We start from the raw sequence: 114,159 nt of genomic DNA on the forward strand, positions 1-114,159 counted from the left end.
TGGAACACTGAAGCTTCGCAACCTCAGCTTCCTCGGTTCAGACCGGATGGACAACCTCCTGGAAGACCACAGCTAACAAGCCGGACACCGAGGAGAGCGCGCCATAAGCGTTAACACCATCGCGCAGGGAAGGCCGGGTTGTCCCGGCTGAGCCTGTGGTTCTGCCGCCTGCATTTTTTTAAGCAGGCGGGCCGCAGGTGCCAGTCGGCACCTGGCCTTCCCTGCGCCCTCGATTTTCGGAGGGTGGAGAATTTGGCAAAGCTCGGACGCGCAGGGCGTCGCGAGAGCGATAAGGGCTGTCTTAAGGTGCGACGCCCGTTGTTTCGATCGTGCAATTCGCAATAGTTGATGCACGCGCGGTGTGCGTGAACGCGCCCGCTCCCCTTGTGGGAGAGGGCTACGCAAAAGGCAACTACAAGCTCGCTCGGGTGAGGGGGGGTGCCACACATTCAGGTCTGAGCTCGTGGCTACCTCTCACCCGGTTTCGATGCTTCGCATCGAAGCCACCCTCTCCCACAAGGGGAGAGGGTGCACCGAGCGCGTGGCGAGATGGTACGCCGACCAGGAGGGGCGAGCTGTCGAGACCCAGCGCCTACCTGATCGGCGGCGCATACTGGACGCCGCCGGCGTTCCAGAGCTGGTTCATGCCGCGCGGAATCTTCAGCTTCGACTCGCTGCCGACGTTGCGCTCATAGACCTCGCCGTAATTGCCGACGTGACGGATCACGCGCGCGGCCCAGTCCTTGGTCAGGCCGAGGTCCTGGCCATAGCTGCCCTCGTTGCCGACCAGACGCATCACGTCCGGCTTCTTCGACTTCAGCGCCTCGTCGATGTTCTTGGAGGTGATGCCGAGCTCCTCGGCATTGATCATCGCGTACAGCGTCCACTTTACGATCATCATCCAGTCGTCGTCGCGCTGGCGCACCACGGGCGCGAGCGGCTCCTTGGAGATCAGGTCGGGCAGGATGTCGTGGTCGCCGGGCTTCGACAGCGTCAGGCGCAGCGCGTAGAGCTGCGAGACGTCGGCGGTGAAGGTGTCGCACTTGCCGCTGTCATACGCCTTGATGACGTCGTCGAGCTTGGGAAACTTCACCTCCTCGTACTTCATGTTGTTGGTGCGGAAATAGTCCCCGAGGTTGAGCGCGTTGGTGGTGGATTCCTGCACGCAGACCTTGCTGCCGTTGAGGTCGAGCGCCGTCTCCAGCTTGCGCGCGCGCGGCACCATGAAGCCCTGGCCGTCGTAATAGGCGACCGCCGGGAAATACAAATCGTAATTCTGCTCGCGTGCCATCGACCAGGTAGTGTTGCGCGAGAGGATGTCGACCTTGCGGCTCTGCAGCTCCTTGAAGCGCTCACTGGCGTCGAGCGGCACGAACTTCGCCTTCGTCGGATCGTCGAAGATCGCGGCCGCCACGGCGCGGCAGAAGTCGACATCGAAGCCGCTCCAATTGCCCTTGTCGTCGGGAATCGAGAAGCCGGGCAGCCCGGCGTTGACGCCGCACAGCACCTCGCCGCGGCGGATGGTCCGCTTCAAGGTGCGGGTGTCGTACATCTCATAGGTGACGGCGAGCGCCGCGACGAGGACGGCGACGGCGAGCCCGATCAGCAGGCCGCCTCGGAAAGTGCGCATGGTCAATCTCTTTCGGAAAATGTCAGGACAAAGCGATGGCTGGAAAATCGGCGGCCTTGGCCGCCGTCACAGTTCCGGCTTCTGCCGCACCACGATCTTGGTGCCGACGGGCACGCGGTCATAGAGATCGGCGACATCAGCATTCACCAGGCGGAAGCAGCCGGACGAAATCTTGGTGCCGATGGTCCAGGGCTGGTTGGTGCCGTGGATGCGGTACACGGTGGTGCCCAGATACATCGCACGCGCGCCCAAGGGATTGCCGGGGCCGCCGGCCATGAAGCGCGGCAGATAGGGCTGGCGCTGGATCATCTCCGGCGGCGGCGTCCAATCCGGCCACTCCGCCTTCTTGGTGATCGACAGCAGCCCCTGCCACTGGAAGCCGTCACGGCCGACGCCGATGCCGTAGCGGATGGCGCGGCCACCCGGCTGCACCAGATAGAGGTGGCGTTCGGCGGTGGACACGATGATGGTGCCTGGCGGCTCGGTGGTGCGGAAATAAACCACTTGCTTGCGCCATTCGGGATCGAGCTCGTAGCCGTCATCGGCGACGAGGCCGGGCTGATCACCGGGATCCTCGGATTGGGCGAAACTGTGCGACGTAGACAGCGCCAGCGCGATGATGGCGCTGGTGGTACACAGCAGGCGACGGAAACTCGGCATTCAAAGCTCTCCTCAACGGACCCCTGCGAAGCTCGCCCGATTAAAATCACCCGCCAAATTTCAGGGGCATATTCGCAGCAAAGTCAAGGTGAGCGCGGGGCGCCCGCCGTCATCCAAGCTTCATCCAGAGCCGCAGCAGGAAGGCGACGGTGCCGACGGCCGCCACGCCGGCGAGCCACAGCACGACGAACCAGGCGAGGCGCTTCGCGAGCGGGGCAGGCTGCTCGGACGGCATCAATGATAGCCGCTGTCGTGCCCGACCTTGCCGCGAAACACCCAATAGGCCCAGCCGGTGTAGCCGAGAATCAGCGGCACCAGCACGAGCACGCCCGGCAGCATGATCAGTTGGCTGCGCTCCGGCGCCGCCGCCTGCCAGATCGTGATGCTCTGCGGCACGATGTAGGGGTACATGCTGATGCCGAGGCCGGCATAGGACAGCAGGAACAGCGCCAGCGCGAGGAAGAACGGCCAGCTATCGTGCTTCTGGGCGAGGTTCTTCATCATCAGCACGGTGACGCCGACGACGGCGAGCGGCACCGGCGCGGTGAGAATGATCGCCGGCCACCTGAACCAGCGGTCCGAATATTGAATGGTGAGCAGCGGCGTCCACAGGCTGACGGCGGCAATGGCGAGCAGCATCGCGAACAGCAGGACCCAGCTGATGCGATACGCCTTGTCGCGCAGGTCGCCCTCTGTCTTCAGGATCAGCCAGGTCGCGCCGAGCAGTGCGTAGCCGACCACGAGCGAGACGCCGGTGAGGATGCTGAACGGCGTCAGCCAGTCCCACCAGCCGCCGGCATAGTGCCGGCCCTCGACATGCACGCCCTGCAGAATGGCGCCGAGCGCGATGCCCTGCGCCAGCGCCGCGACCCAGGAGCCGCCGGCAAAGGCGAGGTCCCACAGATTGCGTTGCGCGCGGGTGCGCCAGCGGAATTCGAAGGCGACGCCGCGGAAGATCAGCCCAATCAGCATCGCGATCAGCGGCGCATACAGCGCGGGCATCAGGATTGCATAAGCGAGCGGGAAGGCGGCCATCAGGCCGCCGCCGCCGAGCACCAGCCAGGTCTCGTTGCCGTCCCACACCGGCGCCACCGTGTTGGTGATGATGTCGCGGTCCTGCTTGCCCGGGAACAGCGGAAACAGGATGCCGAGCCCGAGATCGAAGCCGTCCATCACGACGTAGATGAAGACGGCGAGCGCGATGATGAAGGCCCAGAGGGTCGCGAGATCGACGGCAACGCTCATGATCCGACGGCTCCCTGCACGACGCCCGCGGCCGGCGTGATGCCGGCCGTGCGGACCGGCTGCTCGCTGCTCGGGCCCGGCTCACCGGGATGCGGCGGCTCGGCCATCAGGCGCAGGATGTACAGCACGCCGGCAGCGAAGATGATGAAATACACTATGATGAAGGCGAGCAGCGTGGCACCCACGGCCGGGGCCGCGAGCGGGGAAACGGAATCGGTGGTGCGCAGCAGCCCGTATACGGTGAACGGCTGCCGGCCGGTCTCGGTGGTGATCCAGCCGGCCATGACGGCAATGAATCCCGCTGGTCCCATCGCAATCGCGAAGCGGTGCAGGCCGCGATTGATGTACAGCCGCGCGCGCCAGCGCTCCCACAGGCTGAACAGGCCGAGCGCCATCATCAGGAGCCCCAGGCCGACCATGATGCGGAACGACCAGAAGGTGATCGGCACCGGCGGCCAGTCCTGCCGCGGCACGGTGTCGAGGCCGGCCATCGGCGCGTCGATCTGGTGCTTGAGGATCAGCGAGCCGAACTTAGGGATCCCGAGCGCCCATGTCAGCTCGCCCTTGGCCTGGTCCGGCCAGCCGAACAGATACAGCGGCGCGCCGTCCTTGTGGCTCTCGAAATGGCCCTCCATGGCCATGATCTTCACCGGCTGGTGCTCCAGCGTGTTGAGCCCGTGCTGATCGCCGACCAGGATCTGCAGCGGCGCCACCAGCGCGGCCATCCACATCGCCATCGAGAACATCACGCGCGGGCCCGGCAGGTGCGGATTGCGCAGCAGATGCCAGGCGCCGACGGCGCCGACCACGAGCGAGGTCGTCAGATAAGCCGCCAGCACCATGTGCACGAGGCGATAGGGGAAGGACGGATTGAAGATCACCTTGAGCCAGTCGACCGAGACGAACTGGCCGTCGGCGTTGACGGCGTAGCCGGCGGGCGTCTGCATCCAGGAATTGGCGGAGAGGATCCAGAACGCCGAAATAAGGGTGCCGACCGCGACCATCAGAGTGGCCAGGAAATGCAGCTTCGGGCCGACCCGCCTGAGGCCGAACAGCATCACGCCGAGAAAGCCGGCCTCGAGAAAGAACGCGGTCAGCACCTCATAGGCCATCAGCGGGCCGATCACCGGTCCGACCTTGTCGGAATACACCGACCAGTTGGTGCCGAACTGGTAGGACATCACGATGCCGGAGACGACGCCCATGGCGAAAGTAATGGCGAAAATCTTGAGCCAGTAGTTGAAGACGTTGAGATAGACGTCGCGCCCGGTCCACAGCCACAGCGCCTCGAGCACGGCGAGGTAGGACGCGAGCCCGATCGAGAAGGCGGGGAAGATGATGTGGAAGGTGACCGTGAAGGCGAACTGCGCGCGCGCCAGCTCAACCGCATCCAAACCGAACATCAGCACCGTCCGTCATTGCCACGGGGTTTGTAGCATCGCCCCATGACGGAAGATTGCACCGGCGCCGCGCGATATCAAATGGTCAAATCGCCCAAGGCGGCGCTGCAGGTCTATAAACGACGAAGACCCGGCGGGGGCATCCGCCGGGTCTTCGGAGCAACCTTGGGAGGTGGAGGTTATCCTTGAATTTGCTCGCTCGAAACCGAGATCAGCTGGGGGACTGAGGCTCGGTCGATGGATAACGTTCTAGCGGCCGAAATTTTCCAGGTGATTTCGCCGATTGTTTCAATTGTTTCGTTCGGCGATTTTCGTGCGTCGTCTTTGGAACCCGTCGGGACATCAGCCCCGACAAGAATGAACCTTCGTCAGGCGGCGAGGCTGTGGACGCCGGCACAGCGCAGGAGCTCGGCGAGGTGCTTGCGGGCATAGAACATGCGCGTCTTCACCGTGCTCTGCGGAATGCCGATGATCTGCCCGACCTCCTCCACCGACTTCTCGTGGTAGTAGATCAGGGTGATGATCTCGCGATGGGCCGGCGACAGCTTGGCGACGCAGGCGCGCAGGATGGCGCTGGTGGTGGAGCGCTCGAGCGAGGTCTCCGGCGTGTCGGAGTCGTCGGCGATCTCGCGCACCTCGTCCTGGTCGATGTCCTCGAAGCGGCGCTGGCGCAGCGCGGTCAACGCCTTGAAGCGGGCGATCGACAGCAGCCAGGTCGAGACCTGTGAGCGGCCCTCGAACTGCTTGGCGGTGCGCCAGACGTCCAGGAACACCTGGCTGACGAGGTCCTCGGCGATCGTAGTGTCGCGGACGATGCGCAGGATGAAGCGATAGACCCGCACATTGTGGCGCGCATAAAGCGTGTGCATCGCGGTGCGATCGCCATCGGCAATGCTCTCCAGGAGCATGTCGTCCGTGGTCGCCTGGGCTGCGATGATGCCCTGGCTGGCTGCGGAATTGATGGCAACGACGTTCTGCATGGCACTCTCCCGTTCCGCCGCCCCCTTGCGGCGTTTCGACGGGAGGGATTGTTAAGGAGCGCCCGTTTCGGGACGTCTGCACGAAAACAGGAAAATGGTTTCGTGCGCCTGCGGAAATGTTTCGTCGCGGCGCACATCGCGAAACACTCGTGGCGGAATTGTGCCCTATTCCAAGATACGGAACTGGATGTGGATGCAGAGGCCGCTTCCGCCGCCGCCGACCGGCCGTCCTCAGGCCTTCTCGCCCGCCGGCGAGAACAGGTAGCCGCCGCCGCGGATGGTACGGATCACCGCCGGCTTGGTCGGATCCGGCTCGATCTTGCGGCGGATTCGCATGATTCTCAGGTCCACGGCGCGGTCGAATGCCTCGGCATCGCGGGCATTCGCCAGCTCGAGCAGCCGTTCGCGCGACAGCACCCGCTTCGGGTTGGCAGCGAACACTTTGAGCAGGCCGAATTCGGACGCCGTCAGCGGGTGCTCGTTGCCCTCGTCATCCCGCAGCGCCTGGGCATCGAGATCGAGCCATTTGGTGCCGAACCGCACCAATTGCGGGTCCTTCGCCTGAGCGGGAGCGGAGTCCGTAGCGGCCGCCGCAGTCTTGGCCGGCCCACTGCGGCGCAGCACGGAGCGGATCCGGGCCATCAATTCGCGCAATTCGCACGGTTTCGCGACGTAATCGTCGGCCCCGAGCTCGAGCCCCACCACCCGGTCGATCGGGCTGGCGGTGGCGGTCAGCATGATCACCGGGATATTGGTGCGGCCCTTGAGATCGCGGATGATCGACAGGCCGTCCTCTTCAGGCATGTTGAGATCGAGCACGACGAGATCTGCCGGGCCGGTCTCGATGGCGCTGCGCAGGCTCTTGCCGCCGTCGCACAGCGTCACCGCGAAGCCGTGCATCTTGAGGTAATCACCCACCATTTCGCGGGCAGGGGCCTCGTCGTCGACGATGATGATGTGCTGGCTCTGACTCATGACAATTCGGCCGCCGGCAGTGTGATCGTGAAGGTCGATCCGGATCCCGGCCCATCGCTCCTGGCCGTCACCTCGCCACCATGCATGTCGACGATGCGTTTGACAATCGACAGGCCGAGCCCGGTCGAGCTCTCGCCGGCGGTCGGCTTGGCCGACAGCCGCTGGAACCGGCCGAACAGGCGGCCGAGATCCTCCGGCGACAGCCCGGCGCCCTGGTCGGTGACGCCGATGATGGTGTTGTCGCCATCGTCGGCGGCATTCACGGTGATCCTGCCGCCGATCGGGCTGTACTTGATCGCGTTGCTCAGGAGGTTGTCGATCGCCTCGCGGATCCGGTCGATGTCGCACATGGTCGACAGATGCGGCGGCGCCGACACGGCAATGACCTGCTGCTTGTTGAGCGCGAGCGGCTGGTTGGCCTCGACCACCTCGTGGACCAAGGCAGCGATGTCGACCGGCTCACGGCGGATGGTGATGTCGAAGGCGTCGGCCATCGCATCCGAGATCAGGTGGTCGACCATCGACGTCAGCCGCCTGGCAGCATCTCGGATATGTCCGACCTGGCTGGTGATGCCGTCGGCGGAGGCGCCGGTCGCGATCAGCTCGGTCAGCATCTCCGTGCGGCCGAGGATGACGCCGAGCGGATTCTTCAGGTCGTGGGCGACGGTGCCCAAAATCTCGTTCTTGAAGCCGTTGGCGCGCTGCAGCCGCAGCCATTGCGCCGACAGCCGCCGGTTGGCCTGCATCAGCGCGCGGGTGCGCTGGGCGACGCGGTCCTCGAGCTGGGTGTTGGCCTCATGCAGCTGCTGATAGAGGATCACGTTGTCGAAGGCGATCGACAGCCGGCTGGAGAAGATCTCGACCAGCGAGCGATCGGTCTCGGACAGCGGCCGCTCCGCCTGCAGCAGCACCACGACCTCGCGCCCCGAGCCGGTGCGGACATAGAGCACGGTGCGATGGTCGGCGAATTCGTTGCTGCGCTGCCTGAAGGCGGCCTCCACCATGTCGCGCAGATCCGGATCGAGCGAGCGCGAGGTGACGGCGCCGGAGAAGCGGCTGTAGCAGCCGGAGCCGGCCAGCACCGAAAAATCGTCGGTCTGGCTGCCGTCGTCGCGCAGCACCAGGATGCCTGCGCAATCCACGTTCAGCAGCGAAGCGATCTGGGTCAGCACGCCCTCGGCCAGCCGCTGCATCGACTTGAAGTCGTACAGCGTCGAGGCGGCGTCGATGATGATCTCGAGGCCGCGCCGGGTCTGCACCATGCGCTCAAGCTGCTGGTAGCTGCGCAGCGCCGCCGTCAGCGAGGTGAACAGCTTGTCGGCGGTGAGCTCGGTCTTGGCCTTGTAGTCGTTGATGTCGTACTGGACGATGACGCGCCGCTCCGGCGCCTGACCCGGCTGTCCGGTGCGGAGGATGATGCGGACGGTCTCGTTCTTGATCTCGTTGCGGATGTATTCGACGAGCTCGAGCCCGGCGACGTCGGTCTCCATGATGACGTCGAGCAGCACGGCCGCGATGTCGGTGTGCTCCCGCATCAGCGCGCGGCCTTCGGCCGCCGAATAGGCGGACAGGATTTCGAGCCCCTGGCCGTTCAGGCTGTAATCCGACAGCGCAAAGCGGGTGCCCTCGTGCACGGCATGGTCGTCGTCGATGACGGCGATCTTCCATTTCCGGGCCGAACCGTCATCCTCGTCGAAACCGGCATCCTCGATCAGTTGGAGGACATCGTCCTGTTCGGCCATTGCGTCGTTCCGTCGCCCATTGCTGTCTCGGCGCCGCCCTTGGCGACCCGCGGCATGATAATCCGAAAGGTGGTGCCTTGTCCCTCGCGGGATTCCAGCATCATGCGGCCGCCGAGCTGCTGCGTCACCAGATTGTAGACGATATGCAGCCCGAGCCCCGTTCCCCCTTCGTTGCGGCGTGTCGTGAAGAACGGATCGAAGGCCTGACGCTGGACGTCGGGGGGCATGCCGGCCCCGTTATCGGCGAAAATGATCTCGATGTCATCCGCGCCGCGCGGCCGCGCCGTAATCGAGATGGTGCCCGCGCGCCCGTCGACAAAGGCATGATTGACGGCGTTGAGGAACAGGTTGGTGAGGATCTGACCGTAGAACCCGGGATAGCCATCGATGAAAAGTCCCTCGGGGACGTCGACCGCAAGCGTGATCGGCGCGCGCTTGAGCACCGGCTTGAGGCTGGTGATGATCTGATCGGTCGCCTCGCTCAGGACGAAGGTCCGTCGCTCCGCATGGGAGCGGTCGACCGCGACCTGCTTGAACGACTGGATCAGCTCGCCGGCGCGCTGCAGATTGGCGACCAGCTGCTCGGATGCATCGCGCGAGGAGCGCACGAACTCCTCCAACTGCGACCGGCGCAGGCCGCCTTCGGGCGACCGCAGTGCGGCCTCGAACATCTCGACCCGGCGCGCGAAGCTGGAGGCCACCGTCAGGCTGATGCCGATCGGATTGTTCACCTCATGTGCGACGCCGGCGACGAGCCCGCCCAGCGCCGCCAGCCGCTCGGCATCGATCAGGTTGCGCTGCGCGGCGTTGAGTTCGAGCAGCGCGCTCTCGGCTTTTTCCTTCGCGGCGCGGAGCTCGTCCTCGGTCTTGCGCTTGGCGATTGCGTTCTCGCGGAAGGTCTCGACGGCGCGGGCCATCGCGCCGACCTCGTCACGCGCCTCGGTGCCCTGGACCTCGCGGTCGTAGTCGCCCAGCATGATCGCGCGCATCGAGGCCATGATCTGCTGCAACGGCAGCCGGATCGACAAGGCGATCAGCACCCCGGCGGACAGGATGACTCCCAGGAAGATCACGGCGATCGAGAGGACGCGACGGGAGATGTCCTTCAACGTCCGGTCGAAGGTCGCCTGCGCCTTCTGCTCGTGCTGGCGCATCTTGACCGACAGGCCGTCGATGGCGCCGATGGTTTCGGCCTGGCTCGCATCGATGGTATTGCGCAGCAGTTCGGTGCGGTTGGTGAGCTGATCGGTGAGCTTGGAGAATCCTGCGCGCAGCGCCGCGGTCCGGGCCGACAGTCGCTGCAGCGCCAGCCGCTGCAGATCATTGTCCGCAAGACTCGACATCACCGGGATGGTCTTCTCGATCGTCTCCGTGTTGCGGCGCGCGTCGTCGGCGGAGGCGGGCGCGAGCGACAGATAGTAGGAATTGGCGGCGACCAGCATCGCGGTGAAGGCCTCGCGCGACTTGCCGAGCGAGGGCCAGATCTGCGCGTCGCGATGACCGGTCGCGCCTTCGATCACCGAATAGAGCCCGGCGATGTCGCGGGCGGGGCCGAGAACCTCTTCCTCATAGGTCTTGGAGATCGTCGCCTGCAGACTGCGCAGCTCGCCGAAGCCGTCCAGGAAACGCACGGTGACGCGCTCCAGCTCCTCGACCGACCCCGACAGCATCGGGTCGGTCGAGGCGCGCGTCGTGAGCGTCCCGAGCACGGCCTCGCGCAGCAGCAGGATCTCGGCGAACAGCTCCGGGCTCGGCTGATTGATGTAGCGATGAATGAGGTTCTGCAGCCGGCTCGTCTCGCTTTCGAGCAGGGCCAGCACCTTGTCGGATTCGCGGACCTGGCGAACGTCGTCCCAAGCCGTGCCGAGCACCGTCGCGCCGTTCCAGATCAGCGCCGCCAGAACGATGACGACCGCCGAGTTCAGCGCGGCGATCGAGAGGATGCGCCAGCGGATCGGAACCGCCCGCAGCGCGCGCACGATCCGTGCCCGCCCCAGGACCGCCAGACTGAGCGGCCGCGCGACGGATTTCCGCTGCTCGGATCGCGCCACGATCGCTACCTCGGGTCGGTCGTGCGGAGCCTGCCTGCGTCCGCTCTGCCGCGCGCAGCCGCGCTTGTATGCTGCGGCGCAGCCAGTCGCGCCGCCGAGCATGACGGGCGTGAAAGGGACGAGCGGTACCGCGCGCCCGCCTCAGCGCGCATCAGCACCGGCGTGACGTCCACTCTCGAGATCGACGAAAGATGGGCGCGGTACACAGGCAACACTTTTCCCCCTGATGATGAGGTCGGCCCGGACATGAAAAGGTTCAATGCACTCCCGAACAGGTGCTATAAGGCCATTCTGACGTCAAAGCGATACGCGTCAATGGTTTGTTAATAGTCTGCTGCAGCCTTGGGTTGTTGGGCCCCATTTTTGGTCCGATTGCGATCTCAGCCCGGGCAGATTCATTCATCGAATTGGAGTTGGCTCCCGTTGACGGTCCTCTTGCGTTCTGTTTCGTCTGCAATCCTGCTCTGGACGGTTGTTTGCGCAAGCACGGCCCGGGCCGCGACCGAGATCATGTGGTGGCATGCGATGTCGGGTGAGCTCGGCAGGCAGGTCGACAGACTGGCCGCCGACTTCAATGCGTCGCAGTCCGACTATCGCATCGTGCCGAGCTACAAGGGCAGCTATACCGAGACCGTGACGGCGGCCATCTTCGCGTTCCGCTCGCGCAGCCAGCCGGCCATCGTGCAGGTCAACGAGATCGCGACCGCGACGATGACGGCGGCCAAGGGCGCGATCTACCCCGTCTACGAGTTGATGCGCGACGAGCAGGAGAGCTTTTCGCCGTCGGCCTATCTGCCCGCGATCGCCGGCACCTATGCCGACGCCGACGGCAACATGCTGTCGTTTCCGTTCAACGCCTCCACGCCGATCCTCTACTACAACAAGGATCAGTTTCGCGCGGCCGGGCTGGATCCGGGCGCGGCGCCGAAGACCTGGCCCGAGCTCGGCAAGGCTGCCCGGCGGCTGCGCGACAACGGCGTCGCCTGCGGCTTCACGACGTCGTGGCCGGCCTGGATCAACGTGGAGAATTTCTCGGCCTTCCACAATCTGCCGATCGCCACCCGCGCCAACGGCTTTGCCGGACTGGACGCCGTGCTGACGTTCAACAATCCGCAGGTCACGCGGCACATCGCCCAGCTTGCGGAATGGCAGAAGAGCAAGGTCTTCGACTATGGCGGCCGCGGCCAGGCAGCCGAGCCGCGTTTCCAGAAGGGCGAGTGCGGCATCTTCATCGGCTCCTCGGCGACGCGGGCCGACATCAAGGCGAATTCGAAGTTCGAGGTCGGCTACGGCATGATGCCGTACTGGCCTGACGTTGCGGGCGCGCCACAGAATTCGATCATCGGCGGCGCGACGCTGTGGGTGCTGCGTGACCGTCCCGCGGCCGAGTACAAGGGCGTTGCCAAGTTCTTCGCCTATCTGTCGCGGCCCGATGTTCAGGCCGCCTGGCACCAGAATACGGGCTATCTGCCGATTACGCAGGCGGCATTCGATCTGACGCGCGCGCAGGGCTTCTACGACCGTAATCCGGGAGCAGCGATCTCGATCGAGCAGGTGACGCTCAATCCTCCCACGGAGAATTCGCGCGGCCTGCGGCTGGGCTCGTTCGTGCTGATCCGTGATGCCATCGAGGACGAGATGGAGCAGGCCTTCAGCGGCCGTAAGCCGGCGCAGGCGGCGATCGATGCGGCCGTCGACCGCGGCAACCGTCTGCTGCGCCAGTTCGAGCGCGCGAGCCCGGATCGCTGAAATGGCTTTGCCACCGGTCGCCGATGGCGCGCAGCTCCGGCGCCTCCGTGCCGACGCGACGCGCTGGCTGCCGGCTGCACGCGATATTGCGCGCGACCATGGCTACGACGACGCGCTGCTGGTGCCGTTCGCGGCAGGCACCAATCTGGTTCTCGCGCTGAACGACGGACTGATCCTGAAAGTCTTCCCGCCGTTTCATCGCGGCAAGTTTCAGTCCGAGCGGGCGGCCTTGCGCGTGCTCGCCGGTGGCGTCGGCGACGTCCGTACCCCCGACCTGCGACACGAGGGGGAGCGCGACGGCTGGTGCTATCTGATCATGACCAGGCTCGGCGGCATTCCTGCTTCGGATGTCTGGCGGCAACTACCGGAGCAGGACAAGCAGCTCTTGCTCAGGCAGGTCGGTCGTCTGATCGCCGCCGTGCAGCGGGTCCCGCCTGGCGAGTTGCTCGCGCTCGGTCCGCGCTGGTCGGATTTTTTGAGGATGCAGATGGCTGGATGTCATGCACGCCATCAGAGGCTCGGCTTGCCGCCGACGCTGCTCGCCGGGCTGGACGATCTCCTGCGCGAGGCCGCAGCACTGCTGCCCAAGGATCCGCCGCCGGTCATCCTGACCGGTGAATACATTCCGGAGAATTTCCTCGTCACGCGCAGCGGTGATGGCTGGCAGCTGAGCGGGCTGTTCGACTTCGGCGACGTCATGACCGGTCTTGGCGAGTATGATCTGCTCGGGCCGAGCGCCTTCATGGCAGCGGGTCAGCCCGGGCGCGTGCGTGCCTTGTTCGACGGCTACGGATTTGCCCTGGAGGACATCAACTGGCAGCTGAAGCGACGGCTGCTCGCCTTGATGCTACTGCACCAGGCGAGCGATCCCGTTCCCACATCTGCATTCCGGATTGGCCGGCCAAGGTCCGCGACTTCGACGGGCTGCAGGCGCTGATCTGGCCGGAGTGATCCCCAACCGGGGCGGCGATCCAACAAGCATTGCGTAAATCTGTCGCAGGCTATTTTAGATGATTATAAATGCAGCAAATATGCAGCTTTGTATGCAATAGGAGGCGTCGAGCCGTACCACTCGGTGAAGGCGCGTCGATATTTCAATAGCTTAGCTCTTGGTCGGGCTTGGCACGAAGCTTGCGATCACTGTTCCCGACAGTCGTTACTCTCGGGAGCATTTGATGAAGCGTCGCGATTTTCTGAAATCCGTGTCCGGTCTGGCTGCGGGGGCCGCGCTGCCAATGGCGCCGGCCATCATGTCTTCCGCCAAGGCCGACGCGCGGTCCGAGACGCTGCTGATCGTGTCCGAAGGCGGTCCCAACAACCTCGACATCCACGGCGTCGGCACCAACGTACCGGGCTACGAGGTGTCCTGGAACTGCTATGATCGCCTGATCAGCCACGAGATGAAGAGCGGCCCCGGCGGGGTGCCGTACTATGACCGCGACAAGTTCAAGCCCGAGCTCGCCGAGGACATGACCATCGGCGACATGTCGGCGACCTTCAAGCTGCGCAAGAACGCCAAATTCCACGACGGCACGCCGGTCACGGCCAAGGACGTGAAGTGGTCGCTCGATCGCGCCGTCAGCGTCGGTGGCTTCCCGACCTTCCAGATGAGCGCGGGCTCGCTGACCAAGCCGGATCAGTTCGTCATCGTCGATGACCACACCGTGCGCGTCGACTTCCTGAAGAAGGACCGGCTGACGATCCCCGATCTCGCCGTCATCGTACCCTGCGTGGTCAACTCGGAGCTCGTGAAGAAGAACGCGACCGACAAAGACCCATGGGGGCTCGAATATACCAAGCAGCAGACCGCGGGCTCCGGCGCCTACAAGGTGACGAAGTGGACCGCCGGTACCGAAGTGATCATGGAGCGCAACGATGACTGGGTGTGCGGTCCGCTGCCGAAGATCAAGCGCGTGATCTGGCGCATGGTGCCGCAGGCCGGCAACCGCCGCGCGCTGCTCGAGCGTGGTGACGCCGACATCTCCTATGAGCTGCCGAACAAGGACTTCCAGGAGATGAAGTCGAACGGCAAGCACACCGTGATCTCGCTGCCGATCTCCAACGGCATCCAGTATGTCGGCATGAACGTGACCAAGCCGCCGTTCGACAATCCCAAGGTTCGGCAGGCGCTCGCCTATGCGATGCCCTATCAGAAGATCATCGACGCCGTGATGTTCGGCCTTGCCAATCCGATGTTCGGTGCGCCGTCCGACAAGGCGACCGAGGTGGCGTGGCCGCAGCCGACGAAGTATGTCACCGACATGGAGAAGGCCAAGGCGCTGCTGGCAGAAGCCGGCTACCCCAACGGCTTCGAGACCACGATCTCGTTCGACCTCAATTTCGCGCAGGTCAACGAGCCGCTGTGCGTGCTCGTGCAGGAGAGCCTCGCCCAGCTCGGCATCAAGACCACCATCAACAAGGTACCCGGCGCCAACTGGCGCACCGAGCTGAACAAGAAGGAGATGCCGCTCTTCACCAACATCTTCTCCGGTTGGCTCGACTATCCCGAGTATTTTTTCTACTGGTGCTATCACGGCAACAATTCCGTGTTCAACACGATGAGCTACAAGTCGCCCGAGATGGACAAGCTCATCAACGGCGCGCGCGACGCCGCCGCGACCGGGGACAAGGCGACGTACGATGCCGACGTGAAGGGCTTCGTCGATCTCGCCTTCGCCGAGGTGCCGCGCATTCCGCTGTATCAGCCGTTCGTCAACGTCGCGATGCAGAAGAACATCTCCGGCTATCAGTACTGGTTCCACCGCAGGCTCGACTATCGGGCTCTGGTGAAGGGGTGAGGACGTGGGTGACCTTGGTGGTGTGAGCCCGGCTCTCTCATTCCCTCCCCCCTTGTGGGGGAGGGGCAGGGAGGGGGGTAGCCGCACCCACTGCCGTCTCGGCTTACCCCCCTCCCCAACCCTCCCCCACAAGGGGGGAGGGAGCCGACTGCGCCGTGCTGCGAGATCTGGGCTCATTCGGGCGAGGCTCGCCCCATGCTGAGCCTCATCGCCAAGCGCCTCGCCTTTGCGATCCCCTCGCTGATCGGCGTGGTGATCGTCACCTTCCTGCTCACCCGCGCCTTGCCCGGTGATCCCGCCGCATACTTTGCCGGCCCCGCCGCCACCAAGGAGGCGGTCGAGCAGATCCGCAAGAAGCTCGGCTTCGACAAGCCGCTGGTCGAGCAGTTCTTCCGCTACACCGTCGATCTCGCCCATGGCGATCTCGGTAGTTCGCTGACCACAGGCCAGCCGGTCGCCAGCGAGATCCGCAACCGCCTGCCGGCCTCGGCCGAGCTGACCTTGCTCGGCCTGTTGGTTTCGGTCGCGATCGCGCTGCCGCTCGGCGTGCTCGCGGCGACCCGGCCGGGGTCGTGGATCGACCATACCTGCCGCGTCGTCACGACAGCGGGCGTTTCGCTGCCGGTGTTCTTCACCGGGCTGGTGCTGGTGTACGTGTTCTACTTCCGGCTCGGCTGGTCACCGGCGCCGCTCGGCCGGCTCGACGTGTTTTATAGCGCGCCGGACCCCGTGACCGGCTTCTACCTCATCGATACGCTGATCGCGCGTGACGGCGAGGCGTTCCGCTCGGCGCTGAGCCAGTTGATCCTGCCCGCCGCGACGCTGGCGATCTTCTCGCTGGCTCCGATCGCGCGCATGACGCGGGCCTCGATGCTGTCGGTGCTGTCGTCGGAATTCGTCCGCACGGCGCGCGCCTCGGGCCTGTCGCCCGCGACGGTCACCGTGACCTATGCGTTCCGCAACGCCATGCTGCCGGTCATCACCACGCTGTCGATGGTGTTCTCCTTCCTGCTCGGCGCCAACGTGCTGGTGGAGAAGGTGTTCGCCTGGCCCGGCATCGGCTCCTATGCGGTCGAGGCGCTGATCGCCTCCGACTTCGCGCCGGTGCAGGGCTTCGTGCTGACGATGGCCGTGATGTACGTCGTCCTCAACCTCGTCATCGACATTCTCTATGGCGTCATCGATCCCCGCGTGAGGCTGGAAGGATGAGCACTGTCGCGCCGACCGTCGAGCCTGCCGCCGTTCCCTCGCGGACGACGGGACTGACAGCCCTGATCGGCCACACGCGCTATGTCCTGGCCGAGAACAAGGTGACGGGCTTCGCCTTCGGCCTCCTGGTCGTGATCCTGTTTGCGGCCATCTTCGGCCCGTGGATCGTGCCCTATGATCCGCTGGCCAGCGACACCGCGTCCGCGCTGAAGCCGCCGTCGGCGGCGCATTGGTTCGGCACCGATCAGCTCGGCCGCGACATCTTCAGCCGCGTTGTGGTCGCGACCCGGCTCGACACCTTCATCGCGATCGCCTCGGTCGCGCTGGTGTTCTTCCTGGGCGGTCTCGCCGGCGTCGCCGCCGGCTTCTTCGGCGGCTGGACCGACCGCATCGTCGGCCGCATCGCCGACACGATCATGGCGTTCCCGCTGTTCGTGCTGGCGATGGGCATCGTCGCCGCGCTCGGCAACACCGTGCAGAACATCATCATCGCCACCGCGATCGTGAATTTCCCGCTCTATGCGCGCGTGGCACGCGCCGAGGCCAATGTCCGCCGCAACGCCGGCTTCGTGCAGGCGGCACGGCTGTCGGGCAACAGCGAGCTGCGCATCCTGCTCGGCCACATCCTGCCGAACATCATGCCGATCATGATCGTGCAGATGTCGCTGACCATGGGCTACGCCATCCTCAATGCCGCAGGCCTGTCGTTCATCGGCCTCGGCGTGCGGCCGCCGACGGCAGAATGGGGCATCATGGTCGCCGAGGGTGCGTCCTTCATGGTGTCGGGAGAATGGTGGATCGCGCTGTTTCCGGGCCTTGCGCTGATGATCGCGGTATTCTGCTTCAACCTGCTCGGCGATGGCCTGCGCGACATCGCCGATCCGCAGCGCAGGACGTGAAGCGATGAGCGCGCCACAAAGAGACTCCGTCATTGCCGGGCTTGACCCGGCAATCCATCAGCTCGGCAAGGTCCTCGCTGTGTTGATGGATGCGCGGGTCAAGCCCGCGCATGACGGTCGTAACAAGCGGAGCCATGGATGACCGCCCAGCCGCTGCTCGACGTTCGCGATCTCACGGTCGAATTCTCCACCCGCCGCGGTATCGTCAAGGCGGTGCAGCATGTCGACATCTCCGTCGCCAAGGGCGAGACGCTCGCGATCGTCGGCGAATCCGGCTCGGGCAAGTCGGTGACGTCCTACGCCGTCATGCGCATCCTCGATCGCGCCGGGCGGATCGCCGAGGGCTCGGTGATGTTCTCCGGCGTGGACGTCAGGGCGGCCGAGGAAAGCGCGATGCGCGATCTGCGCGGCCGCGAGATCTCGATGATCTTCCAGAACCCGCGCGCGGCCCTCAATCCGATCCGGAAAGTGGGCCAGCAGATCGAGGATGTGCTGAGGCAGCACGCCCAGGCGGTCGCGACCGATCGCGCCGAGAAGGCGATCGCCGCGCTCGAGCAGGTCAAGATCGCCCGCCCGCGCGAGCGCTACCACGCCTATCCGTTCGAATTGTCCGGCGGCATGTGCCAGCGCGTCGTCATCGCGCTGGCGCTGGCCTGCAACCCGCAGCTCCTGATCGCCGACGAGCCGACCACCGGCCTCGACGTCACGACGCAGAAGGCGGTGATGGATCTCGTGGTCGAGCTGACCAAGAGCCGGGGCATGTCGACCATCCTGATCACGCATGATCTGGGTCTCGCCGCTGCCTATTGCGATCGCGTCGTGGTGATGGAGAAGGGCCGGGTGGTCGAGACCGCCAGGGCCGCCGACATCTTCGCCAACCCGCAGCATCCCTACACGCGCAAGCTGATGCGCGCGACGCCGCGCCTCGGCGTGTCCCTGCGCGAATTGCTGCCGGAGGAGGAGGCGTCGCAGCAACCTCACTCCGTCATGGCCGGGCTTGACCCGGCGATCCATTCCTCTTCGCAAGACTCGTCGAAGGTGATGGCCCCCGGGGTCAAGCCCGGGGGTGACGAGAAGGCAAGTCCGCTCCTTCTGGTGGACAAACTGGTCAAGGAATATCCGCGCCAGGGCGCCTCGGCGACGTTGTCGAAACTGTTCGGACGGAGGCCAGCGGTCGAGCCGGAGATGTTCCGCGCCGTCGACGGCATCAGCTTCACGGTCGGTCATGGCGAGAGCGTCGGCCTGGTCGGCGAATCCGGCTGTGGCAAGTCGACGACGTCGATGATGGTGATGCGGCTGCTCGACCAGAGCTCGGGCCGCATCAGCTTCGATGGCGAGGAGATCGGCAACATCCTGCCGCAGGCCTTTGCCCGGCTGCCGCTGCGCAGCCGCATCCAGATGGTGTTCCAGGATCCGACCGACAGCCTCAATCCGCGTTTCACCGCGGCGCGTGCCATCGCCGATCCGATCCTGCAGCTCGGCGACATCAAGGGCCGCGACGCGCTTCGTGCGCGCTGCGAGGAGCTCGCCACCATGGTCGGCCTGCCGCTCAATCTGCTCGACCGTTTTCCGCACCAATTGTCGGGCGGCCAGAAGGCGCGCGTTGGCATCGCGCGCGCCATCGCACTGCACCCGAAGCTCGTTATCCTCGACGAGCCCACGGCGGCGCTCGACGTCTCCGTGCAGGCGGTCGTGCTCAATCTGCTGCAGGACCTCAAGCGGCAGTTAGGTATGAGCTATCTGTTCGTCTCCCATGATTTGAATGTGGTGCGGCTGTTGTGCGATCGTGTGATCGTGATGCGGTCGGGTCGAATCGTCGAGGAAGGCACCTCCGAACGTGTGCTAGGTCATCCGCAGGATGACTATACGCGGGAGTTGCTGACGGCGATTCCGCACCCGCCATTGCCGGCGCATTGAGCGCGAAAGCTTGAAGGGAAGAGCTGATGGCGGAGCCATTGGACGAATACATCGACGCGGTCGGGCGTGCATTGGCTCTGCCGATCGAGGACGCGTGGCGCCCGGCGATTCGCGCCAATCTCGAGGTCTCGCTGAAGATGGCGAAGCTGGTCGACGAATTCTCCCTGCCTGACGAAGCCGAGCCTGCCAGTGTCTTCACCGCTTGATCCTGCCGACATGACCGCGCGCGCGATTGCGGCCGCAGTCGCCACCCGCAAGCTCTCCGCCGTCGAGGCCACCGACGCTGCGCTGGCGCGGATTGCGGCGCGCGATGGTGTGCTGAATTCCTTTACGGACATCACCGCCGAGCGTGCGCGAGCGAGGGCGCGCGCCGTGGATGCGGCCATCGCTGCGGGCAAGCCGGTCGGCCCGCTCGCCGGGGTGCCGTTCGCGGTGAAGAACCTGTTCGACGTCGCGAGGCTGCCGACCCGGGCCGGCTCCAGGATCAACCGTGATCGAGCGCCCGCGACGCGCGACGCGACGCTGATCGAGCGCATGGAGGCGGCCGGCGCCGTCCTCGTCGGTGCGCTCAACATGGGCGAATACGCCTACGACTTCACCGGCGAGAACGTGCATGACGGCCCGTCGCGCAATCCGCATGATCCGACGCGGATGAGCGGCGGCTCGTCGGGCGGCTCGGGCAGCGCCGTCGGCGGCGGCCTGGTGCCGATCGCGCTGGGCTCCGACACCAACGGCTCGATCCGCGTGCCGTCCTCGTTCTGCGGCATCTTCGGTCTCAAGCCGACCTATGGCCGGCTGTCGCGCGCGCGCTCGTTTCCGTTCGTCATGAGTCTGGATCATCTCGGTCCGTTCGCGCGCTCGGTCGAGGATCTCGCGCTCGCCTATGACGCCATGCAGGGGCCCGATCCGGACGACGCCGCGTGCACCACGCGGGCACCGGAGCCGGTCTCCGGTCGGTTCTCGCAAGCCATCGGCGATCTGCGCATCGCCCTTGCCGGAGGGCACTTCCAGAAGAATCTGTTTCCCGAAGCCGCCGAAGCGGTCGCTCGTGTCGCGGCCGCGCTGAAGGTCACCGAGGTGATCGAGGTGCCCGAAGCGGCGCGCGCCCGCGCCGCGGCTTACGTCATCAGCACCACCGAGGGCGCCTCGCTGCATCTCGACCGGCTGCGCACGCGCCCGGGTGATTTCGATCCGGCGGTGCGCGACCGCCTGATTGCGGGTGCGATGATTCCGGCGCCGATGGTCGACCGCGCGCAGAAGTTTCGCCGCTGGTACCGCGCCCAGGTGCTGGAGCTGTTCAAGTCCGTCGACGTGCTGATCGCGCCCGCAACGCCCTGCGTTGCACCCAAGCTCGGGCAGACGACCTTCGTGCTCGACGGCGTCGAGCTGCCGGTGCGCGCCAATATCGGCATTCATACCCAGCCGATCTCGTTCATAGGGCTTCCCGTCGTCGCCGTTCCGATTCCGCTCGAGCCGATGCCCATCGGCGTGCAGATCATCGCGGCGCCGTGGTGCGAACATGTCGCATTGCGTGTGGCCCACGCCTTGCAACAGCTTGGCGTCGCCGCTGCGCCGGCCCCGCGAGGAGTTCTGGAGAATGGAAGTCGATCTGCCTGACGTCGTCGCGGAAGTCACCGCGCAGTTCCAGCGCTATGAACAGGCGCTGGTCAGCAACGACGTCGCCGTGCTCGACGAGCTTTTCAAGCAGGACTCCCGCACGCTGCGCTACGGCATCGGCGAGAACCTCTACGGCTACGGCGAGATCGCGGCATTTCGCGCCGCGCGTTCGCCGGCCGGGCTGATGCGGCGGACCGCGCGCACCGTGATCACCGCTTACGGCCGTGACGCCGCGGTCGCCTCGACGCTGTTCTATCGCGACACCGCGCCCGGCAAGGTCGGACGCCAGATGCAGACCTGGATCCGGTTTCCGGAAGGCTGGAGAATCGTCGCTGCCCATGTCAGCATCATCGATGAAGCAAAAGGCGGCTGAGGATGAGCCTGGACGATCTTCCGCCGCGAACGCGGCAGCGGCCCGCCCGCGACTCCGAGATCAAGCGCATCGACCGCGCGCCGCCTGCGGTTGCGAAGATCACCCGCGCCGAGGAGTTGCGCCTGCAACTCGCCGATGAGATCGTGCGCGGCGCGCTGGCGCCGGGGGCGCCGCTGGACGAGACCGAGATCGCCAAGCGCTTCAACGTCTCGCGCACGCCGGTGCGCGAAGCGCTGCGTCAATTGGCGACGTCCGGCCTGATCGAGGCGCGTGCACATCGCGGCGCCGTGGTAGCGCGACCGTCTGCAGACCGCCTCACCGGCATGTTCGAGGCGATGGCCGAGCTCGAGGGCCTGTGCGCCGGTCTCGCGGCGCAGCGCATGACGCCGGTCGAGCGGCAGCGGCTGGAAGCCATCCACGAGGAGCTGCGCAATCTCAGCCACGCCGGCAATCCGGAGCGCTTCCACGAGGTCAACGAGCGCTTCCACAACGCGATCTATGCCGGCGCGCACAATGCCTACATCGCCGAGATCACCTTGGCGACGCGGGTGCGTGTGCAGCCGTTCCGCCGCGCACAGTTCCGCAATCTCGGCCGCCTCGCCAAGTCGCATGCCGAGCACGACCGCGTCGTCGTCGCCATCCTGCGCGGCGACAAGGCCGGCGCGGCGAGTGCCATGAAAGCCCACATCGAACTGGTGCGCGGCGAATACGAGATCTACGCCGTGTCGGTGTAGCTCTTCGTTCGAGCGGTAGGGTGGGCAAAGCAGCCGCCGTCAGGCGGCAGCGTGCCCACCGTCGGGCCACGGACTCCGCGGCGAAACGGTGGGCACGGCGCCACCGCGATCTCGCTCGTTGGGACAGTACGGGCGCGCCTTTGCCTACGCTACGGCAGCGCACGTAATCATGACGCGCGAAATAGATCAGCCCTTCTGCGCCATATACGCTCGCCAGCCGCCGAACTCCGAGATGTCGCGGGCGCCATCGAGCGCGGCCGGCTCGACGAGGAAGCCCTTGGCGGTGCGGCCGTCCGCCAAGCGGATGGTGCCGACCGACAGCGGCGGCGGAATCAGGTTGACGAATTTGCCGAAGCTCGCCGCCGACAGCGCCCAGAGCTCGACGGCCATTGCCGTGCCCTGGCCGTCGTCGATCCGCAGCATGCCGGGCTTGGGCGGCGTGGTCGACAGCGCGTAGAGCTTGTAGTCAGGCGCGGTGGTCGTTGCTTCCAGCAGGCGGCCGCCGAGAGCGGTCAGCTCGTGATTGAGCGCCATCCCTGAGAGATGCGCGCCGACGACGACGATGGCGATCTCGTCGCCATGCAGTGACGGCGACACGGGCGCGAGCGGCGGCAGCGGGACCGGCTGGGCGCCGACCGGCAGCGCCGTGTCGGTATGGAAGGCGCGGCCGAGACTGGCGAGCGCCGCATCGCGCCCGGCTGGCGCCAGCAGCGTGATGCCGAACGGAATGCCGTCGCCACGCATCGCTGCCGGCACTGCCAGCCCGCACAGGTCCAGCAGGTTGACGAAGTTGGTATAGGTGCCGAGCCGGCTGTTGAGCTCGATCGGGTTGGCGAGCACGTCCGCCGTCGTATAGGCGGTCGGCGCCGTTGGCAGCACCAGCGCATCAAGGCCTGAGAAGGTGCGCTCGGCGACCTTGCGCAGGGCCTGCAGGCGGTACAGCGCAGCAAAGGTATCAGCGGCGCTGCCGCGCGCGCCGCCGATGGTGATCTCGCGCGTCACGGGGTGGATCGCATCGGGATCGGAGGCGAGGAGATCGCGGATCACGAGATAGCGCTCGGCGACCCAGGGGCCTTCATAGAGCAGCCGCGCGGTCTCGTAGAACGGCTCGAGGTCGAATTCGACCAACTCGGCGCCGAGCTTGACGAAGCGCGCGGCCGCAGCGCCATAGGCGGCGTCCGCTGCCTTGTCGCCGAAGAAGATCAATTGCCCGGGGCGGGGAATGCCGAGCTTCACGCCCTCGGGAAATGCCGTCACGGCCCCAAGCGGCCGGCCGCGCGAGAACGGATCGAGCGGATCCGGCGCCGCCAGCACCGAGAGCGCTGCGACGGCGTCGTCGACCGTCAGCGAGAACACCGAGATGCAGTCGAGCGTGCGGCAGGCCGGCACCAGGCCGGAGGTCGAGATCATGCCGAGGCTCGGCTTCAGGCCGACGATGTTGTTGAGCATCGCCGGCACGCGGCCGGAGCCCGCAGTATCCGTCCCGAGCGCGAGCGGCACGAGACCCGCGGAGACGGCGACCGCCGAGCCCGAGCTCGATCCGCCCGGAACGAGATCGGCGCGCACCGGATTTTTCGGAATGCCATAGGGCGAGCGCACGCCGACGAGGCCGGTGGCGAACTGGTCGAGATTGGTCTTGCCGATGATGATGGCGCCGGCGGCGCGCAGCCGCGCCACCGCGGTGGAATCACGAGATGGCGTATAGGCGAAGGCCGGGCAGCCGGCGGTGGTCGGGAGGCCCGCCACGTCGATGTTGTCCTTCACCGCAACGGGCACGCCGTAGAGCGGCAACGATCTGTCCCTGTCGGCGAGGGTTTCGGCCTCCGCGAGCGCGTCCTTCTCGCCGCGCAGGCTGATGAAGATGGCGGGGTCGTTGTGCGCGCGAATCCGGGCGTAGCAGCGCGCGATCGTGTCGCTTGGCGTTGTCAGGCCGGCGCGATGGGCGGCGACGATCTCGGCAATGGTCTCGGTCACGCGGCGCTCCGCGTCTCGTCCGAGCCCAAACTCTGGCCTGCCATTTCCTTGCGCTCCGCTTCGCCAATCCGGCTGCGAACGTAGCAAGCCATGTGCCATTGTGTACACGGCGGGGATGCGGGCCTGATAAGGAAAAATCTTGAAAGTCAGTGGGTTGGTGCGCCGTCCGGCAGGCCGTCGGGCATTCGGATGTGGTTGCCGAAGGCGATTTGCCTAATTTCTGAGCAGGCTTGGCGCCGCCGCCTAGTACCCGCGCCGCTCGGCCTCCCCGCCGGTGATGCGCGCGAGCCGTGCCTCGGTGGCCGAGCCGGCGCCACGGGCCGTCCGGAACGATGCGGACGGCGGGCGACCCACGGTAGCTCCCGACGATGGCGCGTCGTCAGCCCCGCTGGGGAAGAACAGCAGCGCAACGCTTAGGCCGAGATTGACCAGGGCGCCAACCCATGTGCCGTGGTGCGATGATGTCGCCGCGTATTCGGGAAACCGGCCGGCGATCACGTAGTCCAGCACCATGACGGCGATCCAGGCCGGGATCACACAGACCGGGTCCCAGCCGATGTCGCGAAAGCGCATCGCCTGCAGCATCAGGTTCGCCACCAGGCACAGGCCGATCAGCACCACGATCGGCAAGCTCACCGTCAGCTCCGACTTCTGAGGGGCGAGGGCGGCAAGACCGACGGCCACGACCACGATCAGGACCACCGAAACCAGCGCAAGACCGAGCGAGGCGAGAAAATATTGCAGACGGCCGAGACGCGCATTGAAACCGAAAATGAACCCCAACATCCGCCTCTCCCCGCAGGCCACGCCGCAATCGGGAGCGCAGCCGACACGGCATATCAGGGCGAAATTGCCGCGCGCCTTCGCCGATAGCTAGAATTTGAAGGATCGAGTGCGACGGCGCTTTCGCGCTGCGGGATCTCATGCGGCCGAAAATATATCGTTGCTAAAGCAACTAATATGTGGAACGATCGACCCGATCAGCAATGGAGGCGCGGGATGATCCGCGTCTCGAAGAAGGGACGGGAACGTCATGCGCAGCCTGCTCGCCGCAGGCGCGGCCGCTTGCGCGCGCGCCAACAGATTGCCGCAGCGGACGGGTCAGCCGTTCGGCGGCGCCTGCCTGAGTGGCTCAGCTCGCGCCCGTGACGGCGTCGAGATTGTCGTGGATTCGGCGCAGCAGCGTGATCAGGACTTCCCGCTCATCCTTGTCGAGACAGGCGAGCAGACGCCGCTCGCGTTCCAGCGCGGCGATGATGACCTTGTCGTGCGTCGCGCGGCCCTTGGCCGTCAGCGAGATCGAATGGCTGCGGCCGTCCTCCGGATCGTTGCGGATCACGATCAGGCCGCGGCCCTTCATCAGCGCCAGCGTACGGCTGACCGGCCCCTTGTCGAAGCCGATCACGCTGCAGATGCGCGAGGCCGGGATGCCCGGCTCGATCGCCAGCAGCGACATGATACGCCATTCGGTGACGTTGACGCCGAAATTGCGCTGATAGAACGCGGTGGCGCTGTTCGACAGCTTGTTGGCGATGAAGGTGATGAAGGCCGGCACATAGCGGTCGAGATCGAGCGTGAGGCCTTGCCCCTCAGCTTCGCGCGGCTGCGCCTTGCGCGGCGTCCCGGATTTCTCGCTCATGATCCCCAACGTCCATGCATCGCCACTCATACGGATACGAAAAGCCGCATGACAAGGCCAAACTTCGGGAGCTCCGCATGAACCCAACAGGTCTTTCCCCCGCTGCCGGCGTGGCGCCGGTCATCCCGCACCTCGCCATCGACCCGTTCTCGTATGAATTCTTCGACGATCCCTATCCAGCGCATCAGGAGATGCGCGAGGCCGGCCCTGTCGTCCATCTGGACGCGTGGAACGTCTACGGCGTCGCCCGCTACGCCGAGGTCTATGCCGTCCTCAACGATCCCCAGACGTTCTGCTCCAGCCGCGGCGTGGGCTTGAGCGACTTCGCCAAGGAGAAGCCGTGGCGGCCGCCGAGCCTGATCCTCGAGGCGGATCCGCCGGCGCATACGCGCACCCGCGCCGTGCTGAGCAAGGTGCTGTCGCCGGCCGTCATGAAGCGGCTGCGCGACGGCTTCATGGCGGCGGCCGAGGCCAAGATCGACGAGCTTGTAGGCCGGGGCTCGTTCGACGCCATCCCCGATCTCGCCGAGGCTTATCCGCTGTCGGTGTTTCCCGATGCGCTCGGGCTGAAGCCGGAGGGGCGCGAGCATCTCATTCCCTATGCGAGCCTGGTGTTCAACGCATTCGGCCCGCCGAATGAGCTGCGCCAGCAGGCGATCGAGCGCTCAGCGCCGCACCAGGCCTATGTCACGGAGCAGTGCCAGCGCGACAATCTCACGCCCGGCGGCTTCGGCGCCTGCATCCATGCCTTCAGCGACAGCGGCGAGATCACGCCGGCTGAGGCGCCGTTGCTGGTGCGCTCGCTGCTGTCGGCCGGCCTCGACACCACCGTCTATGGCATCGGCGCCGCGGTGTATTGCCTGGCGCGCTTCCCCGATCAATGGGCGCGGCTGCGCGCCGATCCGTCGCTGGCGCGCAACGCGTTCGAGGAGGCCGTGCGGTTCGAAAGCCCGGTGCAGACCTTCTTCCGCACCACCACGCGTGACGTCGAACTCGGCGGCGTCACGATTCCCGAGGGCGAGAAGGTGCTGATGTTCTTAGGTAGCGCCAATCGCGACCCGCGCCGCTGGGAGCAGCCGGACAGCTACGACATCACCCGAAAAGTCTCAGGTCATGTCGGCTTCGGCTCGGGCATCCACATGTGCGTCGGCCAACTCGTCGCGCGGCTCGAAGGCGAGGCGGTGCTGACGGCGCTCGCCCGCAAGGTCGGGAGCGTCACGATGAGCGGCGAGCCGAAGCGCCGCTACAACAACACGCTGCGCGGGCTGGAGAGCCTGCCGGTCACCTTTACTCCAGCCTGAGCTGTACCATGACCACGATCACCTTCATACATCCCGACAACCGCAGCGAAAGCGTGGAGGCCGAGGACGGCGCCAGCGTCATGCTGGCGGCGCTGACCCACGGCATCGACGGCATCGTCGCCGAATGCGGCGGCAACGCCGTCTGCGCCACCTGCCACGTCTATGTCGACGGCGCCTGGACCGGCAAGCTCGATCCCGTGTCCGACGATGAGGATGCGCTGTTGGACGGCACCGCAGCCGAGCGGCGGCCGAACAGCCGGCTGTCCTGCCAGATCAAGGTGCAGCCGGCGCTGGCCGGACTGGTGGTGCGCATTCCGGATCGGCAGAGCTGATTTCGCAACTGGAGACGATCTCCAGTCGCAACGACAACAATCAAACAAGCAACACACACGGGGAAGGACATCATGAAGCAGCTCAATTCGTGCTCGCTGGCGCTGGTCGCAATATTCTGCCTTGCAGGCGCGGCGCGGGCCGGCGAGATCTCGGACAATGTCGTACGCGTCGGCGTGCTCAACGACATCTCCGGCATCTTCCAGGACACCAACGGCATGGGCTCGGTTGAGGCCGCGCGCATGGCGGCGGAGGATTTCAACGGCGGCGGTAAAGGCATCAAGGTCGAGATCGTCTATGCCGATCACCAGAACAAGGCCGATGTCGGCTCGGCGATCACGCGCAAATGGCTCGATGTCGACAAGGTCGATGCCGTCGTCGACGTGCCCAACTCGGCCGTGGGCCTCACCGTCAACGAGCTGCTGCGCAACAGCCGGATGACGTTCCTGGCGTCGTCGACCGCGAGCTCCGATCTGACCGGCAAGGCGTGCTCGCCGAACACCATTCAGTGGGTCAACGACGCCTGGGCGACCGGCAACACCACGGCGGCTGCGATGATGGGCCGCGGCGGCAAGGACTGGTACTTCATCACGGTCAACTACGCGCTCGGCCAGGGCATCGAGGCGGAGGCCACCAACTACATCGAGAAGCACGGCGGCAAGGTGCTCGGCTCGGCCAAGCATCCGCTCGGCACGACGGACTTCGCCTCGTTCCTGCTGCAGGCGCAGGGCTCGAAGGCCAAGGTGATCGGGCTGGCGAATGCCGGCGGCGACACCATCAATGCGGTCAAGCAGGCGTCCGAGTTCGGCATCCAGCAGGGCGGCCAGTCGCTGGTCGCGTTCCTGCTGTTCATCAACGACATCCATGGCATGGGCCTGAAGGCGGCGCAGGGCCTGCAACTGCTCGAGGCCTTCTACTGGGACATGGACGACGACACCCGCGCTTTCGCCAAGCGTTTCGCGGCGCGCCCCGGCATGAACGGCAAGATGCCGAGCGGCAACCAGGCCGGCGTCTATGCCTCGACGCTTGCCTATCTCAACGCGGTCGCTGCCACCGGCAGCGATGATGCCAAGGACGTCGTGCCGCAGATGAAGACGGTGAAGGGCAAGGACAAGCTGTTCGGCGATGTGACGATCCGGGCCGACGGCCGCGTGATCCACCCGATGTATCTGTTCGAGGTCAAGAAGCCGGAGGAGTCGAAATATCCTTACGACTACTATCGTCTGGTCTCGACGATTCCGGCCGAGCAGGCGTTCCGGCCGATTGCGGACGGTGGTTGCGCGCTGGTGAAGTGACGCTCGTTGCGAGTGATACCGAGAGTATCGCAGCCGGCCGTGTCAGGCTGACGCGGCCGGTTCTGCTGTGCTGCGGTATCCTTAACAGGCACTATAGTTCTTGCCTTTGTCCGTTTCCGGGAATTATGGTGCATGGATCGACGGCGCGCAGGATGAGCACCGCGCGACGGATGCTGCGGCGAAACGCCGCCGCTGGTCGTGCTACTGCGTGCCGGCGACGAAACAACGATAAGAACGATTTGCTTGAGGGGAGGGAAGACCATGAAGAGGTTCTGGCTGGCAGGCGCCGCGGCGCTGCTGTTTTCGAGCACGGCTTTTGCCGGCGACACCATCAAGATCGGCTTCGTCTCGACGTTCAGCGGCCCGACCGCGGTGATCGGCAACGACATGCGCAACTCGTTCGAACTCGCGCTCGACCATCTCGGCCGCAAGATCGACGGCAAGCCGGTCGAGGTGATCTACGAGGACGACCAGCAGAAGCCTGACGTCGGCAAGCAGAAGACCGAGAAGCTGGTGCAGTCCGACAAGGTCGACTTCATCGTCGGCTACATCTGGTCGAACGTGCTGCTGGCGTCGCTGAAGACCGCGGTGGATTCCCAGACCTTTCTGATCTCGGCCAATGCCGGCCCGTCCCAGCTCGCCGGCGAATTGTGCTCGCCTTACGTGTTCTCGACCTCCTGGCAGAACGACCAGACGCCGGCCGCGATGGGCCTCTACATGAACCAGAAGGGCGTCAAGTCGGTTTTCCTGATCGGCCCGAACTATGCGGCCGGCAAGGACATGCTGGCGGGCGTGAAGAGCACCTTCAAGGGCCAGGTCGTCGGTGAGGAATACACGGTGTGGCCGAGCCAGCTCGACTTTTCCGCCGAGCTCTCCAAGGCGCGCGCCTCGGGCGCCGAATCCATCTTCGTGTTCTATCCCGGCGCTGCCGGCGTGCAATTCCTCAATCAATATTCGCAGGCCGGCCTCAAGGAGAAGATGCCGCTCTACACCGCCTTCACCGTCGACGAATTGTCGCTGCCGCTGCAGAAGGACAATGCGATCGGCGTGCCCGGCGCCCAGGAATGGGTCAACGACCTGCCGAACGAGCAGAACAAGAAGTTCGTCGCCGACTACCGCAAGAAATACACCGGCCTGCGTCCGACCTATTACGGCGCCCAGGCCTATGATGCGGCCCAGCTGATCAACAGCGCCGTGGTTGCGGTCAAGGGCGACACGTCCAAGAAGGACGCGATGAAGGCCGAGATGGAGAAGGCCAACTTCAAGTCGCTGCGCGGCTCCTTCAAGTTCGGCAACAACCACATCCCGATCCAGAACTTCTACCTGCAGGACGTGGTCAAGGACGCCGACGGCCAGCTGTCGCTGAAGACGGTTGCCACCATCGTCGAGAACGACCAGGACCGCTTCCACGACAAGTGCCCGATGAAGTGAGCGGAAAGAATTCCGAGCCAGGGGACGAAACAGGCCTGGAATTTGCTTGAAGCTTAAAACATCTCCGGCCTAAGATCGGGACGGACATGGCGGCAGCGCCTGGAACGGGTTCTGCCGCCGTCTTTTTGAGCGTGAAGTGAGGGGCATGCTTCTCGTCGTCGAACAATTCCTGAACGGGCTGCAGTTCGGACTGCTGCTGTTCCTGCTGGCCGCCGGCCTGACGCTGGTGTTCGGCATCATGGACCTCGTCAACCTCGCCCACGGCTCGCTCTACATGATGGGCGCCTATTTCGCGGCGACCTTCGTGGCCTGGACCGGCAGCTTCGTGCTCGGCGCGGTCATGGCGCTCGGTGCCACGCTTCTGCTCGGCATCGTGCTCGAATTCACGGCACTACGCCATCTCTATGGGCGCGACCATCTCGACCACGTGCTCGCGACGTTCGGCCTGATCCTGTTCTTCAACGAGGCCGTCCGGCTGATCTGGGGCCCGGCGGGACTGGCGCTGCCGCTGCCGTCCTGGCTCGCCTTCCCGGTCACGATCCTGCCCGGCATCCAATATCCGGCCTATCGGCTCGCGATCATCGTCGTGGCGTTGCTGGTGGCGCTTCTGCTCTATCTCGGCGTGATGAGGACGCGGATCGGCATGCTGATCCGCGCAGGCGCCTCCAACCGCGAGATGATCGGCGCGCTCGGCATCAACATCAAGCTGCTCTACACCTTGGTGTTCGGCCTCGGCGCCGCGCTCGCCGGCCTCGCCGGCCTCATGCAGGCGCCGATCCTCACGGTGCAGATCGGCATGGGCGAGAACATCCTGATTCTCGCCTTCGTGGTGATCGTGATCGGCGGCATCGGCTCGATCCGCGGCGCCTTCATCGCGGCGATCATGATCGGCCTGATCGATACCATGGGCCGCGCCTTCCTGCCCAATCTGCTGCGCCAGGTGCTGAACTCGGCAGCAGCCTCCACTGCGGCGCCGGCGATGTCGTCGATGCTGATCTATCTCCTGATGGCGATCGTGCTGGTGGCGCGGCCTGAAGGTCTGTTTCCGGCCAACCGCAGATGAAATCCTCGCTCAACGTTTCGACCTTCGTGGCCATCATCGTCGTGGCCGGCCTGGTGCTGCTGCCGGTCTATTCGAACCTCTCCGGCAACATCTTCATCCTCACGCTGTTCACCCGCATCGTGATCCTGGCGCTCGCGGCCGTCAGCCTCAACCTGATCATGGGCTATGGCGGCATGATGAGCTTCGGCCATGCCGCCTATCTCGGCATCGGCGGCTACGCCGTCGGCATCCTGGCGCAGGAGGGCATCGGCTCCGGCTATGCCCAGTTCGCGGTCGCCATCGCGGTTTCGGCGCTCTATGCGCTGGTCATCGGCGCGCTCTCCTTGCGTACCCGCGGCGTCTATTTCATCATGATCACGCTGGCCTTTGCGCAGATGGCCTACTACGTCGCGTCCGGCCTCGCCCGTTACGGCGGGGATGACGGGCTCACCGTCTACAAGCGCAGCGATTTCGGTGGCCTCATCAATCTCGGCAACCGCGTGCAGTTTTATTACCTCTGCCTGTTCTGCCTGCTCGCCGTCGTCGTGCTGGTCTGGCGCATCGTCAATTCGCGCTTTGGTCTCGTGCTGCAGGGCCTGCGTTCCAACGAGCAGCGCATGCAGGCGATCGGCTTCCCGTCGAAGCGCTACAAGCTAGCCTGCTTCGTCATCGCCGGCATGCTGTGCGGGCTGTCCGGCGCGCTGCTCGCCAACAACACCGATTTCGTCAGCCCTGCCGTGATGTACTGGACCCGCTCCGGCGACCTCATGGTGATGGTCATCCTCGGCGGCATGGGCACCCTGATGGGGCCGGTCGTCGGCTCGGTGGTGTTCCTGGTGCTGGAAGAGGTGCTGTCGCAGATCACCGAATATTGGGCGCTGATCATGGGGCCGCTGCTGCTCCTGATCGTGCTGTTCGGCCGCGGCGGCATCATGGGCATGCTCGGGAGGTTGAACCGTGGCTGAACCTCTGCTTCGCGTCGACAATCTCGTGCGCCGCTTCGGCGGCATCATCGCCACCGATCACGTCTGTCTCGACGTTGCCAAGGGCGAGATCCACGCCATCATCGGGCCGAACGGCGCCGGCAAGACCACGCTGATCAGCCAGCTCACCGGCCACCTGGCGCCGCATGCGGGTCGCATTTTCTTAGGGGGCCGCGACATCTCGCATTTCCCCGCCTATAAGCGCAGCGCGCTGGGGCTGGCGCGCTCGTTCCAGATCACCTCGCTGCTGACCGACTTCACCGCGGCCGACAATGTCGCGCTTGCGGCGCAAGCTCATGACGGTAAGCATTCGTTCCGCTTCTTCGCCGCCGCGCGCAAGGACAAACCGCTGCGTGCCGCCGCGCACGCCGCGCTGGAGCGCGTCGGTCTCGGCCATCGCGCCGACGTGCTGGTGTCGAAGCTCAGCCATGGCGAGCAGCGCGAGCTGGAGCTCGCGGTCGCGCTCGCGACCAAGCCGCAGCTCCTGTTGCTCGACGAGCCGATGGCCGGCCTGGGGGTGACCGAGTCGCAGCGCATGGTGAAGCTGCTGAACGAGCTGCGCAAGGAAGTGTCGATCGTGCTGGTCGAGCATGACATGGAGGCGGTGTTCGCGCTCGCCGACCGCATCTCGGTCCTCGTCTATGGCCGCATCATCGCCTCGGGCAAGCCGGACGAGATCCGGCAGAACGAGGAGGTCAAGCGCGCCTATCTCGGCGATCAGCATGTGGTGGTCGGCCATGGTTGATCTGGGGACAAGCGCCATGCTGCTCGAGGTCGACGGCATCGAGACCTGTTACGGCCTGAGCCAGGTCTTGTTCGGCCTGTCGCTGGCGATCCGTCCCGGCGAGATGGTCTCGCTGATGGGCCGCAACGGCATGGGCAAGACCACCACGATCCGCTCGATAATGGGTCTGACCCAGGCTCGCGCCGGCCTGATCCGCTTCAGCGGTCAGGAGACGCGAAAGCTGCCGTCCTACAGGATCGCTCAGCTCGGCATCGGCCTGGTGCCGGAGGGACGGCAGATCTTTCCGAATCTGACCGTCACCGAGAATCTCGTGGCGGCCTCGGCCAACCGGCTCGGCGCGTCCGATCCCTGGACGCTCGACAAGATCCACGCGTTGTTTCCGCGGCTCGCCGAACGCGGCAGCAACATGGGCAACCAGCTCTCCGGCGGCGAGCAGCAGATGCTGGCGATCGGCCGGGCGCTGATGACCAACCCGAAACTCCTCATTCTCGACGAGGCGACCGAGGGCCTGGCGCCGCTGATCCGAGAGGAGATCTGGAACTGCCTGTCGCTGCTGAAATCGCGCGGGCAGTCGATCCTGGTGATCGACAAGAACGTCGGACATCTGACCCGCATCTGCGACCGCCACTACATCATCGAGCGTGGCCGCACCGTGTGGCATGGCACGTCGGAGCAACTGATGGCCGAGCCGGAGCTGCAGCACCGCTATCTGGGTATTTGAGGGCGGCGCGCTGCCGGCTATTCCGACGTGGAAGCGGATTGACTCAAATCAAGATCGCGTCGGGCGTTGGGGCGTAGATTTTGGCAGTTGCCCCGATATGCGCTGATTTTTCGCATTGAGGCGCGGCTTGGACGGGACTATCTTTCCAGGGTAGTAGTTTGTTTTTCCTTTTATCAGAGGTTGAACAAATGCGTGCACCTCGTATTCGAATCGAATCACCACAGAAAGCCGTGGCCGGCCTGCGCGGCTTCTGGTCTGTTCATTCCGACCTCGAGACGGGGCTGTGTCTCGCCTTCATGCTGATCGTCGGAGTCATCGTGAAAATGACACCGCCACTCTAAACCTCAGCGATGGAACGGGATGTACTTCTGGTATTCCTTCGGCACCCGGCTGCGATAGCGCGACGGCACCGTGCCGCTGCGCAGGGAGTCCTCGACTTCCTTGCGCGTGCTGGTCCTCGTCCGCTTCTTCTTCGGCGCGGCCGCCTCGCTGGCCGGCTTGGCGTCGCCGGGGTTTTCGGTCGAGGCGGCTGGTGCGGGAGTGGCTGTCGGCGTGGGGCTTGCGGCGGGAGCAGGTTGCGCCGGCGCATCGGGAGCGGGCGGGCTCTGCGCGAAGGCAGCATCGGCGGCAAGGCCAAGAGCCAGAATGGTTGCCAATGCGATCCCGGAAGACCTGATCATATCAACGATACTCCAAGCGACTGCGACTGACGTGCCTGCCTGATGATGTCGCCCCCGCGCACCGGACGGTTCATGCGGTCGTTGCATGGCCGGCGTCGGCTGATGCGCCACATCGCCCAAGAAGAATTCTGAGTGCCTGATTTTTGAGCACAGCGTGCTGCCGGTTCCGTTGAATCGCAAGCATTTTTCCTGGCATGCGGATTGCTCCCCTTGTTGATCAGAGTTGGCAGCTAGGGTTCCGGTTCTCCATCGAGAATGCTGGTCCGAGAGCAGCCGCCAGGGGAGAGCCCTGGTGCACGGCGGGATAAAAACCCGGGAGACCTCAGTGGCCGCGCTTGGCAGGCACGAGGTTCTTCATGCCAGTCCGCGGTCAGAAAACCGATGAGGGACTGGACATGGGAAGAGCGCGAAATCTGTTTGTTGCACTGCTCGCGGCATCGACGCTGGCGACCGCATCGCTGTCGCCCGCGTCAGCTGAGAAGAAGAAGGAATTCAATATCGCCTGGACGATCTATGTCGGCTGGATGCCGTGGCCGTATGCGGCCGAGTCCGGCATCGTCAAGAAATGGGCGGACAAATACGGCATCTCGATCAAGGTCACCCAGATCAACGACTACGTCGAGTCGATCAACCAGTATACCGCCGGCAAGTTCGACGGCGTCACCGTCACCAACATGGATGCGCTGACCATCCCCGCTGCCGGCGGCGTCGACACGTCGGCCATCATCATGGGCGACTACTCCAACGGCAATGACGGTGTCGTGCTGAAGAAAGGCAAGACCATGGCCGACATCAAGGGCCAGAAGGTCAACCTCGTCGAGCTCTCGGTGTCGCACTATCTGCTGGCGCGCGGCCTCGAGACCGTGAAGCTGTCCGAGAAGAACATCAAGACCGTCAACACCTCCGACGCCGACATCGTCGCCGCTGCGAAGTCGCCCGACACCACCGCGGTCGTGACCTGGAATCCGCAACTCCTGGAGGTGAAGGCCGAGCCGGGTGCGACGCTGGTGTTCGACTCCAGCAAGATCCCCGGTGAGATCGAGGATCTCCTGGTCGTGAACAGCGCGACGCTCAAGGACAATCCCGAGCTCGGCAAGGCGCTGACCGGCATCTGGTACGAGACCATCGCGCTGATGAAGGAACAGAGCGAGAAGGGCAAGGCCGCGCGCGAGGCGATGGCCAAGCTGTCGGGCACCGATCTCGCCGGTTTCGAGACCCAGCTCAAGACCACGTTCATGTACTATGAGCCGAAGGACGCGCTCGCCTTCATGACCGGACCGGAGCTGCCGAAGATCATGGATCTCGTGCGCACCTTCTGTTTCGATCACAATCTGCTTGGCGAGAAGGTGAAGTCGAAGGACGCGGTCGGCATCTCCACGCCAACGAAGGCGCTGGGCTCGGTCAGCAACGTGAAGCTGCGCTTCGATCCGACCTTCATGAAGATGGCGGCCGAAGGAAAGCTCTGACCGTGTTCCCGCCGGGCAACCAGTGTCTCCCCTCATCCTGAGGAGCTTGCGCGGGCGCAAGCGTCTCGAAGAATGACGCCCGGATAGGGGCCTCATGGTTCGAGACGGCGCTGGCGCGCCTCCTTTCAATGAGGAATGATGGAGTCTGTCGATGCCGCGTGCCATGAACGTCGTTCCGAACCGGGGCAGCCGGCTGTTGCTGGCCCTGTTGCCGTTCCTGCTGATCGCGCTGATCTACGTGGTCGGATCGGCGCAGCGGCGCGCGGACAATCCCGACGACAAGCTGCTGCCGCCGGTCTCCGAGATGCTCGCGACCTCCAAGCGGCTCGCGACCGAGCCTGATCGCCGCTCCGGCGACTACGTGCTGTGGTCCGATACGGCGGCGAGCCTGCAGCGCCTCGCGCTCGGGCTCGGCATTTCCGCCGCAATCGGTCTCGTGCTCGGACTCGCCATCGGATTGCTGCCGGTGGCCGGCGCCGGCTTCGGCACGCTGGTCGCGGTGCTGTCGATGATCCCGCCGATGGCGGTGCTGCCGGTTCTGTTCATCGTGTTCGGTCTCGGCGAACTGTCCAAGGTGGTGTTGATCGTCATCGGCGTCACGCCGACGCTGGTGCGCGATCTCTCACTCGAGGTGCAGGCCATGCCGCGCGAGCAGCTGATCAAGGCGCAAACGCTCGGCGGCTCGACCTGGCAGGTCGCGATCCGTGTCGTGCTGCCGCAGATCATGCCGCGCCTGATCAAGTGCCTGCGGCTGATGATCGGCCCGGCGTTCCTGTTCCTGATCTCGGCGGAGGCCATCGCCTCCGACGTCGGGCTCGGCTACCGCATCTTCCTGGTCAGGCGCTATCTGTCGATGGACGTGATCTTGCCCTATGTCGTCTGGATCACGCTGCTCGCCTATCTGTTCGACCTGGCCTTGGTGTGGATCGGCCGGCGCGCGTTCCCCTGGGCATATGACGGGGGAGCGCGCTGATGAGCACGCTGTCGTTCCGCAACGTCTGGGTCGAGTACGGCAACCAGGTCGTGCTCGAACGCATCAACCTCGAGATCGCCTCCGGCACCTTCCTGTCGATCGTAGGTCCCTCAGGCGCGGGCAAGAGCACCTTTCTGCGTCTGATCCTCGGCCAGGAGAAGCCGACGCAAGGCGCCGTGCTGCTCGACGGCCAGCCTTTCCCGGCCGAGCCGGGGCCGGACCGTGGCATCGTGTTCCAGCGCTACTCGGTGTTTCCGCATCTGACCGTGCTCGGCAACGTGCTGCTCGGCTATGAGCTCGCGGCGAGCCCGTTCACGGCCCGGCTGTTCGGGCCGGCGCGCAAGGAGGCGATGGAGAAGAGCCTCGCGCTGATCGAGGCCGTCGGCCTGGCCGAGCATCGCGACAAATATCCAAGCGCGTTGTCCGGCGGCATGCAGCAGCGCCTGGCGATCGCGCAGGCACTGGCGAAGCAGCCGCGCGTGCTGCTGCTCGATGAGCCCTTCGGCGCGCTCGATCCCGGCACCCGCGCCCAGATGCATTCGCTGATCAAGCCGCTGTGGCGCGAGCACAACATGACCATCGTGATGGTCACCCACGACATCAAGGAGGCGTTCGGCCTCGCCACGCGGCTGATCGCACTCGACCGGCCGCGCAAGGATCCGCAGGCGCCGGAGCGGTTCGGCGCGCGCATCACCTACGACCTCGATCTCACCCGCGACAGCGCCGTGCCCGTGCTCGGTTTCATCCGCGCCAGCGTGCAGGCGGCGCAATAGTCAGTTCAAGAAACGTCGAAAGAAACGAAGGAGAGTCTTCATGTCATTCCCATCCATGCGCAGGTCACGCCGTGCCGGCTTGCAGCCGCAGCGCCAGAGCATGCGCCGCCACCATCCGGACTTCGACAAGATGGCCACCCAAGGCTGGCAGGCGCTGGAGGCCGAGGGCAAATTGCCAAGCAACGGCTGGCGCAAGGAGCGGCAATGGGCGCTCGACATGGGCCTGCCCGGCGCCGACAGCCTGACCGATCGCGAGATCCCGACCTTTGCGCGCGGCGAGCTGCCGCATTTCGCCGGGATCAACACCTTCATGAAGGCGCCCTATGTCGAGAACGTCCGCGACGTCGCCAAATACGACGCCGCCGTGATCGGCATTCCCTTCGATTCCGGTACCACCTATCGCCCCGGAACGCGCTTCGGGCCGCAGGGCATCCGCCGCATCTCCGCGCTCTACACGCCCTACAATTACGAGCTCGGCGTCGACCTGCGCGAGCAGATGACCTTGTGCGATGCCGGCGATGTCTTCACCATTCCCGCCAATCTGGAAAAGAGCTTCGACCAGATCAGCCGCGGCGTCGCGCATGTGTTCTCGTCCGGAGCGCTGCCGATCATGCTCGGCGGCGACCATTCGATCGGATTCCCCTGCGTGCGCGGCATCGCGCAGTGTACCGACAAGCGCATCGGCATCATCCATTTCGACCGTCATATCGACATCCAGGAGAAGGATCTCGACGAGCGCATGCACACCACGCCCTGGTACTGGGCGACCAATTTGCCGAACGTGTCGCCGACCAACCTGGTGCAGCTCGGCATCGGCGGCTGGCAGGTGCCGCGCGAGGGCGTCGAGGTCGCGCGCAAGCGCAACACCAACGTGCTGACCATCGCCGACATCGAGAAGATCGGCCTGGAGAAGACCGCCGAGATCGCGCTGGAGCTGGCCTGGAAGGATGCCGACGCGGTCTACATCTCGTTCGACGTCGACTCGATCGACTGTGGCTTCGTGCCCGGCACCGGCTGGCCGGAGCCGGGCGGCTTCCTGCCGCGTGAGGCGCTGAAGTTATTGGGTCTCGTCGCCGCCGAGGGCCTGTGCGGCCTTGAAGTGGTGGAAGTCTCGCCGCCTTACGACACCTCCGACATCACCGCGCTGATCGGCGTCCGCGTCGTGGTCGAGGCGCTCGGCTCGATGGTCGCGCACGGCAAGCTCGGCAGCCACAAGCACATCATCAACAAGCCGGTCAGCTATTGAGGCCCGCGATGCGACATCATCACCACCATCACGGCCATGATCACCACGCGCATGATCACGACGATCATCATGACCATCCGCCGCACGGCCCCGGGCACAACCATGCGCACGGGCGCGCACCGGTGCAGTGGCAGACGCCGCACCAGCCGGAGGGCGCCAAGCCGGTCGCGGTGACCGAGCCCGACCTCGACAAGGTCGAGGCCGCCTTCGTCGACGGCTTCATCGCCGCCCCCGATCCGACCAGCTTCCTGCGGCTGGCGCGCATCCCGTTCGAGATCCTGCGCGATGGCGCCAGCCTCAAGCTGCTGCGGGTGGAGATCGACGCGCTGACCGATGTCGGCAGCCTGACGCCGCATCTCGGCGGCGGCACCTTCCGCTACGATCCGCTGCCGTCGAACTTCATCTCACGCCGCCGCCGGCTGCGCTTTGTCTATTTCGACGGCACCGGCCTGTTGCCGCTGACCTATGCGGAGCTGCGGGAGATCGAGTGACCAGCTCAGAACTCAAGGCAGTGGCGTTCGCTTGAGCGCCGCTGCAAGCGCCTCGAAGCGACCGGTGACTTCCGGCAGCACGAATGCGCGCACGGTCGAGGCCGCCGCGACGCCGATCACCAGCACGATGACATATTGGGCGGCGAGCAGCAGCGTGACGCGCCGGAGCCAGTGCGATCGCGGGTGCTCGGCGGTGCGCGCCGCGACCGGCGGCGGCGCATCGGAGGCGATCAGCCAGTCGTCGTGCTCTTGCGAGGATTCGGACATTTGCTCAGTGCCCCGAGAGCAATTGCTCGAGGCGCGATTTGAGCTGCCTGTTGGCGCGCTCCTGCAGGCGCAAGGCGCGCGCCGTTTCGAGATCGATCACCTCGCCATCGTCGTGATGGAAGGCGAGGCCGGCGCCCGCGCCGTCGCGCCACACCATCTGCGCCGGTCGTGACCATCCGCGCCGTTCGATGCTGATCTCGACGCGGTCCGGCAGCAGCACGCTGCCCTCGAGCTCGACCTTGACGCCGCGGTTGTTGAAATTGCGCACGACGCAGGCCAGCGTCGAGCAGCCTGAATTGAAGGTCAGCACGCCGCCATAGTAGACGCGCTGGCGAGCCTCGCGACGACGATTTTGCATCCCACGTCCTCCAGTGACTTAACGATTGATTAAGCAATCGGAGGGTGTGTGGCGAGTCTCGCCGGTATTGAAATGTGGGTGGTGGTTAATGCGTACCGGACGCTTGCGGCGCGATCGAAGTCGCGCGACGTCTCACGCCCGCGCGAACATCCGGGCGTCGCCAGTCAGCACCGGCTGCACGGCATCGCTCAGCCGCACGGCGGCCGCCTCGACCGACAGCCCCGCCGTATCGACCACCGCATTGGCCCTTGCGTACAGCGGCTCGCGGCTCGCCAGGATGTTGCGCAGCTCGGCCATCGCCGAGCGGTCGTCGGCCATCGGGCGCAGGTCACCTTGTTTGCGCACACGCCCCATGTGCTCCTCCGGCTCGGCCTTGAGCCAGATGGTGTAGAACGAGGTCAGGATCAGGTCGAAGGTGACCGGCTCGGAGACGATGCCGCCGCCGGTCGCGAGCACCATCGGCTCCTTGCGCGCGAGCAGTTGTACCAGGGCGGCCTGCTCCATCCGGCGAAAGCCTTCCTGACCGTAGAGCGCGATGATCTCGGCAACCGAAAGCCCGTTCTGCCGCTCGATCTCCTTGTTCAGCTCGACGAAGCTCCAGCCGATCCGCTCCGCCAGCATCTTGCCGAGCGTCGACTTGCCGGCGCCGCGCAGGCCGATCAGCGCAATGCCTGAGAACGAACGCCGCAGCGGCGCCGATGCGCCGCCGGCAAGCAGCTCCTTGACCTCCGCGATCTGGCTCGGGCTCGCTTTCTTCAGGAGATCGCGAATGACCGGCCAGTCTGGCGATGGCTCGCCGCCGGGGATGATGTCGTCGAGCGGCGCGTTGATCGCATTGGCGATCCGGCGCAGCAGCACGATCGAGACATTGCCTTTGCCGCTTTCGAGTTGGGCGATGTAGCGCTCGGAAATCCCGGAGACCTCGGCCAGCACCTTGCGAGACATGCCGGCGAGGCCGCGCATCCGCCGCACCCGCTGGCCCAGCTGGTCGAGGAAATCGGTCTCGGCCGCGGACTGGCCGTCGTCGCGCGGGGCATCGCTGTGTGGCGTCATATCCCTGAGGTACTCTTTTGACCAGGAAACATAATGCCGAGGAGGATTGACAGCAAGCGACGTTGATGGCCTTGTATGAATTATAATTCAAAAATCCGGGGAGAATGCCGTGAAGTCGTACAATGCGGTATCGTGGTTGCTTGACCGCAATGTCGAGGCGGGCCGCGGCGACAAGCTCGCCTATACGGACACGGTCTCGGAGCTGACCTATCGCGGTCTGCAACAGCAGACCTGCCGCGTCGCCAACATGCTGCGCCGCCTTGGCGTCCGCCGCGAGGAGCGCGTGGCGATGATCATGCTCGACACGGTGGATTTCCCCGCGGTGTTTCTCGGCGCGATGCGCGCGGGCGTCGTCCCGGTGCCGCTCAACACGCTGCTGACCTCGGAACAATACGCCTATGTGCTCGCCGACTGCCGCGCCCGCGTGCTGTTCGTGTCCGAGGCGCTGTATCCGGTGGTGAAGGACATTGTCGGCCGGATGCCGGATCTCGATTGCGTCGTCGTGTCCGGCGCCAATGCCTTCGGCCACAAGCTGCTCACCGAGGAGCTCGCGCGCGAGAGCGATCAGTTCGACACGGTGGCGACCCACGAGGATGAGCCTGCGTTCTGGCTGTATTCATCAGGTTCGACCGGCATGCCCAAGGGCGTGCGCCATCTGCACGGCAATCTCGCCGCGACGGCCGAGACCTATGCCAGCCAAGTGCTCGGCATCCGCGAGAGCGATGTCTGTCTGTCAGCCGCAAAGCTGTTCTTCGCCTATGGCCTCGGCAATGCGCTGACCTTCCCGCTGTCGGTCGGCGCAACCACGATCCTCAACTCCGAGCGCCCGACGCCGGCGCTGATGTTCAAGCTCCTCAACCGCTACAATCCGACCATCTTCTACGGCGTGCCGACCTTGTTCGCCGCGATGCTGCACGATGAGTCGCTGCGCCATGAGAAGGCCGGCAGCGCTCTGCGCATCTGCACTTCGGCCGGGGAGGCGCTGCCGGAATCGGTCGGCAATGCCTGGAAGGCGCGGTTCGGCGTCGACATTCTCGATGGTGTCGGCTCGACCGAGCTGCTGCACATCTTCCTGTCCAACGTGCCCGGGGACATCAAATACGGCTCATCGGGGCGCCCTGTGCCGGGCTATCAGGTTCGTCTTGTCAATGAGGCCGGCCAGGACGTGCCGGACGGCGAGGTCGGCGAGATGCTGGTGCATGCACCGTCCGCCGGTGAGGGCTACTGGAATCAGCGCCACAAGACCCGCTCGACCTTCGAGGGCTATTGGACGCGCACCGGCGACAAATATGTCCGCGACGCCGATGGGCGCTACACCTTCTGCGGCCGCTCCGACGACATGTTCAAGGTCTCCGGCATCTGGGTGTCGCCGTTCGAGGTCGAGAGCGCGCTGATCACGCATCCCTCGGTGCTCGAGGCTGCCGTGGTGCCGGAAGCCGATCCGGAGGGGCTGTTGAAGCCGAAGGCCTATGTCGTGCTGCGCCCGAGCGTCGATCGCTCGACCCTGCACGAGGCACTGAAGGAACACGTCAAGCAGAAGATCGGCCCGTGGAAATATCCGCGCTGGATCGAGGTGGTGGACAGCCTGCCGAAAACCGCGACCGGCAAGATCCAGCGCTTCAAGCTGCGTGAGGGGGCGCATTAGCTGTCATTGGCTGTCATTCCCGCGCGCGACGCAGTCGCGAACCCGGAAGCTCGACGTGGGTGAAATCAAGCGACAGACAATCTCGAGATTCCGGATCGGCCCAGCTTCGCTGCGCCGTCCGGAATGACGGGCCGGGATATGTGCATGGTGACGCAACTCATCGCCGCGAACTCTGCTCGGCTCTCTCCCCCCTTGTGGGGGAGAGGTGGAGAGGGAGGTACCACGCGCGCCGGTGCGTGTGGCTTACCCCCCTCCCTAGCCCTCCCCCACAAGGGGGGAGGGAACGACGGAGCCCGCCGCGCGAGTGTTGTTCGTCATCGGCAGGCGCGGAGATCGCGATGACCCTGGCTCCACCAGGCTTCCTCACCATCGATTCCGCCGATCTCGAATATCGCCTGATCGGTCCACAGCCCTCCGACGCGCCATGCATCGTGCTGCTGCATGAGGGCCTCGGCTCGGTCGGCCTGTGGGGCGATTTTCCCGACAAGCTCCAAGCCGCCACCGGCGCCTCCGTGTTCGCCTATTCGCGCGCCGGCTACGGCGCCTCAAGCCCGGTGATGCTGCCGCGGCCGCTCGACTACATGCAACGCGAGGCCCGCGATGTGCTGCCGAAGCTGCTCGATCAGATCGGCTTTCAGCGCGGTCTCCTCGTCGGCCATTCCGACGGCGCCTCGATCGCGGCGATCTACGCCGGCGGCCGCGCCGATCATCGCCTCGACGGCATCGTGCTGATCGCGCCGCATGTCGTCGTCGAGGACGTCTCGGTCGCGTCGATCGCCGCTATCAAGACCACTTACGAAACCACGGAGCTGCGCACCAAGCTCGGCCGCTGGCACAAGGACGTCGACAACGCGTTTTACGGCTGGAACGGCGCCTGGCTCGATCCGGCATTTCGGGCCTGGGATATCACCGGCGACCTCGCCTACATCCGCGTCCCCGTCGCGGTGATCCAGGGTGTCGACGACCAGTACGGCACCATCCGCCAGGTCGAGATCATCCAAGAGGAGTGCTACTGCCCGGTCGAGGTGACGATGCTGCCCAACACCGGCCATTCCCCGCATCGCGAGTCGCCTGACGCCACCTTGCGGGTCATCGCCGAGTTCGCGGCCGCGACCTTGCCGGCCCCGGCATCACAAACATGAAACAAAGTGCATGTTTCGGCGTTTTGTCGTAGACGTCAGTCAGAACATGAATTATTATGCATCTCAACGATAAGCACTCCAACGAAGGGTGACTCATGGCCGGGGAAGACCGCGTGCTCGCGGGAGGCAAGACGTTCATCGATTTCCAGACCGATCCCTCCCGCTACAGGCATTGGAAGCTGTCGATCGACGGCGAGGTGGCGACGCTCGCCATGGACGTCGACGAGAATGGTGGCCTGTTCGAGGGCTACCAGCTCAAGCTCAATTCCTATGATCTAGGTGTCGACATCGAGCTGGCGGACGCCGTGCAGCGGCTGCGCTTCGAACACCCCGAGGTGAAGGTGGTCGTGCTACGCTCGGCCAAGCCGCGTGTGTTCTGCGCCGGCGCCAACATCCGCATGCTCGCGGGCGCCACCCATGCCCACAAGGTGAACTTCTGCAAGTTCACCAACGAGACCCGCAACGGCTTCGAGGATTCGAGCGAGAATTCCGGCCAGCGCTTCATTACCGTGGTGAACGGCACAGCGGCCGGCGGTGGCTATGAGCTCGCGCTCGCCACCGACCACATCATCCTCGCCGACGACGGTTCCTCCTCGGTGTCGCTGCCGGAGGTGCCGCTGCTCGCCGTGCTGCCGGGCACCGGCGGCCTGACGCGCGTCGTCGACAAGCGCAAGGTGCGCCGCGATCGCGCCGATGCGTTCTGCACGACGGAAGAGGGCGTCAAGGGCAAGCGCGCCGTGCAGTGGCGACTGGTCGATGAGATCGCGCCGAACTCCAAGGTCGATGTCAAGGTCGCCGAGCGCGCCAAGGAGTTCGCGGCGGCCTCCAAGCGCAACGGCCGCGGCAAGGGCGTTGCGCTCACGCCGCTCAAGCGCGTGATCGATGCGTCGAGCGTGCGCTACGGCTTCGTCAACGTCGACATCGATCGCGGCGCCCGCATCGCCACGATCACGATCTCGGCCCCCGAAGCCGCGCCGCCCGCCGACATCGACGGCATGATCGCGCAGGGCGCATCGTTCTGGCCGCTGCAGGTTGCGCGCGAGCTGGATGATGCCATCCTGCATCTGCGCATCAACGAGCTCGGCATCGCCATGCTGGTGTTCAAGTCGCATGGCGAGCGCGCCCAGGTGCTGGCCCATGACGCCTTCCTGGAGGCCAACAAGGCGCATTGGCTGGTCAACGAGATCCGTCACTATTGGAAGCGGGTGCTGAAGCGCATCGACGTCACGTCGCGGACGCTGGTGACCTTGGTCGAACCCGGCTCCTGCTTCGCCGGCACACTCGCCGAGCTCGTGTTCGCCTCCGACCGCTCCTACATGCTGATCGGCACTATCCAGGGCGACAACCGTCCGGCGCCGGCGATCGAATTGTCGGCGATGAATTTCGGCCCCTATCCGATGAGTCACGGCCTGACGCGGCTGGAGTCGCGCTTCCTCGCTGATCCCAACGATCTCGAGCGTGTCCGCGCGCAGACCGGCAAGCCGCTCGAGGCCGATGAGGCCGAGGAGCTCGGCCTCGTCACCTTCGCGCTCGACGACATCGACTGGGAGGACGAGATCCGCGTCTTCCTTGAGGAGCGCGCCAGCTTCTCGCCGGACAGCCTCACGGGTCTCGAAGCCAATCTGCGCTTCGCCGGCCCCGAGACGATGGAATCGAAGATCTTCGCCCGCCTCACCGCCTGGCAGAACTGGATCTTCCAGCGCCCCAACGCGGTCGGCGAGGAGGGCGCGCTCCGGCGTTACGGCACCGGCGAGCGGCCGAACTACGACATGACGCGCGTGTAAGGGGAGCGAATAGGGAGTGGCGAATAGCGAATAGGGAGGGATGTCTGGAACCTCTATTCGCTACTCGCCATTCGCTACTCGCCTCCAACAGATCAAAGCCCCCGGGAGGTCTCCATGAACATGAACATCATGAACGTCGACTACTCGACCAAGATTCCGAACAACGTGAATCTCGCCGAGGACCGTCAGGTCCTCAAGGCGCTGGAGGGCTGGCATCCCGGCTATGTCGACTGGTGGAATGACATGGGCCCCGAGGGCTTCCAGCAGTCGCTGGTGTATCTGCGTACGGCCTATTCGGTTGATCCGCGCGGCTGGGCCAAGTTCGACTACGTCAAGATGCCGGACTATCGCTGGGGCATTCTCCTTGCTCCGCAGGAAGAGGATCGTAAGATCCCGTTCGGCGAGCACTATGGCGAGCCGGCGTGGCAGGAGGTTCCCGGCGAATACCGCGCGCTGATGCGCCGCCTGATCGTGATCCAGGGCGACACCGAGCCGGCCTCGGTCGAGCAGCAGCGCCACCTCGGCAAGACCGCGCCGTCGCTCTACGACATGCGCAATCTGTTCCAGGTCAACGTCGAGGAGGGTCGCCATCTCTGGGCAATGGTCTATCTGCTGCAGAAATATTTCGGCCGTGACGGCCGTGAGGAGGCCGACGAGCTGCTGCGCCGCCGCTCGGGCGACGCGGATTCCCCGCGCATGCTCGGCGCCTTCAACGAGAAGACGCCGGACTGGCTGTCGTTCTTCATGTTCACCTACTTCACCGACCGCGACGGCAAGATGCAGCTGCACTCGCTCGCGCAGTCCGGCTTCGACCCGCTGTCGCGCACCTGCCGCTTCATGCTGACCGAAGAGGCGCACCACATGTTCGTCGGCGAGACCGGCGTCGGCCGCGTCATCCAGCGCACCGTCGAGGCGATGCGCGCCGCCGGCATCGATGATCCCACCGACATCGCCAAGGTCCGCGCGCTCGGCGTCATCGACTTGCCGACGATCCAGAAGAAGCTGAACTTGCACTACACGCTGTCGCTCGACCTGTTCGGCTCGGAGGTCTCGACCAACGCTGCGAACGCCTTCAATGCCGGCATCAAGGGCCGCTATCACGAGACCCAGATCCAGGACGATCACCAGCTCAAGAACGCGACCTATCCGGTGCTCAAGCTGGTCGACGGCGAGATCAAGCGGGTCGACGAGCCGGCGCTGACCGCGCTCAACATGCGCCTGCGCGACGACTACTCGCAGGACTGCGTCAAGGGCCTGTTGCGCTGGAACAAGATCATCAGCACGGCGGGCTACGACTTCCAGCTCAAGCTGCCGCATACGGCCTTCCACCGCGCCATCGGCGAGTTCAAGGACGTCCATGCGACGCCCGACGGCATCCTGATCGACGAGGGGACCTGGGCCAAGCGCAAGAGTGACTGGCTGCCCTCGACCGATGACGGCGCCTACATCTCCTCATTGATGAAGCCGGTCACCGAGATCGGCGAGTACGCGTCGTGGATCGCGCCCCCGAAGGTCGGCATCGACAACAAGCCGGGCGATTTCGAGTACGTGAAGATCGAGACTTGATGAGAGGCGAATAGCGAGTTGCGAGTAGCGAATAGGGGAAGTAGCGCTATTCGCTATTCGCTATTCGCTATTCGCTATTCGCTATTCGCCCTTCTCAGCTATCCCAGCCCGCGCCCGGAATCCCCGGGTTTGCGTAGACGATACCGCCATCGACCGCGATCGTATTCCCCACCACGTAGTCGCCCGCGCGCGAGGCGAGGAAGATCGCTGTGCCCGCCATGTCCTCGTCGGTGCCGATGCGCCCGGCGGGCACGCGCGAGGCGACCTCGTCGGCGTTGTCGCGTGCGGCCTTGTTCATGTCGGACTTGAACGGTCCCGGCGCGATCGCGGTCACCACGATGTGGTCCTTGATCAGCTTCGCCGCCATGCGCCGCGTCAGATGGATCAGGCCGGACTTGCTCGCCGCGTAGGAATAGGTCTCGAGCGGGTTGACGAAGATGCCGTCGATCGAGGCGATGTTGATGACCTTTGCGGGCCGTTCGGCGCTGGCCGCCGCACGCAAGGGAGCTGCGAGCGCCTTGGTCAGGAAGAACGGCGTCTTGAGGTTGAGGTTCATCACCTTGTCCCAGCCGCTCTCCGGGAATTCGTCGAAGTCGGCGCCCCACGCCGCGCCGGCATTGTTGACGAGGATGTCGAGCTTGGGCTCGCGCTTCTTGATCTCGCCCGCGAGCGTCTCGATGCCGGCCATCGTCGAAATGTCGATCGGCAGCGCGACGCATTCGCCGCCATATTCCGTCGTCAGTGCCTTGGCGGTCGCCTCGCAGGGCCCGGCCTTGCGCGCGGTGATATAGACCCGCGCCGCGCCATGCGCGAGCAGGCCGGATGCGATCATCTTGCCGATGCCGCGCGAGCCGCCGGTGACGAGCGCGATGCGTCCTTCGAGTGAGAACAAGTTCCTGAGCATGAAGCCTCCCTTTTCTTATGTCATGCGCGCTTGTGAGCGGGACGCGCCAGCACGTCAAGTGAGACGCAGTCGCACGAAATCGCCGCAATTCAATCGGGGGAACGTTATGGCGGGGCCTATGCCGCGTCGATGCGGCGGAAGCCGTTCCACATCGCGGTGGCCGCGCCCGAGGTCAGCACCGGCAGCACGCGGGCGTCCTGGTAGTGGCCGTTCAGCGAGACACGCGACAGGGCCGTGAGATGATCGGCGCTCTCGGCGAAGATCATGCCGGGGCGCGTGGTGACGGCGGTCTTGTAGCCGCTCGCGGCCGCCAGCACGAACTCGCGCTGGGAGGCGGCGGCGCGGTCGCCGTAGGGATAGGCCATGTGCAGCACCGGCCGCTGCAACTCGTTCTCGATCCGAGCACGGCTGTCGGCGATCTCGATGCGCGCCGTCTCCTCGGTCTGCTTGGCGAGATTGCAGTGACTGATCGAATGTGCGCCGATCGAGATCAATGGCTCAGTCGACAGCGCCCGGAGCTCGTCCCAGGACAGGCAGAGCTCACGGCAGATCGAGGCCTCGTCGACGTCGTAGCGCGCGCACAGCGCGCTGATCTCACGCCGGACGTCGTGCTCGCCCGGCAGTGCGCGCAGCCAATCGTGCAGGCGCTGGAACGTCACGCATTTGGCTGCCGGCGTCGATGCATCGAGCTGCAGCGACAGCCCGCCGATCTCGATGTCGATCGTTTGCGCCTTCGCGACCAGCCGCTCCAGCGTCACCCACCAGAGCCGGCCCAGTCCCGATGCGAAATCGCTCGTCACATAGATGGTGAACGGCGCATCGAACTCGCGCATGACAGGCAGCGCGAAGTCGCGATTGTCGCGATAGCCGTCGTCGAAGGTGAAGCAGGCGAAGCGGCGCGAGAAGTCCTTCGCCACCAGCCGGCTGTGCAACTCGTCGAGGGTGATGATCTCGATGTCGTGGTCGCGCAGGTGCGACAACATTTCGCGCAGGAAATCCGGCGTGACCTCGAGGTGACAATTGGGCTGGAAATCGGCGTCGTGGTGCGGCCGCACATGATGCAGCGTATAGATCGCTCCCACGCCCGAGAAGATCGGGCGCAGCCAGACATGCGCGCCGCTCAGATACAGCGCTTCCAGGCCGGCACGGATAAAGGTTTTGCGAAATCGCCTCATCTGAAATATGCGGCCCGGTGAGTGTCGGGACAAGGTTACCGACGAATGATTGAAGAAAGCCTTAGCCTGCGGTCGCAACGTACCGTGCGGCGCGCCTCATTTCCGGTTTGACAGGCATGCAAGGGTTTGTTTTCTCTCTGCTTCCTCGATGCGACGGATGACGAATGCGTGGACTTTTCAGGTGGAGCGGGAAATGGTGGCCTGGCGTCCTCCCGCTGATCGTGCTTTGGGGCCTCGCGGCCTGGACCAGCACCGTTCCCCTGGAGAATGATCTCGCCGGCCGCAGTTCGGCCGTCCTGAAGGGGGCCGTGCTCGACAGGACAAGCATCACGGTGGATGGCCGCGATGTCTCGCTGCGCGCCAATGCTTTTTCCGAGGCTGGACGCCGCGATGCGGTCGCTGCGGTGGACGGCGTGGCCGGCGTGCGGCTCGTCAACGACGAGACGCGGCTGGTCCCCGAGGCCAAGCCCTTCGTCTGGTCGGCCGAACGCGACGTCGTCCGGGTGACGCTGGGCGGCAATGCGCCGCTGCCCGCCTTGAAGGGCAGGCTGATGGACGCGACGCGGGCGGCGCTGCCGGGCGTGGAGGTCGCTGACCAGATGGGCCTGGCGCGCGGCGCGCCAACGCGCTTCGAGGATGCGGCGCTGCTGCTGATCGGCCAGATCGGCAGGCTGAAGGACGGCAAGTTCACGATCTCCGATGGCGAGGTCGCATTGTCCGGCATGGCACGCGAGCTCGGCGGCCGCGAGGCGATCGCGGCCGCGCTCGGCAAGCTGCCGGACGGCTTCAAGGTCGCCAGCAATGAGGTCAAGGCGCCACCCTACATCTTCCAGGCCTACAAGGACCCGGTCGCGGTCACCGTGACGCTCGCCGGCAACGTTCCCGACGAGAACATCCACGCCGTTGTCGTCGGCTCTTCATCGCGAAAATTCTTCAGCGAGAAGGTCGTGGATAATCTCAAGAACAGCATCGGTGCGCCCACCAACTTCGTGAATGCGGTGGTGCCGGCGCTGGGCGCCTTGTCGCGGCTGTCGACCGGCACGCTGGTGGTGTCCGACCGCGACATCAAGATCTCCGGCGACGCGCTCTATGACGCAGCAGCAGCCCAGATCCGGACCGGGCTCGCCAAAGATGTCCCACAGGGCTGGCAGGTGAAGGCCGACATCACGGTGAAGCCGGCAGCCGCCCCGGTCGATCCCACGGTGTGCCAGCAGCTGTTCTCCGACCTGCTCGGCAAGGCGAAGATCCGATTCGAGACCAGCCGCAGCGACCTCGACAGGGATTCCACCGGTCTGCTCGACCGCCTCGTCGAGATCGCGTTCCGCTGCCCCTCCGCCAATGTCGAGATCATCGGCCACACCGATGCCGATGGCGACCCCGCGGCCAATCAGGTGCTGTCGCAGAAGCGCGCCCAGGCCGTGGTCGATTATCTGGTCAAGGCCGGATTGCCGGCCGACCGCTTCACCCCGATCGGCTATGGCAGCACCCAGCCGGTCGTCTCCAACGACACCGCCGACGGCCGGGCGCAGAACCGCCGCATCGAATTCGTGGTGAGGTAACGTCATGGCCTATCTCGTTGCCTTTCACTGGGGCTGGCTGGCCGGCGCCTTCGCCATCGGGCTGGCGATGGGCTGGGTCGCCGTGGTGCATCGCGCCCCGCGCGTGTCGGGCTGGCTGACCTGGCTGCTGGCGGTGCTGGCCGCCGGCCTGGTCGCGGCGGCCGTGGCCTGCCTGATCCCCGGCCGGGCCGGCTACTGGCTCGAGCTGCTGCTGATCATGTTCGTGCCCTACCTCGTCGGCTGCGCCATCGGCACGTGGCTGCGGGCGCTGGTGGTGATCCGCAGCATGCGGACGAAATCGGCGGCCTGAAGCGGCCGCCCGGCGGTCTGCGCCCGACGCCACCTGCCAAGACTTGCCAAGACTGCGGCGGCGCCCCCCGCCGTCGGCGTGCCCGGGTCATCGCAACTGCGAGACACGAAGGTTTGACGAGGTGCGACCCTGTCAAACGCGCAGCCGGCGCTTATCGTTGGTTGATGCCGACCCGCCCAGCCGTGGGGCCCCCGGAAAGCCCGGAGATGCGCGTTCCTCACCGAAGTTTAACCTGGGCTTTGCAGGCTGGCCGGGAGCGTGCGCCGACGCTCCGTCCTGCATGATGGCTTGCCTGATGTCTTGCCTCATGTGCGGCAAAACGGTGCATCGCAATTCCGTAAAGCCTGCTAAGTATATCCATGTGTACGCTTTTGTTCGCACGCTCCGTGTTCCCCAATGCGTCGAAACGCGCTACGAGGGCGTTGTATGCGCACATGACGCGGCGGCCTCCGGGGCGCGGCGTCCCCGGCCGTCGTGATCGGATCACGGTGAGAGGTGTAGATGCTTGAAGCCATACGCAGAGCGGCCACGTTCCTGCGCGAGAAGCAAGTCCTGCACAAGCTCGGCGTGCTGATCAGCATCGCTGTGATCGCGGTCGCCTGCTACGTCCTCTACCACATGCTGCGCGGCATCGACACCTACGAGGTGCTCGAGGCGATCAAGAGCACGGAGCCGCATCAGATCGCGCTCGCCGCGCTGTTCGTTGCCGCCGGCTATTTCACGCTGACCTTCTACGACCTGTTCGCGGTGCGCGCGATCGGCCACGACCACGTGCCCTACCGCGTCAATGCGCTGGCCGCCTTCACCAGCTATTCGATCGGCCACAATGTCGGCGCCAGCGTCTTCACCGGCGGTGCCGTGCGCTACCGCGTCTATTCGGCCCATGGGCTGAACGCCATCGACGTCGCCAAGATCTGCTTCCTCGCCGGCCTGACGTTCTGGCTCGGCAATGCCGCCGTGCTCGGGCTCGGCATCAGCTATCATCCGGAGGCGGCGGCCTCGATCGACCAGCTGCCGCCCTGGGCCAACCGCATGGCGGCGATCGCGATCCTGGTCGGTCTGTTGGGGTATGTCGCCTGGGTATGGACCAAGCCGCGCGTGGTCGGCCGCGGGCCGTGGACCGTGGTGCTGCCGAGCGGCCCGCTGACCCTGCTGCAGATCGCGATCGGCATCATCGACCTCGGCTTCTGCGCGCTCGCGATGTATGTGCTGGTGCCGGACGAGCCCAATCTCGGCTTCGTCGTCGTGGCCGTGATCTTCGTCTCGGCGACCTTGCTCGGCTTCGCCAGCCATTCGCCCGGCGGGCTCGGCGTGTTCGACGCCGCGATGCTGGTCGGGTTGTGGCAGATGGACCGCGAGGAGCTGCTGGCCGGAATGCTCTTGTTCCGGATGCTGTATTATTTGGCGCCGTTCCTCATTTCTGTAATCTTGCTGACGTTTCGCGAGGTTATCATCAGCACGCGGTCGAAGCGGCTGCGGCAGGCCGCGCTCAGCCTCGATCCGGGCCCCCCGCCTGAAGCCGCTTTTGTGAGGAAGCGCAGCGATTCCGGTGCCTGACGCCAGCTCAAGGGAATAGTAGGACGAGATGGCTCTCGACGCTCCCTCCGACACGGCGCTCTCGATCTTCACCCCCTGGCCGGACCGGCTGCGCCATTCCGCGATCATCCTGCTGGCTGCGGCGCTCGCCCTTGCCGGGCTCGTGCTGCTGGACGAGCTGCTGCCGCTGCGGGCCCTGGCGGTATTCCTATGTATCGCCGCCGCCGCCCTGGTGCCGTGGCGGCTGCATGGCGCGGTCGCCAAGCGGGAGGAGGAGCGCCACGCCAACCCGGTCGAGGCGCCGGCCGTGAGCGCGGTGGTCGAAGGCATCCCCGATCCCGCCGTGCTGCTCGATCGCGCCGGCCGCGTCATCCACCTCAACGCCGCCGCCGCGCAGCTCGCGCCTGCCTTGCGCAAGGGCGAACTCGCCCAATTCGCGCTGCGCACGCCGGAGATCATCACCGCGCTGCGCGAGGCGATCGCCACCACCGAGATCCGCCGCGCCACCTATCACGATCACGTTCCGGTCGATCGCTGGATGGAGCTGATCATCACGCCGGTGCCGGTGCCGACGGCGTTCGGCGGCACCGACAAATGCATGCTGATGACGTTCCACGATCTGACCCCGCTACGCCGGGTCGAGGAGATGCGCGCCGATTTCGTCGCCAATGCCAGCCACGAGCTGCGCACGCCGCTGGCGGCGCTCTCGGGCTTCATCGATACGCTGCAGGGGCCGGCCAAGGACGATCCGAAGGCGCGCGAGCGCTTCCTCGGCATCATGCACATCCAGGCGACGCGCATGGCGCGGCTGATCGACGATCTGCTGTCGCTGTCGCGGGTGGAGCTGTCGGCGCATGTCCAGCCCCACGCCATGGTCGACGTCGTCCCCATCATCCGCCAGGTCACCGACGGGCTGGAGTCGCTGGCGCGCGAGCGCCAGGTGGTGATCGAGACCAGCCTGCCGGAGGCGCCGGTGACGATCGCCGGCGACCGCGAGGAGCTGCTGCGCGTGTTCGAGAACCTGATCGAGAACGCGCTGAAATACGGCGCCTCGGGCGGCCGCGTGATCGTCTCGCTGGAGCAGGCCGTCTCCGCCGAGAACGCGCCGGAGGTCCGGGTCAAGGTGCGCGATTTCGGCCCCGGCATCGCGCCCGAGCATCTGCCGCGGCTGACCGAGCGCTTCTATCGCGTCGATGTCGGTGACAGCCGCGCGCAGGGTGGCACCGGGCTCGGCCTCTCCCTGGTGAAGCACATCCTCAACCGCCATCGCGGCCGGCTTCTGATCGAGAGCGTGCCCCGCAACGGCGCCGCTTTCACGGCCTGCTTTCCGCAGTCCAGGCCCGCAGCACGCGCCTGACGGGCGGGCGCATCTTGCGGCCCGGCGCAGGCCGGGCGCACGTCATCGATCGTCGTGAACAGAGGCCGGACATCGCGAGGCGATGCGGAGCACCTCATCGCCGGCCGCTCAGCGCGTGGTCGACTTCGCCGGCTGGCGGCGGCGGTCGGCCGCGGGCTGATAGGCGACGCGCGAATGCTGCGCGCAATAGGGCAGGCCGGAAAGCGCCTTGCCGCCGCAGAAGAAGAAATCCGCGCTCGAGGGATCGCCGACCGGCCAGTGGCAGGTCGCCTCGTTGAGCTCCAGCAGCGACAGCCGCTGGTTCATCGGCACGACGTTGTCGAATGCAACCGGATCGGGCTCCGCCTCAACCTCGAAAACCTGTGCGAGCGCCGTGTTGCCGCGCGCCACCGGGCGCGCCACCCGCATCATCGGCTGTGCCGGGCGGGCCGCCTTGCGCTGGCGCGGTGCCGCGGTGGCCGGGCTCTTGGCGCGGCCGGACAGGCCCAGCCGGTGCACCTTGCCAATCACGGCGTTGCGCGTCACGTTTCCGAGTTCCGCGGCGATCTGGCTGGCCGACAGTCCGGCTTCCCAGAGTTTTTTCAGTTGCTCGACGCGATCGTCGGACCAGGTCAATACGGTCATCGAACCTTTCCCTTCGCGTTGCGCCGGCCAATCCGGGACGGCGCTGCGATGCTGTCTCAAGAAAATCCCAGGCGGCAGAATCCCTTGTCCCTCGCCGGGCGCGCGCAAGGCACCCGGACGTTACGCAAACTCAGAGAACTTCGAGAGGGATCAGAACTGCCGCACGAGATGTCGTACTCGACATTGAAAACGCTACAATATGGCGTGACTCCCGCGCAAGAGTCGGTGGCCGCAGTCCACACATTCCGTGGTTCCCTGTGGCGTGTCTCGAGGCGTGTCAGGCGTCCGGAATCTCACGGGCCGGCCCCCCATGCATCAGCTGACGCGTAGTTGACTCCCACCGCTGCCCGCATACAATAGATGTACGTGCCGCCTTGAAAAGGCGGCACATTTTGTTTTCCAGGGTGGGGTCCCTGATGCGCGATGGCGCCGCGTGGCGCGTGTCTCGGCCGGCCCGTCAGCTCATGTGATCCGCCATGACCAGTGTTGCCGCTACGCATCTCCTCCCCGTATTCGCCCGGGTCGATCTTTCGTTCGAGCGCGGCGAAGGCGCGTGGCTGATCGCGACCAATGGCGACCGCTATCTCGATTTCACCTCGGGCGTCGCAGTCAATTCGCTCGGCCATACGCATCCGCATCTGGTCAAGGCGCTGCAGGAGCAGGCGGCCAAGCTCTGGCACATGTCGAACCTGTTCAAGAGCCCGGATGGCGAGCGCCTCGCTGCGCGGCTGTGCGAGCAGAGCTTTGCCGACTACGTATTCTTCGCCAATTCGGGCGCGGAGGCGATGGAAGGCGCGATCAAGATCACGCGCAAATATCACGCCGCCAAGGGACATCCCGAACGCTATCGTATCATTACGTTCGAAGGCGCGTTCCACGGCCGCACGCTCGCCACGCTCGCCGCGACAGGTTCGGCCAAATATCTCGACGGTTTCGGTCCGCCGATGGACGGCTTCGATCAGGTTCCGTTCGGCGACATCGAAGCAGTGAAGAAGGCGATCGGTCCGCACACCGCCGGTATCCTGGTCGAGCCGGTGCAGGGCGAGGGCGGCGTGCGCACCGCGCCGCTGCCGTTCTACAAAGCGCTGCGCCAGCTCTGCGACGACAACGGTTTGTTGCTGGTCATCGACGAGGTCCAGACCGGCATGGGCCGCACCGGCGATCTGTTCGCGCATCGCTGGCTCGGCGTCACGCCGGACGTGATGTCGCTGGCGAAGGCGCTCGGCGGCGGCTTTCCGATCGGCGCCGTGCTCGCGACGGCCGAGGCCGCGTCGGGCATGACGCCGGGATCGCATGGCTCGACCTTCGGCGGCAATCCGCTGGCGGTCGCCGCGGCCAACGCCGTGCTCGACGTGATGCTGGCGCCCGGCTTCTTCGATCACGTCCGCAAGATGTCGCTGCTGTTGAAGCAGAAGCTCGGTGCCGTTCTCGATCGTCATCCCGATGTCATCTCCGAGATCCGAGGCGAGGGCCTGCTGATCGGCGTCAAGGCGGTGGTCCCGTCGGGCGATCTGGTCGCGGCGCTGCGCGATCAGAAGCTGCTCACAGTGGGGGCCGGCGACAACGTCGTACGCTTCCTGCCGCCGCTGATCGTCAACGAATCCGAAATCGAACAATCGGTCGAGATGCTCGATCGCGCCTGCGCGGCGCTGTCGGGCGGGCCTGCCAAGCAGGCGGCCGCATCATGAGCAAGACCATGGGCAACACGCCGCGTCATTTCCTCGATCTCACCGAGATGCCGGTGGAGGAGTTGCGCAACGTGCTGGCGCTGTCCAGCGCGATGAAGAAGACCTTGAAGGCGCGCGAGCCGGCGAAGAAGCCGCTCGAGGGCAAGGTGCTGGCGATGATCTTCGACAAGCCGTCGACGCGCACCCGCGTGTCGTTCGACGTCGGCATGCGCCAGCTCGGCGGCGAGGCGATCATGCTGACCGGCACCGAGATGCAGCTCGGCCGCGGCGAGACCATCGCCGACACCGCGCGCGTGCTGTCGCGCTATGTCGACGCCATCATGATCCGCATCCTCAGCCATGAGGCGCTGCTCGAGCTCGCCGCGCACGCCACCGTGCCGGTGATCAACGGTCTGACCCGGCGCTCGCATCCCTGCCAGGTGATGGCCGACGTGATGACCTTCGAGGAGCATCGTGGCTCGATCGAGGGCCGCACCGTGGCCTGGACCGGCGACGACAACAACGTGCTGGCCTCCTGGGCGCATGCCGCCGAGCGCTTCAAGTTCAGGCTCAACGTCGCCACCCCGCCGCAGCTGTCGCCGGGCAAGCCGATGAAGGATTTCATCCGCGCCACCAGGGCCGACATCCATCTCGGCCACGATCCGGAGGTCGCTGTCGTCGGTGCCGACTGCGTCGTCACCGACACCTGGGTGTCGATGGGAGACAAGGATGGCGAGCACCGCCACAATTTGCTCAAGCCCTATCAGGTCAATTCCAAGCTGATGTCGCTGGCCAAGCCGGAGGCGCTGTTCATGCACTGCCTGCCGGCGCATCGCGGCGAGGAGGTCACCGACGAGGTGATCGACGGCCCGCAGTCGGTGGTCTTCGACGAAGCCGAGAACCGCCTGCACGCGCAGAAGGGCATCTTGGCCTGGTGCTTCGGCGAGCGGGCTTAGGGTTCGACTGCGCAATTTCACTGGTGTCGTCCCGGCCTTGAGCCGGGACCCATACCGCGTGATCGAACTGATTTGCAGCGGTGGCCGTTGCTCTGCGTAGTTGGAGCGATCGTGGTTCGTCGGTTACGGCTTAGCGTCGGCGACTACCACCGACGTCCCTCGATAGCATCCGCGGTATGGGTCCCGGCCCAAGGCCGGGACGACAGCCGGGAGATGCCCTTCCATTCGTTTCAATCATCCCCAAATACGCCCCATGACAACCAATTCCCCCGACAACGACATCCATCTCGACACCAGCCGCGCGCCCTCGGCGGTGCCGGTCGACGACGCCGTGCTGCCGTTCGAGGTCGCGGCGCTGGATCTGCGCGGCCGGCTTACCCGCATGGGCCCCGCGCTCGACGATATCCTCACCAAGCACGCCTATCCCGCGCCCGTGGGCAAGCTGCTCGGCGAGGCCATCGTGCTGACGACGCTGCTCGGCTCCTCGCTGAAATTCGACGGCCGCTTCATCCTGCAGACCCAGACCGACGGGCCGGTGTCGTTCCTGGTGGTCGACTTCCAGGCGCCCGACCGGCTGCGCGCCTACGCACGCTATGACGAAGCACGACTGCAAGAGCTGAAGGATTCGGCCAAGGACTCCGGCGGCCTGCTCGGCAAGGGCCATCTGGCGATGACCATCGATCAGGGCGCCGACATGAGCCGCTACCAGGGCCTCGTCGCGCTCACCGGCGGCAGTCTGGAGGAGGCCGCGCATGAATACTTCCTGCGCTCCGAGCAGATCCCGACCCGTGTGCGCCTCGCCGTCGGCGAGGAGTGGAGCGGTGGCAAGCACCGCTGGCGCGCCGGCGGCCTGCTGACGCAGTTCCTGCCCCAGGCGCCCGAGCGCCTGCGCCAGGCCGATCTGCATCCCGGCGATGCGCCCGAGGGCACCGAGCTGCATGCGGTCGAGGAAGACGAGGCCTGGATCGAGGGCCAATCGCTTGTCGCGACGGTCGAGGATATCGAGCTGATCGACCCGGCGCTGTCCGGCGAGCGGCTGCTGTATCGTCTGTTTCACGAGCGCGGCGTCCGCGTGTTCGACACCGTGCTGCTGCAAGCGCGCTGCTCCTGCTCGCGCGATGCGGTCGCCAACATGCTGAAGAGCTTCTCGCCCCAGGACCGCGCCGACATGGTGCAGGACGACAAGGTCGTCGTCACCTGCGAGTTCTGCTCCTCGGTCTATCATTTCACTCCGCATGAAGCCGGCGTGACGGAGAATTGACTCTGTTGCGCTCGCTCCGCGCGTCGTAGCGATCGTGGTCGAGCGACAGCCCTCCGTACGTCATCGCGAGCGCAGCGACGCGATTCAGAGTCGTTTCGACGGCTCTGGATCGCGTCGTCGCTTCGCTCGTCGCGATGACGCTCGATAGGCGGCGGCTGCGTCGCGCGGCGCCGGAGAGAATGTCGGGAGTTCGTGTGCGCCGGCGATCTCCATTAGTTCGTTGTTGAAAATCGGTTTTCTCGCTGATCGACGCCACATCCTTGCCCGTCGCGTTGATTGGTCGCAGCAACAAACAACTTGTGCCGTCGGGCAAATCACTGGCACATTTCCGCGCATCCTGTTGCCGCATGAGGGGCGTTTCGCGACCGTCACGGACCGTTGGCAGTGGGAGGCGATGGGCGTGTGTTGCCGCAGCGTAGTTCAGTCTGCGTGGACGAACGGCGATGCACGCACGGTCAAGTCGCGCGGTCCTGATATCCCGATGCTGATATCAACTCACGTTGAGGCTTCGCTTCGCGTGGGGATGGCGGCCAGAAAGCCCGGCGCGCCAGGGAGAACGCGAAGCGGCCGTTAAAACCAGTCGCGCAGGGAGGGCCGGGTCGTTCCGGCTGAACCTGTGGTACCTGCCGCCTGCATTTTTTTCTGCAGGCGGGCCGCAGGCCTCAGCCGAGGCCTGGCCTTCCCTGCGCCCTCTATTTGCAGAGGGCGGATGAATGGGCAAAGCTCGGACGCGGGATGCGTCGCGAGAACGATGACGTGTGGCGTGAGTACAGGATCCATCGTATTGCACTTCGTCCGCTGGCGCGTTGTCGGAAGCTTGCCGGGACGACAGCGGGCCAAACATCGGCAGGCGAGGCGAGCCGCAAGGACAAGGTGTTGAACGTCGAGAGCAGCACAAGAGACAGCGAGCGGACGACTGGGGGGCAGTCGAACTGCATGCCTTCTCAGCTAATTCAACACCCGCTTGCCGTCGGGGCTGTCGAGCGAGAAGGCCGGCACGGCGATGTCGAAGTGCTCACCGCTCTCGCTCTCCATCTGGTACGAGCCGGCCATGAAGCCGGACGCGGTGGTGAGCGGGACGCCGGAGGTGTATTCGAAGCGCTCGCCCGGCGCGAGCACCGGCTGCTCGCCGACCACGCCCTCGCCGCGGACCTCCTGCTGCCGGCCGATCCCATCGGTGATGATCCAGTGCCGGCTGCGCAGCCGCACCGTCTCCTCCCCGCTGTTGGTGATGACGACGGTATAGGACCAGAACCAGCGGCCATCGACCACCGACGACTTCTCAGGCAGGAAGTTCGGTTCGACGGTCACTTCGATGTGGCGAGTCACGGCGCGATACATGGTGGCATTGTAGCGGAAACCAGCGCCGGAACCAATCGGGACGCCATCGTGCTTTCAACACAGTTCCGCATTATGGCACCAAAATCGCGGACTCTGTCGCCCGTATGCGCGATCCGTTCCTTGGGCTCGGATCGGGCGCGGCCGGCAGCACCCTGGCGGTGATCGCCCTGTCCTGCGTCGTGCGATCGCCACCAGCCGTCCGCCAAGGTCGAAAAACTGGGCACGGCCCAGCTGATAAGTCCTTCATCGCTTGCGCGAAAACTGCGCAGCCCTACATTTCCCCCTGCCGGGCCTCGAGGGCTGGCAGCTTTGACGCGGTGCCTGATGACGTCGATTGTCGATCGCCTTGCCGGACCGTCCGCCCCCGCAGCCAGCGCCGCACCCGCGCCGGCTACGGAGACTGCCGCTGCGGCGAGCGCGGCTGCACCTGCGGTTGCATCTGCATCTGCCGTCGCGGCTGCGCCGGCCGTCACCGCTGCACCCGCCACCACCGCCGTCCCTGCGATCACCTTCCCGGCGGTCGGCGAGCGCGAACTGCGGCTCGACCTGTTTCGCGGGCTGGCGCTATGGCTGATCTTCATCGACCATCTGCCGCCGAACCTGCTGACCTGGTTCACGCTCCGCAACTACGGCTTCTCCGACGCCACCGAGATCTTCATCTTCATCTCAGGCTACACGGCGGCGTTCGTCTACGGCCGGGCGATGCAGGATGCCGGTTTCATCGTCGCAACCGCGCGCATCCTGCGCCGCGTCTGGCAGATCTACGTCGCCCACGTCTTCCTGTTTACGATCTTCCTCGCCGAGATTTCCTACGTCGCGACCAGCTTCGAGAACCCGCTCTACACCGAAGAGATGGGAATCATGGATTTTCTCAAGCAGCCGGACGTGACCATCGTGCAGGCGCTGATCCTGCGCTTCCGCCCCGTCAATATGGACGTGCTGCCGCTCTACATCGTGCTGATGTTGTTCCTGCCGTTGATCCTGTGGCTGATGCGCTGGCGGCCCGACGTGACGCTCGGCCTATCCGTCATTCTCTATGCCGTGACCTGGGAGCTCGATCTCTATCTGACGGCCTATCCCAACGGCTTCTGGGCCTTCAATCCGTTCGCCTGGCAATTGCTGTTCGTGTTCGGCGCCTGGTGCGCGCTCGGCGGCGCGCGGCGCATGTCGCGCATCATCAACTCGCCGATCACGCTCGGGCTCTGCGTCGCCTATCTGGTCGCGGCCTTCTGTGTGACCCTGACCTGGTACATTCCGCAGCTCGGCCATCTGATGCCGCGCCGAATCGAGCAGTGGATGTATCCGATCGACAAGACCGACCTTGACGTGTTGCGTTTCGCGCATTTTCTCGCACTCGCAGCACTCACCGTGCACTATTTGCGCAAGGATTGGCCGCTCTTGAAGTCGCCGTGGCTGCGTCCGCTGATTGTCTGTGGGCAACACTCGCTCGAGATCTTCTGTCTCGGCGTGTTTCTGGCGTTTGCGGGCCACTTCGTCCTTGCCGAAGTGTCCGGCGGCGCCATGATGCACGCGGTGATCAGCCTTTGCGGCATCCTCATCATGTGGGGGGTGGCGTCGTTGATTTCGTGGTACAAGCGTGAGGCCGATAAGGGCGCGACGCGAAAAGGTGCGCGCAGCAACGCCGATCTGGCGGGAGGGGGCTGATGAAGTCCGTCTCGTGGTTAAGGTTTGGTATCGCAGTGCTGGCTGTTTCGCTGGCGGCCTCTGCGCGCGCGGAAGAGGCGCCGCAGAACTGCGAGGTGCCGGCCTACCTGCTGACCACCGAGAGCCCGCTTCCGAAGGTTGCAGACGCCGTCAAGAACGGCCGCACGCTGGATATTCTCGTCGTCGGAAGCCGCTCATCTTCCATTGTCGCCACCTCCGACGCCAATGCCTACCCCGCCCGTCTGCAGGCTGCGTTGAAGGACAAGCTGCCAACCGTCGCCGTCAATCTCAGCATCGAGCTGCAGCCCAAGAAGACGGCCGAGGAGGTCGCTGGCAATCTCGTTAAACTGGTGGAAGGAAAAAGGCCTAATTTGGTCATCTGGCAGACCGGCACGGTCGACGCCATGCGGTCGATCGATCCTGATGAGTTCCGGCAGGCGGTCGACGACGGTGTGGCGACGCTGCAGAAAGCGGGAGCTGACGTCGTCTTGATGAACCTGCAATACAGTCCGCGGACGGAGACATTGATCTCCGTGCCGCCCTATGTCGACAACATGCGTGTGGTGGCGCAGCACCGGGACATTCCGCTGTTCGATCGGTTTGCCATCATGCGGCAATGGAACGAGCAGGGCGATTTCGACCTGTTCAATCCAACGCACGGGGTCGAGCTGGCCAAGCAGGTTCATGACTGCCTCGGCCGGGCGCTGTCGAAGTTCATCATCGACGCGGCGCATATCGGGCCGGCGCAGCAGAACTAGGGTTATGTCGTTCATGACGTCGAATGAGTGTCACCGCGTCTCCGGGACATGGGAGAAGCTTTCGGCCGTTGCGGTCATTGCCATCGCCCTCGCGCTGAGCCCGCAGAAGCTACGGGCGCAGAGCGCAGCGCCGGCTGCGCCCGCCGCGCTTTCCGATGTGGAGAGCTCCGATCCAAAGGCTCCGCTGATCAGCGGGCTGCGACCGAGCATCGGTCACGTCACGGTGGCGCAGGCGAACGATCAGGTGCCCGGGCCGATCGCCGTGGCGCGCCCGGCGGCCACGACCTCGCCGCCTGCGGCGACGACCGCGCCGGCCATGACCGATGCACAGCCGCCGGCTGCAGCCGGGCAGGCCGTCGCGGCGGCGCCGCCGTCGCGCAGCATCACCGAGCGGGCGATCGACAAGGTCAAGCAGGTCGCGAAGTCGGCCACCGACATCTTCAACCGCGTGCCGTGCCTGACGCCGAAGGGCGTCGCCAAGAAGAATTTCATTTCGCTGCCGCACGTCGCCAACAAGCTCGCCTCCGGCCTGCCGGTCGTCATCGTCGCCTTCGGCTCGTCGTCGACGCAGGGCTATGGCGCGAGCGCGCCGGACTACACCTATCCGAATCGGCTCGCCGCGCAGCTGCGCCGGCAATATCCGATGGTCGACATCAGCGTCATCAATGCCGGCGTCGGCGGCGAGGATGCGCCGGAGATGATGAAGCGGCTGGAGACGTCGGTGATCGACCGGCATCCGGATCTCGTGATCTGGCAGGTCGGCACCAATGCGGTGCTGCGCGATCTCGATCCCGCCGAGACCGCCAAGCTGGTCGATGACGGCGTCGCCAAGATCCAGGCGGCGGCCTCCGATGTCGTGCTGGTCGACCTGCAATATTCGCCGCGCGTCAACGAGCGCTCGGAGAACGCCAGCCGCATGAACAAGCTGCTCGGGCGTATCGCCGAGCTGCATCACGCCGGCATCTTCCCGCGCTTCGAGGTGATGCGCGACTGGCACGAGCGGCAGGCGATCCCGATCAACGAGTTCGTGATCTCGGACGGTCTGCACATGAGCGATTGGGGCTACGCCTGCTTCGCCCAGCTGCTCGGCGACGACATCATCCGCTCGGTCGGCCAGGTCAAGCTCGGCATCAACACGCCGGCCAATGTGCTGACCTATCGGCCGATGTGAGAGTGGCGAGTAGGGAATAGCGAGTAGCGAATAGGATGCAATCGGTGCGCCCTATTCGCCATTCTCTATGCGGCCATTCGCTACGCGGCCCTCAGGGCCGCATCCAGATCCTCGATCAGATCGTCGGCATGCTCGAGCCCGGCGGAGAAGCGGATGAAGCCCTCGCTGATGCCGAGCTCGGCGCGTGCCTCCGGCGTCAGCCGCTGGTGCGTCGTCGTCGCCGGATGCGTGACCAGCGTCTTTGCGTCGCCGAGATTGTTGGAGATGCGCGCGAGCTTCAAGCCGTTGAGCGTACGGAAGGCGCCGGCCTTGCCGCCCTTCACCTCGAAGCCGACCAGCGTCGAGCCGGCGCGCATCTGCTTGCGCACGGTCGCCGCCTGCGGATGGTCCTCGCGGCCGGGATAGATCAGCCGCGAGATCTTCGGATGCGCCGCGAGAAAGTCGGCCACCTTCGCCGCCGTCTCGGTTTGCGCGCGCACGCGCACCGCCAAGGTCTCCAGGCCCTTGAGCAGGACCCAGGCGTTGAACGGCGAGATCGACGGACCGGTCTGGCGCATGAAATTGTGGATGTGCTCGGCGATGAACGCCTCCGACGACAGGATCACGCCGCCGAGGCAGCGGCCCTGGCCATCGATGTGCTTGGTCGCGGAATACACCACGACGTCGGCGCCGAGCGCGAGCGGGCTCTGCCAGATCGGGGTCGCGAACACGTTGTCGACGATCAGCCGCGCGCCACGGGCGTGCGCGATCTCGGCGATCGCCGGGATGTCCATCACGTCGAGCGTCGGGTTGGTCGGGCTCTCCAGGAAGAACGACTTGGTGTTCGGCCTGACCGCCTTCTGCCATTGGTCGAGGTCGAGCCCATCGACCAGGGTCGATTCGATGCCGTAGCGCGGCAAGAGATCTTCGACGACGTAGCGGCACGAGCCGAACAGCGCCTTGGCGGCGACGACGTGATCGCCGGCACGGAGGGGAGCGAGGATTGCAGTGGTGACCGCGGCCATGCCGGTTGCGGCCGAGCGGCAGGCCTCGGCGCCCTCGAGCTCGATCATGCGGCGCTCGAACATCGCCGTGGTCGGGTTGGAGAAGCGCGAATAGATGAAGCCGGGGTCCTCGCCCTTGAAGCGCGCCTCGCACTCCTCGGCGGTGGCGTAGACGAAGCCTTGCGTGAGATAGAGCGCCTCGGCGGTCTCGCCGAATTCGGAACGCAAGGTGCCGGAATGCACCAGACGGGTTTCGGGACGATAGTGGGCGAACGACGCCGGGGCCTTCGCGGGGGACTTCGACATGTGACCTCCATCGTGACCACCGCCTCCAGCGATGGGCACAAAAAAACCGGCCTGGGAAAACTCCTCACGGCCGGGATCACAATCGTCCCCGGCCTGTTTAGCGACTTATTTAACGTGGCTGCAAGCCGGCCGGCTCAAATCACCACGGGATAAGTCGTGCTCATAGTCGCAACCGGCCTTTCCGTCAAGCCAGCCATCGGATAACCGGTAAAAAGACCCTATATAGGCTCGATAAGCCGCCGTTCCGGCGCCTGCAAAGGATCAGGTCTTGCCGTTTTCGCTCAGCCCCGACGCCCACGGCATCCTCCCCGATCGCATGATCGTGGCGATGGCGGAGGCTGGCCTGATCATCCCCGCATACGATTTTGTCGAAAGCCAGATCCAGCCGGCGAGCCTGGACCTGCGGCTCGGCGACATCGCCTATCGCGTGCGGGCAAGCTTTCTGCCTGGGCCGGGCGCGACGGTCGCCGAGCGTATCGACGAGTTGAAGCTGCACGAATTTGCGCTCGCGGACGGCGCAGTGCTGGAGACCAACTGCGTCTACATCGTGCCGCTCTTGGAGAGTCTCGCGCTGCCGAAGGACATCGTCGCGGCCGCCAATCCGAAGAGCTCGACCGGGCGGCTCGACGTGTTCACCCGCGTGATCGCCGACGGCACGCGACGGTTCGACATGATCGGAGCCGGCTATCACGGTCCGCTCTACGCCGAGATCAGCCCGAAGACGTTTCCCGTTTTGCTGCGCGAAGGCTCGCGCCTGTCCCAGGTCCGCTTCCGCTACCGCGACGCGGTTCTGTCGGAGGACGAACTGATCGCGCTGCATCAGGCCGAGCGGCTGGTGGATCGCGATGATGCGGATCTCGTCGGCGGCGTCGCTCTTTCCGTCGACCTGTCCGGCAGCAATGCCAAGGGCTATGTGGGCTATCGCGCCAAGCGCCACACCGGCGTCGTCGACGTCGACCGCCGCGCCGGCTATGCCGTGGAGGAGTTCTGGGAGCCGATCAAGGCGCGACCCGACGGCAGCCTCATTCTCGATCCCGGCGAGTTCTACATCCTGGCTTCGAAGGAGGCCGTGCAGGTGCCGCCGGACTACGCCGCCGAGATGGTGCCGTTCGATCCGCTCGTGGGCGAATTCCGTGTCCATTATGCCGGCTTCTTCGATCCCGGCTTCGGCTATGCCGGCGCCGGCGGGCAGGGCTCGCGCGCGGTGCTCGAGGTGCGCTCGCGCGAGGTGCCGTTCATCCTCGAGCACGGTCAGATCGTCGGCCGCCTCGTCTATGAGAAGATGCTGGCCCGGCCGAACGCGATGTATGGCAGCCGCATCGGCTCCAACTACCAGGCCCAGGGCCTGAAGCTCTCCAAGCACTTCCGCCTCTAGGCCGGGCTGCGCGCTGACCGCGCACCCCCAATGCGCCTGCTGCACGGGGCGCGGCCCGGCGGTGTGCTAGGAGGAACGACAAAGGTCCCGCCAGATGGCGCGGCCAAACGGGGAGCGAGCATGTCCGAGATCGGCTTGGCCGACAGTCCGGTCGGCGAGGGGCGTACGTTGCCGCCCATCGCGAAGCCGGTTCGGAATGCGCTCGTCGACGGACCCATTCTGCGCACCCTGCTGTCGCTGGGCTGGCCCAACATCATCGCGAACACGGCCGGCACCTGCGTCGTCATCGCAGAGACCTCCTATATCGGCCGGCTCGGTATCGAGGCGTTGGCGGCGATGGCGCTGGTGTTCCCGCTGGTGATCCTGACCATGACGATGTCCGGCGGCGCCATGGGCGGCGGCGTGGCCTCGGCGATCGCGCGGGCGCTCGGCGCCGGCGACACCGAACGGGCCTCGACCCTCGCGACGCACGCGCTGCTGATCGCGCTATTGTTCGGCGCGACCTTCATGATCGGCATGCTGGTGTTCGGACCTGCCTTGCTGGAGGTGCTCGGCGGCCGCGGCGCGGTGCTGAGCCATGCCACAGCCTATCTGCAGATCTTCTTCGGCGGCGCGGTACTGCCCTGGCTGATGAACTCGATGGCCGGCATCCTGCGCGGCACCGGCAACATGAAGCTGCCGTCGTTCATGATCCTCAGCTCGGCACTGCTGCAGATCGTGCTCGGCGGCACGCTCAGCCTGGTCCTCGGGCTCGGCATGCGCGGCGTCGCCGCCGGCGCGCTGCTGGCCTTCTGCGTCAGCATCTCGGTGATGGGCTGGTATCTGTTCTCGGGCCGCGCGCGCGTCCGGCCGAAGCTGCGAGGTCTCAAGATCAGCCGTGCGATGTTCGCCGACATCCTCAAGGTCGGCGCCATCGCCTGCTTCTCGCCGCTGCAATCCGTGCTGTCGATCGCGATCTTCACGCACATGCTGGCATCGTTCGGCACCGCCGTGCTGGCCGGCTACGGCATCGGCGCACGGCTCGAATTCATGGTGACCACTGTCGCGTTCTCCGTCGGCATGGCCTCGGTGCCGATGGTCGGCATGGCGATCGGTGCGGAAAGAATCGCGCGTGCCCGCCGGATCGCCTGGACGGCGGGGCTGGTCTCTTTCGCGTCGGTGGGTGCGTTGTCGACGCTGATCGCGATCGTCCCGCAATTGTGGGTCGACATCTTCACCCAGGACGAGAGCGCGCGCAGCGCGGGCCGGCACTATCTTCAGGTCGCAGCGCCAATGTATGCCTTCATCGGCCTGGCGATCTCGATGTACTTCTCCTCGCAGGGCGCAGCCAGGGTGATCGGTCCGGTGCTGGCACAGACGGTGCGGCTCGTCTTCATCGCCGCAGGCGGCAGCTATCTGCTGAGCCATGCCGCGACCGAGGGCGACTTCTTCATGCTGGCGGCGTCCTCGATGGTCCTGCTCGGAGTGCTGACGCTCGCCACCGTCATGCTCACCCGCTGGGGCCCGAAGCCGGCCGCAGCGCTGGAGCTGCGCCCGGCCGTGCTGGCGGCCGAACTCGGCTCGGGGGCGCAGATCCCGCCATCTCCGCATGTCGGCTGACGGCTGCTCGGCTCGTCTAGGCGCGCAGCCCGCCTAGGGCGTCCTGCATCGCGCGCCTGCCGAGCGCCATCTGCTGCTCGATATAGGGCGCGATGGCGTGCGGCAGCACGTCGGTGATCCAGAGCATCCGGCAACCCTGCGCGCCGTCGGGGATGATCTGCACGGACGCGTTGTGATGCGTCACGCGCTCGCTCTCGATCGTGTAGACCAGACGCTGCTGCGCCTCGTCGCAACTGACGAGGCGTTCGCGCACCACGTTGCCGTTGGCGAAGGTCACGATCCGGACGTCGCCGTCGAGCTGGCAATCGACGACGAAGCCGGGCGCCAGCCGGGTATGAACGGCGCCGAAGTCGCGCACGGCGTCCCAGACGGCGGCCGCGGAGGCTGCGATCGGGATGTCCTTCTGAATCGATGCCATGGCCGGGGACCTCACGGACACACGGCTTCGATGTTGTTGCCGTCGGGATCGATCAGGAAGGCGGCGTAGTAGGTCGGACTGTAGTCCGCGCGCGGCCCGGCGCCGCCATTGTCGCTGCCGCCGGCCTTCAGCCCCTCGCTGTGGAATCTGGCGACCGCCGCGTGGTCCCGGGCGCGGAACGCGATATGGGCGGCGCCTTTGCTGGCGCCCTTGTCGAGATACAGCCACAGCGCCGGCTCCCCCTTCGGGCCGAAGCCCGCCGACGCCTCGTCCTTGGAGCAGAGGATGTGGCCGAGCGGCGCCAGCGCCGATGTGTAGAAGCGGACGCTGGCGTCCAGATTGCCGACCTTGAGGCCGATATGATCGTACATCGATGATCTCCATGCTTCGCGTGCGGCTGCCGCACGCGCTGGATCATCCAATCAATGGCGGCTCAGATGGTCTTGGAGAATCTTGCGCTCGCCGCGCGACGCCTTGCGAAACTTCGCCGGCGACACGCCGGCAGCGCGCGCGAAGGTGCGGGTGAAATTCGACAGATCGGCAAAACCCGAATCGTAGGCGATGGTGGTGACCGGCGTATCCTCCTCGCTGAGACGCCGCGCGGCGCGCCGCAAGCGGGAGCGGATCAGATATTGATGCGGCGTCACGCCGATCGTGGCCGCGAACAGCCGCAGGAAATGGAACGGGCTGACGCCGGCCTCACCAGCCGCAGCCGCCAGGTCGATGTCGCGCGCCGCATTGTCGTCGATCCACAATGCGCTCTCGACCGCGCGCCGGCGATCGCGAAGGCTTGGCGTCGCCGCCCGTTCCTGCTGGCCCGTGGCGGTCGCGACGAAGCGGCTGGCGATGATCTGGCCAACCTCGTCCAGACCGAGGTCCTGCTCGCGCGCGGCGACGGCCTCCGCGAGCTCACCGAGGAGCATGAGCTCCGGCAGCGGCGGCATCGCGCCAACCCGCCAGGCCCGCCTGTCGCCGCCGATCTCATCGATGAGCGCATGATCGAAGAAGAATGACAGGCATTCGTCGCCGCAGACGTGATCGTGCGTACACATGAACTCATCGCCGGGATGGCCCACCAGCAGCGAGCCGGTGACCAGCTCGAAGAAGCGGCCGCGGTGCCGACAGCCGAAGCTGCCTTTGCGCACGTAGGACAGCGAGTAGCCGGCATACTGCTCGACATAGGGACGCTCGCCCGGAACCGCCGCACAGCGGAACTCGGACACGGTGACGTCACGGCTTTCGAACAGGATGGTGGCGGTCATCCAGCAAATCTAGCGTATTGCGGATGAAAGAGGAGGGTCGCGTGCGAGAAAATATCGCCCGGCGCTCGAGGCACGCTACGACGCGCGCGGCCGGTCGACCGCGAGAAACGCGTCGAACAACGTCAGGCCCGCATGAGGCCGTGCGCCTTCGAGCGACAGCAGCCGCCGCTTGGAGATGACGCCGCTGTTGGGCGACGGCTTGTCGAGGCCGTTGCCGATGTCGCGCACGCGGTGACAGGGAACGATCAGCACGAGCGCATTCTTGCTCAGCGCCTGCGCGATCGAATTCAGCGCCTTGGGAACGTGCAGTTCGTCTGCGATCGCGTCGGCGCTGCGCGTCTCGCCGCGCGGAATGGCACGAATGCAATCATAGACGCGCTGGTTAAAGGGCGTGACGCCGCCGAGATCGAGCACGACATCGGAGAAGTCGACCTCCTGCCCGCGCAGCATGGCGGTTATGCCTTCGATGGCAAGTTCAATATTCGAACACGGGCGCTGCTCCCGCGCTTCGGGGAATTGGCGAAACAGGCGCCGCCGCGTCTCGATTTCCCGTGCTTCCGGCAGTTGTACGCCGGTGATTCCGGCATCGCTCCACGCAATGCCGCAACGGCCGAGGGCCGTATCAAAGATCGTATACCCACGCCCCATGACGCCACCCCAACCCCACGCCACATCATATCATCGTCACGATCGCCCGCATCAACTTTGTTTACAAAGTGTTAACAGCGCGGCGTGACCGGGGCGGGTTTGCCCTGATTTGGGTGATGGTTGTCAAGCGTCCCGTTGCGATCGCTGTCTGCGATCTCTGTCATCGGCATCGCGATCGCGGAATGCGGCGCAGCGCGCAGGCGAGGTGCGATCGACCAGAGGCGCTACGGCTGGCTCACCAATGTAGGTCTATCGCCAGCAAAATCAGGATCATGCGCAAGCCACAGTTCGAGCAGGCTCAGGAAGGTCACGGCGATCCCGATCGTGATGCTGACATGCATCGCCGACGTATGCACGAACCCGAGCAGCCACGGAGCTGCAATCAGCCACAATCCAAGCGCGACCTTCAGCCACTCCTCCCAATCGGCAAACGCCAGGAGGCCGCCGAGCGAGAGCACGACGACGGCAGCCCCCGCCAACGCAGCATCGATCCGGCCGGCGCTGCCGACGAAGCCGAACAGCCAGGGCGCGACGGCCAGGAACAGACCGCAGCCGAGGGTGTAAAGGTCGAGCGCCGACGGGCCCGCCATGACGGCGAGGGCTTTCGAGGTTGCGGTCTGAGACGCGGGGCTTTGGCTTTGCATGATGTGAGCTCCCAGGACCTTGACGGCGCGGCGAAGCAGCGAGGGGTGCCGCCTCCAACGGGCAAAAGCGCGACCGGCCCGATCCGTTCCGGAGCCGGCGGTCGCGGCCGATCACGATCCGGAGATCAGGCCGGTGCAGAACTGTTGCGTCCGCCACCTCTGGGCCTGACGGTGTCGCGGCAACAAGCCGCTTGGCGAAACGCATGGTCTCGGCTAAGCATTGACGAGCGCGGGCGTAGTTCAATGGTAGAACGGCAGCTTCCCAAGCTGCATACGAGGGTTCGATTCCCTTCGCCCGCTCCAATGCCGCAATGTCCTGCTGCTACGCTCTGCAAAATCAGCTTCGTGCGGTAGCCGACGGCCGCAAAGCTGCCGCGCGTTTTGCATAGATCGCCTCGATCTCCTTCGCGAAGCTCCGCTCGATCGCCGGACGCTTGTTCTTCAACGTCGGCGTGATCAGGCCTTCCTGCACGGTCCACGGCTCCAAGGTCCAATGCACCGCCTTCGGCGTCGCGTAGGACGGATAGGCCTTCGCGGCTCGCGCAATGTGGCGCAGCAGAGAGGCCGCTTCGGCCTCGGTGCCGCGCTGGCCGTGCGCCGCGAGCCTCGCCTGCTGCTCAGCCCAGCCGTTGGCGTTGAGCACGACGATCGCGGTCAGGAACGGCCGGTTCTCGCCGATCACGATGGCCTGCTCGAACAGCGGATCGGTCAGGATCGCGGTTTCCAGATCGGCGGGCGCAATCTTCTCGCCGGTCGAGGTGACAAGGATGTCCTTGATCCGACCGGTGATGGTGATGCGTCCGCTGTCGATGCGGGCCTGGTCGCCGGTGTGCAGCCAGCCGTCGGCTTCCCTGGTGCGCGCGGTCTCCTCCGGCCGGTGCCAATAGCCGAGCATCACGTTCGGGCCGCGCACCATCAACTCGTCATTGTCGCCGATGCGCACCTCGATGCCCGGCAGGGCGCGTCCGACGGTGCGCGGGTCGTTGTCGTCAGGCGTGTTGACGCTGACGACGGGCGATGTCTCGGTCATGCCGTAGCCCTGCAGCACCTCGAGCCCGAGCGCCAGGAACAGCCGCACCACCGGCTCGGCGATCGGCGCGCCGCCGCTGACGGCGACGTGCAGCCGTCCGCCGAATCGAGCCAGTATCTTGGCGGCGACCAGGCGTTGCAGCAGCGGCCACGCGATTCGGTCGAACGCTGAAAGTCTGGTTCCGCGCCCATGCTGCGCATCGAAGCGCCGGCCGCCGATCGCGATGGTCAGGTCGAGCAGCGCCCGTTCGAGCGGGTTTGCGATCGCGCGGTGATGCATGATGACCGAGTAGATGCGCTCATAGATGCGCGGCACGGAGATCAGGATGGTCGGACGGACCTCCACCAGATCTTCGGACAGCTGCTTCACCGAGCGCGCATAGGCGACGCAGGCGCCGATGGCGATCGGGTAGTAGTAGCCCGCAGTGCGCTCGAACGTGTGTGACAGCGGCAGGAACGACAGGAATACGTCGTCGGTATCGGCCGCCAGCCGCTGATGAATGGCCTTGAGGTTGGAGACGACGTTGTCGTGCGACAGCATCACACCCTTGGGCCGGCCCGTCGTGCCCGAGGTGTAGACGATGGCGGCGAGGTCGTGCGGCGCGATGGCGATCCGGGTGCCGGGAAGCGTGGCGTTGCCGGCTGCGTTCAGCCACGCCTCCAGATCGATGAGGCGCGGATCGCCGGTCGGCTGGGTCGTTCGCCGGTCGGCGCAGACGATCCGCCGCAGGTCGGGCAGGGCCTCGCCGACCGCTGCGATCTCGTCCCAGCGTGTGTCCGAATCGACCAGCAGCAGCCGGGCACCGGAATCGGCGAGGATGTAGGCGATGCTGTCGGCATTATCGACGGCATGCATCGGCACCGGCACCAGGCCGAGCGAGAGCGCGGCCTGATCGATGGCGAGATGTGCGATCCCGTTCGGCATCAGGATGGCGACACGCTCACCCTGGGCGAAGCCGTCGGCCGCAAGCGCCCGCCGCCAGCGGTCGACGACGAGATCGATCTCGCGCCAGCAGAAGCTCGCCCATCGGCCGCTTCTTGCGTCGAAATGTCGGTAGGCCTGCTTGTCCGGGCTCCGTTCGACGCGCCAGCGCCAGAGTTCGGGCAAGGTGGTGATGGCGGCCAGCGTGCCGGCCGCCATGGCGTGATCATCGATGGGATTTGACTGCTGCACGCCCGTCTCCGGCGATCCTGAACTCGTCGCGAAGCAGAAGCTCTGCAGCGGCGGACCGGATCCGACGTTGACGTAGCGCAATCACCACGAGACAGGTCGTGCGTCTGCGCATGGGAGCCCGGCCATCGCGGCAGGCCGACCGCACTGCGGAAGCCGGGCGGAACGGGACGTCCGTCAGGCGCCCTGCGGGACCTTGTCGAGAAACCCGATGACGCGCCGGATGCGGCCGTCGGCCAGCTCGACGAAATCCGTGCCCTGGATCGGGGCTTCCGCATTCTCGGGGCCGAGCTCCCAGGAAAAGCGGAGATGATGACCGTGGCCGTCCGCGGAGCCGATCAGGCGAAAGCGGAAGTCGGGAAAGCGCTGCTGCACGCCCGCGACCAGGCCATCCACCGCATCGCGTCCTTCGCCGCGCATCAGCGGGTCGACATAGAGCGCATCCGCGGTCCAGTGACGTGCGAGCAATGCGCCGCGCTGCGCGGCATCGCGTTCGTTCCACAGCGCGATGTAGCTCTCGGCGATCTCAGTCGGGTTGGTCATCGGTGCTCTCCATGTTGTGAACGATGAGGAGCCCATCATCGCGCCCGGCGCGCAGCGAATCGATTACGTCGAACGTCATCTCATCCGGAATGACAGAACTGTAAGTTGCCGCCTGTTTGCGCGAGGGCTACGCCACGCGCAGAGGCGGTGCGGGGAATGCGTCTCATGATGTCCGACACTTGGAAGTGGATTGCCGTCGCAATCTGTCTGGTGCTGTTCACGGCGGATACCGTGCTCAAGCCGCAGGACAAGCCCAATCGCATGGTGTTCTTCGAGCTGCATCGCGGCGAGAGCCCGACGATGATCGGCATGATGCGCGACGACCTCGTCAAGCTGCCGGGACGCGGCGCCAGCCGCATCCGCGACGCGCTCGCGCGCGGCGAGACGTTAACGGTCTGGCAATATGAATTAAGAAAGATTGAAGACGGCAGCTATCAGGAGGTGCCGGAGCGGCAGATCCAGCTCGGCGCCGCCGATGCGCCGCTCGTCACGTTTGGAGCGCGGATTCGGCTGCCCGATAATTAGTTAACTTCACGGGGACCGAGGGCGTCGGGAGGCAGATCGTCCTCCCGGCTGCCAGCGCGATATCGGCCGGACCTCGCTCCATCTCGCGATCAGACGGCGCGCTGCTGGGAGTGATCCTGCCGCGCCCGCTTGCGGGGCGGAGCTCGGCCGCACGGTCCAAACTTGTGATTGCATTGGTCGCATCTCCGGATTTCGGCCATGCCAGCCAGGGCTGGCGGGAGCGCGCACCCACGATCGTGATCGCACGAGCGCCCCTGGGCCGGCGATGAGAGGGGTGAGCGTCCCGCCGTCACTGGGCAACGGGGCGTGTGTCGCGCGGCAGCTCGGCTACCGGGTTTTTCCGGAGTGTCGTTTGTGCCGCCGTGACGCCGCTGCCGCGCCGATGGGCGAATCATGCCGGGCCTCTGCCTTGCTCGTGGCGCCATCGCCATGTCCGGAACCAGCGTTCGGCCATTTTCGGTGGTAGCGACTCATTGGTGCAGCGGGCTTGCAACACTCGCGGTGAATTTGGCTTTCGTCACCGCGCTGTCCTGGACAAAAACACGATCTCGAAACACGCTGCATTTGCGATTTGGATTTGGCTTTCGCGTTCCGGTTCTGCGGATGGGGTCGTGATTGCAAGGTCCACCGCAGTCCAAGCATCACAAGAAGCGCATCACACGAAGCGTGCCAAAGTCGGTCAGATCGGTTTTCGCCGGGTTGCACTGGGGCTCGACATGAAATTCTGGACGGGATTGCTTGCGGTCGTTCTGTTGCTGTCGGGGGTCGGCGCCAGCCAGGCCGTGGTCCGGATCGCCGATGACCGCGGTGGCCGGATCGGAACCTATGTCGACAAGTACCAGGGCCTGCGATCCTCCGGTGAGTATGTGATCATCGACGGGCTTTGCGCCTCGGCCTGCACCATCGTGCTCGGGGCGATCCCCCACGAGAAGATCTGCGTCACCTCGCATGCCAATCTCGGATTCCACGCCGCCTGGGATTTCGGCGCCAACGGCCGCGCCGTCACCAACCCCGAGGCGACCCAGATGCTGTACTCGATGTACCCGTCGCCGATCCGCCGCTGGATCACCCAGCGCGGCGGCCTGACGCCCCGGATGATCTTCCTGAAGGGCAAGGAGCTGCAGGCAATGTACAAGCCCTGCTATATGGATGCCCAGGCATCGTCTCCGGCCTCCTCGCATGTTGCGCCCAATGCGCCGGCCATCTCGCCGGCCGCGGCCAAGGCCTCCGCCTCCCATTGATGACGCCGGCCACCGGCCGTTTCGGGTGATCGGCTGCCCGTCCGCGGCGCTTGCCTGGACCGGCCGCGGGGCTTATCTGAAGCGCGAGGGGCGGGCCGCTCGGGCCAGCACCCGCCCGATGAGTACGCCATCATGCAGCCTCTTTCAGCGCCGCAAGAGATACCGTCCGCGTCGGGTGACCGGCGTTCGGCCTCCGCTTCGGCTATCGTGGCTGGGGTTGCGGCGATCGGGCTCGTCGCCGGCGCCGTGACGATGTGGGTGCAGTACGGGACCGCGGTGTTCTTCGAGACGATCGCGGCCGGCTGGCAAGCCTGCTTCTGAGACAGTGAAGGAGCGCGCAATGCCATCCAATGCCACCCGCCCCCTGGTGATCGTCGGAGCCTTTGCCGCCAGCCTCGTGGTCGGGCTGTCGCTGATGTTCCTCATCATGGGCGGCGGCCGAAACATCGCGGCGCCGGCCGCGATCGGCGGACCGTTCCAGCTGACCGACCAGAGCGGGGCCGTCGTCACCGAGAAGAGCCTTGAAGGCCGTCCGACCCTGATCTTCTTCGGCTTCACCCATTGCCCGGACGTCTGTCCGACCTCGCTGTTCGAGATCTCCGAGGTGCTGCGCGCGATGGGCAAGGACGCCGACGGCGTCAACGCCTATTTCGTCTCGGTCGACCCCGAGCGCGACAATCCGGCCGCGATGAAGGACTACCTCTCCAGCTTCGACCCGCATCTGAAGGGTCTGACCGGCGATCCCGAGGTTCTGGCGAAGGTTCTCACCGAGTACCGGGTCTATGCCAAGAAGGTCCCGCTGAAGGACGGTGATTACACCATGGACCACACCGCCCTGGTGTATCTGATGGACCGCAACGGCCGGTTCGTCGCGCCGTTCAACCTGAAGCGGACGCCCGAGGAAGCGGCGGCGGATCTCAAGAAGTACCTCTGAGCGCGTTGACGCTCCAGCCGGGCGGCCGCCTCCGGGCCGAATCCAGCCTCGAATTTGCGCCGGGATGGTCTATAAGGCGCTGACCATCGGGACCGCTGATGCAGACCGTCTTATCAAAGCCCGTGAAATCCGCGCCTGCGGCCCGCGCCGCCATCGCCAGCGCGCTGCTCTGCTTCGGTCTCGCCGCAGCCGGCTCGGAGGTGCGCGCCCAGGCGCCCGTGCGGCCCGCCGTCGAGGCGGCGCCGCAGGCCGTCCCCGGCTTCTGGGACCCGCGACGCCGGCCCGACCGGCCCGATTTGTCGCGCCTCACCGTGATTCGTTTCCTGACCGAGACCGATTATCCGCCGTTCAACTTCACCGGTCCGGACGGCAATCCGGCCGGCTTCAACGTCGATCTGGCACGGGCGATCTGCGACGAGATCAAGGTCACCTGCACCGTCCAGATGCGCCGGTTCGAAACCCTGCTCGATGCGCTGTCCTCGAACCGGGGCGATGCGATCATCGCCTCGATCGCGGTGACGCCGCAGATGCGGGCGCGGGCCGACTTCTCCGATCCGTATTACCGGGCGCCCGCCCGCTTCGTGTCCCGCCGCGATGCCGTCATGACCGAGATCCGCCCCGAATTTCTCGAGGGTAAGAAGATCGGCGCCGTCGCCGGCACCGCGCACGAGGCCTACCTCAAGGCGATGTTCACCGACGCGGAGATCAAGACCTATCCGAACGACGAGGCGCTGCGGCAGGCGCTGCGCCGGGCCGAGGTCGACCTGATCTTCGGCGACGGCATCTCGCTGGCGTTCTGGGTCAATGGCACCGATTCCGGCGATTGCTGCGCCTTTTCCGGTGGACCTTTCGTCGAAAGCCGCTATTTCGGCGAGGGCGTAGGCATCGCCGTGCGCAAGGGCAACGACCTCTTGCGCCAGGCGCTGAACTGGGCGCTGTTCCGGGTCTGGGAAAAAGGCCGCTACACCGACCTGTGGCTGCGCTACTTCTCGATCAGCCCGTTCTAGCGCTTGCCGTCGTTCCGGGGCGCGTCGAAGACGCGAAACCGGAACCTCGAGATTCCGGGTTCGATGCTTCGCATCGCCCCGGAAATGACGGGTATCATGACCACTGTTTTGCACTGACGTCTTCGGAGAAGTCTTTTTCACGATGTCCACGATCGATCTCGTCCAGACCAGCCCGAGCGACTTGCGCGCGCTCGCCGAACAATCCAACGCCTGGCCGTTCGAGCAGGCGAAAGCGATCGTCAACCGGCTGAAGAAGAACCCCAAGGACGAGGTGCTGTTCGAGACCGGCTACGGCCCGTCCGGCCTGCCGCATATCGGCACCTTCGGCGAGGTCGCGCGCACCACCATGGTCCGCCACGCCTTCCGCGTGCTCACCGAGGACAAGATCAAGACCCGCCTGATCGCGTTCTCGGACGACATGGACGGCCTGCGCAAGGTTCCGGACAACGTGCCGAACAAGGACATGCTGGCCAGCCATCTCGGCAAGCCGCTGTCGCGCATCCCGGATCCGTTCTCCAACGAATATCCGTCGTTCGCCGCTCACAACAATGCGCGGCTGCGCGCCTTTCTCGACCGGTTCGGCTTCGACTACGAGTTCGCCTCCGCGACCGACTACTACACCTCCGGCAAGTTCGACGCGGCTCTGCTGCGCATGCTGGAGCGGCTCGAGAAGGTGATGGCGATCATGCTGCCGAGCTTGCGCGAGGAGCGCGCGGCGAGCTACTCGCCGTTCCTGCCGATCTGCCCGCGCACCGGCCTCGTGCTGTACGTGCCGATCGTCGAGCACGACGCCAAGGCCGGCACCATCTCCTACGACGATCCGGAGACCAAGGCGCGCATGACCGTTCCGGTGACCGGCGGCCGTTGCAAGCTGCAATGGAAGCCGGACTGGGCGATGCGCTGGCATGCGCTGGGCGTCGACTATGAAATGGCCGGCAAGGACCTGATCGATTCGGTGAAGCTGTCGGGCAAGATCTGCGCGGCGCTCGGCGGCACCCCGCCTGAGGGCTTCAATTACGAGCTGTTCCTCGACGAGAAGGGCCAGAAGATCTCGAAGTCGAAGGGCAACGGGCTGACCATCGACGAATGGCTGCGCTACGCCTCGCCGGAATCGCTGTCGCTGTTCATGTATCGCGAGCCGAAGGCGGCGAAGCGGCTGTATTTCGACGTCATCCCGCGCAACGTCGACGACTATCAGCAGTTCCTCGATGGTTTTCGGAAGCAGGATGCCAAGCAACAGCTCGGCAATCCGGTCTGGCACATTCATTCCGGAAAGCCGCCGAAGGCCGACATGCCCGTCACCTTCCAGCTGCTGCTGACCTTGGTGTCGTCGTCGAACGCGGAGAATGCCGAGACGCTGTGGGGCTTCATCGGCCGCTACCGGCCCGGCGTGACGCCGCAGACGCATCCCAAGCTCGACGCGATGGTCGGCTACGCCATCAACTACTATCGCGACTTCGTCGCGCCGACCAAGACCTTCCGCGAGCCGACCGAGGGCGAGCGCGTGGCGCTGCAGGATCTGCGCGATGCGCTGTCCAATCTTCCGGCGGAGGCCACGGCCGAGGACATCCAGAACGTGGTCTACGAGATCGGCCGCCGCGAGCCGTTCCTCGACCACGCCAAGAAGGGCAAGGACGGCCGCCCCGGCGTGTCTCTGGACTGGTTCAACATGCTCTACCAGGTGCTGCTCGGCCAGGAGAAGGGCCCCCGTTTCGGCTCCTTCGTCGCGGTCTACGGCGTGAACAATGCGGTGGCGATGATCGACGGCGCGCTGGCGCGCAGCGCGTGAGGGGCTCGCTCGTCGTCACACAAAAGGTGTCGTCCCGGCCCTGAGCCGGGACCCATAGCCACGAGCCGAGGTGAGGTGACGGATATCCGCCACCTCGCAAGACAACTGAGATTCCGCGGTATGGGTCCCGGCGTTCGCCGGGACGACAGCGGAGAACTCGGCGGCCACGTCAGTCCGAAGCGGCCATTCGAACTACACCCCGTGCAGCACGAAGCGGCGGTCGAGCTTCTGCACCGGGCGCGCGTTCATCGGATACAGCTTGGCGAATTTCGCGACGTCCGCTTCCGCGACCGAGACCGGCTCGCTCAGCAGCAGCCATTCGACCACCTCTGAGCAGGGCGGCGTCGTCAGCGAGCCGGCATAGCGATAATAGGAGCGGCGTGCCGGCAGCATCATGTTGGGGTTGATGCGCGGATCGGCCTTGACCGCGGGACCCTCCTTGTCCGGCATCGTCGCCACGATCTGCGCGAAGGCGGGATTGGGCCGGCCGGTGGTCATGAGAACGCCGACCACGGCGAGCCCGCCCGACGCGGCGCGGTGGACGAAATGCGCCTCCATCGGATAGTTCTTGCCACCGATCTGATGCTCACTCGGACGATGGAAATGCACCTGCAGCAGCTTGTAGGTGGTGCCGTCGAGCTTCAGGGTGCTGCTGCCGTCGGCGAAGTTGAGCTGGATGGTGTGACCATTGTTGACGATGGTGTCGGCGGTCCTGGCCCAGCTCAGCTTGAAGTCGGGCAGTTGGGCCCGGGTCGAATGCTCGATGTCGATGGGCGATTGCTGGGTGCCGACGCCGCAGACCTTGTTGGCCGCATCGAGATCCCCCCAGTTGGCCGGTCCGGTCGCGCCCTCATAGCTCCAATGCGGGGCGCCCTCGGCGGCGAAGCCCGGGGTCGCGCAGGCGGGGCAGAGGGCGAGCCCCGCAAGGGCCTTCAAGACGTGGCGGCGGTCCATGGCAATCTCCAAAAGGTTCAAGCGTGGGCACGATCGGTTGCGAATCGCGCGCAACAGGAAAACCGAATCAGGTTAACCCTTGCTGAGGAACCGGCTGCATCCTCGCGAACTCGCAGTCACTCGGGTGCAGCCTGAGCGGGTCGGCCGCCGGGCTGTCCCGGGCAAACGATGCTTGAGTTCGCCGCCCCCTGCCGATACGGTCGGCCGCTCCGAAAACATCAGCAAACTCAAGCTTGAGCCAGGACCGCGCGAAGGTGCCCAAAATCTACAAAATCTGCTCAGCTTCGGCCTGGCGCGAGGCGGAGCGGCTGGGCGTGTACCGCGGCAGCGCCGACGATCTGCGCGACGGGTTCATCCATTTTTCGACCGCCCCCCAGGTGCCGGAGACGGCCCGGAAGCACTTTTTCGGGCAGAGCGCGCTGTTCCTGGTCGAGGTCGAGGCGGATGCACTGGGTGCAGGCTTGCGCTGGGAGCGCTCGCGCAACGACGAGCTGTTCCCGCATCTGTATGGCGAGCTCGATCTCGGCGCCGTGACCGCCGTTCACCAGTTGCACAGCCGTGCCGATGGCGGCCATGACATTCCGGACCTGAAGCCGTGATCCGCGCTTTCGACCAGCTCTCGCTGCCGCTGCTCCGCTGGCTCGACGCCGAGGATGCGCACCGGCTCGCCATCCAGGGCCTGAAGCTCTTGCCGGCGATCAAGCCGCGACCGGACGATGCGAAGCTCGCGGTGCGCGCCTTCGGGCTCAACTTCCCGAATCCGGTCGGCATGGCCGCCGGCTTCGACAAGAACGCCGAGGTGCCGGACGCGCTGCTGCGGCTCGGCTTCGGCTTCGTCGAGATCGGTTCGGTCACGCCGCGGCCGCAGAGCGGAAATCCGCGCCCGCGGCTGTTTCGGCTGGAACGCGACGAGGCGGTGATCAACCGCATGGGCTTCAACAATGACGGCGCCGAGATCGTGTTGCGGCGGCTTGCCGGCCGCGCCCATCAGGGCGGCATCGTCGGCGTCAATGTCGGGGCCAACAAGGATTCGGCCGATCGCGTCGCCGATTACGTCCGGCTGATCGAGACCTTCGCGCCGGTGGCGAGCTACTTCACCGTCAACATCTCCTCGCCCAACACGCCGGGCCTGCGCAACCTGCAGCAGGCTTCGCAGCTCGACGAGCTGCTATCCAAGGTGCTGGAGGCGCGCGACCGTATCCGCCGCAAGGCCGGCGACACCCCGGTGCTGCTCAAGATCGCGCCGGATCTCAGCCTCGCCGAGCTCGATGACGTCGTCCATGTCGCGCGCTCGCGCGGCGTCGACGGCATGATCGTGTCGAACACGACGCTCGCTCGGCCCAGCTCGCTGCGCGAGCAGTTGCGCGCCAAGGAGCAGGGCGGCCTGTCCGGGCGGCCGCTGTTCCGGCTGTCGACCCGGATGGTGGCCGAGACCTTCGTGCGCGTCGAAGGCGCGTTCCCGTTGATCGGCGTCGGCGGCATCGACACGGGTGGCGCCGCGCTCACCAAGATCCGCGCCGGCGCCAGCCTGATCCAGCTGTATTCCTCGCTGGTCTACAAGGGCCTCGGCCTGGTCGAGAGCATCAAGGCCGACCTGACCTCGACGCTGCTGCGCACGGGGCGTGACTCGCTGGCGGAGATCGTCGGCGCGGACGCCGCGACGATCACCGCCGAGGACTGGCCGGTTTAGACGCGCTCTATCTTCGGCGAAGAGTGTAGGGCGAGCGAGATCGCAAAGCGCGCTGCGCGATACAGCGCCCTCTACAAACTCTCTTTGTTGCCGAACGACGCCCGCAGCAGCGCCGGATAACGCGCGGCCTGGAAGCCGCCGCGCGCGGCGTAGAAGCCGAGCATCGCGATCCACAGGCCCGTATTGCCGAAGCCGCGCAGCGCCAGCCAGATGCCGAGGAAGACGATCAGCGCCGCCACCATGAGATTGCGCATGTCGCGCGCCCAGGTGGCACCGATATAGACGCCATCGAACGCGAAGGCGAACACCGACAGCAGCGGCGACGCCACCACGAACGGCAGATAGTCGCGCGCCGCGCGGCGCACCGCATCGTTTGCCGTCATCACGTCGATCAGCACCGGACCGAACAGCGCGAAGATCACCGCAACGGCGAGCGCGAAGCCGAAGCCCCAGGCGAGCACCAGCCTTGTGGCGCCGGAAAAGGCGTCGCGGTTGCGCGCGCCGAACGCATAGCCGCAGAGCTGCTCGGCGGCGTTGGCGAGCCCGTCGAGGAAGAACGCGGCCACCAGCAGGAAATTGTTCAGCACCGCGTTGGCCGCCAGCGTCGTGTCGCCGGCACGCGCGCCTTGTGAGGTGAAGAACAGGAAGGCGACGATCATCGCCGCGGTGCGGATCATGATGTCGCGGTTCACCGCCATCATGTGCATCAGCTTGGCGCGGTCGAGCAGCGCAGCGCGCGATATCCGGGCGTCGGCTTTGACCAATCGGCGCGCCAGCACCAGGCCGATCGCGACACCGACCGTCTCCGCGATCACGGCGGCAATCGCCGCGCCGGCGATACCGGCCTGCAGCATCTGGACGAACAGGATGGTCGCGGCCATGTTGATCAGGTTGATCGCGACCTGAACGGCCAGCGCCAGCCGTGCGCGCGCCAGTCCGACGAGCCAGCCGAGCAGCACGTAGTTGGCGAGCGCCAGCGGCGCCGACCATATCCGGACGATGAAATAGCTGCGGGCCGCGCTCAACACGGCGTCGCTGCCGCCCATGATGTCGAAGATGATCGCGCCCAGCGGCAGTTGCAGCGCGATCAGGGTGACGCCGATCAGCGCGGCCAGCGCCAGGCCGCGGATCAGGACCATCAGGATCTCGTCGCTCTCGCCGGCGCCCAGCGATTGCGCGGTGAAGGCGAGTGTGCTGGCGCGGAGGAAGGCGAACAGCCAGAACAGGCAATCGAAGATCACCGAGGCCATGGCGACGCCGCCGAGCATGGCCGCTTCGCCGAGCCGGCCGATCGCCGTGGTCGAGACGATGCCGATCAGCGGCGTGGTCAGGTTGGCGATCATCGCGGGACCCGCGATGTCGAACACCTGCGCTGTCGTGATTTTCGCTGAAGCAGTCAAGAACGTCTCGCGGATTGGCAAAGCGCGCGGCACGCGCGTCTCTCCTGGTCTTAGCGGCCTTTCGCGTCTCTCAGCTAGAGGTCGATGCTCATGCCGTCATGCGCGGCCACATGCTCGATGCGGTCCAGCCGGCCCAGCATGTCGTCGCTCATATGGGTGAGCACCAGCCGCTTCGGCCCGATCTCGCCGAGATGCGCCTCCAGCGCCGCGAGGCTGAGATGGTTCTTCACCGCCTTGTCGTAGGTGTAGGCCTCGGCGATCAACAGGTCGGCGTCGCGGCCGAGCGGGATCAGGCTGTCGGTCCACTCGGTATCGGCGGTGTAGGCGACGATCTTGCCCTCGGCCTCGATCCGGTAGCCGAGAAACGGTCCGCCCGAATTGCCGTGGACGACTGGAAACGGCGTCACGCAGACCGCGCCGAAGCGCGTTGGCTGCTCAGGCGCGAGCTCGATCACCGACAGTTCGAATTTCCGCGGCGTGCGCGACGAATGCTCGAACAGCGCTTCCATCACCTGCGTCAGCCGCGCCTCGATGCCGGCCGGGCCGACGATCACCAGCGGCTGCGTCCGGCGCGAAAACTGCGCATCGAGCAGCAGGAACGGCAGGCCGGCGAAATGATCGCCATGGAAATGCGTGATCAGGATCAGTTTGATATCGTTGCAGGCGATGCCGAGCCGCTTCAGCGCCGGCAGCGACGAGGCGCCGCAATCGATCAGGAGATTCGTGCGCGAGCCGGTCAGATGGAAGCAGGTGTTGGACCTGCCGCCCGAGCCGAACGCGTCACCGCAGCCGACGAAGCGGAGCTGCATCGGCTGCGTCTCTCTACCGGCCGCGCGGGGCGAACAGCCGCGACAGGAACCAGATCGGGATCACGATCACGGCGCCGAGCAGGAAGTAGCGCCACAGCCAGTTGAAGGCGTCGAAGCCGAGCTCGTACAGCCGGATGAACAGCAGCCGGATGCTGTGTAGGATGTTCAAGGGATCGAAGCCGATCGCCGACAGCACCACGCCGACCAGGATCGACAGCAGGACCAGTCGGAACGCCACCGACAGCGGCGAGCCGCCGAGAAAGCGATACAGGCCATCCGAGCTGCGGGCGCGGGCCGGATAGTCCCTGATGTCGTTCGACATGTCATCGTCTCCAGGCGGGTTCGTCGGATTCGCGAGCCCGATTATAAAGCACGGCAGGGCAGGTGGGGAACCCGGCTCGCCGCCGCAAGCCGGTTACTGGCATTTAATGTTCCCGCGCTGTCACGCTGGGGTCTCGCTCTTCAGCATGCGCTCCAACGTCTCCAGCCGGTCGGCGTCGCGCGGTGGCTTGTCCCAGCGCAGCCGGTTGATGCGCGGAAAGCGCATCGCGATGCCGGATTTGTGCCGCGGCGAGCGCTGCAGGCCCTCGAACGCCACTTCGAGCACCAGCCCCTGCCCGGGCTCGTGCACGACGTGGCGGACGGGACCGAACTTCTCCGTGGTGTTGCGGCGGACGAAGCGGTCGATCTGCAGCAGCTCCTCGTCGGTGAAGCCGAAATAGGCCTTGCCGACGGGCACCAGCTGATCGCCGCCGTCTCCCGCCGTCCAGACGCCGAACGTGTAGTCGGAGTAATAGGACGAGCGCTTGCCGTGGCCGCGCTGCGCATACATCAGCACGGCGTCGATGATGTGCGGATCGTGCTTCCACTTCCACCACTGCCCCTTGGGACGCCCCGGCAGATACAGCGCGTCGCGCCGCTTCAGCATCACGCCTTCCACGGCCTCGGCATCGTCGCCGGCCCCGGCCGAGGCGGGATTGGCGCGCGCAGCCTTCAACGCATCCCAGGTCGCGAACGCAATGGTCGGTGACAGGTCGACGCGCGGATCGTCCAGGCGCTTGATGAACGCCTCCAGCTTCGCGCGGCGCTCGGCGAACGGCAGCTCGCGCAAATCGCCGTCCTCATCGCCGAGCAGGTCGTAGGCCCGCAGGTGGATCGGGTACTCCTTCATCAGCTTCGGCGACACCGTCTTGCGGTTCAGCCGCTGCTGCAGCACGTTGAAGCTCTGCACGCGCTGATCGCGCACCACCAGCAGCTCGCCGTCGAGCGCGCCGGGCAGATGCAGCGACGGCAGCAGGTCCGGAAAGCTTCCGGTGATGTCCTCGCCGCTGCGCGAATACAGCCGTGAGACGACGCGGCCGTCGGCCTCGCGGCCGCTCACCGCCTGGACGCGGATGCCGTCCCATTTCCACTCGGCGATGTAGTCGGCGGCATTCATGTTGGCGAAGTCGTCGTCCTCGACCGCATGCGCCAGCATGACCGGGCGGAACGGCGCGGGATCGCGGTTGATCGGCCTGTCGCCGCGGCCCTCGAGCCAGGCGAACAGGTCGAGATAGGGCGGCGCGAGGCCCGGCCAGATCAGCTCGACCTCGTGCGGGTCCTTGTCGCCGAGCGCGGCCGCTGCGGTCTTGGCAAGCCGCGCGGAGATGCCGATGCGCAAGCCCCCGGTGACCAGTTTCAGCAGTGCCCAGCGCCCGGTCTCGTCGAGCTCATCCAGCCATTGCGCGAGTTGCCGCGGCATCTCGGTCTTGCCGAGGGTGCGCAGGGTGGTGACGACCTCGGTCAGCGTCGGCGGTGGCGGGTTGTTGTGGCCGGGTGCGGGGTCCCTCGTGAGACCGCCCGTGGGGTACCCCCCTCCCTGACCCTCCCCCACAAGGGGGGAGGGAACGGAGAGAGTGGTTGTGGGGGACGAGAGACGTGAAGGGGGAGCGGTGCTCGATGCAGACCGAGACAGCAACTCCGAACGCGCCAGCGCTCCCTCCCCCCTTGTGGGGGAGGGGTGGGGAGGGGGGTACCCAGAAACGAGCTGCTGATGATGCGCCCTGTCCTTCGGCCACATCAGCGCGACGGTCTCCGAGAGATCCCCCACATAATCATACGACAGCGCGAACAGCACCGGATCGGTGCGCGCGGCGATTATTTCGCGGATCAGCGCCGGCTTGGCGTGCTTGAACGACAGCGCGCCCGTCAGCGCGCCCAGCGCGTAGCCGCGATCGGGATCCTCGACCTCGCGGAAGTACGACGTCAGCAGGCGCAGCTTGTTGTTGCGGCCCGGCTCATAGGCGAGGCGGTCGAGCAGCTCGGCGAAGCGGTTCATGCCTCCGCGTCCTCCGTCGCCACCACCTCGCTCTCCTCCTCGTCGCCATAGCCGACGAGGTCGAGCGGCCGGGCCGCCAGGCCCTTGCTCCGGCACCAATGCACCAGCGCGTCCTCCTGGCCGTGGGTGACCCACACCTCGCTTGCGCCGGTCGCCGCGATGGTGGCGGTCAGCCCGTCCCAGTCGGCATGGTCCGAGATCACCAGCGGCAGCTCGACGCCGCGCTGCCGGGCGCGGGCGCGCACCCGCATCCAGCCCGAGGCGAAGGCCGTGACGGGATCGGGAAAGCGGCGGGTCCACAGGTCGGAGGTCGCGCTCGGCGGCGCCAGCGTGATCGTGCCGGCGAGCTCGGCCTTCTTGACGCCCTTCACAGGCCTCAGCTCGCCCAGCGCGATTCCCTTGTCCCGATAGTAGCGCGTGATCCTCTCCATCGCGCCATGCAGGTAGATCGGCTGCTCATAGCCGGCCTCGCGGATCAGCGCGATCACGCGCTGCGCCTTGCCGAGGGAATACGCGCCGACCAGATGCGCGCGGTCGGGAAACAGCGCCACCGAGGCCAGCAGCTTGTTCACTTCCAGCGCAGCGTCGCCGTGACGGAACACTGGTAGGCCAAACGTCGCCTCGGTGATGAAGACGTCGCATTGTACCAGCTCGAACGGCGCGCAGGTCGGATCGCGCGCATCCTTGTAGTCACCGGATGCGACGATGCAGGTCCCGCCACAGGACACCTTGATCTGCGCCGAGCCGAGCACGTGACCGGCGGGATGAAAGCTCGCGGTGACGTCGCCGAGCCTGATCTCCTCGCCATACCCGATCGCCTGGATCGAGCCCGCAAAATTGTCGCCATAGCGCAGCCGCATGATGTCGAGCGTCTCCTGCGTCGCCAGCACGGCGCCGTGGCCGGCACGGGCATGATCGGAATGGCCGTGGGTGATCAGCGCCCGCTCGACCGGGCGCACGGGATCGATGTGAAAGCCGCCGGCCTTGCAGCAGAGGCCGGACGGAACGGGCAGCAGAATGTCTTGCGGGCGCATGCCGGTCATATAGGTCACGCAAGACGCGTTTTCAGGTCGTGCCAGTTTCCATCTCGTCATGCGCGGGCTTGACCCGCGCATCCATCTCCTCGATGAGAAGCCCGAATTGACGATGATGGTTCCAGCATGCCCAACCGCCTGTTCCTGTCCTCCGGCGATCTGATCGCCGACCGCCGCTACGAGTTCGCCCGCGACCTGCAATTGAAGGGCGACCTGGCCGCGGCCGCCGAGGTGATGGAGCAGGCCATCGAGCTCGCCCCCGGCTTCGCCTCGGCCTGGTTCGAACTCGGCAAGATCAGGATCGCGCTCGGTGAAACCGACAAGGCAATCTCTGCCTTCCGGAACGCTAGCGTCGCCGATCCGGATGACCGCCACGGTGCCGCTGTGCGTCTGATGCAGCTCGGCGCCGTGCCGCTTGGAGACATGCCGAAGGCCTATGTACAGTCGCTGTTCGATCAGTACGCGCCGCGTTTCGAGACCGAGCTGATCGAGCGGCTGCACTACCGCGCGCCCGCGATCCTGTTCAAGGCGGTGATCGCGGTGCGCGCGGCCGAGCGCAAGCCGGCCTACTTCAAGCGCGCGATCGATCTCGGCTGCGGCACCGGGCTGGGTGCAGCGGCGTTCGCCAGCAACGTCGACAGCTTCATCGGCATCGACCTGTCGGCCGGCATGATCGCGGAGGCGCGCGCCACCGGGCTCTATGCCGGGCTCGAGGTCGACGACATGACCGCAGGGCTGCAGCGCCAGGACGTTGCGTCTGCTGATCTCATTCTCGCAGCCGATGCGATGGTCTATGTCGGCGACCTCGGCCCGGTGTTGCGCGAGGCGCAACGTGTGCTGGCGCCGGGCGGGCTGCTGACTTTTACCGTTGAGACCCATGACGGCGACGGTGTGATCATGGGGAAGGGGCTGCGTTATGCCCATGGAGCGGAATATGTCCGTGGCGTGATCGCGGCCGCGGGATTGACGCTGGCCCATCTCGAGCCGGCGTCGCCGCGCATCGAGGAGCAGCTGCCGGTGCGCGGGCTGGCCGTGGTCGCCGTCAGGACTTGAGTCTACACGCTATTGAATGCGCTGCACGCAGCGTCCAATGCGGCAACTTCGCTCTTGCCGCAGCTCTCCCGATGCCAAAAAATGGCGGCAGTCTAGGGAGAGATAAAATGAAAAAACATCTGACGCGGCGCGATTTCTGCGCCACCGCGCTTGCGACCATCGGCGCTTCGTCCATCGCGTCGCCCCATGTCTGGGCTGCCGAGAAGAAATATGATGCCGGCGCCAGCGACACCGAGATCAAGATCGGTCAGACCATTCCGCATTCCGGTCCCGGTTCGCTGTACGGCGTGCTCGGCCGGGTGGGCGAAGCCTATTTCCAGATGCTCAACGAGCAGGGCGGCATCAACGGGCGCAAGGTCAAGTTCTTGACCATGGACGATGCCTATAGCGCACCGAAATGCGTCGAGGCGACGCGGCGGCTGGTCGAGCAGGACGAAGTGCTGGCGTTGTACGGCTCGCTCGGCACTGCGCCGCAGACCGCCGTGCACAAATACCTCAATTCCAAGGGCGTGCCGCAGCTGCTGCTCAACACCGGCGCCTCGAAGTGGAATGATCCGAAGAACTACAAATGGACCATGGCGGGGCTGCCGCTCTATCCGACCGAGGCGCGCATTCTCGCCAAGCACGTGCTGAGCGTGAAGCCGGAAGCCAAGATCGGCATCCTCTATCAGAACGACGATTTCGGCCGCGACTTCCTGGGACCGTTCAAGAAGGTGCTGGCCGACGCCGGCGGCAAGGCGCAGGTGATCATGGAGCAGACCTATGATCTCACCGAGCCGACGGTGGACTCGCAGCTGATCAATTTGTCGAAGTCCGGTGCCGACGTGTTCTACAACATCAGCACGGGAAAGGCCTCGTCGCAGTCGATCCGCAAGGTGGCCGAGCTCGGCTGGAAGCCGCTGCAGCTGCTGTCGGCGGGCTCGACCGGCCGTTCGATCCTGTCCGCCGCCGGCCTCGAGAATGCCAAGGGCATCGTCGCGATCCGCTATTCCAAGGACGCCGGCGTGCCGCAGTGGAAGGACGATCCGGACGTGAAGGGCTTCGAGGCGCTGCGCGCCAAGTACCTGCCCAGCATCGATCCCGACAACACCATCGCCTATGCCGGCTACGGCCAGGCGGTGTCGATGGGCGAGATCCTGCGCCGCTGCGGCGATACGCTGACGCGCGAGAACGTGCTGAAGCACGCCACGACACTCGCCGGCTTCCACTCGCCGTTCTTCCTCGACGGCGTCAACTATGCCTACACGCCGGACGACTACACGCCGATGAAGACGCTCTACATCTCGATCTTCGACGGCAAGGACTGGAGCATCTCCGAGAAGCCGATGACGGAGTAGGGGGCAGCGGTCTCATTCGTCATTGCGAGCGAAGCGACGCAATCCAGAGTTCCTCCGCGGACGCAGTCTAGATCGCTTCGTCGCTTCGCTCCTCGCAATGACGATGTGGCGAGGGATGCAGCCTCAAACTCCGCTGTCGTCCCTGCCTAGTGCGCAATTGCGCACGCGGCGCAGGGATCCATAACCACCGGCTTTGTTGGGACGATGACTGGCAGTAAGCGTCTCACCGATGGATTCCGCGGTATGGGTCCCTGCGTTCGCGGGGACGACGGCGGAGCGTGGCGAGGCGCTGGTGCGCTTCAGGATAGGCTGGCACGGCAGCCGTGAAGGCTAAGGCGCCTATCCGCCCCTCGACGAACCGCGGGCGACTGCCTACCTTCCCCCGGTGCCGCCCCGCGTCTCACCAGTCCCGCCTGACGACAGCGCCGCCTTACCCGACCATTTCACCGAATGGTTCGCGGCGCGCGGCTGGGCGCCGCGCGCGCATCAGCTGGCGCTGTTGGAGAAGGCGCGCGCGCAACGCTCGGCGCTGCTGATCGCCCCGACCGGCGCCGGCAAGACGCTGGCCGGGTTCCTGCCGACCTTGGTGGAGCTCGGCTCTGCCGTCGCGCCGAAGCATCGTTCTGTTCTTGCCAAGCCATCCGCTCTCTCCACTCCCTCCCCCCTTGTGGGGGAGGGGCGGGGAGGGGGGCCTCCGGCGGCGGTGTCGATGGTGGCACCCGGCACCGAGCCGAATGTACTGGTCGAACTCGCGAACACGGAAAAGAGCAAGCAGACGGCGAACCGCATCCCGCGACCCGCCGGCCTGCACACGCTCTATATCTCCCCGCTGAAGGCGCTCGCGGTCGACATCGCGCGCAATCTCGAGGCGCCGATCTCCGAGATGGGCCTGCCGATCAAGGTCGAGACCCGCACCGGCGACACGCCGGTGTCCCGCCGGCAGCGGCAGCGCCGCTATCCGCCGGACATCCTGCTGACCACACCGGAGCAGATGGCGCTGCTGCTGTCGTCCGACGATGCGCCGTTCCTGTTTTCCTCGCTGAAGCGCGTGGTGCTCGACGAGCTGCATGCGCTGGTCACCTCCAAGCGCGGCGATCTCTTGTCGCTCGCGCTGGCGCGGCTGTGGCGGCTTGCGCCGGACATGCGCATGATCGGCCTGTCGGCGACCGTCGCCGAGCCCGAGCAGCTCGCGCGCTTCCTGGTGCCGCAGCCGAGCGGCGGCATTGCTGCTGCGGATGTCGTGGTCGCCGGCGGCGCCGCGCAGCCGGTGGTCGAGATGCTCGACACGCAGGAGCGGCTGCCGTGGGCCGGCCACAGCGCGCGCCATGCGCTGGCCGAGATGTACGAGCTGATCAAGCGAAACAAGACCACGCTCGTGTTCGTCAACACCCGCAGCCAGGCCGAGATGCTGTTCCAGGAGTTCTGGCGCATCAACGACGACAATCTCGCCATCGCCCTGCATCACGGCTCGCTCGACGTCGCGCAGCGCCGCAAGGTCGAGGATGCGATGTCGGCAGGCAGGCTGCGCGGCGTCGTCTGCACCTCCTCGCTCGATCTCGGCGTCGACTGGGGCGACGTCGATCTCGTCATCAATGTGGGCGCGCCCAAGGGCTGTTCGCGGCTGATGCAGCGCATCGGCCGTGCCAATCACCGGCTCGACGAGGCTTCGCGGGCGGTGCTGGTGCCGGCCAACCGCTTCGAGGTGCTGGAATGCTCGGTCGCGATCGACGCCATCGCCGACAATGCGCAGGACACGCCGCCCTTGCGCACCGGCGCGCTCGACGTGCTGGCGCAGCACGTGCTCGGCTGCGCCTGCGCCGAGCCGTTTCTCAGCGACGAGCTCTATGTGGAGGTCATCACTGCGGCCCCCTATGCGTCGCTGTCGCGCGCTGATTTCGACGATGTCGTCGACTTCGTCGCCACCGGCGGCTACGCGCTGAAGACCTATGAGCGCTTCGCGCGCATCAAGCAGGATGCAAAAGGACGCTGGCGCGTCGCCAATCCCAAGGTGCGGCAGAGCTATCGCCTGAACGTCGGCACCATCGTGGAAGAAGCGATGCTGAAGGTGCGGCTGGTGCGCTCGCGCGGCGGCGGCGCCGGTTCGACCGGCGCGATCGCGCGCGGCGGCAGGCTGCTGGGTGAGATCGAGGAGGCGTTCATCGAAGGGCTCACGCTCGGCGACACGTTCGTGTTCAGTGGCGAGATCGTGCGCTATGAGGCGCTGGCCGAGGACCAGGTGTATGTGTCGCGCGCCAACGATGCCGATCCCAAGGTGCCGTCCTACATGGGCGGCAAGTTTCCGTTGTCGACCTATCTCGCCGATCGCGTCCGCGGCTTGCTGGATGATCGCCGCGCATGGTCGGCCTTGCCGGAGCAGGTGCGCGACTGGCTGTTGCTGCAGAAGGACGTGTCGCGCGTGCCGGCGCGCCGCGAGCTGCTGGTCGAGACCTTCCCGCGCTCCGACAAGCATTATCTCGTCTGCTATCCGTTCGAGGGCCGGCTCGCGCATCAGACGCTGGGCATGCTGTTGACGCGAAGGCTGGAGCGGGCGCGCGTCCGGCCGCTCGGCTTCGTCGCCAATGAATATGCGCTCGCGGTGTGGGGGTTGGGCGACATGTCGTTGATGGTCAGCCAAGGCCGGCTCGATCTCGCCGCCTTGTTCGATCCGGACATGCTGGGCGACGACCTCGAAGCGTGGCTGGCCGAATCGGCGCTGATGAAACGCACGTTCCGGTCCTGTGCGATCATCTCCGGCCTGATCGCGCGGCGTTCGACGACCGAAGAGAAGACCCGCCGCCAGGTGCTGTTCTCGACCGATCTGGTCTACGACGTGCTGCGCCGGCATCAGCCCGATCACATGCTGTTGCGCGCCGCGCGCGCCGATGCCGCCACCGGCCTGCTCGATCTGAAGCGGCTCGGTGATATGCTCCAGCGCATCGAGGGACGAATCACCCATCGGGAACTCGATCGCGTCTCGCCGCTGGCGGTGCCGGTGATGCTGGAAATCGGCCGCGAATCCGTCTATGGCGAGGCCGCTGACGAGCTCCTGGCGGAAGCTGCCGAGGAACTCGTGAAGGAAGCGATGGGGTAGATCGAGAAGCGAGGCGGCTTTGCGGGGGACTGTCTGCGCATCGGGAATGATGGACGTCGCCGGCATCGCGCTGCGCGCCGATCTCTCCGGCGCGCTGGTGTGGGATGAGCAGCGCCTGCTCATCGTTTCCGACCTGCATCTGGAAAAAGGCTCAAGCTACGCGTCACGCGGTACGCTGCTGCCGCCGTTCGACACCGCCGCGACCTTGCACCGGCTGGCCGCCGTGGTCGCGAACTACAATCCGCGCGCCGTGATCGCGCTCGGTGACAGCTTTCACGATCGCGACGCGCATACGCGCCTGACCGGTGACGATCGCGCCTGCATCGCCAACCTCCAGGTCGGCCGCGACTGGATCTGGATCACGGGCAATCACGATCCGGCCCCGTGCGGCATCGGCGGCGAGGTGGTCAACGAGATCACGGTCGGCGCGATCAGCTTCCGTCACGAGCCGACCGGCGCGCGTGGAGAGATCGCCGGCCATCTGCACCCCAAAGCGCGGGTGGCGACGCGGGCGCGCACTTTGGAGCGGCGCTGCTTCGTCTGCGACGGCGAGCGCGCCGTGATGCCGGCGTTCGGCGCCTATGCCGGCGGCCTGAGTGTGCGCGACGCGGCCTTCGCCAAGCTGTTTCCGAAGCGCGCCTTCATCGCGCATGTGCTGGGAGATAGGCGCCTGCACAGCATCGCCGCGGCGCGGTGCTATTAGTTGGATGATGGTCTGAATTCGGATGAATCATTCGAAGTTGGATCGAGGATGCCAACCACGCGCTCCGCTGCGCCCTCTCCCCCGCTTGCGTGGGAGAGTTGGAGAGGGGCACCGCTGTTGGAGCGGCCCCCTCCCTCACCCTCCCCCGCAAGCGGGAGAGGGAACGCAGCGTCCTCGTGGCGCCATGGTCGCAGGAGCCGCGGACGAATGCCTGTCAGGCCGCCTTCGCCTGCACCTTTTCGCAGAACTCGGCCAGCCGGTCGGCCAGGCGCAACGTCGCCGGGCTCGCGTCGGGCGAGGCGACCAGTGCAACCTCCGTGCGCTCGATCGGCGCAAAGCCCTCGCGCGCCGTCAGCACGCGGTGCTCCGACTGCACCGACATCTCGGAGAGGATGCTCAGCCCCATCCCGGCCGCGACCGCGGCCTGAATGCCGGCGAGGCTCGACGATGTGTAGGCCATGTGCCAGGCGCGCCCTCTGCTCTCCAGCGCATGGATCGCCCGGGTCCGATAGAGGCAGCCGAGCGGGAAGCCAATCAGCGGCAGCGAGCGGGCGTCGAGGTCGACGGGATGGGCCTTGCTGGTCACCCAATAGACCTGCTCCGGCCACGCCGCGATCGCTGCCCTGGTGTCGTCGATGCCGCGCTTGAGCAGCGCCAGATCGAGATCGCCGCGCTCGATGTCGCGCTTCAGGTTGAGGCTCTGGTCGGTGCGGACGTCGAGCCTGAGATCGGGATGGGCGCGTGCGAACGCGGCGAGCAGCTTGGCGAGCCGGTAGGCCGCGAAATCCTCGGGGATGCCGAGCTTCACCGCGCCGTCGGGTCCCGGCCGCGCCACGACATCGCGGGCCTCCTCGGCGAGTGCCAGCAGGCGGCGGGCATAGGACAGTAGCCGCTCGCCGGCCTCGGTCGGCGTGACCTCGCGGCCGTCACGGTTGAGCAGCGTCTGGCCCAGATCCTCCTCGAGCCGCCGGATCTGCTGGCTGATCGTTGATTGCGTGCGGTGGACGCGCTCGCCGGCGCGGGTGAAGCCGCCGGCCTCGACCACCGAGACGAAGCTGCGCAACAGGTCCAGATCGAGCACGCGGGACCTCCATTCAGAAAACCACTGAGTATCAGTCTATCATTTAATTTCCAAATGGGAAAGAACAGCCCTACACCGGCGACGAAGGAGAGCTCCGATGTCGTCCGTTTCCTCGGTTGCCGTGACCCCGATGAAGTCGAACCTGCTGCCGCTCGAAATCGGTCTGTTCTGCTTGCTGTGGAGCTTCGCCTTCGTCGCCGGCAAGGTCGGCGTGACCTATTGTCCGCCGCTGCTGCTGCTCGCGGCGCGGTTCTCGCTCGCCGGCGTCCTCATTGTCGTGGTGTCGGCCGTCCGGGGCGAGCTGCGCATGAGCTGGCGCGATGCGGCCGTGTTCGCGATCATCGGCATCGCCAACAACGCGCTCTATCTCGGTCTCGGCTACACCGGGCTGCAGACGGTGTCGGCGGGGCTCGGCGGCCTGATCGTCTCGGCCAATCCGGTGTTCACGGCGGTGTTCGCGGCGCTGCTGCTGGGCGAGCCGCTGACCCTGCGCAAAATCTCAGGCCTCGCGCTCGGCACCATCGGCGTCGCCATGATCGTTTGGCACCGCATGTCCGTCGGGACCGACCAGCTCGAAGGCATTCTCTATACGCTGGCGGCGCTGGCCTCGATCGTCACCGGCACCATCCTGTTCAAGCAGCTCGCCCCGAAAGGCAGCCTGTGGGTCGGCAACGGCATCCAGAACCTCTCAGCCGGGCTGGTGCTGTGGCCGGTCGCGCTCATCGTGTCGAACGTGGACGAGATCGTGCCGAATGCGCAGCTGATCGGTGCGTTCGCCTTCCTGGTGCTCGGCGGCTCGATCCTGGCCTACGTGCTCTGGTTCCATCTCCTGAAAGTCTGCGGCGCGACCGCCGCCAGCGCCTATCATTTCGTGATGCCGCCGCTGGCGATGATCTTCGCCTTCCTGGTGCTCGGCGAGCACGTGGCGCTGCAGGACCTGCTCGGCGTCGTTCCCGTCGCGCTCGGGATCTATCTGGTCACGCGGGCGCCGGCCCGAACCGTTGGAGCATCATCATGAGCGTTGCGATCACCCTGATCGGCGGCCCGACCGCCCTGATCGAAATCGATGGCTTCCGCCTGCTGACCGATCCCACATTCGATGCTCCCGGCCGCTATGAATTGCCGCATGTCGTGCTGGAGAAGCTCACTGGACCGGCGATGACCGCGGAGGCGATCGGCGAGGTCGATGCCGTGCTGCTGAGCCATGACCAGCATTCCGACAATCTCGACCACGGCGGCCGCGCCTTCCTGACACGTGCACCGCGCGTGCTCACGACGGAAGTCGGCGCAAGCAGGCTCGGTGCGCCGGCGGAAGGGCTGGCGCCGTGGCAGACGACGCAGCTCGGCAAGGGCGGCAGGACATTGACGGTCTCGGCGACGCCGGCGCGCCATGGTCCCGCCGGCATCGAGCCGCTGGCGGGCGATGTGATCGGCTTCGTCCTCATCCCGCAGCAGGGCGCGACCGTCTATGTCAGTGGCGACACGGTGTTCTATGACGGCGTGGCGGAGGTGGCGCGGCGTTTCAAGCCTAGCGTCGTGATGCCCTTTGCCGGAGCGGCGCAGACACGCGGGCCGTTCCATCTCACCATGGACACCAACGACACGATCGAGACCGCGCGCGTGTTTGCCGAGGCCGCCATCGTTCCGGTTCACACGGACGGCTGGGCCCATTTCCGCCAGGACGCGCAGGACCTGTGCAAGACCTTCGATGCGCTCGGGTTCGGTGCGCGGCTGAAGCTTCTGGAGCCCGGTGTGAGGACGGTGATCGCCTCGTCGTCCAGCTCCTCGCAATGAGGCGGAAAAGATCAATCCCGACGGAACACGATCGAGGCCATCCATCCCGTCATCAGTGCCATCGCGGCGGTGACGAGACCATAGACGAAGCCGTTCTGCCGCGCTGAGTTCGCGACGAACTGCTCGAAGCCGACCTTGACGATCTCGAACGCGGTCTCGGTCTTGGTGACCAGCGCGCCGTCGGCGAGCAGCTTGATCTCGACCTCATAGGTGCCGATCGGCACCGCAGCGGGCAGAGGGATGCCGGTACGGAACAGGGTCGGCGTCAGGAGGGTCACCGCGGACGTGTCCTCGCGATACAGGCCGTGCTGCGACTGCAGTCGCACGAAGGCGCTGCGGAACGCGTCGTTCGGGACCACGTCGGCATAGTCGGGACCGACGCGCTGGGTCAGCAGCACGTTGTTGAGTCCGAGCTGCTGCCGGCGCAGCACCTCGGGCGCGGCCATCGTGTCGAACGGGCGGTTGGCGAACAGCGCCAGATAGCCGGGCACTTTGAGGAACTGGCGCGAGTCGGTGTTGATCCAGATGCCGAACTTGCGCTCCTTGCGCCGCGTCACCATGTCGGCGCGCGGCCCGCGGACGGTGACGACGAGGTCATAGGCGGTGCGGCCCGGTGGGGTCTGGACGTCCTTCTCGACCGAGCCGAACAGCACCAGCTCCTCGCCGGAATAGTTCGGCGTCACCGTCACGCGATGGTTGGAGACCGAGACGATCAGCCGCTCGGCGCGCGCCGATGCGGCGCCGGCAAGCAGCAGCATGAAGGTGAAGCTGGCGAGGCGGAGCGGCGTCATCGGCTGATCTCGGTCTCGCGGATCGTGAACAGGTCGTCGGGCTTGATCACGAGCTCGATCGCGAACCGGATGCCGACGGCGAGGATCAGCAGGCCGAGCAGCAGCCGCAGCTGCTCGCCGCGGATCATCTGGCCGGCGCGGGCCCCGAACTGCGCGCCGGTGACGCCGCCGACCATCAGGATCAGCGCCAGCACGGCGTCGACCAGATGATTGCTCATCGCGTGCAGCATGGTCGCGATCATCATGGTCGCGAGCGTCAGGACCATCGAGGTGCCGATGACGGTCGAGGTCGGCACGCGAAGCAGGTAGATCAGCAGGGGCACCAGAATGAAGCCGCCGCCGATGCCCATCACGGCGCCGAGGAAGCCGATGATGAGGCCGATGGCGATGACCGGAATGACGGAAACGTAGATCTTCGAGCGCTTGAAGCGCATCTTCAGCGGCAGGCCGTGGATCCAGACATGGCTGCCCGGACGCCGCACGGTCGCGACCGCGCCCTGGCGCGCGCGCATCATCGCGCGCAGGCCTTCCCAGAACATCGTGCCGCCGACGCTCGTCAGCAGGGCGACATAGGACAGCGCGATCATCAGATCGAGCTGGCCGAGCGAACGCAACAGGGTGAAGGTGGCGACGCCGAGCCCGGTGCCGAGCGCGCCGCCGATCATCAACACCGAGGCCAGCGAGGGATCGATCGCGCGCCGCCGCCAATAGGACAGTGCGCCGGAGAACGAGGAGGCGGCGATGTGGCTGGAGACCGAGGCGACCGCGACCGCGGGCGTGATGCCGACGAAGATCAGGAGCGGCGTCATCAGGAACCCGCCGCCGATGCCGAACATGCCGGAGACGAAGCCGACGGCCGCGCCCATCGCCAGCAACAGGAAGATGTTGACCGGGATGTCGGCGATCGGAAGATAAATCTGCATCGGCGCGGCCTCTGCGAACCTTCGAGCGAGCATCCCGCGCATGCGAAGCAGGACGCCGGGCTCCTGCATAACCGAAAATGGGAGCGAAGGGATCAGTCATTCCCGCCCAAAGTGTCATCCACCGGCGCCGAGCGTGGGGGTCTGGGCGCTCCGTCAAAGGGCCTTGAGCGGCGCGGTCACCAGCCTCATGGCCTCGGCATCGCTCGGATCGAGCCAGCGGATCTCGCGGGTCTGCGACATCGCCTCGATGACCTGCGACGATACGCCCATGCGTGTCATATAGCCGAGGATGGCGCCGGTCACGCGCTGGGTGTCGGCGACCGCGTCGGCGCCACGGGCCTCCGACGTGAAGCGGTGCACGCCGAGCGCCGAGCCATCAAGGCCATAGCGGGTCTGCCCGCCGGCAAAGGCGAACACGCAGGCGCTGGCGCAGAAGCCCGGACGGATGCGGCCGGAATTGTCGGCCACGCCGACGGCGGTGGCGAGTCCGTGAGCGCGGATGATCTCGCCCATCAGCACTCCCTGGTCGAGGTTGCCGCCGGGTGAGGACAGCAGGATCAGGTCGCCCGGCTTGAGATGGGCCTCGCTGATCCGCTCGCGCAGCCAGCCGGCCGCCGCGGGTCCGATGTGGCCGCTGACGGCGAGCACGGCGCGCCGGTCGCCCAGCCCGGCAAGCACGGGGGCGGCGACCAGCGCCGCCGACAGACTCGGCGAGATGTACTGATCCTTCCAGAACGACCAGGCGTCGGGTCGCGACAGGTCGCGGTAGGCGCGAATGCCCCCGCCGAGCACGATTGCAACGAAGAAAATGACGGAAGCCAGCCGACGCCATCGGAACGCCGCAGGATAGCCGTCGGTCACTTCCTGGATTGGTTGGCGAGGAGGCGGAGCGGGGGCGACGTTCGCCGTGGTCCGCGGCAGCACGCGGGGGCCCGTCGGCGACTGCAGGAAGCGCGCGCCGTCGTGTTGTTCGTTCCCCGCTGACACGCGTCGATGCTCCCTCGCGGCGCTCGTGATGATCCGCCGCGACAACCTATATCGATCGACCGCGCGACACTATGGCGGCGCGATCGCAAGCCAGGAGGATTTTGCAGGCCGCGCGCGAGCGCTCGCCTGCCCAGAGAAATGCCCGCGTCAGCGCGGCGCCGTCGCAGCCGCGCGCTTCGCCAGCGCCGCCTTGGCCGCGGCTGCCTTGGCGATCGCCTGCGTGCCATCCCAGCCGCCGGCGGGTGCCGGCACATTCACGGCGTCGTCGGGCTGCGGTTCGACCGTGAAGGTCTGGATCGCGAGCTTGGCCGCGGCGAGCGACTGGACATCGAGCCGCTTGGCGACATCGTCGCGCTTGCGCCCGGCATCGACGTCACCCTGCGCTGCGGCCAGGGTGAACCATTTGTAGGACTCGGCGAGGTTCTGCTCGACGCCGATGCCACGGGCATAGAGAATGCCGAGGTTGAACTGGCTGTCGGCGACGCCGCGCTCGGCGGCCTTGCGGAACCATTGCGAGGCACTCTTGTAGTTCGCGCCCTTGCCGCCGCCGTCGGCGTCCAGCACGGCGAGATTGTGCATCGCCTTGGCGCTGCCGCGCTCGGCGGCGACGACGTAGTAGCGGCGGGCGATGTCGGCGTCCTTCTTCACGCCGAGACCCTTCTCGTAGAAGGTGCCGAGACGGAAGACCGCCGGGATCAGCCCCGCCTGTGCCGCGCGGTCATACCACTTCGCGGCTTCCTCATAGTTCGCCGCGACACCCTTGCCCTCCGCAAAGCGCACGCCGACCTCGTAGGCGGCGGTCGGATCACCCTTCAGAGCGGCGTTGCGCAGCGCCAGTCCGCCGATGGCATCCGGCAGCTTCTCGGAGGCGGGCACCTGCACCAGACCGAGCTTCTGGCCGTTGGCGGCGGTTGGGATCGTGCCGGTGACATCAGTGGGGACGGCAGCGGGTACCGTGGCCGGCTTTTCGACGTCCTGCGGGATCGCGAGCATCGCGATCGTCTCCGCTTCGCTCGGCATGGCCCGGTTGTAGGACTGACGGTCGATCGGCGTCGGCGACGTTAACGACGGCGCGCTCTGGTCGGGCGTCGTCGGCCGCGGCAACAGGCCAGGCGAGGCTGACGGCATCTGCGCCCGAGGCGCCTCGCCCTGGGTTTCCATCGGCGAGATCGGCGGCGGCGTGCTGCCGCTGTCGAGCAGCGACATCGCAAATTTGAAGGTGCCGAGCACGATCACCACGACGCTGGCACCGACCAGCAGCGAACGAATCTTCGACCCGATGGTCGAGACCTCCTCGTCACCCTCAGCTGTGAGAGCGAACGTCGGCTTGTCCTTGGGTTTGGCCTTGGGCTTGGCGACGTCGCTGGCGACTTCCTTGACGACGTCCTTGGGCGGCTCCTTAGCCTTCTCCTTCGGCTTGTCCTTCTTCGCCTTCTTGGCGTCAGCGGGCTGTGCGGCCGCCGCGGCCTGCGCCGCGCGGCGCGCAGCCGCGATGAAGCTCGACGTCGAGACCGGCTCCCGCTTGCCAGCGGGAAGCTCACTCAGGGCATCTTCGGACGCGGCGATCCGCTCCGCGGGCGATGCGGTCCGGCCAGGTGGACGGGTGCCCGGTTCGAGCGGATGATCCGGTGGCAGCTCGGGGACGATGACGGTCGCGCGGGGCGCCTGTGCCGCGTGCGGCTCCAGGATGTCGGCGATCGCCTTCGGCGGAATCGGCGGCGGCATGGTAGCCGCCGGCGCCTGAGCGGCGTGGAAGTCGCGCGAGGCGGCCGCGAACGCCTGTTGACCCGCGGCCGGAGCGACAATCTGTCCCGCTGGCTGCTCGGCCGCCGGATTGGGCAGCTCCGGCCGGTAGGCAGGCTCTGGCCTGGCCGGCTCGGCATAGGCCTGGGGCGCCGGCGCGCGTGCGGCCGGCATCGGCGACTCGATTGGCGGTGCCAGCGGCGGCAGCGCGGCCGGCGGGCTCGCGGTGGCGCGCACATTGCGCAGATCGCCTTCGATCATGGCGAGGCGGTCGACGACGTGCCCCAGCGTGTTGTGGACGGCCTCGAGCGAGTCCTGGGTGTTGCGGTCGGTCTCGGTCTGGCTGAAGCGGATGTCGGACAGCTCGCGCTTGACCATGTCGATCAGGCCGACATCCTGCGACGTTTCGCGCTGCGACCGGCTCTCCGCCAGCGCTGCGAATGTCGCCTGCTGCCGTTCGAGATAGCGCAGGATGTCCTGCAGGCCGTCCTCGACGCGGGTCATGTTGCCGCCGCGCGGGTCGTTGGCGGCCTCGAGCCGCTCCAGCAGATAGCTGATCCGCTGTTCGAGATGGGTGATCGCCGATGAGCCGTCGTTGCCGACCTGCAGGCGGTCGATGCGGTCGGACAGGCCGCGCAGCGCGTCCTCGATCTGGGCGGTGTTGTCGCGCGCTGCCGACGGCGGCTCGCGGCTCTCCAGCGTCGAGGTCAGCGCGGCGATGCGCTGTTCGAGCGCCGCAAAGGAGTCGTGGAACGACTCGTGATTGTCGCGCGCCTGCGTGACTTGGTCGACCTTCGACGACAGCTGGCGAAGATCGTCCGACAGCCGTTCCAGGGCGTCGTTGGAGGCGACATTGGCGACGATCGCACGCAGCGCCGCGATGGCGCTTTCGAGCTGCTGCACGGTGCCGGGGTCGTCATTGGCGCGCAGGATCAGGTCGAGCTTGGCGCCGAGATTGCGGATCGCCTCGTCATAGACGGCAAGCTGCTCGGCAGGCTTCAGCGAGCCGACGACCTCGCGGATGTCGGTCAGCGCGCGCTCGATCCCGGCCAGTGCTTGGCCGTCGACGCCGGTGTTGCGGTTCTCGTCGATGCGGCGCGACAGCGAGCGAATCTCGTTCTCGATCGACTCGATCGCCCGGCGCGGCATCGCCTCGGTGATGGCGTGACGAATCTCGGAGAGCTCGTTGCGGAAGCCGGCGATCGACTGCTCGATGCCGTCGTCGGGGCGATGCAGCGCCTCGATCTGGCTCGTGATCTTCAGCAGATGGCGTTCGAGCAGCGAAAAATCGGGCGTGGGGGCGGCCGGTTGCGGCGGCGTCAGCGGCGCGCTGATCGGGGTCATCAGCGGCGCTGCTGCGGATGCCATGGCAGGCGCGGTCGGCGGCGCCTGGTGCGGCGGCAGCGGGCGCGCATTGTCGAGCTCGCTCTGGCGGGCGCTGATTTCAGCGACGGCCACGTCGAACGAACCCGCGCTCAGCGGCTGGGCGGGCCGGTAGAGCTGCGCGGCGGCGCGCTCGACGCCGTCAGGACCACGATAGCGGTCTTCGGTGTCCGGCTTGCGCAGCGGCGTCGAGATCTGTGACAGGCGGGCGTCGAGCCGCGAGATCGCATCGTTCAGCTGACGCGCGACGCCCTGCTCGTCGCGTGGCGCATCCTTGCGCGCGACGGGGCGCGACATCTGCTCGATCTGCCGTGCGATGGAGTCGAGCCGCTGGTGGATGTCGGTCACCTCGCGGGCATCGCGGCTGACGGTCGGCGTGCTGCGCGGCGCGTGGCTGCCACGGAAGTCGGGCGGGGTAGATGCGCCGAGCGTGGAGTTGATCCAGTCGTTCAGCGTCATGCCGGCGCGTTGCGCCGCGGCCTCGGCCCTTTCACGGACGGACGGGTCGATGCCTTCATTACTCCACGGTACGCGCGAATTCATGTCTCGTCCGGTTCCGCTTCCAGCGCTCCACCAAGCGCCTCCAGCCTCTCCACGCGTCCCGGACATGAACATGAACGGGTCCGCGCAGATCGTCTGCTCCAGGTCCCGACTTTTGACTTTTACGGTAAATAACGCGTTAAGTTTACCGCCGGCGCGGTCAGAAGTTTTGCCCTATCGAACGGCGGGTATCAGCCGGCATTTTCACGCGATGATGGATCGAGCGATCGTGCGCTGCTGGCGCCGGATATCGTCGAGAGCGCGGTGATCGCTTCCTCGCACCATTCCGCCACCATGCGTTCGTGGCGCAGGCCGAGACGCAGGTTGAGGAGCTTGCCCATATCGGCCGGGGCCACGTTGCCGTCCGCATAGTGCTTCTTGAGGATGCGATCGTAGCGCTCGGCGCGGTCGCGATGATGCTCGAGCCGCGCCATCAGGTCGGCCCGGATCGGCCCGATGTCGGCGGCGCCCAGTGCATAGAGCCGGACGAGAAGATCGTCCTTCGTCGAGGCCGGCGTGCTCGGCCGCGCCGCCCAGCTGCGAAACGCCGCGCGGCCCTCCGCGGTCAATGTGTAGACCAGCTTGTTGGGCTTGCCGGTCTGCACCACCTCGCGACCCTGGATGTAGCCGCGGTCGCGCAGCCGCGACAGCTCGCGGTAGATCTGCTGGTGGTCCGTCTTCCAGAAGAAGCCGATCGAGGAGTCGAACGTCTTGGCGAGCTCGTAGCCCGTCATCGGATGTTCGGTGAGGCAGGCGAGGATGGCGTCGCCAAGGGCCATGGCCGGAAACTGCTCCCGTTTTTCTGATCGTGTTCTGCCCCGCTCCACGCTTGACATTATGCACACTGGCGCATATGCGTCAATGTGCATATGGGGTGGTTGTGGTGCTGGCCTGTTCCGCCCCGAGGAGACGCCCAATGACAATGACCGGCCTCGATGGATGGTACGGCTACACGAGGTCTCACGATCTCGGCGCGCTGCGGGAGCTGCTGCACCCCGACGCAGTGTTCGAGAGTCCCGTCGTGCATACGCCGCAGCGCGGCCGCGACATCACCTTCAAATATCTCGCGAGTGCTGAGAAAGTCTTAGGCGGTCCCGGATTCAAGTATGTCGGGGAGTGGCGTAACGCCACGGGCGCCGTGCTCGAATTCGAGAACGAGATCGAAGGGATCAGGCTCAACGGCGTCGACATCATCACTTTCGATGACGCCGGTCGGATTACTCACTTCAAGGTGATGGTGCGCCCGCTCAAGGCGATCAATTTGCTGCACCGCCTGATGGGCGAACAGCTGGCCGCGATGAGCAAGCCGTCGTGACGTGACCGACAGCCGCAAACGAATGGCTGCCGCAAGCTCTTAGAAATCGCTACAGTCCGCGGCCAGCATTGCCTGCCGCGTCCGCACAATTTCAGTCTGAAACTTCAGCCTTCCTGCCGGAGACGCCGATGCCGATCTACAAAGCCCCCGTGGAAGATGTCACCTTCCTGCTCAACGACGTGTTCCAGATCGACCGCTACGACAATCTGCCGGGCTTCTCCGATGCCTCGGCCGATGTCCGCGAGGCGATCCTCGGCGAGGCCGCCAAGCTCGCCGAAGAGGTGCTGCACCCCCTGAATCGCGTGGGCGATCTCGAAGGCTGCAAGCGCCATGACGACGGCAGCGTGACCACGCCGAAGGGCTTCAAGGAGGCCTACAAGCAGATCGTCGAGGGCGGCTGGCTCGGCCTGTCGGCGCCGACCGAATATGGCGGGCAGGGCCTGCCGGTGACCTTGAGCCAGACCGTCAACGAATTCCAGTGCTCTGCCAACATGGCGTTCTCGATGTATGGCGGCCTCACCATGGGCGCCACCGCCGCGCTGATCGTGCATGGCAACGAGGAGCAGAAGAAGACCTACGTGCCGAAGATGGTGGCCGGCGAGTGGACCGGCACCATGAACCTCACCGAGCCGCATTGCGGCACCGATCTCGGTCTCTTGCGCACCAAGGCGGTGCGTCAGCCCGACGGCAGCTTCAAGATTTCCGGCACCAAGATCTTCATCTCGGCCGGCGAGCATGACCTCGCGGACAACATCATCCACCTCGTGCTTGCCCGCATCGAAGGTGCACCAGCCGGCATCAAGGGCGTGTCGCTGTTCGTGGTGCCGAAATTCATGGTCAATCCGGACGGCACGGTGGGCGCGCGCAACGGCGTCACCTGCGGCTCGATCGAGCACAAGATGGGCATCCACGGGAACTCGACCTGTGTGATGAACTACGACAACGCCACCGGCTGGCTGATCGGCGAAGAGAACAAGGGCATGCAGGGCATGTTCGTGATGATGAACGAGGCCCGGCTCGGCGTCGCCGTGCAGGGGCTCGCGCAGTCCGAGGTCGCCTATCAGAACGCGGTCGCCTATGCGCGCGAGCGCATCCAGGGCCGCTCGCTGACTGGGCCCAAGGCGCCCGACAAGGCCGCCGATCCGATCATCGTGCATCCCGACGTGCGCCGCACCTTGCTGTCGATCCGCGCCTTCAACGAGGCCGCCCGCGCCATGGTCGTCTGGACCTCGCTGAAGAGCGACGTCGCGCACCGCTCAGCTGACCCGAAGGACCGTCAGGCGGCCGACGATCACATGGGCCTGATGACCCCGGTCATGAAGGGCTACATGACCGACATGGGCTTTGCCAACGCCGTCCAGGCGCAGCAGCTGTATGGCGGCCACGGCTACATCGCCGAGCACGGCATGGAGCAGTTCGTGCGCGATGCCCGCATCGCGATGATCTACGAGGGCGCCAACGGCATCCAGGCGCTGGATCTCGTCGGCCGCAAGCTGCCGCGCGACGGCGGCCGCGCCGTGATGGCGTTCTTCGCCGAGGTCGGCTCCTTCGCCAAGGAGCAGGGCGGCAATGATGCGATGAAGCCGTTCGTCGCTCCGTTGTCGACCGCGCTCGGCCATCTGCAGCAGGCCACGACCTGGCTGATGCAGAACGCGATGACCAAGCCGGACAATGCCGGCGCCGCCGCGACCGACTACATGCATCTCTTCGCGCTGGTCACCTTCGGCTACATGTGGGCGAAGATGGCCAAGGTCGCGCAGGACAAGATTGCGGCCGGCGACAGCTCGCCCTATCTGACCACGAAGCTGGTCACGGGCCGCTTCTTCATGGAGCGCGTGATCCCTGAGACGGCCGCGCATCTCGCCCGCCTGCAGGCCGGCTGTGCGACCGTGATGGAGCTGCCGGCGGAAGCCTTCTGATGCTGCGGCGGGAGCCGGTGCGCCGCTCGCGCGCCGGCTACCGTCGAACACCAACAACAACGAATCCGATCAGATGAGGAGGGCGTGATGCCTGAGGCCTTTATCTACGACCACGTGCGTACCCCCCGCGGCCGCGGCAAATCCGATGGCAGCCTGCATGAGGTGACCGCGCTCGCGCTCGCCACGGTGCCTTTGAAGGCGCTCAAGGACCGCAACAACATTCCCGAGGACGCGGTCGATGACGTCGTGCTCGGCGTGGTCGATCCGGTCGGTGAGGCCGGCTCGGACATCGCCCGTTTCGCCGCGCTGAATGCGGGTCTCGGCGACGCCGTCCCGGGCATTCAGATCAGCCGCTTCTGCGCCTCCGGCCTCGACGCCGTGAATTTCGCCGCCGCGCAGATCATGAGCGGCCAGCATGAGCTGGTCATCGGCGGCGGCGCGGAGTCGATGAGCCGCGTCGGCATCGGCGCCTCCGGCGGCGCCTGGCCGATGGACCCGTCGATGGCGGTGCCGGCCTACTTCATGCCGCAGGGTGTCTCCGCCGATCTGATCGCGACCAAATACGGCTTCTCGCGCGACGACGTCGACGCCTACGCGGTGCAGAGCCAGCAGCGCGCGGCGAAGTCCTGGGAGGAAGGCCGCTTCGACAAGTCTGTCGTGCCGGTCAAGGACATCAACGGCCTGACCATTCTCGCCAAGGACGAGCACATGCGACCGTCGACGACGATGCAGTCGCTGGCGCAGCTGCAGCCGTCATTCGCGGCGATGGCGCAGATGGGCGGCTTCGATGCGGTGGCGATCCAGTCGCATCCGGAGATCGAGCGCGTCAACTACGTGCATCACGCCGGCAACTTCTCGGGCATCGTCGACGGCGCCGGTGCGGTGCTGCTCGGCAGCAAGGAGGCCGGGGCGAAGTATGGCATGAAGCCGCGCGCGAAAATCCGCGCCTTCGCCAATATTGGATCCGAGCCGGCGATGATGCTGACCGGCCCGGTCGACGTCACCGAGAAGCTGTTCGAGCGCTCCGGCATGAAGACCTCGGACATCGACCTGTTCGAGCTCAACGAGGCGTTCGCCTCGGTCGTACTGCGCTACATGCAGGCGTTCGAGATCGACAAGGACAGGATCAACGTCAATGGCGGCGCCATCGCGCTCGGCCATCCCTTGGGCGCCACCGGCGCGATGATCCTGGGCACCGTGCTCGACGAGCTCGAGCGTACCGGCAAGGCCACCGCGCTGGTGACGCTGTGCATCGGCGGCGGCATGGGCACCGCGACCATCATCGAGCGGGTGTGATCGATCTCAAGACGTACGGTGGGCAAAGCGAAGCGTGCCCACCGTCTTTCGTCATCGACACCGTCGGTGGGCACGGCGCAAGGGCGCCTTTGCCCACCCTACGATTTCAGGACAACGCCGCGCCGACCGGCTGCTGGCACCGAGGGAGATCAATATGGCCTTCAAGAACTTCAAACTCGAAACCGATTCCGACGGCATTGCGCTGATCACCTGGGACATTCCGGGACGTTCGATGAACGTGCTGGACGAGACCTCGGCGATCGAACTCGAGACCATCGTCAAGGAGACCACTGCTGACGCCGCCATCAAGGGCGTCGTCATCACCTCGGCCAAGGAGGCGTTCTGCGCCGGCGCCGACCTGTCCATGCTCGAGGGCATGAACCGCACCTATGCCGAGCTGCTGAAGTCGAAGGGCGACGAAGCCGCCAACCAGATGCTGTTCGACAACAGCCGGCGCTTCTCGCAGATCTACCGGGCGATGGAGACCTCCGGCAAGCCGTGGGTCGCCGCGATCAACGGCCTCGCGCTCGGCGGCGGCTTCGAGCTGACCTTGGCCTGCCATCACCGCGTCGCGGCCGAGAACCCGAAGACCCGTCTCGGCCTGCCCGAGATCAAGGTCGGCCTGTTCCCCGGCGCCGGCGGCACCCAGCGCGTGCCGCGCATCGTGCAGCCGCAGGACGCGATGAACCTGCTGTTGAAGGGCGAGGCGCTCACCCTCGACAAGGCCAAGGCGCTGAAGCTGGTCGACGCCATCGTGCCGGCGGCGGATCTGATCAAGGCTGCCAAGGACTGGATCAAGGCCGGCGGCAAGGCCGTCGCACCGTGGGACGAGAAGGGCTTCAAGCTGCCGGGCGGCCCGGTGTTCTCGAAGAACGGCATGATGATGTTCCCGGCCGGCAACGCCATCTACCGCCGCGAGACCTACGACAACTATCCGGCCGCGCGCGCGATCATGAGCTGCGTCTATGAGGGCCTGCAGTTGCCGATCGACGCCGCGCTGCGCGTCGAATCGCGCTATTTCAGCTACATCCTGCGCTCCAAGGAAGCCGCAGCGATGATCCGCAGCCTGTTCCTGTCGATGCAGGAATTGAACAAGGGCGCGCGTCGTCCGGCCGACGTGCCGCCAAGCAAGCTGAAGAAGATCGCCGTGATCGGCGCCGGCTTCATGGGCGCATCCGTCGGCTACGTCTCGGCGCGCGGTGGCCTCGAGGTCGTGCTGATCGACCGCGACCAGGAGAGCGCCGACAAGGGCAAGGCGCATGCGCAGAGCGTGGTCGATGGTCTGGTCAAGAAGGGCCGCGCCAAGCCGGGCGAGGCGGAGGCGATCATGGGCCGCATCACCGCGACCGCCGACTACGCCGCGCTGAAGGATTGCGACCTGGTCATCGAGGCCGTGTTCGAGGATCGCAAGGTCAAGGCCGAGACCTATGCCAAGGCGCAGCAGCATCTGAAGGACGGCGCGATCTTCGCCTCCAACACCTCGACCTTGCCGATCACCTCGCTGGCCGAGGAGTTCAAGGACCAGGGCCGCTTCATCGGCATCCACTTCTTCTCGCCGGTCGAGAAGATGATGCTGGTCGAGATCATCATGGGCAAGGCCACCGGCGACGTCGCGCTGGCGACCGCGCTCGACTATGTCCGCACCATCGGCAAGACGCCCATCGTGGTCAACGACTCCCGCGGCTTCTTCGCCAACCGCTGCGTGATGCGCTACATCGCCGAGGGCAACGAGATGTTCCTCGAAGGCGTGCCGCCGGCGATGATCGAGAACGCGGCCAAGATGGCCGGCATGCCGGTTGGTCCGCTGTCGCTGTCGGACGAGGTCGCACTCGATCTCGGCCTCAAGATCATGAAGGCGACCGAGCACGATCTCGGGCCCAACGCGATCAACCAGGACCACAAGAAGCTGATGGTCGAGCTGGTCGAGAAGCAGGGTCGCTTCGGCCGCAAGAACGCCAAGGGCTTTTACGACTATCCCGAGAAGGGCAAGGGTCAAAAGAGCCTGTGGCCGGATCTCGCCAAGCTCCAGCCCAAGCATCTCGATCCCGATACGCTGGATGTCGAGGAACTGAAGCAGCGCTTCCTGGTGGTGCAGGCGGTGGAAGCCGCGCGCACAGTCGAGGACCACGTCATCACCGACGTGCGCGAGGCCGATGTCGGCTCGATCTTAGGGTTCGGCTTCGCGCCGTTCACCGGCGGCACGCTGTCCTACATCGACTTCATGGGCACGAAGAAGTTCGTCGAGCTGTGCCACAAGTACACGGAGAAGTACGGCTCGCGCTTCGCCCCGCCGAAGCTGCTGGAAGAGATGGCCGCCAAGGGCGAAACCTTCTACGGCCGCTTCCCACCGAAGAAGGCGGCGGCTTGAGACCCGAATGCTAGGCGGAAGCGAGCCGCGTTTGCTGTCCATTCCCTCCCCCCTTGTGGGGGAGGGTTAGGGAGGGGGGTAGCCGCAGGCACCAGCGCTTGTGGCTACCCCCCTCTCTATCTCTCCCCCACAAGGGGGAGAGAACAGACTGCCCGAGAAGCAACGACGAGTTCTTTCAAGATCTCGCTCACCCCGCCTTCATCAGCCCTTCCTTCGTCAGCGCCTCCTGCACCTTCGGGCGCGCGGCGACGCGGTTCTTGTAGGCCACCAGGTTCGGCATCGCCGACAGGTCGAACTTCATCCGGTCCGCCCAGGTCAGGATGGTGAACAGATAGCCGTCGGCCACCGTAAACTGCTGGCCCATCAGATAGTCGTGGCCGGCAAGCTGGCCGTCGATATATTTGAACTTGCTCATCACGCGGTCCTTGAAGAACGCCTTGGCGTCGTCGGCCAGCGCCGGCGAGAACATCGGGCCGAAATTCTTGTGCAGCTCCGAGGTGATGAAGTTCAGCCACTCCAAGAGCTTGTAGCGCTCGCCGCTGTCGCGCGCCGGGGCGAGGTTCTTGGTCGCCGCCCGGTCGGCGATCATCTGGACGATGACCGGGCCTTCGGTCACGATCTCGCCGCTCGGCAACCCGAGCGCCGGCACCTGGCCCTTCGGATTGACCTTGAGGTAATCGTCGCCATTTTCCAGGGTCTTGGCGCGCAGGTCGACCTTGACGAGATCGTAGGGCAGGCCGGCCTCGAGCAGGGCGATGTGGGGCGAGAGCGAGCAGGCGCCGGGTGAATAATAAAGCTTCATTGGGTATTCCCTCCGTGAGACCATCGTCGTGGTTGGAACCGATCGCGGCGTCACACCCGCCCTTACATGCACTTGCATGGAATAGTCAAGATTGATGCAGGTGCATCGAATGCGCTAGAACGAGGACCTGAAGGATACGAGCCGGCCCATGAAACGCAAACCATCGACCGAGGCGACCGCCGCCTGGATCCGCCTGATGCGGGTCCAGAGCCGGGTGCTGGACTGCGTCGAGCAGGAGCTGAAGAAGGCCGGTTTTCCGCCGCTCGCCTGGTATGATGCGCTGCTGGAGCTGTCCCGGGCGCCCGCGGGCGAGCTGCGCCCGGTCGAGCTCGAGCGGCAGATGCTGATCCCGCAATATTCCACTTCCCGGCTGATCGACCGGCTGGTCGAAGAAGGTCTGGTCGTCCGGCGCGAATGCAAGATGGACAAGCGCGGCCAGTTCGTCGAGATCACCGAGGCCGGACGCGAACTGCAGAAGCGGATGTGGTCGGCCTATTCCGCCGCGATCGAGAAGCATGTCGGCTCCAAGCTGTCGGATACCGACGCCGCCAAGCTTTGCATGCTGCTGGATCGGCTTGGCTGCTCCTGTGGTCAGGCCGCTCCGTTGGCGGCTGGAGAGGGCGCGGCGACCCGATGAAGCATCCGTTCCCATTCACATCCGCGGCCCCCTGGGGTCCGCGGCCTTTCCTGTCACCACGCGCGACCCTCGAAGCGCTTCTGAACCGAGACTCCCATGGCGCGTGACCAGATCGATATGACCCCGCTGCAGTCGCGCGACGAGCTGGTGGCGTGGCTCGCGGCCGGCGTGAAGCCGCCGTCCGCCTTCCGCATCGGGACCGAGCACGAGAAGACGCCGTTCACGCTCGACGGTCACCGCCCCGTGCCCTACGAGGGCGCGCGCGGCATCGGCGCGCTGCTCGAAGGCATGAAGCTTCTGCTCGGTTGGGAGCCGATCATGGAGCGCGGCAACATCATCGGGCTCTATGACGTCACCGGCGGCGGTGCCATCTCGCTGGAGCCCGGCGGCCAGTTCGAATTGTCGGGCGCGCCGGTCGAGACCGTGCATCAGACGCATGCGGAGCTGATGGCGCATCTGGCGCAGGTACGCGAGATCGCAACTCCGCTCGGCATCGGCTTTCTCGGCTTGGGCATGACGCCGTCCTGGTCGCGCGCCGAAATTCCGGTGATGCCCAAGGGCCGCTACAAGATCATGACCAGCTACATGCCGAAGGTCGGCCGTTACGGCCTCGACATGATGTACCGGACCTGCACCGTTCAGACCAATCTCGACTTCTCCTCCGAAGCCGACATGGTCAAGAAGCTCAGGGTCTCGGTGGCGCTGCAGCCGATCGCGACAGCGCTGTTCGCCAATTCGCCATTCACCGAAGGCAAGCCGAACGGCTTCCTGTCGTTCCGCTCCGAGATCTGGCGGGACACTGACAATCAGCGCTCGGGCATGATCCCGTGGGCGTTCGAGGACGGCATGGGCTTCGAGCGCTGGGTCGACTACGCGCTCGATGTTCCCATGTATTTCGTGAAACGCGAGGAGACCTATATCGACGTCTCCGGCACCTCGTTCCGCGACTTCTTCGAAGGCAAGAACCCGGCGATGCCGGGCGAGCGTCCGACGCTGTCGGATTGGGCCAATCACCTCTCGACGATCTTCCCGGAGGTGCGCCTGAAGCGCTATCTGGAAATGCGCGGTGCCGACGGTGTGCCGTGGGGCCGGCTGCCGGCGCTGCCGGCGTTCTGGGTCGGCCTGCTCTACGACGACGTCAGCCTCGACGCGGCCTGGGACCTGGTCAAGACCTGGACCGCGTTCGAGCGCCAGAACCTGCGCGACGACGTGCCGCGCTTCGGCTTCAAGGCGCGTATCCGCAATCGCTACGTGTTCGAGATCGCCAAGGAATGCCTGACCCTGGCGCATCTCGGCCTGCGCCGGCGCGGCCGCATCGACCATCTCGGCCGCGACGAAAGCCGCTATCTCGAGCCGCTCGACCAGATCATCGATTGCGGCCGCTCGCCGGCCGAGGAGATGCTGGAGAAGTTCGACGGCCCGTGGGGCGGTTCGGTCGAGCCGGCCTACGACGAATATGCGTTCTGATCGGAACGGCTGAGCCTGCGACCGTCGCAGGTTCGCTGCGCCGCCTGCTCCATGTTGAGGCGGTTGGCGGCTTGGGTCCGCTGTTTTTTGTTGCGATTTGTGTCCCAGGTTCGATTCAGCGCCTGGGCGCCGCTGCGTTGCCTTCCGCTGCTCCCACCGGTCCGAGCCGTTCATCCGCCATACAGGTTCGTGGCGATCAAATGACTGCCTAAAAACTCGCAGGAAAACTCGAACATTAACAATGGGTCGGATGGTTCAGCGGCGACGCGTGGGGCGCTTCATCGGGGCATGGCTGAGGGCACTGGCGTGCCTGTTCGCGGCTGTGTGCCTGACGCCGGTTTCAGCCCAGACCTATTCCGATCGCCCCGGCGGCGACTATATGAGCGCGCCGATCACCTCCGGCGACCCGGCCGATTGCGCGCTGCTGTGCGAGCACGACCGGCGGTGCCGCGCCTGGAGCTTCAACTATCCGACCGTGATGGAAGCGGGTGCGGTGTGCTGGCTCAAGAACAGCGTGCCGGCGCGCGTGCCGGACAATTGCTGCGTTTCCGGCGTGCGTGGCGCGGGCGTCGTCGAGATCCGCAACGATGCGGTCGAGACGTCGATCGACCGTCCCGGCGGCGACTACCGCAGCTTCGACATCAAGACCACCGATCTGAAGGGCGGCGACAAGGCCGAGAAGGCCGCCGACAAGGGCGACAAGAGCAGCGGTGACAAGGCGGCGGACAAGAAGGAAGAGAAGGCCGCCGACGCCGAGGAGATCTGCAAGGCCGCCTGCACCGGCGACAACAAATGCCGGGCCTGGACGTTCGCGCGGCCCGGCTATGCCGGCAAGGAGGCGCATTGCTTCCTGAAGAAGGAGATCAAGCCGCCGCGGCGCCGCGCGGGGTTCACGTCAGGCGTGGTGCGATAGCGCGGAGCGACGAGGGCCGCTATTTTACGGGCCAGCTATAGGACGGCAAACGAAGATGCCTGCGTCCCTGTCGTTTCACGTGTTGGTCCAACAATGTTAGTCTTCCGCGACGATCACGGTGATCTCAGGCCACAGTGCCTTCCAACGTTCCGCCTTGGCGATGTAGTTCGTCGCCGAGAAATTGGCCGTGTGGTTCGGCCGCACGATCATCTGCGCGATGTCACCGAGGCCCTTGGGCGCATAGAGCTCATATCCATCGGCGACGGGGCGGAGCCCGACCTGCGTGTTGACGGTGAGAAACCGGTCGATTCCATCGGTTGATCGCGACACGGCGGAGTAGGGACGACCGTGCTTGGCGGGATACCAGAGATGGACGCGGGCCTGGTTGCGCACCTCCACCTTGGCTTCGATGTCATGGAGGCAGGATGTGATGCGCCGGATGACGGCGTCCTCAGCATCCCACGACGTATCCGGATCAAAATAGAAGATGTCGTAGTCGTTGATGCCGTGATCGATCGGACGGCCGGTCCGCACGTTCCAGACGCTCTGAGTCAGGCAGCCGGCGACGACCCAGGCATCGGGCACGGCCGTTTCACGCAGCACGCGCATGATCGCGGTGTTGACGGGGTTGCGCAGCGCGGCTGCGATGAAATCGTCTTTGGTCATGATGGTCGAAGGCATCAGAACATGGGTGCCGTCGACACGTTCAATACACGAGATGGAGAACGGCGTGCAGCCCGTTTCAGCCGTGATCAAAGGCGGCGACGGCTCTCCTTGACGCCAGCGCCCGCCACTGCCGGCGCAACAGCGGCTCTGCGTCGGCGCGCTTCGCCTTCGACAGGCGCAGCAACACGATCGGATAGTCGCGGTAGTGATCGGTGAAATAGAACAACTTTGGCCGGCTTTCGACCAGCATCGCGCGTTCGTCCGGCGGCACGCCCGGAAGGACGAGGCTGTCCCCGTCCTCCTTCAGCCGCGCCAGCATCTTCTTGCGCACCTTCAGCGCGGGCGTCCCGTAGGACGTGCCGTCCTCGACCTCCGGCCATGTCAGCGCAAGCGCCCTGACATCGTCGAAGGTCACGGCCGCGATCCGCTCAACGCACCGCGGTGAAGAAGCGATCCAGCCGGAAGCCCGACAGCCAGGCCCAGACCGGCTGGTTCTTGAAGCCG

At 65.9% G+C, this 114,159-nt stretch carries 103 protein-coding genes, 1 tRNA gene, 1 pseudogene and 2 riboswitches (1 of these 107 only partly in view); of the genes and pseudogenes, 60 read left to right on the forward strand and 45 right to left on the reverse strand.

The window, feature by feature from the left end:
- Positions 1–592 precede the first annotated feature (592 nt).
- From QW881_RS26230 to QW881_RS26270, 9 genes are all read right to left on the reverse strand, one after another.
- Entirely contained in the window at positions 593–1,630 is a 1,038-nt protein-coding gene (locus tag QW881_RS26230) for an amino acid ABC transporter substrate-binding protein (protein WP_315757677.1), read from the reverse strand.
- 66 nt (positions 1,631–1,696) lie between these two features.
- Complete coding sequence (locus tag QW881_RS26235; RefSeq protein WP_315757676.1) at positions 1,697–2,290, reverse strand: L,D-transpeptidase; 594 nt, start codon at positions 2,288–2,290, stop codon at positions 1,697–1,699.
- Positions 2,291–2,399: 109 nt separating this feature from the next.
- Entirely contained in the window at positions 2,400–2,525 is a 126-nt protein-coding gene (locus tag QW881_RS26240) for a DUF2474 family protein (protein ID WP_315757675.1), read from the reverse strand.
- Positions 2,525–3,535, reverse strand: a complete 1,011-nt coding sequence (gene cydB / locus QW881_RS26245) for a cytochrome d ubiquinol oxidase subunit II (protein WP_315757674.1) — start codon at positions 3,533–3,535, stop codon at positions 2,525–2,527. Before cydB ends, QW881_RS26240 begins: the two co-directional genes overlap by 1 nt.
- The gene (locus tag QW881_RS26250) at positions 3,532–4,938 is read right to left on the reverse strand and encodes a cytochrome ubiquinol oxidase subunit I (RefSeq protein ID WP_315757673.1); all 1,407 of its coding nucleotides are present in this window, start codon (positions 4,936–4,938) and stop codon (positions 3,532–3,534) included. The genes cydB and QW881_RS26250 overlap by 4 nt, the downstream gene beginning before the upstream one ends.
- Positions 4,939–5,303: 365 nt before the next feature.
- Positions 5,304–5,915, reverse strand: a complete 612-nt coding sequence (locus QW881_RS26255; RefSeq protein WP_315751179.1) for a sigma-70 family RNA polymerase sigma factor — start codon at positions 5,913–5,915, stop codon at positions 5,304–5,306.
- A gap of 231 nt (positions 5,916–6,146) precedes the next feature.
- A complete protein-coding gene (locus QW881_RS26260; protein ID WP_315740552.1) occupies positions 6,147–6,890 on the reverse strand; it encodes a response regulator in 744 nt (247 codons plus the stop codon).
- Complete coding sequence (locus QW881_RS26265) at positions 6,887–8,632, reverse strand: DUF3369 domain-containing protein (protein ID WP_315757672.1); 1,746 nt, start codon at positions 8,630–8,632, stop codon at positions 6,887–6,889. The genes QW881_RS26260 and QW881_RS26265 overlap by 4 nt, the downstream gene beginning before the upstream one ends.
- Positions 8,602–10,587, reverse strand: coding sequence for an ATP-binding protein (locus QW881_RS26270; protein ID WP_409997710.1), 1,986 nt, complete (start codon positions 10,585–10,587; stop codon positions 8,602–8,604). Before QW881_RS26270 ends, QW881_RS26265 begins: the two co-directional genes overlap by 31 nt.
- A 519-nt stretch (positions 10,588–11,106) precedes the next feature.
- On the opposite strand from QW881_RS26270, the gene ugpB reads away from it, so the two are divergent.
- From ugpB to QW881_RS26320, 10 genes and pseudogenes are all read left to right on the forward strand, one after another.
- Positions 11,107–12,432: a sn-glycerol-3-phosphate ABC transporter substrate-binding protein UgpB gene (gene ugpB / locus QW881_RS26275; protein ID WP_315757671.1), complete on the forward strand. Its 1,326-nt coding sequence runs from the start codon at positions 11,107–11,109 to the stop codon at positions 12,430–12,432.
- Between the two features lies 1 nt (position 12,433).
- A pseudogene (locus tag QW881_RS26280) lies at positions 12,434–13,383 on the forward strand (aminoglycoside phosphotransferase family protein).
- Between the two features lie 224 nt (positions 13,384–13,607).
- A complete protein-coding gene (locus QW881_RS26285; protein ID WP_315757670.1) occupies positions 13,608–15,230 on the forward strand; it encodes an ABC transporter substrate-binding protein in 1,623 nt (540 codons plus the stop codon).
- Between the two features lie 195 nt (positions 15,231–15,425).
- Positions 15,426–16,439 (forward strand): ABC transporter permease, encoded by a 1,014-nt coding sequence (locus QW881_RS26290; protein WP_315740547.1) that lies wholly within the window; start codon positions 15,426–15,428, stop codon positions 16,437–16,439.
- Positions 16,436–17,338 carry an ABC transporter permease gene (locus QW881_RS26295; protein ID WP_315757669.1) on the forward strand — a complete coding sequence of 301 codons (903 nt, stop codon included), beginning with the start codon at positions 16,436–16,438 and terminating at the stop codon, positions 17,336–17,338. The genes QW881_RS26290 and QW881_RS26295 overlap by 4 nt, the downstream gene beginning before the upstream one ends.
- A gap of 138 nt (positions 17,339–17,476) precedes the next feature.
- Positions 17,477–19,255 (forward strand): ABC transporter ATP-binding protein, encoded by a 1,779-nt coding sequence (locus tag QW881_RS26300; protein ID WP_315757668.1) that lies wholly within the window; start codon positions 17,477–17,479, stop codon positions 19,253–19,255.
- Positions 19,256–19,281: 26 nt separating this feature from the next.
- Positions 19,282–19,461, forward strand: coding sequence for a DUF4089 domain-containing protein (locus QW881_RS26305; protein ID WP_315757667.1), 180 nt, complete (start codon positions 19,282–19,284; stop codon positions 19,459–19,461).
- Between the two features lie 10 nt (positions 19,462–19,471).
- A complete protein-coding gene (locus tag QW881_RS26310) occupies positions 19,472–20,872 on the forward strand; it encodes an AtzE family amidohydrolase (RefSeq protein WP_315757687.1) in 1,401 nt (466 codons plus the stop codon).
- Positions 20,853–21,245 (forward strand): oxalurate catabolism protein HpxZ, encoded by a 393-nt coding sequence (gene hpxZ / locus QW881_RS26315; protein ID WP_315757666.1) that lies wholly within the window; start codon positions 20,853–20,855, stop codon positions 21,243–21,245. Before QW881_RS26310 ends, hpxZ begins: the two co-directional genes overlap by 20 nt.
- Positions 21,246–21,247: 2 nt before the next feature.
- Entirely contained in the window at positions 21,248–21,979 is a 732-nt protein-coding gene (locus QW881_RS26320; RefSeq protein WP_315740542.1) for a GntR family transcriptional regulator, read from the forward strand.
- 186 nt (positions 21,980–22,165) lie between these two features.
- On the opposite strand, the gene atzF is transcribed toward QW881_RS26320, so the two are convergent.
- From atzF to QW881_RS26335, 3 genes are all read right to left on the reverse strand, one after another.
- Positions 22,166–23,953, reverse strand: a complete 1,788-nt coding sequence (gene atzF, locus QW881_RS26325; RefSeq protein ID WP_315757665.1) for an allophanate hydrolase — start codon at positions 23,951–23,953, stop codon at positions 22,166–22,168.
- A gap of 243 nt (positions 23,954–24,196) precedes the next feature.
- Positions 24,197–24,739: a DUF805 domain-containing protein gene (locus QW881_RS26330; protein WP_315757664.1), complete on the reverse strand. Its 543-nt coding sequence runs from the start codon at positions 24,737–24,739 to the stop codon at positions 24,197–24,199.
- 346 nt (positions 24,740–25,085) lie between these two features.
- A complete protein-coding gene (locus QW881_RS26335) occupies positions 25,086–25,592 on the reverse strand; it encodes a MarR family winged helix-turn-helix transcriptional regulator (protein ID WP_315757663.1) in 507 nt (168 codons plus the stop codon).
- Between the two features lie 77 nt (positions 25,593–25,669).
- Between QW881_RS26335 and QW881_RS26340 the strand changes: the two genes are divergently transcribed.
- From QW881_RS26340 to QW881_RS26375, 8 genes are all read left to right on the forward strand, one after another.
- The gene (locus tag QW881_RS26340) at positions 25,670–26,893 is read left to right on the forward strand and encodes a cytochrome P450 (protein ID WP_315757662.1); all 1,224 of its coding nucleotides are present in this window, start codon (positions 25,670–25,672) and stop codon (positions 26,891–26,893) included.
- Positions 26,894–26,901: 8 nt separating this feature from the next.
- On the forward strand, positions 26,902–27,225 hold the full coding sequence (locus tag QW881_RS26345; protein ID WP_315740537.1) for a 2Fe-2S iron-sulfur cluster-binding protein: 324 nt from the start codon (positions 26,902–26,904) through the stop codon (positions 27,223–27,225).
- A gap of 72 nt (positions 27,226–27,297) precedes the next feature.
- Complete coding sequence (locus tag QW881_RS26350; RefSeq protein ID WP_315757661.1) at positions 27,298–28,518, forward strand: ABC transporter substrate-binding protein; 1,221 nt, start codon at positions 27,298–27,300, stop codon at positions 28,516–28,518.
- 261 nt (positions 28,519–28,779) lie between these two features.
- Complete coding sequence (locus tag QW881_RS26355; RefSeq protein WP_315757660.1) at positions 28,780–29,949, forward strand: ABC transporter substrate-binding protein; 1,170 nt, start codon at positions 28,780–28,782, stop codon at positions 29,947–29,949.
- Between the two features lie 145 nt (positions 29,950–30,094).
- Complete coding sequence (locus QW881_RS26360) at positions 30,095–31,012, forward strand: branched-chain amino acid ABC transporter permease (protein WP_315740534.1); 918 nt, start codon at positions 30,095–30,097, stop codon at positions 31,010–31,012.
- Positions 31,009–31,956 carry a branched-chain amino acid ABC transporter permease gene (locus QW881_RS26365; protein ID WP_315757659.1) on the forward strand — a complete coding sequence of 316 codons (948 nt, stop codon included), beginning with the start codon at positions 31,009–31,011 and terminating at the stop codon, positions 31,954–31,956. The genes QW881_RS26360 and QW881_RS26365 overlap by 4 nt, the downstream gene beginning before the upstream one ends.
- Positions 31,949–32,719, forward strand: a complete 771-nt coding sequence (locus QW881_RS26370) for an ABC transporter ATP-binding protein (RefSeq protein ID WP_315757658.1) — start codon at positions 31,949–31,951, stop codon at positions 32,717–32,719. The genes QW881_RS26365 and QW881_RS26370 overlap by 8 nt, the downstream gene beginning before the upstream one ends.
- A 16-nt stretch (positions 32,720–32,735) precedes the next feature.
- A complete protein-coding gene (locus QW881_RS26375) occupies positions 32,736–33,440 on the forward strand; it encodes an ABC transporter ATP-binding protein (protein ID WP_315757686.1) in 705 nt (234 codons plus the stop codon).
- A gap of 344 nt (positions 33,441–33,784) precedes the next feature.
- Here QW881_RS26375 and QW881_RS26380 read toward each other — a convergent pair whose 3' ends face one another.
- A complete protein-coding gene (locus tag QW881_RS26380) occupies positions 33,785–34,120 on the reverse strand; it encodes a hypothetical protein (protein WP_315757657.1) in 336 nt (111 codons plus the stop codon).
- 219 nt (positions 34,121–34,339) lie between these two features.
- Positions 34,340–34,441: riboswitch (guanidine-I (ykkC/yxkD leader) on the forward strand.
- 74 nt (positions 34,442–34,515) lie between these two features.
- Here QW881_RS26380 and QW881_RS26385 point away from each other — a divergent pair.
- The 5 genes from QW881_RS26385 to QW881_RS26405 all read left to right on the forward strand — a co-directional run bounded on the left by QW881_RS26385 (position 34,516) and on the right by QW881_RS26405 (position 39,069).
- Positions 34,516–35,586: a putative urea ABC transporter substrate-binding protein gene (locus tag QW881_RS26385; RefSeq protein ID WP_315757656.1), complete on the forward strand. Its 1,071-nt coding sequence runs from the start codon at positions 34,516–34,518 to the stop codon at positions 35,584–35,586.
- Between the two features lie 151 nt (positions 35,587–35,737).
- A complete protein-coding gene (locus QW881_RS26390; protein WP_315757655.1) occupies positions 35,738–36,559 on the forward strand; it encodes an ABC transporter permease in 822 nt (273 codons plus the stop codon).
- Positions 36,559–37,332, forward strand: coding sequence for an ABC transporter ATP-binding protein (locus tag QW881_RS26395; RefSeq protein WP_315757654.1), 774 nt, complete (start codon positions 36,559–36,561; stop codon positions 37,330–37,332). The genes QW881_RS26390 and QW881_RS26395 overlap by 1 nt, the downstream gene beginning before the upstream one ends.
- Positions 37,333–37,372: 40 nt before the next feature.
- Positions 37,373–38,578 carry an agmatinase family protein gene (locus QW881_RS26400; RefSeq protein WP_315757653.1) on the forward strand — a complete coding sequence of 402 codons (1,206 nt, stop codon included), beginning with the start codon at positions 37,373–37,375 and terminating at the stop codon, positions 38,576–38,578.
- Positions 38,579–38,700: 122 nt separating this feature from the next.
- Positions 38,701–39,069 carry a hypothetical protein gene (locus QW881_RS26405; RefSeq protein ID WP_315757685.1) on the forward strand — a complete coding sequence of 123 codons (369 nt, stop codon included), beginning with the start codon at positions 38,701–38,703 and terminating at the stop codon, positions 39,067–39,069.
- A gap of 12 nt (positions 39,070–39,081) precedes the next feature.
- Here the strand turns inward: QW881_RS26405 and QW881_RS26410 are convergent, their stop codons facing one another.
- From QW881_RS26410 to QW881_RS26420, 3 genes are all read right to left on the reverse strand, one after another.
- Complete coding sequence (locus tag QW881_RS26410) at positions 39,082–39,336, reverse strand: hypothetical protein (RefSeq protein ID WP_315757652.1); 255 nt, start codon at positions 39,334–39,336, stop codon at positions 39,082–39,084.
- Between the two features lie 4 nt (positions 39,337–39,340).
- The gene (locus QW881_RS26415; RefSeq protein ID WP_315757651.1) at positions 39,341–39,694 is read right to left on the reverse strand and encodes a PilZ domain-containing protein; all 354 of its coding nucleotides are present in this window, start codon (positions 39,692–39,694) and stop codon (positions 39,341–39,343) included.
- Positions 39,695–39,826: 132 nt separating this feature from the next.
- A complete protein-coding gene (locus QW881_RS26420; protein ID WP_315757650.1) occupies positions 39,827–40,747 on the reverse strand; it encodes a helix-turn-helix transcriptional regulator in 921 nt (306 codons plus the stop codon).
- Positions 40,748–40,856: 109 nt separating this feature from the next.
- Here QW881_RS26420 and QW881_RS26425 point away from each other — a divergent pair, with 109 nt between their 5' ends.
- The 4 genes from QW881_RS26425 (at position 40,857) to boxB (ending at position 46,884) form a co-directional block, all read left to right on the forward strand.
- On the forward strand, positions 40,857–42,392 hold the full coding sequence (locus tag QW881_RS26425; RefSeq protein ID WP_315757649.1) for a benzoate-CoA ligase family protein: 1,536 nt from the start codon (positions 40,857–40,859) through the stop codon (positions 42,390–42,392).
- A 338-nt stretch (positions 42,393–42,730) separates the two neighbouring features.
- On the forward strand, positions 42,731–43,534 hold the full coding sequence (locus QW881_RS26430) for an alpha/beta hydrolase (protein ID WP_315757648.1): 804 nt from the start codon (positions 42,731–42,733) through the stop codon (positions 43,532–43,534).
- 95 nt (positions 43,535–43,629) lie between these two features.
- Positions 43,630–45,318: a 2,3-epoxybenzoyl-CoA dihydrolase gene (boxC, locus tag QW881_RS26435; RefSeq protein WP_315757647.1), complete on the forward strand. Its 1,689-nt coding sequence runs from the start codon at positions 43,630–43,632 to the stop codon at positions 45,316–45,318.
- Positions 45,319–45,432: 114 nt separating this feature from the next.
- The gene (gene boxB, locus QW881_RS26440) at positions 45,433–46,884 is read left to right on the forward strand and encodes a benzoyl-CoA 2,3-epoxidase subunit BoxB (protein WP_315757646.1); all 1,452 of its coding nucleotides are present in this window, start codon (positions 45,433–45,435) and stop codon (positions 46,882–46,884) included.
- 94 nt (positions 46,885–46,978) lie between these two features.
- On the opposite strand, the gene QW881_RS26445 is transcribed toward boxB, so the two are convergent.
- Positions 46,979–47,788 (reverse strand): SDR family oxidoreductase, encoded by an 810-nt coding sequence (locus QW881_RS26445; protein WP_315717136.1) that lies wholly within the window; start codon positions 47,786–47,788, stop codon positions 46,979–46,981.
- A gap of 116 nt (positions 47,789–47,904) precedes the next feature.
- Complete coding sequence (locus QW881_RS26450) at positions 47,905–48,963, reverse strand: polysaccharide deacetylase family protein (RefSeq protein WP_315757645.1); 1,059 nt, start codon at positions 48,961–48,963, stop codon at positions 47,905–47,907.
- 164 nt (positions 48,964–49,127) lie between these two features.
- Here QW881_RS26450 and QW881_RS26455 point away from each other — a divergent pair, with 164 nt between their 5' ends.
- The 4 genes from QW881_RS26455 (at position 49,128) to QW881_RS26470 (ending at position 53,725) form a co-directional block, all read left to right on the forward strand.
- Positions 49,128–50,522 carry an OmpA family protein gene (locus tag QW881_RS26455; protein ID WP_316158922.1) on the forward strand — a complete coding sequence of 465 codons (1,395 nt, stop codon included), beginning with the start codon at positions 49,128–49,130 and terminating at the stop codon, positions 50,520–50,522.
- 4 nt (positions 50,523–50,526) lie between these two features.
- Positions 50,527–50,832: a hypothetical protein gene (locus tag QW881_RS26460; RefSeq protein WP_315740516.1), complete on the forward strand. Its 306-nt coding sequence runs from the start codon at positions 50,527–50,529 to the stop codon at positions 50,830–50,832.
- Between the two features lie 501 nt (positions 50,833–51,333).
- On the forward strand, positions 51,334–52,389 hold the full coding sequence (locus tag QW881_RS26465; protein WP_315740515.1) for a lysylphosphatidylglycerol synthase domain-containing protein: 1,056 nt from the start codon (positions 51,334–51,336) through the stop codon (positions 52,387–52,389).
- A gap of 28 nt (positions 52,390–52,417) precedes the next feature.
- On the forward strand, positions 52,418–53,725 hold the full coding sequence (locus QW881_RS26470; protein ID WP_315757643.1) for an ATP-binding protein: 1,308 nt from the start codon (positions 52,418–52,420) through the stop codon (positions 53,723–53,725).
- Positions 53,726–53,833: 108 nt separating this feature from the next.
- Here the strand turns inward: QW881_RS26470 and QW881_RS26475 are convergent, their stop codons facing one another.
- Positions 53,834–54,349 carry a GcrA family cell cycle regulator gene (locus tag QW881_RS26475; protein WP_315717142.1) on the reverse strand — a complete coding sequence of 172 codons (516 nt, stop codon included), beginning with the start codon at positions 54,347–54,349 and terminating at the stop codon, positions 53,834–53,836.
- A gap of 476 nt (positions 54,350–54,825) precedes the next feature.
- Here QW881_RS26475 and QW881_RS26480 point away from each other — a divergent pair, with 476 nt between their 5' ends.
- From QW881_RS26480 to QW881_RS26490, 3 genes are all read left to right on the forward strand, one after another.
- Positions 54,826–56,037 carry an aspartate aminotransferase family protein gene (locus QW881_RS26480; protein WP_315757642.1) on the forward strand — a complete coding sequence of 404 codons (1,212 nt, stop codon included), beginning with the start codon at positions 54,826–54,828 and terminating at the stop codon, positions 56,035–56,037.
- 8 nt (positions 56,038–56,045) lie between these two features.
- Positions 56,046–56,972 carry an ornithine carbamoyltransferase gene (gene argF / locus QW881_RS26485; protein ID WP_315757684.1) on the forward strand — a complete coding sequence of 309 codons (927 nt, stop codon included), beginning with the start codon at positions 56,046–56,048 and terminating at the stop codon, positions 56,970–56,972.
- 253 nt (positions 56,973–57,225) lie between these two features.
- On the forward strand, positions 57,226–58,233 hold the full coding sequence (locus QW881_RS26490) for an Hsp33 family molecular chaperone (RefSeq protein ID WP_315757641.1): 1,008 nt from the start codon (positions 57,226–57,228) through the stop codon (positions 58,231–58,233).
- Here the strand turns inward: QW881_RS26490 and QW881_RS26495 are convergent.
- Positions 58,199–58,582, reverse strand: coding sequence for a hypothetical protein (locus QW881_RS26495; protein WP_315757640.1), 384 nt, complete (start codon positions 58,580–58,582; stop codon positions 58,199–58,201). The genes QW881_RS26490 and QW881_RS26495 overlap by 35 nt on opposite strands.
- 599 nt (positions 58,583–59,181) lie before the next feature.
- Positions 59,182–59,574, reverse strand: coding sequence for a Co2+/Mg2+ efflux protein ApaG (gene apaG, locus QW881_RS26500; protein WP_315757639.1), 393 nt, complete (start codon positions 59,572–59,574; stop codon positions 59,182–59,184).
- A gap of 324 nt (positions 59,575–59,898) precedes the next feature.
- On the opposite strand from apaG, the gene QW881_RS26505 reads away from it, so the two are divergent.
- From QW881_RS26505 to QW881_RS26515, 3 genes are read left to right on the forward strand one after another with little or no spacing between them, the layout of a single operon-like run.
- Positions 59,899–61,239: an OpgC domain-containing protein gene (locus QW881_RS26505; protein ID WP_315757638.1), complete on the forward strand. Its 1,341-nt coding sequence runs from the start codon at positions 59,899–59,901 to the stop codon at positions 61,237–61,239.
- On the forward strand, positions 61,239–61,997 hold the full coding sequence (locus QW881_RS26510) for an SGNH/GDSL hydrolase family protein (protein ID WP_315757636.1): 759 nt from the start codon (positions 61,239–61,241) through the stop codon (positions 61,995–61,997). The genes QW881_RS26505 and QW881_RS26510 overlap by 1 nt, the downstream gene beginning before the upstream one ends.
- Positions 61,998–62,010: 13 nt before the next feature.
- Positions 62,011–63,168: an SGNH/GDSL hydrolase family protein gene (locus QW881_RS26515; protein WP_315757635.1), complete on the forward strand. Its 1,158-nt coding sequence runs from the start codon at positions 62,011–62,013 to the stop codon at positions 63,166–63,168.
- A gap of 80 nt (positions 63,169–63,248) precedes the next feature.
- On the opposite strand, the gene QW881_RS26520 is transcribed toward QW881_RS26515, so the two are convergent.
- Complete coding sequence (locus QW881_RS26520; RefSeq protein ID WP_315757634.1) at positions 63,249–64,457, reverse strand: O-succinylhomoserine sulfhydrylase; 1,209 nt, start codon at positions 64,455–64,457, stop codon at positions 63,249–63,251.
- A gap of 76 nt (positions 64,458–64,533) precedes the next feature.
- Positions 64,534–64,613: riboswitch (SAM riboswitch) on the reverse strand.
- Positions 64,614–64,725: 112 nt separating this feature from the next.
- On the opposite strand from QW881_RS26520, the gene QW881_RS26525 reads away from it, so the two are divergent.
- Both QW881_RS26525 and QW881_RS26530 read left to right on the forward strand, forming a co-directional pair.
- A complete protein-coding gene (locus QW881_RS26525) occupies positions 64,726–65,832 on the forward strand; it encodes a 2'-deoxycytidine 5'-triphosphate deaminase (RefSeq protein ID WP_315757633.1) in 1,107 nt (368 codons plus the stop codon).
- Positions 65,833–65,952: 120 nt separating this feature from the next.
- Entirely contained in the window at positions 65,953–67,431 is a 1,479-nt protein-coding gene (locus QW881_RS26530) for an MATE family efflux transporter (RefSeq protein WP_315757632.1), read from the forward strand.
- Positions 67,432–67,447: 16 nt separating this feature from the next.
- Here the strand turns inward: QW881_RS26530 and QW881_RS26535 are convergent, their stop codons facing one another.
- The 5 genes from QW881_RS26535 to QW881_RS26555 all read right to left on the reverse strand — a co-directional run bounded on the left by QW881_RS26535 (position 67,448) and on the right by QW881_RS26555 (position 70,403).
- Positions 67,448–67,849 (reverse strand): SRPBCC family protein, encoded by a 402-nt coding sequence (locus QW881_RS26535; protein WP_315757631.1) that lies wholly within the window; start codon positions 67,847–67,849, stop codon positions 67,448–67,450.
- Positions 67,850–67,860: 11 nt separating this feature from the next.
- Positions 67,861–68,220, reverse strand: coding sequence for a VOC family protein (locus QW881_RS26540; RefSeq protein ID WP_315757630.1), 360 nt, complete (start codon positions 68,218–68,220; stop codon positions 67,861–67,863).
- 51 nt (positions 68,221–68,271) lie between these two features.
- Complete coding sequence (locus QW881_RS26545; protein WP_315757629.1) at positions 68,272–69,111, reverse strand: AraC family transcriptional regulator; 840 nt, start codon at positions 69,109–69,111, stop codon at positions 68,272–68,274.
- 75 nt (positions 69,112–69,186) lie between these two features.
- A complete protein-coding gene (locus QW881_RS26550; RefSeq protein WP_315757628.1) occupies positions 69,187–69,759 on the reverse strand; it encodes a methylated-DNA--[protein]-cysteine S-methyltransferase in 573 nt (190 codons plus the stop codon).
- A 224-nt stretch (positions 69,760–69,983) separates the two neighbouring features.
- Complete coding sequence (locus QW881_RS26555) at positions 69,984–70,403, reverse strand: SPW repeat protein (protein ID WP_315757627.1); 420 nt, start codon at positions 70,401–70,403, stop codon at positions 69,984–69,986.
- A gap of 229 nt (positions 70,404–70,632) precedes the next feature.
- On the opposite strand from QW881_RS26555, the gene QW881_RS26560 reads away from it, so the two are divergent.
- Positions 70,633–70,706: transfer RNA gene (locus tag QW881_RS26560), tRNA-Gly, on the forward strand.
- Positions 70,707–70,740: 34 nt separating this feature from the next.
- On the opposite strand, the gene QW881_RS26565 is transcribed toward QW881_RS26560, so the two are convergent.
- Both QW881_RS26565 and QW881_RS26570 read right to left on the reverse strand, forming a co-directional pair.
- Positions 70,741–72,606 (reverse strand): AMP-dependent synthetase/ligase, encoded by a 1,866-nt coding sequence (locus QW881_RS26565; protein ID WP_315757626.1) that lies wholly within the window; start codon positions 72,604–72,606, stop codon positions 70,741–70,743.
- A 174-nt stretch (positions 72,607–72,780) separates the two neighbouring features.
- Complete coding sequence (locus tag QW881_RS26570; RefSeq protein WP_315757625.1) at positions 72,781–73,146, reverse strand: nuclear transport factor 2 family protein; 366 nt, start codon at positions 73,144–73,146, stop codon at positions 72,781–72,783.
- A gap of 165 nt (positions 73,147–73,311) precedes the next feature.
- Between QW881_RS26570 and QW881_RS26575 the strand changes: the two genes are divergently transcribed.
- From QW881_RS26575 to QW881_RS26595, 5 genes are all read left to right on the forward strand, one after another.
- Entirely contained in the window at positions 73,312–73,671 is a 360-nt protein-coding gene (locus tag QW881_RS26575) for a hypothetical protein (RefSeq protein WP_315717159.1), read from the forward strand.
- 716 nt (positions 73,672–74,387) lie between these two features.
- On the forward strand, positions 74,388–74,912 hold the full coding sequence (locus QW881_RS26580; protein WP_315735802.1) for a hypothetical protein: 525 nt from the start codon (positions 74,388–74,390) through the stop codon (positions 74,910–74,912).
- Positions 74,913–75,252: 340 nt separating this feature from the next.
- On the forward strand, positions 75,253–75,846 hold the full coding sequence (locus QW881_RS26585) for an SCO family protein (protein WP_315735806.1): 594 nt from the start codon (positions 75,253–75,255) through the stop codon (positions 75,844–75,846).
- A 98-nt stretch (positions 75,847–75,944) separates the two neighbouring features.
- A complete protein-coding gene (locus QW881_RS26590; RefSeq protein WP_315735807.1) occupies positions 75,945–76,853 on the forward strand; it encodes a transporter substrate-binding domain-containing protein in 909 nt (302 codons plus the stop codon).
- Between the two features lie 142 nt (positions 76,854–76,995).
- Positions 76,996–78,642: a lysine--tRNA ligase gene (locus QW881_RS26595; RefSeq protein WP_315757624.1), complete on the forward strand. Its 1,647-nt coding sequence runs from the start codon at positions 76,996–76,998 to the stop codon at positions 78,640–78,642.
- A gap of 192 nt (positions 78,643–78,834) precedes the next feature.
- Here the strand turns inward: QW881_RS26595 and QW881_RS26600 are convergent, their stop codons facing one another.
- Positions 78,835–79,596, reverse strand: a complete 762-nt coding sequence (locus QW881_RS26600; protein ID WP_315757623.1) for a carbonic anhydrase family protein — start codon at positions 79,594–79,596, stop codon at positions 78,835–78,837.
- A 254-nt stretch (positions 79,597–79,850) separates the two neighbouring features.
- Here QW881_RS26600 and QW881_RS26605 point away from each other — a divergent pair, with 254 nt between their 5' ends.
- Entirely contained in the window at positions 79,851–80,195 is a 345-nt protein-coding gene (locus QW881_RS26605) for a DUF952 domain-containing protein (RefSeq protein WP_315735813.1), read from the forward strand.
- Positions 80,192–81,286, forward strand: a complete 1,095-nt coding sequence (locus tag QW881_RS26610) for a quinone-dependent dihydroorotate dehydrogenase (protein ID WP_315735815.1) — start codon at positions 80,192–80,194, stop codon at positions 81,284–81,286. Before QW881_RS26605 ends, QW881_RS26610 begins: the two co-directional genes overlap by 4 nt.
- Before the next feature lie 71 nt (positions 81,287–81,357).
- Here QW881_RS26610 and QW881_RS26615 read toward each other — a convergent pair whose 3' ends face one another.
- The 5 genes from QW881_RS26615 to QW881_RS26635 all read right to left on the reverse strand — a co-directional run bounded on the left by QW881_RS26615 (position 81,358) and on the right by QW881_RS26635 (position 86,855).
- The gene (locus QW881_RS26615; protein WP_315757683.1) at positions 81,358–82,653 is read right to left on the reverse strand and encodes an MATE family efflux transporter; all 1,296 of its coding nucleotides are present in this window, start codon (positions 82,651–82,653) and stop codon (positions 81,358–81,360) included.
- Positions 82,654–82,760: 107 nt separating this feature from the next.
- Positions 82,761–83,495 carry an MBL fold metallo-hydrolase gene (locus QW881_RS26620; RefSeq protein ID WP_316158930.1) on the reverse strand — a complete coding sequence of 245 codons (735 nt, stop codon included), beginning with the start codon at positions 83,493–83,495 and terminating at the stop codon, positions 82,761–82,763.
- A gap of 13 nt (positions 83,496–83,508) precedes the next feature.
- Positions 83,509–83,817 carry a DUF6460 domain-containing protein gene (locus QW881_RS26625; protein WP_315735819.1) on the reverse strand — a complete coding sequence of 103 codons (309 nt, stop codon included), beginning with the start codon at positions 83,815–83,817 and terminating at the stop codon, positions 83,509–83,511.
- 120 nt (positions 83,818–83,937) lie between these two features.
- Positions 83,938–85,812, reverse strand: coding sequence for an ATP-dependent DNA ligase (locus tag QW881_RS26630; protein ID WP_315757620.1), 1,875 nt, complete (start codon positions 85,810–85,812; stop codon positions 83,938–83,940).
- Entirely contained in the window at positions 85,809–86,855 is a 1,047-nt protein-coding gene (locus QW881_RS26635) for a ligase-associated DNA damage response exonuclease (RefSeq protein WP_315757682.1), read from the reverse strand. The genes QW881_RS26630 and QW881_RS26635 overlap by 4 nt, the downstream gene beginning before the upstream one ends.
- Before the next feature lie 117 nt (positions 86,856–86,972).
- Between QW881_RS26635 and QW881_RS26640 the strand changes: the two genes are divergently transcribed.
- The 4 genes from QW881_RS26640 to pdeM all read left to right on the forward strand — a co-directional run bounded on the left by QW881_RS26640 (position 86,973) and on the right by pdeM (position 93,030).
- A complete protein-coding gene (locus QW881_RS26640) occupies positions 86,973–87,899 on the forward strand; it encodes a class I SAM-dependent DNA methyltransferase (RefSeq protein WP_315757619.1) in 927 nt (308 codons plus the stop codon).
- A gap of 107 nt (positions 87,900–88,006) precedes the next feature.
- On the forward strand, positions 88,007–89,236 hold the full coding sequence (locus tag QW881_RS26645) for an ABC transporter substrate-binding protein (RefSeq protein WP_315757618.1): 1,230 nt from the start codon (positions 88,007–88,009) through the stop codon (positions 89,234–89,236).
- A 385-nt stretch (positions 89,237–89,621) separates the two neighbouring features.
- A complete protein-coding gene (locus QW881_RS26650; RefSeq protein WP_315757617.1) occupies positions 89,622–92,327 on the forward strand; it encodes a ligase-associated DNA damage response DEXH box helicase in 2,706 nt (901 codons plus the stop codon).
- Positions 92,328–92,376: 49 nt separating this feature from the next.
- Complete coding sequence (gene pdeM / locus QW881_RS26655; RefSeq protein ID WP_315757681.1) at positions 92,377–93,030, forward strand: ligase-associated DNA damage response endonuclease PdeM; 654 nt, start codon at positions 92,377–92,379, stop codon at positions 93,028–93,030.
- A 214-nt stretch (positions 93,031–93,244) separates the two neighbouring features.
- On the opposite strand, the gene QW881_RS26660 is transcribed toward pdeM, so the two are convergent.
- A complete protein-coding gene (locus QW881_RS26660; protein ID WP_315757616.1) occupies positions 93,245–94,111 on the reverse strand; it encodes a LysR family transcriptional regulator in 867 nt (288 codons plus the stop codon).
- Between the two features lie 97 nt (positions 94,112–94,208).
- Here QW881_RS26660 and QW881_RS26665 point away from each other — a divergent pair, with 97 nt between their 5' ends.
- Positions 94,209–95,129 carry a DMT family transporter gene (locus tag QW881_RS26665; protein ID WP_315757615.1) on the forward strand — a complete coding sequence of 307 codons (921 nt, stop codon included), beginning with the start codon at positions 94,209–94,211 and terminating at the stop codon, positions 95,127–95,129.
- Positions 95,126–95,905 (forward strand): MBL fold metallo-hydrolase, encoded by a 780-nt coding sequence (locus QW881_RS26670; protein WP_315757614.1) that lies wholly within the window; start codon positions 95,126–95,128, stop codon positions 95,903–95,905. The genes QW881_RS26665 and QW881_RS26670 overlap by 4 nt, the downstream gene beginning before the upstream one ends.
- Positions 95,906–95,916: 11 nt before the next feature.
- On the opposite strand, the gene QW881_RS26675 is transcribed toward QW881_RS26670, so the two are convergent.
- From QW881_RS26675 to QW881_RS26695, 5 genes are all read right to left on the reverse strand, one after another.
- The gene (locus QW881_RS26675; protein WP_315757613.1) at positions 95,917–96,696 is read right to left on the reverse strand and encodes a TIGR02186 family protein; all 780 of its coding nucleotides are present in this window, start codon (positions 96,694–96,696) and stop codon (positions 95,917–95,919) included.
- Positions 96,693–97,619, reverse strand: coding sequence for a sulfite exporter TauE/SafE family protein (locus QW881_RS26680; protein ID WP_315735837.1), 927 nt, complete (start codon positions 97,617–97,619; stop codon positions 96,693–96,695). The genes QW881_RS26675 and QW881_RS26680 overlap by 4 nt, the downstream gene beginning before the upstream one ends.
- Before the next feature lie 153 nt (positions 97,620–97,772).
- Positions 97,773–98,606 (reverse strand): hypothetical protein, encoded by an 834-nt coding sequence (locus QW881_RS26685; protein ID WP_315757612.1) that lies wholly within the window; start codon positions 98,604–98,606, stop codon positions 97,773–97,775.
- Positions 98,607–98,753: 147 nt separating this feature from the next.
- Positions 98,754–102,275, reverse strand: a complete 3,522-nt coding sequence (locus QW881_RS26690; protein ID WP_315757611.1) for a hypothetical protein — start codon at positions 102,273–102,275, stop codon at positions 98,754–98,756.
- A 188-nt stretch (positions 102,276–102,463) separates the two neighbouring features.
- Positions 102,464–103,051: a PadR family transcriptional regulator gene (locus QW881_RS26695; protein ID WP_315757610.1), complete on the reverse strand. Its 588-nt coding sequence runs from the start codon at positions 103,049–103,051 to the stop codon at positions 102,464–102,466.
- A 137-nt stretch (positions 103,052–103,188) separates the two neighbouring features.
- On the opposite strand from QW881_RS26695, the gene QW881_RS26700 reads away from it, so the two are divergent.
- From QW881_RS26700 to QW881_RS26715, 4 genes are all read left to right on the forward strand, one after another.
- Positions 103,189–103,587, forward strand: a complete 399-nt coding sequence (locus QW881_RS26700) for a nuclear transport factor 2 family protein (protein WP_315757608.1) — start codon at positions 103,189–103,191, stop codon at positions 103,585–103,587.
- A 128-nt stretch (positions 103,588–103,715) separates the two neighbouring features.
- Positions 103,716–105,506: an acyl-CoA dehydrogenase C-terminal domain-containing protein gene (locus QW881_RS26705; protein ID WP_315757607.1), complete on the forward strand. Its 1,791-nt coding sequence runs from the start codon at positions 103,716–103,718 to the stop codon at positions 105,504–105,506.
- A gap of 87 nt (positions 105,507–105,593) precedes the next feature.
- Positions 105,594–106,802: an acetyl-CoA C-acetyltransferase gene (locus QW881_RS26710; protein WP_316158932.1), complete on the forward strand. Its 1,209-nt coding sequence runs from the start codon at positions 105,594–105,596 to the stop codon at positions 106,800–106,802.
- Between the two features lie 154 nt (positions 106,803–106,956).
- Positions 106,957–109,170, forward strand: a complete 2,214-nt coding sequence (locus tag QW881_RS26715) for a 3-hydroxyacyl-CoA dehydrogenase NAD-binding domain-containing protein (protein ID WP_316158934.1) — start codon at positions 106,957–106,959, stop codon at positions 109,168–109,170.
- A 187-nt stretch (positions 109,171–109,357) separates the two neighbouring features.
- Here QW881_RS26715 and gstA read toward each other — a convergent pair whose 3' ends face one another.
- The gene (gene gstA, locus QW881_RS26720; protein WP_315757604.1) at positions 109,358–109,972 is read right to left on the reverse strand and encodes a glutathione transferase GstA; all 615 of its coding nucleotides are present in this window, start codon (positions 109,970–109,972) and stop codon (positions 109,358–109,360) included.
- A 148-nt stretch (positions 109,973–110,120) separates the two neighbouring features.
- Here gstA and QW881_RS26725 point away from each other — a divergent pair, with 148 nt between their 5' ends.
- The 3 genes from QW881_RS26725 (at position 110,121) to QW881_RS26735 (ending at position 112,989) form a co-directional block, all read left to right on the forward strand.
- Positions 110,121–110,609 (forward strand): helix-turn-helix domain-containing protein, encoded by a 489-nt coding sequence (locus QW881_RS26725; protein ID WP_315735855.1) that lies wholly within the window; start codon positions 110,121–110,123, stop codon positions 110,607–110,609.
- 96 nt (positions 110,610–110,705) lie between these two features.
- On the forward strand, positions 110,706–112,076 hold the full coding sequence (locus tag QW881_RS26730) for a glutamate--cysteine ligase (protein ID WP_315757603.1): 1,371 nt from the start codon (positions 110,706–110,708) through the stop codon (positions 112,074–112,076).
- 250 nt (positions 112,077–112,326) lie between these two features.
- Complete coding sequence (locus QW881_RS26735) at positions 112,327–112,989, forward strand: PAN domain-containing protein (RefSeq protein ID WP_315757602.1); 663 nt, start codon at positions 112,327–112,329, stop codon at positions 112,987–112,989.
- Positions 112,990–113,085: 96 nt separating this feature from the next.
- On the opposite strand, the gene QW881_RS26740 is transcribed toward QW881_RS26735, so the two are convergent.
- The 3 genes from QW881_RS26740 to lepB form a co-directional block, all read right to left on the reverse strand.
- Positions 113,086–113,655 carry a nucleotidyltransferase family protein gene (locus QW881_RS26740; protein WP_315735859.1) on the reverse strand — a complete coding sequence of 190 codons (570 nt, stop codon included), beginning with the start codon at positions 113,653–113,655 and terminating at the stop codon, positions 113,086–113,088.
- Between the two features lie 76 nt (positions 113,656–113,731).
- Positions 113,732–114,070 (reverse strand): MmcQ/YjbR family DNA-binding protein, encoded by a 339-nt coding sequence (locus QW881_RS26745; protein WP_315757601.1) that lies wholly within the window; start codon positions 114,068–114,070, stop codon positions 113,732–113,734.
- A gap of 13 nt (positions 114,071–114,083) precedes the next feature.
- Positions 114,084–114,159 carry the end of a signal peptidase I gene (gene lepB / locus QW881_RS26750; protein WP_315757600.1) on the reverse strand. The gene runs 716 nt beyond the window's last position, so 76 of the gene's 792 nt are visible here — the last part of the coding sequence; its start codon lies beyond the right edge, outside the window — the gene reads right to left on this strand; it ends in the stop codon at positions 114,084–114,086.

This window comes from Bradyrhizobium sp. SZCCHNS3016 (assembly GCF_032484535.1).
Lineage (GTDB): Bacteria > Pseudomonadota > Alphaproteobacteria > Rhizobiales > Xanthobacteraceae > Bradyrhizobium.

Excerpts from the sequence above, each read along its gene's own strand:
- QW881_RS26250 (WP_315757673.1), bottom strand. The coding sequence starts at position 4,938 with ATGTTCGGTTTGGATGCGGTTGAGCTGGCGCGCGCGCAGTTCGCCTTC.
- QW881_RS26260 (WP_315740552.1), bottom strand. The coding sequence starts at position 6,890 with ATGAGTCAGAGCCAGCACATCATCATCGTCGACGACGAGGCCCCTGCC.
- QW881_RS26385 (WP_315757656.1), top strand. The coding sequence starts at position 34,516 with ATGGGAAGAGCGCGAAATCTGTTTGTTGCACTGCTCGCGGCATCGACG.
- QW881_RS26450 (WP_315757645.1), bottom strand. The coding sequence starts at position 48,963 with ATGAGGCGATTTCGCAAAACCTTTATCCGTGCCGGCCTGGAAGCGCTG.
- QW881_RS26455 (WP_316158922.1), top strand. The coding sequence starts at position 49,128 with ATGCGTGGACTTTTCAGGTGGAGCGGGAAATGGTGGCCTGGCGTCCTC.
- QW881_RS26350 (WP_315757661.1), top strand. The coding sequence starts at position 27,298 with ATGAAGCAGCTCAATTCGTGCTCGCTGGCGCTGGTCGCAATATTCTGC.
- QW881_RS26665 (WP_315757615.1), top strand. The coding sequence starts at position 94,209 with ATGTCGTCCGTTTCCTCGGTTGCCGTGACCCCGATGAAGTCGAACCTG.
- QW881_RS26680 (WP_315735837.1), bottom strand. The coding sequence starts at position 97,619 with ATGCAGATTTATCTTCCGATCGCCGACATCCCGGTCAACATCTTCCTG.
- QW881_RS26390 (WP_315757655.1), top strand. The coding sequence starts at position 35,738 with ATGCCGCGTGCCATGAACGTCGTTCCGAACCGGGGCAGCCGGCTGTTG.
- QW881_RS26460 (WP_315740516.1), top strand. The coding sequence starts at position 50,527 with ATGGCCTATCTCGTTGCCTTTCACTGGGGCTGGCTGGCCGGCGCCTTC.
- QW881_RS26355 (WP_315757660.1), top strand. The coding sequence starts at position 28,780 with ATGAAGAGGTTCTGGCTGGCAGGCGCCGCGGCGCTGCTGTTTTCGAGC.
- argF (WP_315757684.1), top strand. The coding sequence starts at position 56,046 with ATGGGCAACACGCCGCGTCATTTCCTCGATCTCACCGAGATGCCGGTG.
- QW881_RS26230 (WP_315757677.1), bottom strand. The coding sequence starts at position 1,630 with ATGCGCACTTTCCGAGGCGGCCTGCTGATCGGGCTCGCCGTCGCCGTC.
- QW881_RS26240 (WP_315757675.1), bottom strand. The coding sequence starts at position 2,525 with ATGCCGTCCGAGCAGCCTGCCCCGCTCGCGAAGCGCCTCGCCTGGTTC.
- QW881_RS26330 (WP_315757664.1), bottom strand. The coding sequence starts at position 24,739 with ATGTTGGGGTTCATTTTCGGTTTCAATGCGCGTCTCGGCCGTCTGCAA.
- QW881_RS26510 (WP_315757636.1), top strand. The coding sequence starts at position 61,239 with ATGAAGTCCGTCTCGTGGTTAAGGTTTGGTATCGCAGTGCTGGCTGTT.
- boxB (WP_315757646.1), top strand. The coding sequence starts at position 45,433 with ATGAACATGAACATCATGAACGTCGACTACTCGACCAAGATTCCGAAC.
- QW881_RS26705 (WP_315757607.1), top strand. The coding sequence starts at position 103,716 with ATGCCGATCTACAAAGCCCCCGTGGAAGATGTCACCTTCCTGCTCAAC.
- QW881_RS26690 (WP_315757611.1), bottom strand. The coding sequence starts at position 102,275 with ATGAATTCGCGCGTACCGTGGAGTAATGAAGGCATCGACCCGTCCGTC.
- QW881_RS26630 (WP_315757620.1), bottom strand. The coding sequence starts at position 85,812 with ATGAACCGCTTCGCCGAGCTGCTCGACCGCCTCGCCTATGAGCCGGGC.
- QW881_RS26575 (WP_315717159.1), top strand. The coding sequence starts at position 73,312 with ATGATGTCCGACACTTGGAAGTGGATTGCCGTCGCAATCTGTCTGGTG.
- QW881_RS26360 (WP_315740534.1), top strand. The coding sequence starts at position 30,095 with ATGCTTCTCGTCGTCGAACAATTCCTGAACGGGCTGCAGTTCGGACTG.
- QW881_RS26715 (WP_316158934.1), top strand. The coding sequence starts at position 106,957 with ATGGCCTTCAAGAACTTCAAACTCGAAACCGATTCCGACGGCATTGCG.
- QW881_RS26590 (WP_315735807.1), top strand. The coding sequence starts at position 75,945 with ATGCAGACCGTCTTATCAAAGCCCGTGAAATCCGCGCCTGCGGCCCGC.
- QW881_RS26470 (WP_315757643.1), top strand. The coding sequence starts at position 52,418 with ATGGCTCTCGACGCTCCCTCCGACACGGCGCTCTCGATCTTCACCCCC.
- QW881_RS26730 (WP_315757603.1), top strand. The coding sequence starts at position 110,706 with ATGGCGCGTGACCAGATCGATATGACCCCGCTGCAGTCGCGCGACGAG.
- QW881_RS26335 (WP_315757663.1), bottom strand. The coding sequence starts at position 25,592 with ATGAGCGAGAAATCCGGGACGCCGCGCAAGGCGCAGCCGCGCGAAGCT.
- QW881_RS26740 (WP_315735859.1), bottom strand. The coding sequence starts at position 113,655 with ATGACCAAAGACGATTTCATCGCAGCCGCGCTGCGCAACCCCGTCAAC.
- QW881_RS26585 (WP_315735806.1), top strand. The coding sequence starts at position 75,253 with ATGCCATCCAATGCCACCCGCCCCCTGGTGATCGTCGGAGCCTTTGCC.
- gstA (WP_315757604.1), bottom strand. The coding sequence starts at position 109,972 with ATGAAGCTTTATTATTCACCCGGCGCCTGCTCGCTCTCGCCCCACATC.
- QW881_RS26300 (WP_315757668.1), top strand. The coding sequence starts at position 17,477 with ATGACCGCCCAGCCGCTGCTCGACGTTCGCGATCTCACGGTCGAATTC.
- QW881_RS26380 (WP_315757657.1), bottom strand. The coding sequence starts at position 34,120 with ATGATCAGGTCTTCCGGGATCGCATTGGCAACCATTCTGGCTCTTGGC.
- QW881_RS26235 (WP_315757676.1), bottom strand. The coding sequence starts at position 2,290 with ATGCCGAGTTTCCGTCGCCTGCTGTGTACCACCAGCGCCATCATCGCG.
- QW881_RS26530 (WP_315757632.1), top strand. The coding sequence starts at position 65,953 with ATGTCCGAGATCGGCTTGGCCGACAGTCCGGTCGGCGAGGGGCGTACG.
- QW881_RS26465 (WP_315740515.1), top strand. The coding sequence starts at position 51,334 with ATGCTTGAAGCCATACGCAGAGCGGCCACGTTCCTGCGCGAGAAGCAA.
- QW881_RS26265 (WP_315757672.1), bottom strand. The coding sequence starts at position 8,632 with ATGGCCGAACAGGACGATGTCCTCCAACTGATCGAGGATGCCGGTTTC.
- QW881_RS26620 (WP_316158930.1), bottom strand. The coding sequence starts at position 83,495 with ATGCAGCTCCGCTTCGTCGGCTGCGGTGACGCGTTCGGCTCGGGCGGC.
- cydB (WP_315757674.1), bottom strand. The coding sequence starts at position 3,535 with ATGAGCGTTGCCGTCGATCTCGCGACCCTCTGGGCCTTCATCATCGCG.
- QW881_RS26545 (WP_315757629.1), bottom strand. The coding sequence starts at position 69,111 with ATGACCGCCACCATCCTGTTCGAAAGCCGTGACGTCACCGTGTCCGAG.
- QW881_RS26695 (WP_315757610.1), bottom strand. The coding sequence starts at position 103,051 with ATGGCCCTTGGCGACGCCATCCTCGCCTGCCTCACCGAACATCCGATG.
- QW881_RS26345 (WP_315740537.1), top strand. The coding sequence starts at position 26,902 with ATGACCACGATCACCTTCATACATCCCGACAACCGCAGCGAAAGCGTG.
- QW881_RS26495 (WP_315757640.1), bottom strand. The coding sequence starts at position 58,582 with ATGCGGCAACAGGATGCGCGGAAATGTGCCAGTGATTTGCCCGACGGC.
- hpxZ (WP_315757666.1), top strand. The coding sequence starts at position 20,853 with ATGGAAGTCGATCTGCCTGACGTCGTCGCGGAAGTCACCGCGCAGTTC.
- QW881_RS26540 (WP_315757630.1), bottom strand. The coding sequence starts at position 68,220 with ATGTACGATCATATCGGCCTCAAGGTCGGCAATCTGGACGCCAGCGTC.
- boxC (WP_315757647.1), top strand. The coding sequence starts at position 43,630 with ATGGCCGGGGAAGACCGCGTGCTCGCGGGAGGCAAGACGTTCATCGAT.
- QW881_RS26320 (WP_315740542.1), top strand. The coding sequence starts at position 21,248 with ATGAGCCTGGACGATCTTCCGCCGCGAACGCGGCAGCGGCCCGCCCGC.
- QW881_RS26480 (WP_315757642.1), top strand. The coding sequence starts at position 54,826 with ATGACCAGTGTTGCCGCTACGCATCTCCTCCCCGTATTCGCCCGGGTC.
- QW881_RS26550 (WP_315757628.1), bottom strand. The coding sequence starts at position 69,759 with ATGGGGCGTGGGTATACGATCTTTGATACGGCCCTCGGCCGTTGCGGC.
- QW881_RS26295 (WP_315757669.1), top strand. The coding sequence starts at position 16,436 with ATGAGCACTGTCGCGCCGACCGTCGAGCCTGCCGCCGTTCCCTCGCGG.
- QW881_RS26410 (WP_315757652.1), bottom strand. The coding sequence starts at position 39,336 with ATGTCCGAATCCTCGCAAGAGCACGACGACTGGCTGATCGCCTCCGAT.
- QW881_RS26735 (WP_315757602.1), top strand. The coding sequence starts at position 112,327 with ATGGTTCAGCGGCGACGCGTGGGGCGCTTCATCGGGGCATGGCTGAGG.
- QW881_RS26635 (WP_315757682.1), bottom strand. The coding sequence starts at position 86,855 with ATGACCGGCATGCGCCCGCAAGACATTCTGCTGCCCGTTCCGTCCGGC.
- QW881_RS26285 (WP_315757670.1), top strand. The coding sequence starts at position 13,608 with ATGAAGCGTCGCGATTTTCTGAAATCCGTGTCCGGTCTGGCTGCGGGG.
- QW881_RS26395 (WP_315757654.1), top strand. The coding sequence starts at position 36,559 with ATGAGCACGCTGTCGTTCCGCAACGTCTGGGTCGAGTACGGCAACCAG.
- QW881_RS26645 (WP_315757618.1), top strand. The coding sequence starts at position 88,007 with ATGAAAAAACATCTGACGCGGCGCGATTTCTGCGCCACCGCGCTTGCG.
- QW881_RS26255 (WP_315751179.1), bottom strand. The coding sequence starts at position 5,915 with ATGCAGAACGTCGTTGCCATCAATTCCGCAGCCAGCCAGGGCATCATC.
- QW881_RS26310 (WP_315757687.1), top strand. The coding sequence starts at position 19,472 with ATGACCGCGCGCGCGATTGCGGCCGCAGTCGCCACCCGCAAGCTCTCC.
- QW881_RS26305 (WP_315757667.1), top strand. The coding sequence starts at position 19,282 with ATGGCGGAGCCATTGGACGAATACATCGACGCGGTCGGGCGTGCATTG.
- QW881_RS26375 (WP_315757686.1), top strand. The coding sequence starts at position 32,736 with ATGCTGCTCGAGGTCGACGGCATCGAGACCTGTTACGGCCTGAGCCAG.
- QW881_RS26625 (WP_315735819.1), bottom strand. The coding sequence starts at position 83,817 with ATGTCGAACGACATCAGGGACTATCCGGCCCGCGCCCGCAGCTCGGAT.
- QW881_RS26475 (WP_315717142.1), bottom strand. The coding sequence starts at position 54,349 with ATGACCGTATTGACCTGGTCCGACGATCGCGTCGAGCAACTGAAAAAA.
- QW881_RS26640 (WP_315757619.1), top strand. The coding sequence starts at position 86,973 with ATGCCCAACCGCCTGTTCCTGTCCTCCGGCGATCTGATCGCCGACCGC.
- QW881_RS26515 (WP_315757635.1), top strand. The coding sequence starts at position 62,011 with ATGACGTCGAATGAGTGTCACCGCGTCTCCGGGACATGGGAGAAGCTT.
- QW881_RS26710 (WP_316158932.1), top strand. The coding sequence starts at position 105,594 with ATGCCTGAGGCCTTTATCTACGACCACGTGCGTACCCCCCGCGGCCGC.
- QW881_RS26570 (WP_315757625.1), bottom strand. The coding sequence starts at position 73,146 with ATGACCAACCCGACTGAGATCGCCGAGAGCTACATCGCGCTGTGGAAC.
- QW881_RS26725 (WP_315735855.1), top strand. The coding sequence starts at position 110,121 with ATGAAACGCAAACCATCGACCGAGGCGACCGCCGCCTGGATCCGCCTG.
- QW881_RS26700 (WP_315757608.1), top strand. The coding sequence starts at position 103,189 with ATGACAATGACCGGCCTCGATGGATGGTACGGCTACACGAGGTCTCAC.
- QW881_RS26420 (WP_315757650.1), bottom strand. The coding sequence starts at position 40,747 with ATGACGCCACACAGCGATGCCCCGCGCGACGACGGCCAGTCCGCGGCC.
- QW881_RS26580 (WP_315735802.1), top strand. The coding sequence starts at position 74,388 with ATGAAATTCTGGACGGGATTGCTTGCGGTCGTTCTGTTGCTGTCGGGG.
- QW881_RS26535 (WP_315757631.1), bottom strand. The coding sequence starts at position 67,849 with ATGGCATCGATTCAGAAGGACATCCCGATCGCAGCCTCCGCGGCCGCC.
- QW881_RS26340 (WP_315757662.1), top strand. The coding sequence starts at position 25,670 with ATGAACCCAACAGGTCTTTCCCCCGCTGCCGGCGTGGCGCCGGTCATC.
- QW881_RS26445 (WP_315717136.1), bottom strand. The coding sequence starts at position 47,788 with ATGCTCAGGAACTTGTTCTCACTCGAAGGACGCATCGCGCTCGTCACC.
- QW881_RS26595 (WP_315757624.1), top strand. The coding sequence starts at position 76,996 with ATGTCCACGATCGATCTCGTCCAGACCAGCCCGAGCGACTTGCGCGCG.
- pdeM (WP_315757681.1), top strand. The coding sequence starts at position 92,377 with ATGGACGTCGCCGGCATCGCGCTGCGCGCCGATCTCTCCGGCGCGCTG.
- QW881_RS26365 (WP_315757659.1), top strand. The coding sequence starts at position 31,009 with ATGAAATCCTCGCTCAACGTTTCGACCTTCGTGGCCATCATCGTCGTG.
- QW881_RS26505 (WP_315757638.1), top strand. The coding sequence starts at position 59,899 with ATGACGTCGATTGTCGATCGCCTTGCCGGACCGTCCGCCCCCGCAGCC.
- QW881_RS26430 (WP_315757648.1), top strand. The coding sequence starts at position 42,731 with ATGACCCTGGCTCCACCAGGCTTCCTCACCATCGATTCCGCCGATCTC.
- QW881_RS26670 (WP_315757614.1), top strand. The coding sequence starts at position 95,126 with ATGAGCGTTGCGATCACCCTGATCGGCGGCCCGACCGCCCTGATCGAA.
- QW881_RS26490 (WP_315757641.1), top strand. The coding sequence starts at position 57,226 with ATGACAACCAATTCCCCCGACAACGACATCCATCTCGACACCAGCCGC.
- QW881_RS26400 (WP_315757653.1), top strand. The coding sequence starts at position 37,373 with ATGTCATTCCCATCCATGCGCAGGTCACGCCGTGCCGGCTTGCAGCCG.
- QW881_RS26290 (WP_315740547.1), top strand. The coding sequence starts at position 15,426 with ATGCTGAGCCTCATCGCCAAGCGCCTCGCCTTTGCGATCCCCTCGCTG.
- QW881_RS26600 (WP_315757623.1), bottom strand. The coding sequence starts at position 79,596 with ATGGACCGCCGCCACGTCTTGAAGGCCCTTGCGGGGCTCGCCCTCTGC.
- QW881_RS26415 (WP_315757651.1), bottom strand. The coding sequence starts at position 39,694 with ATGCAAAATCGTCGTCGCGAGGCTCGCCAGCGCGTCTACTATGGCGGC.
- QW881_RS26520 (WP_315757634.1), bottom strand. The coding sequence starts at position 64,457 with ATGTCGAAGTCCCCCGCGAAGGCCCCGGCGTCGTTCGCCCACTATCGT.
- QW881_RS26675 (WP_315757613.1), bottom strand. The coding sequence starts at position 96,696 with ATGACGCCGCTCCGCCTCGCCAGCTTCACCTTCATGCTGCTGCTTGCC.
- apaG (WP_315757639.1), bottom strand. The coding sequence starts at position 59,574 with ATGTATCGCGCCGTGACTCGCCACATCGAAGTGACCGTCGAACCGAAC.
- QW881_RS26555 (WP_315757627.1), bottom strand. The coding sequence starts at position 70,403 with ATGCAAAGCCAAAGCCCCGCGTCTCAGACCGCAACCTCGAAAGCCCTC.